Origin of the sequence: Vibrio sp. Hal054 (genome assembly GCF_037162405.1) — a bacterium.
Classification (GTDB): domain Bacteria; phylum Pseudomonadota; class Gammaproteobacteria; order Enterobacterales; family Vibrionaceae; genus Vibrio; species Vibrio diazotrophicus.
On the sequence record NZ_JARLUT010000002.1, the window covers coordinates 288,357 to 403,699 of the forward strand.

112 protein-coding genes, 4 tRNA genes and 6 pseudogenes (2 of these 122 cut by a window edge) are annotated in these 115,343 nt (G+C 42.0%); 76 read left to right on the forward strand and 46 right to left on the reverse strand.

From position 1 onward, the window contains the following. The 3 genes and pseudogenes from P4S58_RS17270 to tesA form a co-directional block, all read right to left on the reverse strand. Positions 1 to 107 carry the 5' end (the start) of an ABC-ATPase domain-containing protein gene (locus P4S58_RS17270; RefSeq protein WP_337165820.1) on the reverse strand. It extends 1,543 nt beyond the left edge of the window, so the window shows 107 of its 1,650 coding nt (coding positions 1–107); its start codon is at positions 105 to 107; the stop codon falls past the left edge of the window. Between the two features lie 202 nt (positions 108 to 309). After that, positions 310 to 1,515: an enoyl-ACP reductase FabV gene (gene fabV / locus P4S58_RS17275; RefSeq protein WP_337164908.1), complete on the reverse strand. Its 1,206-nt coding sequence runs from the start codon at positions 1,513 to 1,515 to the stop codon at positions 310 to 312. 112 nt (positions 1,516 to 1,627) lie between these two features. Continuing rightward, positions 1,628 to 2,226: pseudogene (tesA, locus tag P4S58_RS17280) on the reverse strand (multifunctional acyl-CoA thioesterase I/protease I/lysophospholipase L1). On the opposite strand from tesA, the gene P4S58_RS17285 reads away from it, so the two are divergent. The 3 genes from P4S58_RS17285 (at position 2,225) to P4S58_RS17295 (ending at position 7,078) form a co-directional block, all read left to right on the forward strand. Further along, the gene (locus P4S58_RS17285; RefSeq protein WP_042487330.1) at positions 2,225 to 2,902 is read left to right on the forward strand and encodes an ABC transporter ATP-binding protein; all 678 of its coding nucleotides are present in this window, start codon (positions 2,225 to 2,227) and stop codon (positions 2,900 to 2,902) included. The pseudogene tesA and the gene P4S58_RS17285 overlap by 2 nt on opposite strands. Beyond that, the gene (locus P4S58_RS17290; protein WP_102953503.1) at positions 2,899 to 5,334 is read left to right on the forward strand and encodes an ABC transporter permease; all 2,436 of its coding nucleotides are present in this window, start codon (positions 2,899 to 2,901) and stop codon (positions 5,332 to 5,334) included. The genes P4S58_RS17285 and P4S58_RS17290 overlap by 4 nt, the downstream gene beginning before the upstream one ends. A 280-nt stretch (positions 5,335 to 5,614) precedes the next feature. Then, positions 5,615 to 7,078, forward strand: coding sequence for an FAD-dependent oxidoreductase (locus P4S58_RS17295; protein WP_102953502.1), 1,464 nt, complete (start codon positions 5,615 to 5,617; stop codon positions 7,076 to 7,078). Positions 7,079 to 7,137: 59 nt separating this feature from the next. Here P4S58_RS17295 and P4S58_RS17300 read toward each other — a convergent pair whose 3' ends face one another. Next, a complete protein-coding gene (locus tag P4S58_RS17300; protein WP_102953700.1) occupies positions 7,138 to 7,878 on the reverse strand; it encodes a 5-oxoprolinase subunit PxpA in 741 nt (246 codons plus the stop codon). Between the two features lie 181 nt (positions 7,879 to 8,059). Here P4S58_RS17300 and P4S58_RS17305 point away from each other — a divergent pair, with 181 nt between their 5' ends. The 4 genes from P4S58_RS17305 to galE all read left to right on the forward strand — a co-directional run bounded on the left by P4S58_RS17305 (position 8,060) and on the right by galE (position 13,631). After that, positions 8,060 to 10,078, forward strand: coding sequence for a TonB-dependent receptor plug domain-containing protein (locus P4S58_RS17305; RefSeq protein ID WP_337164909.1), 2,019 nt, complete (start codon positions 8,060 to 8,062; stop codon positions 10,076 to 10,078). Beyond that, positions 10,068 to 10,565, forward strand: coding sequence for a YfiR family protein (locus P4S58_RS17310; protein ID WP_102953500.1), 498 nt, complete (start codon positions 10,068 to 10,070; stop codon positions 10,563 to 10,565). Before P4S58_RS17305 ends, P4S58_RS17310 begins: the two co-directional genes overlap by 11 nt. Continuing rightward, on the forward strand, positions 10,562 to 12,538 hold the full coding sequence (locus P4S58_RS17315; RefSeq protein WP_337164910.1) for a diguanylate cyclase: 1,977 nt from the start codon (positions 10,562 to 10,564) through the stop codon (positions 12,536 to 12,538). Before P4S58_RS17310 ends, P4S58_RS17315 begins: the two co-directional genes overlap by 4 nt. Before the next feature lie 76 nt (positions 12,539 to 12,614). Beyond that, a complete protein-coding gene (gene galE / locus P4S58_RS17320) occupies positions 12,615 to 13,631 on the forward strand; it encodes a UDP-glucose 4-epimerase GalE (protein ID WP_337164911.1) in 1,017 nt (338 codons plus the stop codon). Between the two features lie 100 nt (positions 13,632 to 13,731). On the opposite strand, the gene P4S58_RS17325 is transcribed toward galE, so the two are convergent. Beyond that, positions 13,732 to 15,156, reverse strand: coding sequence for a methyl-accepting chemotaxis protein (locus P4S58_RS17325; RefSeq protein ID WP_337164912.1), 1,425 nt, complete (start codon positions 15,154 to 15,156; stop codon positions 13,732 to 13,734). Between the two features lie 193 nt (positions 15,157 to 15,349). Next, on the reverse strand, positions 15,350 to 16,552 hold the full coding sequence (locus P4S58_RS17330) for an aromatic amino acid transport family protein (protein ID WP_337164913.1): 1,203 nt from the start codon (positions 16,550 to 16,552) through the stop codon (positions 15,350 to 15,352). Positions 16,553 to 16,832: 280 nt separating this feature from the next. On the opposite strand from P4S58_RS17330, the gene P4S58_RS17335 reads away from it, so the two are divergent. Continuing rightward, on the forward strand, positions 16,833 to 17,495 hold the full coding sequence (locus P4S58_RS17335) for an acyl carrier protein phosphodiesterase (RefSeq protein ID WP_337164914.1): 663 nt from the start codon (positions 16,833 to 16,835) through the stop codon (positions 17,493 to 17,495). Positions 17,496 to 17,602: 107 nt separating this feature from the next. Then, positions 17,603 to 18,871: a DEAD/DEAH box helicase gene (locus tag P4S58_RS17340; protein ID WP_042487298.1), complete on the forward strand. Its 1,269-nt coding sequence runs from the start codon at positions 17,603 to 17,605 to the stop codon at positions 18,869 to 18,871. Positions 18,872 to 18,934: 63 nt separating this feature from the next. On the opposite strand, the gene P4S58_RS17345 is transcribed toward P4S58_RS17340, so the two are convergent. The 3 genes from P4S58_RS17345 to P4S58_RS17355 all read right to left on the reverse strand — a co-directional run bounded on the left by P4S58_RS17345 (position 18,935) and on the right by P4S58_RS17355 (position 21,549). Then, positions 18,935 to 19,678 (reverse strand): TetR/AcrR family transcriptional regulator, encoded by a 744-nt coding sequence (locus P4S58_RS17345; RefSeq protein ID WP_237291985.1) that lies wholly within the window; start codon positions 19,676 to 19,678, stop codon positions 18,935 to 18,937. Between the two features lie 322 nt (positions 19,679 to 20,000). Further along, positions 20,001 to 21,005 carry a low-specificity L-threonine aldolase gene (gene ltaE / locus P4S58_RS17350; protein ID WP_102953492.1) on the reverse strand — a complete coding sequence of 335 codons (1,005 nt, stop codon included), beginning with the start codon at positions 21,003 to 21,005 and terminating at the stop codon, positions 20,001 to 20,003. A 28-nt stretch (positions 21,006 to 21,033) separates the two neighbouring features. Next, complete coding sequence (locus P4S58_RS17355) at positions 21,034 to 21,549, reverse strand: NUDIX hydrolase (RefSeq protein WP_112403685.1); 516 nt, start codon at positions 21,547 to 21,549, stop codon at positions 21,034 to 21,036. A 287-nt stretch (positions 21,550 to 21,836) separates the two neighbouring features. Here P4S58_RS17355 and P4S58_RS17360 point away from each other — a divergent pair. Continuing rightward, positions 21,837 to 23,494: pseudogene (locus tag P4S58_RS17360) on the forward strand (ATPase RavA domain-containing protein). 8 nt (positions 23,495 to 23,502) lie between these two features. After that, entirely contained in the window at positions 23,503 to 24,948 is a 1,446-nt protein-coding gene (gene viaA, locus P4S58_RS17365) for an ATPase RavA stimulator ViaA (protein ID WP_337164916.1), read from the forward strand. Between the two features lie 116 nt (positions 24,949 to 25,064). Here the strand turns inward: viaA and P4S58_RS17370 are convergent, their stop codons facing one another. Further along, positions 25,065 to 26,051, reverse strand: a complete 987-nt coding sequence (locus P4S58_RS17370) for an LLM class flavin-dependent oxidoreductase (protein WP_337164917.1) — start codon at positions 26,049 to 26,051, stop codon at positions 25,065 to 25,067. A 310-nt stretch (positions 26,052 to 26,361) separates the two neighbouring features. Between P4S58_RS17370 and P4S58_RS17375 the strand changes: the two genes are divergently transcribed. From P4S58_RS17375 to P4S58_RS17395, 5 genes are all read left to right on the forward strand, one after another. Next, positions 26,362 to 26,448 (forward strand) — tRNA-Leu (locus tag P4S58_RS17375). 16 nt (positions 26,449 to 26,464) lie between these two features. Further along, positions 26,465 to 26,538: transfer RNA gene (locus tag P4S58_RS17380), tRNA-Cys, on the forward strand. A gap of 491 nt (positions 26,539 to 27,029) precedes the next feature. Next, a tRNA-Leu gene (locus P4S58_RS17385) sits at positions 27,030 to 27,116 on the forward strand. 15 nt (positions 27,117 to 27,131) lie between these two features. Then, positions 27,132 to 27,205 (forward strand) — tRNA-Cys (locus tag P4S58_RS17390). 218 nt (positions 27,206 to 27,423) lie between these two features. Beyond that, complete coding sequence (locus P4S58_RS17395; protein WP_337164918.1) at positions 27,424 to 27,900, forward strand: LabA-like NYN domain-containing protein; 477 nt, start codon at positions 27,424 to 27,426, stop codon at positions 27,898 to 27,900. On the opposite strand, the gene P4S58_RS17400 is transcribed toward P4S58_RS17395, so the two are convergent. Next, a complete protein-coding gene (locus tag P4S58_RS17400) occupies positions 27,889 to 28,062 on the reverse strand; it encodes a DUF2986 domain-containing protein (protein ID WP_081878729.1) in 174 nt (57 codons plus the stop codon). The two genes, P4S58_RS17395 and P4S58_RS17400, sit on opposite strands and share 12 nt — an antisense overlap. 107 nt (positions 28,063 to 28,169) lie before the next feature. Between P4S58_RS17400 and P4S58_RS17405 the strand changes: the two genes are divergently transcribed. Further along, positions 28,170 to 28,562, forward strand: coding sequence for a nitrous oxide-stimulated promoter family protein (locus P4S58_RS17405; RefSeq protein ID WP_042487273.1), 393 nt, complete (start codon positions 28,170 to 28,172; stop codon positions 28,560 to 28,562). A 48-nt stretch (positions 28,563 to 28,610) separates the two neighbouring features. Here P4S58_RS17405 and P4S58_RS17410 read toward each other — a convergent pair whose 3' ends face one another. Together P4S58_RS17410 and trxC are read right to left on the reverse strand one after the other, a co-directional pair. Further along, positions 28,611 to 29,771, reverse strand: coding sequence for an MFS transporter (locus P4S58_RS17410; RefSeq protein ID WP_102963966.1), 1,161 nt, complete (start codon positions 29,769 to 29,771; stop codon positions 28,611 to 28,613). A 195-nt stretch (positions 29,772 to 29,966) separates the two neighbouring features. After that, complete coding sequence (trxC, locus tag P4S58_RS17415; protein WP_237291981.1) at positions 29,967 to 30,401, reverse strand: thioredoxin TrxC; 435 nt, start codon at positions 30,399 to 30,401, stop codon at positions 29,967 to 29,969. A 213-nt stretch (positions 30,402 to 30,614) separates the two neighbouring features. Here trxC and P4S58_RS17420 point away from each other — a divergent pair, with 213 nt between their 5' ends. The 12 genes and pseudogenes from P4S58_RS17420 to P4S58_RS17475 all read left to right on the forward strand — a co-directional run bounded on the left by P4S58_RS17420 (position 30,615) and on the right by P4S58_RS17475 (position 45,445). Beyond that, positions 30,615 to 31,703, forward strand: coding sequence for a ketoacyl-ACP synthase III (locus P4S58_RS17420; protein ID WP_337164919.1), 1,089 nt, complete (start codon positions 30,615 to 30,617; stop codon positions 31,701 to 31,703). A gap of 395 nt (positions 31,704 to 32,098) precedes the next feature. Then, positions 32,099 to 33,514 (forward strand): undecaprenyl-phosphate glucose phosphotransferase, encoded by a 1,416-nt coding sequence (locus P4S58_RS17425; RefSeq protein ID WP_337164921.1) that lies wholly within the window; start codon positions 32,099 to 32,101, stop codon positions 33,512 to 33,514. After that, complete coding sequence (locus P4S58_RS17430) at positions 33,498 to 34,796, forward strand: capsular biosynthesis protein (protein ID WP_337164923.1); 1,299 nt, start codon at positions 33,498 to 33,500, stop codon at positions 34,794 to 34,796. Before P4S58_RS17425 ends, P4S58_RS17430 begins: the two co-directional genes overlap by 17 nt. Positions 34,797 to 34,847: 51 nt before the next feature. Beyond that, positions 34,848 to 35,389 (forward strand): annotated as a pseudogene (locus tag P4S58_RS17435) (polysaccharide biosynthesis/export family protein); the annotation flags it as partial. Positions 35,390 to 35,395: 6 nt separating this feature from the next. After that, positions 35,396 to 37,567, forward strand: coding sequence for a GumC family protein (locus P4S58_RS17440; RefSeq protein ID WP_337165822.1), 2,172 nt, complete (start codon positions 35,396 to 35,398; stop codon positions 37,565 to 37,567). A 4-nt stretch (positions 37,568 to 37,571) separates the two neighbouring features. Next, a complete protein-coding gene (locus P4S58_RS17445; protein ID WP_337164925.1) occupies positions 37,572 to 38,798 on the forward strand; it encodes a lipopolysaccharide biosynthesis protein in 1,227 nt (408 codons plus the stop codon). Further along, complete coding sequence (locus P4S58_RS17450; RefSeq protein ID WP_337164926.1) at positions 38,795 to 40,186, forward strand: capsular biosynthesis protein; 1,392 nt, start codon at positions 38,795 to 38,797, stop codon at positions 40,184 to 40,186. Before P4S58_RS17445 ends, P4S58_RS17450 begins: the two co-directional genes overlap by 4 nt. After that, positions 40,179 to 41,177: a glycosyltransferase gene (locus P4S58_RS17455; RefSeq protein WP_337164927.1), complete on the forward strand. Its 999-nt coding sequence runs from the start codon at positions 40,179 to 40,181 to the stop codon at positions 41,175 to 41,177. The genes P4S58_RS17450 and P4S58_RS17455 overlap by 8 nt, the downstream gene beginning before the upstream one ends. After that, positions 41,174 to 42,385 (forward strand): glycosyltransferase family 4 protein, encoded by a 1,212-nt coding sequence (locus tag P4S58_RS17460; protein ID WP_337164929.1) that lies wholly within the window; start codon positions 41,174 to 41,176, stop codon positions 42,383 to 42,385. Before P4S58_RS17455 ends, P4S58_RS17460 begins: the two co-directional genes overlap by 4 nt. Position 42,386: 1 nt before the next feature. Beyond that, positions 42,387 to 43,496, forward strand: coding sequence for a glycosyltransferase family 4 protein (locus P4S58_RS17465; RefSeq protein WP_337164931.1), 1,110 nt, complete (start codon positions 42,387 to 42,389; stop codon positions 43,494 to 43,496). 17 nt (positions 43,497 to 43,513) lie between these two features. Continuing rightward, positions 43,514 to 43,918, forward strand: coding sequence for a hypothetical protein (locus P4S58_RS17470; RefSeq protein ID WP_102955279.1), 405 nt, complete (start codon positions 43,514 to 43,516; stop codon positions 43,916 to 43,918). 18 nt (positions 43,919 to 43,936) lie between these two features. After that, positions 43,937 to 45,445 carry a DUF4832 domain-containing protein gene (locus P4S58_RS17475; RefSeq protein WP_337164933.1) on the forward strand — a complete coding sequence of 503 codons (1,509 nt, stop codon included), beginning with the start codon at positions 43,937 to 43,939 and terminating at the stop codon, positions 45,443 to 45,445. Between the two features lie 109 nt (positions 45,446 to 45,554). Here P4S58_RS17475 and P4S58_RS17480 read toward each other — a convergent pair whose 3' ends face one another. The 4 genes from P4S58_RS17480 to P4S58_RS17495 form a co-directional block, all read right to left on the reverse strand. Then, positions 45,555 to 45,815 carry a YgjV family protein gene (locus tag P4S58_RS17480; RefSeq protein ID WP_042487232.1) on the reverse strand — a complete coding sequence of 87 codons (261 nt, stop codon included), beginning with the start codon at positions 45,813 to 45,815 and terminating at the stop codon, positions 45,555 to 45,557. A gap of 314 nt (positions 45,816 to 46,129) precedes the next feature. Further along, positions 46,130 to 46,546, reverse strand: coding sequence for a VOC family protein (locus P4S58_RS17485; protein ID WP_337164935.1), 417 nt, complete (start codon positions 46,544 to 46,546; stop codon positions 46,130 to 46,132). A gap of 8 nt (positions 46,547 to 46,554) precedes the next feature. Further along, entirely contained in the window at positions 46,555 to 47,343 is a 789-nt protein-coding gene (locus P4S58_RS17490; protein WP_102969058.1) for a pentapeptide repeat-containing protein, read from the reverse strand. Between the two features lie 347 nt (positions 47,344 to 47,690). Further along, positions 47,691 to 48,113: a hypothetical protein gene (locus tag P4S58_RS17495; protein ID WP_337164936.1), complete on the reverse strand. Its 423-nt coding sequence runs from the start codon at positions 48,111 to 48,113 to the stop codon at positions 47,691 to 47,693. Between the two features lie 341 nt (positions 48,114 to 48,454). On the opposite strand from P4S58_RS17495, the gene P4S58_RS17500 reads away from it, so the two are divergent. Further along, positions 48,455 to 48,985: a hypothetical protein gene (locus P4S58_RS17500; protein WP_042487225.1), complete on the forward strand. Its 531-nt coding sequence runs from the start codon at positions 48,455 to 48,457 to the stop codon at positions 48,983 to 48,985. Between the two features lie 283 nt (positions 48,986 to 49,268). Here P4S58_RS17500 and P4S58_RS17505 read toward each other — a convergent pair whose 3' ends face one another. Next, complete coding sequence (locus P4S58_RS17505; RefSeq protein ID WP_042487222.1) at positions 49,269 to 49,586, reverse strand: DUF496 family protein; 318 nt, start codon at positions 49,584 to 49,586, stop codon at positions 49,269 to 49,271. Between the two features lie 188 nt (positions 49,587 to 49,774). On the opposite strand from P4S58_RS17505, the gene P4S58_RS17510 reads away from it, so the two are divergent. From P4S58_RS17510 to luxQ, 6 genes are all read left to right on the forward strand, one after another. Further along, entirely contained in the window at positions 49,775 to 49,972 is a 198-nt protein-coding gene (locus P4S58_RS17510) for a hypothetical protein (protein ID WP_337164938.1), read from the forward strand. A gap of 46 nt (positions 49,973 to 50,018) precedes the next feature. After that, positions 50,019 to 50,669 (forward strand): YceH family protein, encoded by a 651-nt coding sequence (locus tag P4S58_RS17515; RefSeq protein ID WP_337164940.1) that lies wholly within the window; start codon positions 50,019 to 50,021, stop codon positions 50,667 to 50,669. After that, complete coding sequence (locus P4S58_RS17520; RefSeq protein WP_102969062.1) at positions 50,669 to 50,968, forward strand: GIY-YIG nuclease family protein; 300 nt, start codon at positions 50,669 to 50,671, stop codon at positions 50,966 to 50,968. Before P4S58_RS17515 ends, P4S58_RS17520 begins: the two co-directional genes overlap by 1 nt. 147 nt (positions 50,969 to 51,115) lie before the next feature. Next, positions 51,116 to 52,267, forward strand: a complete 1,152-nt coding sequence (locus tag P4S58_RS17525) for a conjugal transfer protein TraF (protein WP_337164942.1) — start codon at positions 51,116 to 51,118, stop codon at positions 52,265 to 52,267. 296 nt (positions 52,268 to 52,563) lie between these two features. After that, positions 52,564 to 53,652, forward strand: a complete 1,089-nt coding sequence (locus tag P4S58_RS17530) for an autoinducer 2-binding periplasmic protein LuxP (RefSeq protein ID WP_337164943.1) — start codon at positions 52,564 to 52,566, stop codon at positions 53,650 to 53,652. Positions 53,653 to 53,666: 14 nt separating this feature from the next. Beyond that, positions 53,667 to 56,216, forward strand: coding sequence for a quorum-sensing autoinducer 2 sensor kinase/phosphatase LuxQ (gene luxQ / locus P4S58_RS17535; RefSeq protein ID WP_337164944.1), 2,550 nt, complete (start codon positions 53,667 to 53,669; stop codon positions 56,214 to 56,216). Positions 56,217 to 56,249: 33 nt separating this feature from the next. Here luxQ and P4S58_RS17540 read toward each other — a convergent pair whose 3' ends face one another. Both P4S58_RS17540 and P4S58_RS17545 read right to left on the reverse strand, forming a co-directional pair. Then, complete coding sequence (locus P4S58_RS17540) at positions 56,250 to 56,918, reverse strand: PilZ domain-containing protein (protein ID WP_042487206.1); 669 nt, start codon at positions 56,916 to 56,918, stop codon at positions 56,250 to 56,252. A gap of 137 nt (positions 56,919 to 57,055) precedes the next feature. After that, positions 57,056 to 57,580, reverse strand: coding sequence for a hypothetical protein (locus P4S58_RS17545; protein WP_269350332.1), 525 nt, complete (start codon positions 57,578 to 57,580; stop codon positions 57,056 to 57,058). 221 nt (positions 57,581 to 57,801) lie between these two features. On the opposite strand from P4S58_RS17545, the gene P4S58_RS17550 reads away from it, so the two are divergent. Genes P4S58_RS17550 through modC form a run of 4 tightly spaced genes read left to right on the forward strand, consistent with a single transcriptional unit; the run spans position 57,802 to position 61,879 of the window. Continuing rightward, entirely contained in the window at positions 57,802 to 59,283 is a 1,482-nt protein-coding gene (locus P4S58_RS17550) for a cobyric acid synthase (RefSeq protein WP_337164950.1), read from the forward strand. Between the two features lies 1 nt (position 59,284). Continuing rightward, entirely contained in the window at positions 59,285 to 60,058 is a 774-nt protein-coding gene (modA, locus tag P4S58_RS17555) for a molybdate ABC transporter substrate-binding protein (protein WP_337164951.1), read from the forward strand. A 19-nt stretch (positions 60,059 to 60,077) separates the two neighbouring features. Then, positions 60,078 to 60,770: a molybdate ABC transporter permease subunit gene (gene modB / locus P4S58_RS17560; protein ID WP_102955268.1), complete on the forward strand. Its 693-nt coding sequence runs from the start codon at positions 60,078 to 60,080 to the stop codon at positions 60,768 to 60,770. Next, complete coding sequence (gene modC / locus P4S58_RS17565) at positions 60,767 to 61,879, forward strand: molybdenum ABC transporter ATP-binding protein ModC (RefSeq protein WP_337164954.1); 1,113 nt, start codon at positions 60,767 to 60,769, stop codon at positions 61,877 to 61,879. Before modB ends, modC begins: the two co-directional genes overlap by 4 nt. Positions 61,880 to 61,895: 16 nt before the next feature. Here the strand turns inward: modC and P4S58_RS17570 are convergent, their stop codons facing one another. The 3 genes from P4S58_RS17570 to yccS form a co-directional block, all read right to left on the reverse strand. Then, entirely contained in the window at positions 61,896 to 62,186 is a 291-nt protein-coding gene (locus P4S58_RS17570; RefSeq protein ID WP_337164955.1) for a hypothetical protein, read from the reverse strand. 74 nt (positions 62,187 to 62,260) lie between these two features. Beyond that, entirely contained in the window at positions 62,261 to 62,422 is a 162-nt protein-coding gene (locus P4S58_RS17575; RefSeq protein ID WP_167828610.1) for a hypothetical protein, read from the reverse strand. A gap of 205 nt (positions 62,423 to 62,627) precedes the next feature. Next, complete coding sequence (gene yccS, locus P4S58_RS17580) at positions 62,628 to 64,802, reverse strand: YccS family putative transporter (protein WP_337164957.1); 2,175 nt, start codon at positions 64,800 to 64,802, stop codon at positions 62,628 to 62,630. Positions 64,803 to 64,988: 186 nt separating this feature from the next. Between yccS and helD the strand changes: the two genes are divergently transcribed. Further along, complete coding sequence (gene helD, locus P4S58_RS17585; protein ID WP_337165824.1) at positions 64,989 to 67,052, forward strand: DNA helicase IV; 2,064 nt, start codon at positions 64,989 to 64,991, stop codon at positions 67,050 to 67,052. An 11-nt stretch (positions 67,053 to 67,063) separates the two neighbouring features. After that, positions 67,064 to 67,681 carry a bifunctional nicotinamidase/pyrazinamidase gene (gene pncA / locus P4S58_RS17590; RefSeq protein ID WP_102969067.1) on the forward strand — a complete coding sequence of 206 codons (618 nt, stop codon included), beginning with the start codon at positions 67,064 to 67,066 and terminating at the stop codon, positions 67,679 to 67,681. A 79-nt stretch (positions 67,682 to 67,760) separates the two neighbouring features. On the opposite strand, the gene P4S58_RS17595 is transcribed toward pncA, so the two are convergent. The 3 genes from P4S58_RS17595 to P4S58_RS17605 all read right to left on the reverse strand — a co-directional run bounded on the left by P4S58_RS17595 (position 67,761) and on the right by P4S58_RS17605 (position 70,559). After that, positions 67,761 to 68,216: a methylglyoxal synthase gene (locus P4S58_RS17595; protein WP_102955263.1), complete on the reverse strand. Its 456-nt coding sequence runs from the start codon at positions 68,214 to 68,216 to the stop codon at positions 67,761 to 67,763. 289 nt (positions 68,217 to 68,505) lie between these two features. Further along, positions 68,506 to 69,750 carry a glucose-1-phosphate adenylyltransferase gene (glgC, locus tag P4S58_RS17600; RefSeq protein ID WP_337164959.1) on the reverse strand — a complete coding sequence of 415 codons (1,245 nt, stop codon included), beginning with the start codon at positions 69,748 to 69,750 and terminating at the stop codon, positions 68,506 to 68,508. Positions 69,751 to 69,989: 239 nt separating this feature from the next. After that, positions 69,990 to 70,559 (reverse strand): hypothetical protein, encoded by a 570-nt coding sequence (locus tag P4S58_RS17605; protein WP_102955261.1) that lies wholly within the window; start codon positions 70,557 to 70,559, stop codon positions 69,990 to 69,992. Positions 70,560 to 70,697: 138 nt separating this feature from the next. On the opposite strand from P4S58_RS17605, the gene P4S58_RS17610 reads away from it, so the two are divergent. The 5 genes from P4S58_RS17610 (at position 70,698) to P4S58_RS17630 (ending at position 73,604) form a co-directional block, all read left to right on the forward strand. After that, positions 70,698 to 71,360 (forward strand): SH3 domain-containing protein, encoded by a 663-nt coding sequence (locus P4S58_RS17610; RefSeq protein WP_102963939.1) that lies wholly within the window; start codon positions 70,698 to 70,700, stop codon positions 71,358 to 71,360. 235 nt (positions 71,361 to 71,595) lie between these two features. Continuing rightward, positions 71,596 to 71,976, forward strand: coding sequence for an STAS/SEC14 domain-containing protein (locus tag P4S58_RS17615; RefSeq protein WP_102966842.1), 381 nt, complete (start codon positions 71,596 to 71,598; stop codon positions 71,974 to 71,976). A gap of 68 nt (positions 71,977 to 72,044) precedes the next feature. After that, positions 72,045 to 72,476 (forward strand): MazG nucleotide pyrophosphohydrolase domain-containing protein, encoded by a 432-nt coding sequence (locus tag P4S58_RS17620; RefSeq protein WP_102966841.1) that lies wholly within the window; start codon positions 72,045 to 72,047, stop codon positions 72,474 to 72,476. 72 nt (positions 72,477 to 72,548) lie between these two features. Beyond that, positions 72,549 to 73,016 (forward strand): OsmC family protein, encoded by a 468-nt coding sequence (locus P4S58_RS17625; RefSeq protein ID WP_102969069.1) that lies wholly within the window; start codon positions 72,549 to 72,551, stop codon positions 73,014 to 73,016. 9 nt (positions 73,017 to 73,025) lie between these two features. Beyond that, positions 73,026 to 73,604, forward strand: coding sequence for a DJ-1/PfpI family protein (locus tag P4S58_RS17630; protein WP_337164961.1), 579 nt, complete (start codon positions 73,026 to 73,028; stop codon positions 73,602 to 73,604). A gap of 49 nt (positions 73,605 to 73,653) precedes the next feature. Here P4S58_RS17630 and P4S58_RS17635 read toward each other — a convergent pair whose 3' ends face one another. From P4S58_RS17635 to P4S58_RS17645, 3 genes and pseudogenes are all read right to left on the reverse strand, one after another. Then, positions 73,654 to 74,448, reverse strand: a complete 795-nt coding sequence (locus P4S58_RS17635; RefSeq protein WP_042487164.1) for an EAL domain-containing protein — start codon at positions 74,446 to 74,448, stop codon at positions 73,654 to 73,656. A gap of 347 nt (positions 74,449 to 74,795) precedes the next feature. Continuing rightward, positions 74,796 to 75,583: pseudogene (locus tag P4S58_RS17640) on the reverse strand (lipase family protein). A gap of 107 nt (positions 75,584 to 75,690) precedes the next feature. Next, complete coding sequence (locus tag P4S58_RS17645) at positions 75,691 to 76,326, reverse strand: hypothetical protein (RefSeq protein ID WP_042487157.1); 636 nt, start codon at positions 76,324 to 76,326, stop codon at positions 75,691 to 75,693. Between the two features lie 201 nt (positions 76,327 to 76,527). On the opposite strand from P4S58_RS17645, the gene P4S58_RS17650 reads away from it, so the two are divergent. The 3 genes from P4S58_RS17650 (at position 76,528) to P4S58_RS17660 (ending at position 78,072) form a co-directional block, all read left to right on the forward strand. Further along, entirely contained in the window at positions 76,528 to 76,776 is a 249-nt protein-coding gene (locus tag P4S58_RS17650) for a DUF2164 domain-containing protein (protein WP_042487155.1), read from the forward strand. Positions 76,777 to 76,966: 190 nt separating this feature from the next. Then, a complete protein-coding gene (locus P4S58_RS17655) occupies positions 76,967 to 77,503 on the forward strand; it encodes a cytochrome b (protein WP_042487416.1) in 537 nt (178 codons plus the stop codon). Then, positions 77,503 to 78,072 carry a YceI family protein gene (locus P4S58_RS17660; protein WP_042487152.1) on the forward strand — a complete coding sequence of 190 codons (570 nt, stop codon included), beginning with the start codon at positions 77,503 to 77,505 and terminating at the stop codon, positions 78,070 to 78,072. The genes P4S58_RS17655 and P4S58_RS17660 overlap by 1 nt, the downstream gene beginning before the upstream one ends. Before the next feature lie 79 nt (positions 78,073 to 78,151). Here the strand turns inward: P4S58_RS17660 and focA are convergent, their stop codons facing one another. After that, complete coding sequence (gene focA, locus P4S58_RS17665; RefSeq protein ID WP_042487149.1) at positions 78,152 to 79,603, reverse strand: formate transporter FocA; 1,452 nt, start codon at positions 79,601 to 79,603, stop codon at positions 78,152 to 78,154. Between the two features lie 219 nt (positions 79,604 to 79,822). Between focA and P4S58_RS17670 the strand changes: the two genes are divergently transcribed. Then, positions 79,823 to 80,728 carry a LysR substrate-binding domain-containing protein gene (locus P4S58_RS17670; RefSeq protein ID WP_042487146.1) on the forward strand — a complete coding sequence of 302 codons (906 nt, stop codon included), beginning with the start codon at positions 79,823 to 79,825 and terminating at the stop codon, positions 80,726 to 80,728. A 234-nt stretch (positions 80,729 to 80,962) separates the two neighbouring features. Further along, entirely contained in the window at positions 80,963 to 81,457 is a 495-nt protein-coding gene (locus P4S58_RS17675; protein ID WP_042487143.1) for a DUF1097 domain-containing protein, read from the forward strand. Between the two features lie 129 nt (positions 81,458 to 81,586). Here P4S58_RS17675 and P4S58_RS17680 read toward each other — a convergent pair whose 3' ends face one another. Further along, entirely contained in the window at positions 81,587 to 83,218 is a 1,632-nt protein-coding gene (locus P4S58_RS17680; RefSeq protein ID WP_042487140.1) for an ATP-dependent endonuclease, read from the reverse strand. A 248-nt stretch (positions 83,219 to 83,466) separates the two neighbouring features. Here P4S58_RS17680 and P4S58_RS17685 point away from each other — a divergent pair, with 248 nt between their 5' ends. From P4S58_RS17685 to P4S58_RS17695, 3 genes and pseudogenes are all read left to right on the forward strand, one after another. Beyond that, complete coding sequence (locus tag P4S58_RS17685) at positions 83,467 to 85,212, forward strand: bifunctional metallophosphatase/5'-nucleotidase (protein WP_337164965.1); 1,746 nt, start codon at positions 83,467 to 83,469, stop codon at positions 85,210 to 85,212. 260 nt (positions 85,213 to 85,472) lie between these two features. After that, positions 85,473 to 85,736: pseudogene (locus P4S58_RS17690) on the forward strand (hypothetical protein); the annotation flags it as partial. A gap of 314 nt (positions 85,737 to 86,050) precedes the next feature. Further along, positions 86,051 to 86,242 carry a hypothetical protein gene (locus tag P4S58_RS17695; protein ID WP_042487131.1) on the forward strand — a complete coding sequence of 64 codons (192 nt, stop codon included), beginning with the start codon at positions 86,051 to 86,053 and terminating at the stop codon, positions 86,240 to 86,242. A gap of 127 nt (positions 86,243 to 86,369) precedes the next feature. On the opposite strand, the gene P4S58_RS17700 is transcribed toward P4S58_RS17695, so the two are convergent. Then, on the reverse strand, positions 86,370 to 86,936 hold the full coding sequence (locus tag P4S58_RS17700) for a PhnA domain-containing protein (protein ID WP_042487128.1): 567 nt from the start codon (positions 86,934 to 86,936) through the stop codon (positions 86,370 to 86,372). Between the two features lie 170 nt (positions 86,937 to 87,106). Between P4S58_RS17700 and P4S58_RS17705 the strand changes: the two genes are divergently transcribed. Next, on the forward strand, positions 87,107 to 88,189 hold the full coding sequence (locus tag P4S58_RS17705) for a metalloprotease (protein WP_102969073.1): 1,083 nt from the start codon (positions 87,107 to 87,109) through the stop codon (positions 88,187 to 88,189). A 56-nt stretch (positions 88,190 to 88,245) separates the two neighbouring features. On the opposite strand, the gene P4S58_RS17710 is transcribed toward P4S58_RS17705, so the two are convergent. After that, entirely contained in the window at positions 88,246 to 89,037 is a 792-nt protein-coding gene (locus tag P4S58_RS17710; protein WP_042487123.1) for a M48 family metallopeptidase, read from the reverse strand. Positions 89,038 to 89,131: 94 nt separating this feature from the next. Between P4S58_RS17710 and P4S58_RS17715 the strand changes: the two genes are divergently transcribed. The 5 genes from P4S58_RS17715 (at position 89,132) to P4S58_RS17735 (ending at position 93,269) form a co-directional block, all read left to right on the forward strand. Continuing rightward, a complete protein-coding gene (locus P4S58_RS17715; protein WP_042487121.1) occupies positions 89,132 to 89,584 on the forward strand; it encodes a hotdog fold thioesterase in 453 nt (150 codons plus the stop codon). Then, on the forward strand, positions 89,585 to 89,818 hold the full coding sequence (locus P4S58_RS17720; RefSeq protein WP_042487119.1) for a DUF3389 domain-containing protein: 234 nt from the start codon (positions 89,585 to 89,587) through the stop codon (positions 89,816 to 89,818). It begins immediately after the preceding gene. A gap of 81 nt (positions 89,819 to 89,899) precedes the next feature. After that, on the forward strand, positions 89,900 to 91,606 hold the full coding sequence (locus P4S58_RS17725) for an SgrR family transcriptional regulator (RefSeq protein WP_042487117.1): 1,707 nt from the start codon (positions 89,900 to 89,902) through the stop codon (positions 91,604 to 91,606). Between the two features lie 8 nt (positions 91,607 to 91,614). Continuing rightward, positions 91,615 to 91,866, forward strand: a complete 252-nt coding sequence (locus tag P4S58_RS17730) for a hypothetical protein (RefSeq protein WP_042487114.1) — start codon at positions 91,615 to 91,617, stop codon at positions 91,864 to 91,866. Between the two features lie 515 nt (positions 91,867 to 92,381). Then, positions 92,382 to 93,269: a LysR family transcriptional regulator gene (locus tag P4S58_RS17735; protein ID WP_042487111.1), complete on the forward strand. Its 888-nt coding sequence runs from the start codon at positions 92,382 to 92,384 to the stop codon at positions 93,267 to 93,269. A 47-nt stretch (positions 93,270 to 93,316) separates the two neighbouring features. Here the strand turns inward: P4S58_RS17735 and P4S58_RS17740 are convergent, their stop codons facing one another. Further along, positions 93,317 to 96,007: a bifunctional acetate--CoA ligase family protein/GNAT family N-acetyltransferase gene (locus P4S58_RS17740; RefSeq protein ID WP_269350352.1), complete on the reverse strand. Its 2,691-nt coding sequence runs from the start codon at positions 96,005 to 96,007 to the stop codon at positions 93,317 to 93,319. 216 nt (positions 96,008 to 96,223) lie between these two features. On the opposite strand from P4S58_RS17740, the gene P4S58_RS17745 reads away from it, so the two are divergent. Then, positions 96,224 to 96,799, forward strand: a complete 576-nt coding sequence (locus P4S58_RS17745; RefSeq protein WP_269350353.1) for an SPOR domain-containing protein — start codon at positions 96,224 to 96,226, stop codon at positions 96,797 to 96,799. A 150-nt stretch (positions 96,800 to 96,949) separates the two neighbouring features. Further along, complete coding sequence (locus P4S58_RS17750) at positions 96,950 to 97,954, forward strand: D-alanine--D-alanine ligase (RefSeq protein ID WP_337164971.1); 1,005 nt, start codon at positions 96,950 to 96,952, stop codon at positions 97,952 to 97,954. On the opposite strand, the gene P4S58_RS17755 is transcribed toward P4S58_RS17750, so the two are convergent. Next, on the reverse strand, positions 97,938 to 98,711 hold the full coding sequence (locus P4S58_RS17755; protein ID WP_337164972.1) for a tyrosine-type recombinase/integrase: 774 nt from the start codon (positions 98,709 to 98,711) through the stop codon (positions 97,938 to 97,940). The genes P4S58_RS17750 and P4S58_RS17755 overlap by 17 nt on opposite strands. A 286-nt stretch (positions 98,712 to 98,997) precedes the next feature. Between P4S58_RS17755 and P4S58_RS17760 the strand changes: the two are divergent. Both P4S58_RS17760 and yciH read left to right on the forward strand, forming a co-directional pair. Beyond that, a pseudogene (locus P4S58_RS17760) lies at positions 98,998 to 99,371 on the forward strand (DUF3319 domain-containing protein). Between the two features lies 1 nt (position 99,372). Then, a complete protein-coding gene (gene yciH, locus P4S58_RS17765; RefSeq protein ID WP_102966827.1) occupies positions 99,373 to 99,684 on the forward strand; it encodes a stress response translation initiation inhibitor YciH in 312 nt (103 codons plus the stop codon). A gap of 188 nt (positions 99,685 to 99,872) precedes the next feature. Here yciH and P4S58_RS17770 read toward each other — a convergent pair whose 3' ends face one another. Beyond that, positions 99,873 to 100,334 (reverse strand): DsbA family protein, encoded by a 462-nt coding sequence (locus tag P4S58_RS17770; RefSeq protein ID WP_337164975.1) that lies wholly within the window; start codon positions 100,332 to 100,334, stop codon positions 99,873 to 99,875. Continuing rightward, the gene (locus tag P4S58_RS17775; protein WP_337164976.1) at positions 100,331 to 100,522 is read right to left on the reverse strand and encodes a hypothetical protein; all 192 of its coding nucleotides are present in this window, start codon (positions 100,520 to 100,522) and stop codon (positions 100,331 to 100,333) included. Before P4S58_RS17775 ends, P4S58_RS17770 begins: the two co-directional genes overlap by 4 nt. Positions 100,523 to 100,608: 86 nt before the next feature. Between P4S58_RS17775 and P4S58_RS17780 the strand changes: the two genes are divergently transcribed. Beyond that, a complete protein-coding gene (locus P4S58_RS17780; protein WP_337164977.1) occupies positions 100,609 to 101,502 on the forward strand; it encodes a LysR family transcriptional regulator in 894 nt (297 codons plus the stop codon). A gap of 225 nt (positions 101,503 to 101,727) precedes the next feature. Here P4S58_RS17780 and P4S58_RS17785 read toward each other — a convergent pair whose 3' ends face one another. Continuing rightward, positions 101,728 to 102,084 carry a DUF3693 domain-containing protein gene (locus tag P4S58_RS17785; protein WP_337164978.1) on the reverse strand — a complete coding sequence of 119 codons (357 nt, stop codon included), beginning with the start codon at positions 102,082 to 102,084 and terminating at the stop codon, positions 101,728 to 101,730. 179 nt (positions 102,085 to 102,263) lie between these two features. Here P4S58_RS17785 and P4S58_RS17790 point away from each other — a divergent pair, with 179 nt between their 5' ends. From P4S58_RS17790 to P4S58_RS17835, 10 genes are all read left to right on the forward strand, one after another. After that, on the forward strand, positions 102,264 to 102,671 hold the full coding sequence (locus tag P4S58_RS17790; protein WP_337164980.1) for a hypothetical protein: 408 nt from the start codon (positions 102,264 to 102,266) through the stop codon (positions 102,669 to 102,671). 1 nt (position 102,672) lies between these two features. After that, the gene (locus tag P4S58_RS17795; protein WP_337164982.1) at positions 102,673 to 102,822 is read left to right on the forward strand and encodes a hypothetical protein; all 150 of its coding nucleotides are present in this window, start codon (positions 102,673 to 102,675) and stop codon (positions 102,820 to 102,822) included. A gap of 3 nt (positions 102,823 to 102,825) precedes the next feature. Further along, the gene (locus P4S58_RS17800; RefSeq protein WP_102966813.1) at positions 102,826 to 103,023 is read left to right on the forward strand and encodes a hypothetical protein; all 198 of its coding nucleotides are present in this window, start codon (positions 102,826 to 102,828) and stop codon (positions 103,021 to 103,023) included. After that, complete coding sequence (locus P4S58_RS17805; RefSeq protein ID WP_337164985.1) at positions 103,020 to 104,303, forward strand: replication initiation factor domain-containing protein; 1,284 nt, start codon at positions 103,020 to 103,022, stop codon at positions 104,301 to 104,303. The genes P4S58_RS17800 and P4S58_RS17805 overlap by 4 nt, the downstream gene beginning before the upstream one ends. A gap of 6 nt (positions 104,304 to 104,309) precedes the next feature. Beyond that, positions 104,310 to 104,684: a DUF1293 family protein gene (locus P4S58_RS17810; protein WP_269351167.1), complete on the forward strand. Its 375-nt coding sequence runs from the start codon at positions 104,310 to 104,312 to the stop codon at positions 104,682 to 104,684. Positions 104,685 to 104,689: 5 nt separating this feature from the next. Then, complete coding sequence (locus tag P4S58_RS17815) at positions 104,690 to 104,914, forward strand: hypothetical protein (RefSeq protein WP_337164986.1); 225 nt, start codon at positions 104,690 to 104,692, stop codon at positions 104,912 to 104,914. 26 nt (positions 104,915 to 104,940) lie between these two features. Continuing rightward, positions 104,941 to 105,153, forward strand: a complete 213-nt coding sequence (locus tag P4S58_RS17820) for a hypothetical protein (protein WP_102986106.1) — start codon at positions 104,941 to 104,943, stop codon at positions 105,151 to 105,153. A gap of 133 nt (positions 105,154 to 105,286) precedes the next feature. Next, positions 105,287 to 106,750 (forward strand): hypothetical protein, encoded by a 1,464-nt coding sequence (locus tag P4S58_RS17825; protein ID WP_337164989.1) that lies wholly within the window; start codon positions 105,287 to 105,289, stop codon positions 106,748 to 106,750. Positions 106,751 to 106,763: 13 nt separating this feature from the next. Beyond that, a complete protein-coding gene (locus P4S58_RS17830) occupies positions 106,764 to 107,105 on the forward strand; it encodes a DUF2523 domain-containing protein (protein WP_102966808.1) in 342 nt (113 codons plus the stop codon). A 4-nt stretch (positions 107,106 to 107,109) separates the two neighbouring features. Continuing rightward, the gene (locus P4S58_RS17835) at positions 107,110 to 108,486 is read left to right on the forward strand and encodes a zonular occludens toxin domain-containing protein (protein WP_337164990.1); all 1,377 of its coding nucleotides are present in this window, start codon (positions 107,110 to 107,112) and stop codon (positions 108,484 to 108,486) included. Positions 108,487 to 109,019: 533 nt separating this feature from the next. On the opposite strand, the gene P4S58_RS17840 is transcribed toward P4S58_RS17835, so the two are convergent. From P4S58_RS17840 to vxrB, 8 genes are all read right to left on the reverse strand, one after another. Continuing rightward, a complete protein-coding gene (locus P4S58_RS17840) occupies positions 109,020 to 109,856 on the reverse strand; it encodes a hypothetical protein (protein ID WP_337164991.1) in 837 nt (278 codons plus the stop codon). 20 nt (positions 109,857 to 109,876) lie between these two features. After that, the gene (locus P4S58_RS17845; protein WP_337164993.1) at positions 109,877 to 110,950 is read right to left on the reverse strand and encodes a hypothetical protein; all 1,074 of its coding nucleotides are present in this window, start codon (positions 110,948 to 110,950) and stop codon (positions 109,877 to 109,879) included. Between the two features lie 226 nt (positions 110,951 to 111,176). After that, positions 111,177 to 111,545 carry a DUF3653 domain-containing protein gene (locus tag P4S58_RS17850; RefSeq protein ID WP_337164994.1) on the reverse strand — a complete coding sequence of 123 codons (369 nt, stop codon included), beginning with the start codon at positions 111,543 to 111,545 and terminating at the stop codon, positions 111,177 to 111,179. A 215-nt stretch (positions 111,546 to 111,760) separates the two neighbouring features. Further along, entirely contained in the window at positions 111,761 to 112,027 is a 267-nt protein-coding gene (locus tag P4S58_RS17855) for a single-stranded DNA-binding protein (protein WP_337164995.1), read from the reverse strand. 782 nt (positions 112,028 to 112,809) lie between these two features. Then, entirely contained in the window at positions 112,810 to 112,965 is a 156-nt protein-coding gene (locus P4S58_RS17860) for a YoaH family protein (RefSeq protein WP_081878727.1), read from the reverse strand. A gap of 42 nt (positions 112,966 to 113,007) precedes the next feature. After that, entirely contained in the window at positions 113,008 to 114,192 is a 1,185-nt protein-coding gene (locus tag P4S58_RS17865) for a conjugal transfer protein TraF (protein ID WP_337164997.1), read from the reverse strand. Between the two features lie 58 nt (positions 114,193 to 114,250). Beyond that, on the reverse strand, positions 114,251 to 115,129 hold the full coding sequence (locus P4S58_RS17870; RefSeq protein WP_042487025.1) for a DUF2861 family protein: 879 nt from the start codon (positions 115,127 to 115,129) through the stop codon (positions 114,251 to 114,253). A 3-nt stretch (positions 115,130 to 115,132) separates the two neighbouring features. After that, on the reverse strand, positions 115,133 to 115,343 hold the final stretch of the coding sequence (vxrB, locus tag P4S58_RS17875) for a response regulator transcription factor VxrB (protein ID WP_042487021.1). 449 nt of this gene lie beyond the right edge of the window; the window shows 211 of its 660 coding nt (coding positions 450–660); its start codon lies beyond the right edge, outside the window — the gene reads right to left on this strand; the stop codon is at positions 115,133 to 115,135.

Consider the following 115,343-nt stretch of genomic DNA (forward strand, 5'->3'; position numbering starts at 1 on the left):
TCGATGTACAGATTGTAGTCGCCGAAATCATATTCGCCTTTGATTTGCTGGTATGCGCGATAATTCTGTTTTTCGAGTTTTTTCAGTTTTGCTGTTAATACATCCATCACGACTGCTCTTGGAATAATGAAAAGGGGGCGATTATAGGTAGCCCTATCAAGGGAGTAAAGCCATGTGTTGCTTAATCCTTGTGGGATAAACAAAAACTGTACTCTATTTAGGAGTACAGTTTTAGTGGCAGAGGGGTATTTGTCAACAAAGAGGCGGGTTCAGACAAGATGATCTGATTCCCATCAGCGGTTGAATTGATTAATAGTCTTGCGCTAAGAATGGCTTTAAGTCGACATCCTTTGAGTAGTCGACATTTTCAAAACCAAACCCATTGAGATTAAGAAACTCTTGCTTGAATCCTTGGTAATCGCCCAGTTGTTTAAAGTTATCAGCATTCATTTCGCCGAGAATCGCCAATACTTTTTCCTGAGTGTCTTGGTTAAGTTCCAGATCATCCATGCGGATCAAACGTTCGTTGTCAACTGGCGTGGTGACACTCTCTCCCAGATACAGTTTTTCACTGAATAAACGTTGCATCTGTTCAATACAGCCTTCATGGGTGCCTTTTTCTTTCATCACTCGATAGAGCGCTAAAATGTATGGGCTTAAGCCTGGAATAAACACACTCGCTTTTGTGACTAACGCCTTACAAACCGAAGCGTAAGCGCCACCATTGTAATTCGCTAACTTCAAATTAAGAGAGTGGCTGGTTTGGTGCAAATCAACCTTTGCATAACCCAAGGTACCATCAAGATAGATAGGGTGAGTGATTTCCGGACCAATGTATGAGAAAGCAACGGTTTTACAGCCGTCAGCGATAGAGTCCGAGTTGATCAAAGTATCAATCCAGTTCTCCCAGTCTTCACCGCCCATGACCTTAATGGTGCTGGCAATCTCTTCATCTGTCGCAGGTTCTAGTGTGCTATTTACCCAACTGTCGTTTTCCAGAATGATGGTGGAGCCTGATACTGCATCACCAATCGGTTTGATGGCGGAACGCCAGAACTCGTCACTGTCGCCTTTTCGGCGCATACCACTGGCGATACTGTAGATAACTAGGTCGACTTCACCTTCGAAGTACGTTTCGATTGCTTCGATCACTTGTTCTCTAATTTCTTTTGAGAACACATCACCATCAATATTGACGGCTACATTGCCATTTTGTTCTGCGTGCTTTTTAAAGAAATGGTTGTTGTAGAATCCAGCACTACCCACACCTTTTTCAGATGGCCCGCGCTCCATAGAAACGCCAATAGTGTCAGCATTCGCACCACCGAATGTTAACGCGATACGAGCGGCAAGCCCAAATCCGGATGATGAACCCAAAATTAAGACACGCTTAGGACCATGTTTAATTGGATTTGCTGATTTAACATATTGAATTTGCTTTAGAATGGCTTGTTCGCAACCGAAAGGATGTGCGGTACGAGCAACCACACCCTGAATTACGGGTTCTATGAGCATTATTGGTACCTTCTGGTTCTGTGGGGCAGTAACAATAGCGTAAAGTTAGGTAAAGTTTATTGAGCTGAGGCAACAGACCTACAGTTAGTTGGTCATAATGTAGGAAAACACCTTAAAGCAGAGGCTCTAGTTGTTCCGCCATGAAATCGGCTATCCATGGTTGGGCGTCCGGTTTTGGGTGCAATCCGTCTTGCATCATCCATTCAGGTTTGATGATGACTTGCTCTAGAAAAAATGGAACCAGTGGCACGGATTTTTCGCTGGCGATGTTGGGATAAAGTTGCGAGAACGCATCACTGTAACGTTTACCGTAATTGGGCGGGATACGGATCTGCATCAAGATCACTTGGCTGTTTTGCGCATGAATGGTGTCAATCATGGTTTTCAGATTGTTTTCAACAAGCTGAGGGGGAAGCCACGTAGCCCATCGTTGGCACCGAGTTCAATCAGAACGGAGTCAGGTTTGTGCTGTTGGAGTAATGAAGGTAAACGCGATAATCCGTTTCCGGTTGTATCGCCTGATATACTTCCGTTAATTACTGTTACAGATTTCCCTTTGTTTTTTAAAGCATCACCAAGCAAATTAGGCCAAGCTTGTTCTATAGACATGTTATAGCCGGCGCTCAAACTATCACCCAACACTAAGAGTGTGTTACTACTAGCGTTGGTCGAGAAAAATACAACAAGAAGCAAGGAAAGTAGTCTAGTCATGCAATCATCCGTTATTTCAGCTCAGTCTTTATCTAAAGTAGTCTCCACCAATCAGGAGCAATTAACAATCCTCAAAGAGGTGAATCTTGATATTCGCCAAGGCGAAAGTGTGGCCATCGTTGGTACTTCTGGTGCAGGTAAATCGACATTGATGACACTGCTTGCAGGATTGGACACGCCGACCAGCGGAGAAGTTCATCTGTTGGGGAAATCACTGACAGAGCTTGATGATGAAGCAAGAGCCGCGATTCGCAGTCAGTCGGTAGGGTTCGTATTCCAAAGTTTTTTGCTCATACCAAGCTTATCTGCATTAGAAAATGTCACTCTGCCGTGTTTGTTAAAGGGCGAAGCCGAAGATAAACAACGGGCAGAAGCGTTATTAAAATCTGTGGGGTTAGAGCATCGTATTCATCACTCGCCAAGTCAGCTTTCAGGTGGCGAGCAGCAGCGGGTTGCTCTGGCGCGGGCGTTTATGATCAGCCCACAAGTGTTATTTGCTGATGAACCGACAGGCAACCTAGATCAGGAAACCGCCGCGAAGGTTATCGATTTACTTTTTGAGTTGAACTCACAACATGGAACAACATTGGTTCTTGTCACTCATGACCCTGTTCTTGCTGCAAGATGCCAAAGACGCTTTCACATGACGGCAGGTATGTTGGAGGAGCGAGTATGATTGTTGCCCCATCTTTAAACAAACGTCTGTTTCGATGGAGCTTTAGCGAGATTCGCCACGGCCAATTGTGGCCGATTTCGGTAGCTCTAACTCTCATCATTGCTTGTGTGTTTGCGTTAACAGCATTGGCTGACCGTATGGAGCAGGTGGTTGTTAAGCAGGGAAAAGATGCATTGACGGCAGACAGTGTGTTTGTTTCGGCAAATCCTTTGCCTTCAACGTTGTTGCAATTGACCAATGAAAAAAACTTAACCACTTCCACCATGACTCGTTTTTCCTCCATGGCGTTCAGTGACAATGGTATGAAGTTAGTCACGGTTAAAGCCGTAGACAGCCAATATCCATTGCGTGGAGAAATGGAATTGTCGGATGGAAACACCATTAAGCATCAAATCCAGCCAAATCAGTTATGGCTGGACGAACGAATTTTTAACGAACTGAACGTAAATTTGGGTGACAGTGTCACGATAGGCGATGCTGACTTTGTCGTATCAGGCAGAGTCGTTCAAGAACCCGGTTTAAGCTTCAACCCATTTCAGCAAATGCCGTCCGTTTTTATTCACTTATCAGATGTTGAGCGCACCGGTGCTATCCAAATCGGCAGCAGAGTTCAATATCAGTTTTTCATCAATGCTGAAGAGCCTGTCATTGAACAACTGAAAAAAGCAGTCACTTTGTCCCCGAGTGAGCGATGGCGAGATCAAGACAGCGGCAGCAGAACCAATGAAGTGTTTGAAAGAACTCAGCAATATCTGTCTTTGACTGTGGCTATCGTGATCATCATGGCAGCTACCACTTTGGTTTTGACCTGTCAGCATTATGTTTCCACTCGTCAGCGTACGATTGCGATGCTTAAAAGCTTGGGTGCCAGTAAGCAATGGGTAGGGCGTTGGTTGGCCATTCAAGTGGCGTTACTACTTGGATTTGCCGCAGTGAGTGGCATTGTCATAGGTATGGGGCTGGAATATCTGTTGCGAGTTCCTTTGGTCGATCTGCTGCCTACGCCGCTTCCAAGTTATGGTTATAAGCCAGCGCTGGTGGCGCTGACTTCAAGTGTGTTAATTGCTGTACCTGCTTTGGGAATCCCGCTAGGGCATCTACTTAATGTAAATGCAGCTAGTGTTATGCAGAACACACAAAAGCAGAACCGAATGCGATGGAATACCACTCTTGCGCTTGTGCCTTTACTGCCCATGCTTGCTTTCTATTGGCAAAACAAGTTGGTTTGGATCGTACTTGCAGGAATAACGGTGCTGTTTTTGATTCTTGCTTTAATCAGCGTTGTGGTGACACGTTCTTTGGCAAAGTTACCGCTTAATACTGCAATGAAGCTGGCTCTTAGCCGGATCAATCGTTCTTCTGTGGCTACGGGCATTCAGTTTGGCGCCTTATCACTTTCGTTGATGCTATTGGCTGTAATGTGGTTGGTTCGAACAGATCTGTTGTCTGACTGGCAAAAAACACTACCAGCCAATGCGGCGAATGCGTTTGCTTTCAATATTGCCACTTATGAAAAAGATGCGTATTTGGAAACTATAGACAAAGCTGGAATTGAACGTTCGGATGCCTATCCGATCATTCGAGGACGATTAACTGAAATTAACGGTGTTGAAGCGAAAACTTATGCACAAGGGGAAGGGAGCAGCGACGCGTTAAGGCGTGAACTTAACTTCACTTGGGGTGATAGCCTGCCAACCTATAACGACCTGATTGCTGGAGAGTGGACGCAAAGCAAAGGGGTGTCAGTTGAGCAAGATGTCGCTGAAGACCTTGGCCTGAAAATTGGGGATAAACTGACATTCTCCATTAACAGCCAACCTATCGAAGCGACGGTAAATACTATTCGTCATGTTGAATGGCGTGCTATGAAGCCTAACTTTTACTTCATTTTTACACCGGATTTATTACAGGAAATTCCTAGCTCTTGGCTGGTTAGCTTTCGAATAGAACAGCAGCATGATGGGCTACTTACAGAACTGTCACGTAATCACCCTACAGTGAGCTTGATGGATATCCGAGCAATGGGAGCGAAAATCCAAGATCTGCTGACACAAATTGTTTGGTCGATAACAGTACTTGCTTTGATGGGCGTAGTCGCTGGTATACTCCTGATTTTTACGTTATTACGCTTAAGTCTGAGTCAGCGTCAGCAAGAGATAAGGCTGTATAGAACTTTAGGCGCGAGCCGTCGCCGAGTTACTCAGACTATTTGGTCAGAGTTTGGGCTTATGGCTTTGGTTGCCGGTATCGTTGCTGCTTTAAGCGCAGATGTGGTCGTAGCGAGTGTTATGAAGTTCGGTTTTGACTTGTCACCTTCGTTACATCTGAACATGTGGCTGGTGCTGCCAATCGTCACTTTTTGCACATTAGCTGCGGTTGTGAATAGTTTAATTAAGCGTTTGTTAGTTCCTATAAATAAAGCATTTAATTAGTGATTCCTTGAGTAAGTGCGAGAGTTATCCACAAAAACGGTGGATAAATGCTGGGATAACTAAGAGCTCTGATGCAGTGTATTTCTGCCTTAGCCCCGTAGAACCTTTGGCTGCAGACAGAGCTTTATGCACAAGGTTAAAAAAGCACCGATTACAGAATATTGAGTCAAGATATTTATTTCATTTTTTTGTATTGCAACTTTTATTCTGTCGAGCTATAGCCACGTAAAAAATGTGATTTTAATAACACTTTATAAGCTTTAGAATGGGTTTAGTTTGAATGACTATCGGTAGCGACATGTCACAGAATACAACAAACTTTCAGTCACCTCGCGTCGCCATTATTGGCGGCGGCGTTGCCGGTGCAACAGCTGCGGTTCATTTAGGTGAACTGGGCGTCAATGTACTGTTACTGGAAAAAGGTCCGAGTTTAGTGAACGGACCGCCAATTTGTCACCTCCACGCCGGGGGTAACTTATACAGAGAAATTTCAGAGCAACAATGTATTGAATTGTTGCGTCAGTCGGTTGAAACGATCCGTCTGTATCCGCATACCTTGAATAAGCGCCCAACGGTGATTGCTATTCCGGACACCGATTTAGGAGAGCCACAAGATATCATTCCTCGTTTGGATACCATTCAGGCATGTTATCAACAGTTGGTCGATGAGGACCCTCGTAACCAGATTATGGGCGATCCTAAGCAGTATTATTCGATTTACCAACGTGAGCAGTTAGAGATCTTAGCCAACCAAGTTCAACCGAAGGAACCGCTGACCAGCGAAGAGTGGTTGATTCCGTTTGCCAAGTACGCTGACCTGAACTCGATTAAATATCCTGTAGTGGTTGTTCAAGAGTATGGCTGGAGTGTATTTCGACTTGCTGCGAGTGCGGAGCTGGCGTTAAGCGCGATGGCTAACTGTCAGGTAAAGACTCACGCTACTTTGGTTAGTGCAGAATACAACGGATATTGTTGGCAGCTTACGTATGTGGATATTGATGGTCAACATCACCAAGTGGAAGCCGATTATCTGATCAATGCCTGTGGTTATGAGACAGGTAAAGTCGATGACATGGCACATTATCAGCGTAAGCGCATGGTGGAATTTAAAGCGGCCTATGTCACTCACTGGCCGCAGTGCCAACATGAGTGGCCTGAAGTTGTATTTCACGGTGAGCGTGGTACGCCACGAGGCATGGCGCAACTAACACCTTATGCCGATGGTGTGTTTCAGTTGCATGGCATGACGGAAGATATCACCTTGTTTAAAGATGGTTTGGTAACCTCTGAAGACAATTCTTCTCAGCCAATACTGCCTAAATATCTGCAGCGCAAAATACTCGAAGGCTGGCAGAGTGATGCTCTTAATGAAAGAACACATAAAGCCATTCGACATATCAGTCAGTTTATGCCCGAATTTGAAAGTGCGCAGGTCGGTGGTAAACCGTTGTACGGTGCTCAGCAAATTCCGGGATATGATGCGACTCTGCGGGCTGCAGATGTGACGTTTGAAGACAACAACTATGCTCGAATGGAAGTTGTGAAAGGGTCGTCTGCGTTAGAGGCGGTGAGAAAGATAGTTTCCAATTGGCAGCTTGTGAAAGCACTATCGGATAAGTCAATTGAAGAACAGCACCCGATCAGCATGTCGTTGACGCCCAACTATATTGAATCGAGAGCGAAGCGACTAGCGCAAGAGCGAGGATACCCGCAAGCTTTAGCCAAGTTTGTTGGTATGAAATAACCCGATATGTATTAGCCCCAGAGTTTATCGACTATGGGGCTGATTTTTAGAAATCTAGCCTAGGCATCCAGTTGAGCTCTAATTTTAGCGATAAGCTCAATAGCGGCTTCATTATCACCATGAACACAAATTGTGTCGGCTTCAATTGGGATAATCGCCCCGTCAGATGTACTGACTTTGCCATATTCTGCGATCTGTTTAATTTGACTCAAGATAGCGTCTTCGCTGGTTAATACCGCATTTGGCGAAGAGCGAGGTGTTAATAGCCCGTTCGATAAATAGGTTCTATCGGCAAAAGCTTCAAACAGCAGTGGCACATCGTAACTGTCTGCAATATCTAAATAACGTTGATTGTTTCCTGAAGCCAATATCATTAAAGGGATATTGAAACATGAAACAGCATCAGTGACTGCCCGAAACACATCTTCATTTTTCATCATGTCATTGTATAAGGCGCCATGAGGTTTAACGTATGTGACTTCAGTATTCTTGCTTTCACATAGCGCTTTTAGTGCGCCAATTTGATAGATCAGAATCTCGCAAATTTCTTCTTCTGAAAACGACATTGAACGTCGCCCAAATCCTTGCAAATCTGGATAGCCAGGGTGCGCACCAATCTGAACATCATGTTGAATCGCGTAATCAATGGTTCGGCTCATGACATGCGGGTCGGAAGCGTGAAAGCCGCACGCAATATTGGCCATATCGACCCATGGCATTACCAATTCGTCGTTGCCCATGCGCCAATGACCGAAACTTTCGCCCATGTCGCAGTTAAGAGTGATAGTCCGTTTTTTCACGTGAATCATCGTTCCTTAGTATTTAAGCTACTATAAAATACAGAATTAATTATAAATAAACAGCGATAAAGCTCATCGTTTATTGCATGCATTACATGATTGAAGGCTTGCTTAGCTGATAACTGGTTTAGCCAATACATTAGTCCCTACTGAACGCCCATACACATGGAAGAGATCGTAAATGAAAAAAGCGACGTGTATTTATACAACGTTAGTTTTTATTTCAGCAGCAGGATACGCTGACGACAATGTCCTTGAGCATCTTATGAGCCTTTCGATTGAAGAGCTCTCAATGTTGAATGTTCAAATGGAAACAGCCACTAAATCGTCGCGGCGATTAGCGGATATCCCGTCTTCAGTTTATGTGTTGAGTAATGAACGCATCATTCGAAGTGGTGCGCGTACTATCCCCGATGCGCTAGCACTGGTTCCGGGGCTGCATGTTTCCAAGTTCTCAGATACCGAGTGGATAGTCTCCGCACGAGGCTTTCACGATGGGCTTTTTAATAAGCAGCTTGTCATGATTGATGGACGCAGTGTCTACAGTCCTCTCTATGGCGGAGTTTATTGGGCAGACATCGATTATGTTCTGGAAGATATAGACAGAATAGAAGTGCTTCGGGGACCAAGTGCAGCGTTGTGGGGCGGTAATGCGGTGAATGGCGTTGTTAATATCATCACAAAGTCGGCAAAAGAAACTCAGGGAACCTATGTAGCGGCTGGATGGGCAGAAGGTGGTGATTACGATGCAAGTGTCAGACATGGGCTGCAATGGAGCGAGGATGTTAGCGCAAGAGCGTTTTACAAAAGACGTCAGCTACGCAATGATCGGAAAAATTCTTACCCTGACTGGACTTTAGAGACGGCAGGTATTGTCACTCAATCAGATGACGATAGCGATGCTTGGGCTTTTCGTCTCGGAGGTGAGCGTCTGACCTATAGCCAGGATTGGTATCAGCTACATTATTCAAACGGCTATTTAGATTCCGTTGATCTCGTTGAGCAACACGTTGATAGTTATTCTTTTTATACACAACTTAGTTACGATAAACAGCATTCGGACAAACTGGTCGGAAACTATCAAGTTTGGTTTGAACGTAACTCGAATGAAATGGCAGATGGAGCTGGACTGTCCAATACCTTTGATTTGGATTTTAACTACAACTATCAGATAAATGACGAACATTTACTCACTTATGGTGGTGGTTATCGTCTCGTCGAAGTCGAGTTCTTTCACCCATTTGAAGGTATAGATTTCAATAATTTGCCTAATTATCAACGTTACGCCTTTCATCAGAGAGATGTGGATAGTATCGCAAACTTATACTTACAATCTGAGAGAACATGGAATAGTAAATGGAAGACAGTCGCTGGCGTGAAACTGGAGTACTTTGAGCTTTCAAATCAGTTTGAAATCTCGCCTCAGTTGCGATCGCTGTTGACGATAGATGCCAATCAAACGGCTTGGGTGGGGTATGGGCGAGCTTCTGTGGCTCCTTCATATTTGACATCTAATACTTACCTCATCACAAATTACTATGATGCCAATCAAGATAGGTACCTTACGGAAGTGATGCTTGGTGAAAGCAATATGAAACCCGAAAGCGTCAGTACATATGAAGTTGGTTATCGTTATGATTCAGCGACAGGCTTTGAATTTGATGCAATATTCTTTCTAAGCCAACATAAATATGTGCGAGGACGAGATAGTGTGGTTATATCCGGTGTACCAGATCAGGTGGTTGGTTTAGCCGTTACCGATGACTATTCGCTTGATACTCATGGTGTGGAGTTAAGTGCTGGGTATATCGCTTTAGAAAATTTGCGTTTCTATCTAAGTTACAGTTATTTGCATGCTAAAGGCGAATGGAATGGTGGGCGTTACTCTAACGGCAGCTTTGAAAGCTGGTATGACATAGATGCTCAGCACAATACAAGCTTACAGACGCTTTGGGATATTTCTACCCAGTGGAAGCTAGATTTTATCGTTCGTGGTCACTCGATTAAATACGATGACTATTACCCGCAAATCCCAAATTATATTGCTTTTGATGCTCGGTTAGCGTGGCAGGCAAATTCGAAGGCACCTAGATTAGAACTTATTTTGCAAAATATTGGGGAGAAAGATGGATATAGAACCGATTGGATTAGCACAATTAATGAAGAAACTGGAGTGCTAAAGGCTTCTTATGAGTTTTAATTTACATCGCGCTTGGGTATTGATGTTAATGCTTTTTTCAAGCGTGTCTTATGCAGCCTATGATCCAACGGATATTAAAGCGGTTTATATTTTCCGTATTTCAAATTTCATCCACTGGAACAGCGAAAGTGAGATGACCAATATAGAATTCTGCATTGTCGGCAACGATAAAATCGCGTCAACTTTGGAAAAAATTACCCAAGATAAAACCGTTCGCCAGTTGCCTCTTTCTGTTACCCCTTTTTATAGGGAGCAATGTGACATTCTCTTTGTGGATGCTAAGAGTGAATTAAATCTTGCTGATGTTTTGCCACACACGGTTGTCATTAGTGACAATCAATCCATAGGTTCCCAAGGTGGAACCATAGAATTAGCGACATTAGAAGGTAAAGTAAAACCGAAGATCTACATGGCCAATATAGGTGCCTATTCAATTTCTTCCAGTTTGTTACGCATAGCTATCATTGAAGATGGGGAGAAAATATGAACTCGCTATCTTTAAGATTTAAACTCATCCTTCCGATTTTCTTTCTGATGTCGTCCATTTTCTGTATTGCACAGTGGTTTAGTTTTCAGAAAGATATTGAGCAGAAAGAGGAAAGTCTAATCGAACGCGTTCATGTGTTATCGAAAGGCGTATCCTATAACTTGCAAGCGGCCATTTTGTTTGATGATCAACTCATCGCTCAGGAAATTCTGTCCGCTTTTGCGGTCGACGATGATGTTGTGCGGGTTAAACTGTTTGATCAAGAAAACCAGTTGTTTGCCTTGTATGAGAAAGTGGGCAGTGATGCACCGATTCCCAACGAGATTCTACGTAAAAAAGCATTGCAGAATGAGTATGCTATCTCAGACCAATATATCTACCTTACCGTTCCGATAGAAATTGAAGGGCTGACAGTTGCTTCATTAAGTGTAACGGTTTCGGCAAAGTCATTACGTGAAATATATGAGACAGCGCTTAATGATGCATTGTTCTTTTTTACTGTGTTGACGCTTTCTGGTATTGCGCTCTATCAGCTAGTACAAAATCTGATCGTAAAACCGGTGTATTCGCTAAATCATGCAATGAAATCATACATTGATAACCGAGAGCGAAATGTAGATATCAATTGCAAGTCCACAGATGAAATCGGTGATTTGGTGAGTGCATTTAACACTATGCTTGACACGATTGAAGCACACGAAGAACAAGACAGAAACACGCTTGCAAAGTTGGAGCAAGAGAAGTCGTTTGCCAATGAAGTTGTCGATACTGTCCAACATGGTTTAATTGTGGTGAATAGTAATGGCGAAATTATCATGTCAAATGGCGAAGCTAGTCGGGTTTTCCATCATTCATCACTGGGGCTGTTAGGGCAAAATATTATTGATATTTTACAAGTAGATAACGATTCCATCATCGATTCAGCGTTAAATGAACATAAGCAGCTAGATGAAGAACTCATAGTCAGGCAAAACGGCAATAATACTCAACAGTTACTGCGAGTCAGTAGTCGCCCGCTATCCAGACCTGACCAAACTTTGTTCGCGATTGAAGATGTGACTGAAATTGAAGTTGCACTTAGACGTCAAAAGTTAGCGGCAGGCGTGTTTGAAAATAGCCAAGACGGGATAATTCTACTTAATCATCAAGGTGTGATCACTGTGATTAACCCTAAGGTGACCCAATTACTTGGTTATAGCAACGAAGATGTAATGAACAAACCGATTGATGAAGTCTTGGCTTGGAATCAATTCAGCTCTTTGCTGCCAAGTATCGAACAGTCGTTGGAAGAGTTTGGGCAGTGGCAAGGAGAGGTGTGGGAGAGGCATACGGATGGACACCTAGTTCCTCTGTTTGCCAAAGTTAATCGTATTGCTAAATCTGACCTGTCTAAAGGACAGGATATGGTTATCATCATTTCAGATCTTTCCAATGTAAAAGAGATGGAACGATTAGAATATCTTGCGCATCATGACTCACTAACAGGTTTGGCTAATCGCTCTAAGTTGTATCGAGTACTCAACGACATCATTGCCGAGAATCAAGTGTCATTTCGTCCTTTCTCTTTGCTTTACCTTGATTTAGATGGTTTTAAGCAGATTAATGATACTTATGGTCACTCAGCTGGAGATGAAGTTCTCAAGCAGGTGTCTGAGCGATTACTTTCTCAGGTTCGCAGTCAGGATCTTGTTGCCCGTTTGTCTGGTGATGAATTTGTTATTGTGATCAATCCGAGTGAACGAGAAAGTGTCGAGCTGATGTCACAAAGGTTGATTAAGCTGATTGAGCAAGATATTCAATACAAACAACACAGTGTTAATGTCGGGGCGAGCATAGGCGTATACTTCATTGACAGCAATGAAGATAGCTTAGACGCGATGATCAAAATGGCGGATAACGCTATGTATAAGGCAAAAAACTTAGGTAAAGGTCAATTTGTGCTTATTGATAAATCAACACAAGAATTGATGTAAACGGCACAGATGACAACAAATTTGATAAATGGTTAGGTAAGGTAAGCAGCGTTAGGCTGCTCTGATGGAGAGAATAATGAACGTATTAGTGACTGGTGGCATGGGGTATATCGGTAGTCATACATGCATCCAGATGATTCACGCAGGTATGACGCCAGTGATCTTGGACAACCTATACAACAGTAAATCAACAGTGCTTGATCGTATCGAGAAAGTGGCTGGGGTAAAACCTAAGTTTGTTGAAGGTGATATCCGTAACAAAGCCTTGATGGTGGAATTACTGACTGAGCACAACATTGACGCCGTCATTCATTTTGCAGGTTTAAAAGCCGTGGGAGAATCGGTTCAGAAACCACTGGAATACTATGATAACAACGTTAATGGGACTCTCGTCTTGGTTTCAGCGATGCGAGAAGCTGGTGTGAAATCGTTAGTTTTTAGTTCTTCCGCTACAGTTTATGGTGATCCAGCATCTGTACCTATTACCGAAGATTTCCCAACCAGTGCGACGAATCCATATGGTCGCAGTAAACTGATGGTGGAAGAGTGTCTGACTGATTTTCAAAAAGCAAACCCTGATTGGAGCATTACTCTACTGCGTTATTTTAATCCTGTGGGTTCGCATCCGTCGGGCGAACTGGGCGAAGATCCACAAGGTATCCCTAATAACCTAATGCCATTTGTCTCTCAGGTTGCAGTAGGACGTAGAGAGTTTCTTTCTGTGTTTGGTAGCGACTACCCAACTAAAGATGGTACGGGTGTCCGTGATTACATTCACGTGATGGATTTGGCCGATGGTCATATTGCAGCACTGCAGAAAGTGGGTGATAAAGCGGGTTTACATATCTACAACTTAGGAACAGGCGTAGGCTATAGCGTGTTAGATATGGTGAAGGCGTTTGAGCTGGCTTCTAACAAACAAGTGCCTTACAAGCTGGTGGATAGACGACCAGGTGACATTGCAGAGTGCTGGGCTGATCCTGCGAAAGCAGAGCAAGAGTTAGGTTGGAAGGCTTCACGTACACTTGAAGAGATGACTCAAGATACGTGGCGCTGGCAGTCGAATAATCCGCAAGGTTATCCTTCAGCCTAATGCTATAAACAAATAAAAGCGGCCTTCTGGCCGCTTTTTGCTTTGTATAGAGAAACCTCCAGCTAGGCTGGGGACATTTCTAAAACAACATCTGTTCGTATTAATTGGTGCGGTAGCGGCTTAAGGTCTCTACTAAGTTACGAGTGGCTTGAGCAATGTTACGAATACCTATAGAAGACTGCTCTGCTACACCACGAATGGTATTTGATTGATTGCGGATATCACTCAGTTCAGAAGCGATGTCATTTGCAACTGAGCTTTGCTCATCTGCTGAAGTTGAAATCTGAATACTCAGGTCGTTAATCAGGTTTGCCGATTCAGCGATGAGATTTACATCGTTGCCAATCTCTGTGACTAACTGGCTGCTGGTTTGTGCTTGGCTGACGGTTTGATCAGTAATTTTTGCAATGTTCTGTGTCTCGCTTTGCAGCTTACCTATCATGGTCTGAATCTCAACCGTTGCAGCTTGTGTGCGGCTTGCCAATGTACGAACCTCATCAGCAACGACAGCAAAACCTCTACCTTGCTCACCAGCGCGTGCAGCTTCGATAGCCGCATTAAGGGCAAGAAGGTTGGTTTGTTCAGAAATCGCATTGATAGTGGTAATCACATCATTAATCTTGATGGCATTTTCATTCAGCGTTGTCACTGACGAAGAGGTTTGAGCAATGTAACCCGTTAACTGTTCAATTTCGCTGATCGCTTGCTGAACTCTCTTGTGACTATTGCTGACCTGTTCAGAATCATTCTCAGTTTGCTGAGTCGCTTTTAGAGCAATGTTTGAAACTTCGTGCGCTGATGCCGTCATCTCTTCCATTGCCGTCGCTACAGAATCTAAAGAAGAGTATTGTCTCTGGATTTGTGTTTCGCTTTCTCGCATCTCTTCAGCAAAAGAAGCTGATGTTTCGCTTAATGTTGTCGAGTTGCCTTTTACTGCGACTACCAGATCAGTCAAGGTATCCATCGCGTTATCTAATGCACAGCCGATAGTACCAAACTCATCACGGCCAGCGTGGAATCCTAGACGTGAAGTTAAGTCACCTTGAGCAATTTTTTGCGTCGTCGTGTAAAGAACCCAAAGAGCGCCACCGATAAATGTTGCTACCCAGTAGATAAAAATAGCGAACGGGATTACCCACAAAAATGAAAGTAAGAAAGTAGTGAAGGCTTCCGAGCGGGCATTTTGCTCACGTTTAGCAAAATCATCGGTAAGCGCATATATTTTGCCATCGGATGCTTTCGCAGTCGCTGTTACCACACCGTTGTTATATCGAGTCTCGCTTAACGATGAGCGAACTTCTAAACCCGAAACTTTGCTGATATTTGATTGGGAGACAATACCTTGCAGTTTGTATTCAACAGCGAGTTTTGATTGCTGTTCAATATTGTCCAAAGTATCGAAATAGCGAGCGCCCGAGATGCTTGCGATCGCTAATAGAAACAGTGTGAAGACAACCCACATTTTATCGTTGATAGACATCTTGATAAACACGCGGTCTATCGTTCGGAACTCAACTTCTTTCATTGTTACTCCGAGAGGCAAATTTAAGAGATTCTTGTGTAGCTAGTATCCTACTATTTATGTGCTATACGTCGTATTTAAATTTGCAATAAATGTAAGATAAATTTTATAAATGAGATTTAGATCAACTAGTGTTCCGGAAATAAAAAAGGGTCAAATACATATGTATTTGACCCTAAAAGATTTTATTAATTATTTAACCGAGTGATGGGAGAACACCAGCTGTAATCAGTAGTTGTGAACCGATGATCACTATTCCGACCACACCAGTTGCTAATAGAGCGACGTTGCCGCCACCAACTTGGTAATGGTTTGCTGTTGCTGTTTGGCGAACTCGCACAACCATGACTAGTGGCAGGAAGATAGCTAAAACCGCAAGAGCAATCGCTGCGTATCCTAGAGCCATGATAAAACCTTGAGGGTAGTACAAAGCAAAGATCAGCGGAGGCGTGAAAGTTACAAGCGATGCCGCAATTCTGTTCATGCCGCCGTTTTTCTTACGAATCGTGTCACCCATAAATTCAAACAGACCTAAACTTACACCCAAAAACGAAGTAAGCAGTGCGAGATCGGCAAAGATACCAATGATATTGCCTAGATTTGATTGATGAACTGTTTGAGAAAGCGTTGAGATTAAAGCACTCAAACCAGCATTGCCAATAAGGTCTGGTTGACTAACCACACCAAGTGTTACTACTTGCCAGAAGATGTAAATGATCAAAGGAATAGCAGAACCAACAATGATCGCTTTACGTAAAGAAGGCGTGTGACCATCCAAGTAATTCACGATTGCAGGTATGCTGCCGTGAAAACCAAATGATGTAAAAATTACAGGGATAGCAGCAACAATCAATCCTTGGCCGACAGGCATACTGAGTAAGTATGATTGTGTCACGTTAGGTGCAAGAAACGTCAGCACCACAACCATTGCAATGATTTTACCTGCAAACAAAAGGCGGTTAACTTTATCAACCGTCGCTGTACCGATAGTCACAACAGCAGCAACGATTAAAGTGAAAATCAGAGTGCCGATTTGTCCATTGATCTCAGCGCCCGTAAAACTTGCGATGCGGTGAGTAAACTGAGCGCCGCCACCTGCGATATACGCAGCACATAAAGCGTAAAACAAGAATAGCATGGCAAAAGTCGCCACCCATTTCCCTTTATCGCCTAAAATTTGTTTCGCTAGGGTATGTAATGTCGCATCCTTATCGGCGTACTGATGGATCTCCACCATGAGTAATGCTGTAAATGACATCAATGCCCAAAGACCAAGCATGATAATCAGAGAGGTTGAAAACCCAATTCCTGCGGATGCAAGTGGCAGAGCAAGCATACCTGCACCAATGGTGGTGCCCGCAATTATCAAAGTACTGCCCAAAAGCTTTGATTTCATCATTTTGTAAACTTATATTTACTGTTGTTGTGTTGCTTAAGATCATGTTCGAATTGTGACCAGTTAAACTGGTTTTATTCGCTGGTTTTGCGACATTTTGTAGAACTTATCTGTAAACGTCAATCAATTTGTACAGATTAAATTCCATTGGTGTAAATAAATATTTACGGATTGTTTAGTGAGTAATGTTATGGCTTATATGTTTGGTTTTTTAATTCAACTGCTAAATATGAATACACTTATAATCAAGCGAACAATCAAAGAAAGAGTTTAAGTTTTTACTATGAATTATCTTGCTCATTTACATATAGCAGAAGCGTCGGACAGCAATTTACTAGGCAATCTGTTGGGGGATTTCGTCAAGGGCAATCCGAGTGAGCAGTATTCAGAAGAAATCGTGCAAGGAATCAGACTCCATAGATGGGTAGATGCCTATACAGATAGCCATGAGGTCATGATTCTAGCTAAAGCCTTGTTCCCAGCAACAACTCGTCGTTTCTCACCTATTGCATTAGATATGTTTTGGGACCACTGTTTAGCCAAGCATTGGCAGCGTTTTCATTCACAGTCTTTACGGCAGTTTGTATTAGATGCGGAAAGGAAAGTTAAGATTGACCACTCTTCGTCTTTACCCGAGCGTTATATGATGGTGAGTGACAAAATGTGGCAAGGGCGCTGGAGGAAAGTTAAGATTGACCACTCTTCGTCTTTACCCGAGCGTTATATGATGGTGAGTGACAAAATGTGGCAAGGGCGCTGGTTAGAGTCATACGCTGAATTTGAAAATATCCATTTCGCATTGCAACGCATGTCTTTGCGAAGAGAGAGAATGAAACCTTTAGCTGAATGTTATGTCAGCCTTGAAGATTCCTATCAGGAGCTAGAGTCGCTTTTCTTTTCACTCTATCCACAAGTATTAGAGAAAGCCAAAAGCATTCGCTTTTGATACAATCCGCCGCCCATCCTAGCAGCCAATGTTTTTATGTGTTTACCAATACAATCTTGGCGAGCTTTAGGTAATGAAATTTATATAGCTGAATTAATTGGTATCCGATGTCTGAACAAACTCCTACCTTTCAAGAATTAGGTATTCAACCTGCTTTAGTGGCAACGCTAGCCAGTATTGGTATAGAAATTCCAACGGCTATCCAAACGCAGGCAATTCCTCAAGTATTAGAGGGGCGTGATGTTTTGGCTGGAGCTCAAACGGGAACGGGTAAAACGGCTGCGTTTGGTTTGCCTCTCATACAGCGTTTTATTAATAATCCTTCTGATCCTGAAAGAAAAGGTAAAGACATTCGCTCGTTGGTGTTGGTACCAACACGAGAGTTGGCGCAACAAGTCTTTGATAATTTGACGGCGTATGCAAAAGGTCAAAACATCAAAATTGTGACCGCTTATGGTGGCACAAGCATGAAAGTACAGGTGAATAATCTCCGTGGCGGTGCAGACATTCTTATCGCCACGCCGGGGCGATTGTTGGATCATGCCCATGTTAAAACGTTGTATTTGGGTACGGTAGAAGTTTTGGTTCTGGATGAAGCCGATCGCATGCTGGACATGGGTTTTATGCCAGATATTCAAAGAGTGCTTCGTAAGCTGAATCGTGCTCGCCAAACGCTGTTTTTTTCCGCAACATTTGATAAAAAGATCAAAGAACTCGCATACCGAATGATGATGGAACCTGTTGAAGTACAGGTATCACCAAGTAACTCAACGGCGGCAACGGTTAAGCAGATGGTTTACCCAGTGAACAAGAAGCGCAAGAGAGAGTTGCTTGCTTATCTAATTGGTTCAAGAAACTGGCAGCAAGTCCTAGTGTTCACAAAAACAAGACAGGGTAGTGATGCGCTTGCTGCAGAGTTAAAACTTGACGGTATAAAAGCAGCATCTATCAATGGTGATAAGAGCCAAGGAGCAAGACAGAAAGCGCTTGATGACTTTAAAGCCGGAAAAATACGCGCACTGATTGCTACTGATGTAGCTGCCCGAGGCTTAGATATTGAACAGCTAGAGCAAGTAGTGAACTACGATATGCCTTTTAAAGCTGAAGATTACGTACACCGAATTGGTCGTACTGGTCGAGCAGGTAAAGAGGGCTTAGCTGTATCGTTGATGAGTCAAGACGAAGAGCCATTACTACACGCGATTGAACGTTTATTAGATGAAAGGTTACCGCAAGAGTGGTTGCAGGGATTCGAGCCGAGTATTGAACCAGTCTTTGATGATAACCAACCTGCAAAGCGCAACAGCCGCTCAGCGGAGAAACGTAAAATGAAAGCGAAGTTGAAAATCCATGCTAGCCGAGGAAAGAAAAAGTAGGCGGTTAGGACGCTAAACCAACTCCGAGTAAAACGATAAGGGCTGCGTTACGCAGCCCTTATGCTATTGATTCGCGCTAATGCGCTTCTCGCACTCTTCTTCCCAGTCATAACGGACTTCGTACACCAGCTCTTTTACGCTGTTTGGACGCATGACATCTTGCTCAGGAATGCTGAACTTGTGAATCATGATGTCATTGAACAGTGACCAGTGTTTCAATAGGCAAATATCTAAATCACGAGTTTCATCCGCCCATGTTTCTTTCATAAATGGAGTTAAGCTTGCTGCACCATGGCTAAACATGATCATTTGCCACTTTATTTCCCATACCTTAATCGGCGCGTTTGGGTACTCTTTGTTGTACAAGTCGGCTAAGCCTTCAATAATCTCTTCTAGCTCACCTGCAGTATCAATAAAGTAATCAAACAAGGCTCCTTCTTGACGGACTGCGTCAGCAATAAACTGAATCGGTTGTTTAATGATGAGGCTGTGCGCCAGCAGATACATGGTAAACCGATAGAGTTTTACGTTTACCGCGGTATCGTCAGGTATTTCAGATAATACTTTGCGTAAATAAAACTCCATATAACTGTGCATGCCATCACTGATGTAACGCCATATTTTTTCTTTGCTGCCAAAGTGGTGACGTATCAGGCTGTGTGATATACCAGCTTTCTCACTGATATTACGTAACGAAACACGAGCGTAGCCTAGCTCGCAAAATAAATTGGTGGCTTCCCGGAGAATATGCAGTCGAGTTTTATGGGCATCATCTGCGCTACGACGCCCTTGTTTTTTATCAGTCATATTGTGGTCTGTAGACCTTTTAAGGTTAAACGTTGTTCGATTAAACGAATTTAACCGAACCTTCGGGTAGCAGTACTGAGTTGTTTGTTCTGCGTTATCGCTTAGATGCTAAGAGTGTTTCACGCCATCGTCGTGGCCATGTATGAATAACTCATAAGTTGCGGTAATAAACATTGCAAAAGGTCAACAGACTCAATTCATTCATTGCTGTGTATGAGCGACCTTTTACCAGAATTTACGGAAATTTTCACGGAAAAGAGAGTTATCAATAATCCAATTGTGCGCTGATACGCAGCATAAGAGGATTATTGATAAGAAAAACCTAAAGTAGAGAACTCAGTTTGTTGAGTAACAGATCAATGTCTTCGCGGGTAACATCTTGGTGTGTAACAAATCGAATAGGATTGCCCGGAGATACAATAATATTGTCTCGTTTTAGTTGATCAGCAATCGCATTGATATCAATATTTTCATCAACTTTTGCAAACACAATATTCGTCTGAACCCACTCTGGGTTTAATGAGAATCCCGGCAGTTGAGCAAGACCATAGGCCAAGTGTTTTGCATTGTCGTGATCGACTTTAAGCTGAGCCACTTGTTCTGTGAGAGCAAGTTTACCTGCCGCCGCCAAAATACCTGCTTGACGCATACCGCCGCCGAGCATTTTTCGAATACGCCTTGCTTTGGCAATGTATTCTTTGCTTCCTAATAGCAAAGAGCCAATAGGAGCACACAAACCTTTAGAAAGGCAAATGGTCATAGAATCAAAATACTGAGCAATGTTCTTTACGTCAGTATCCAATGCAACGGCTGCGTTATAAACGCGAGCACCGTCCAAATGCAGTTTGAGATTATGCTGATCGACGAACTCTCTCGCTTGCTTTAAATACTCCATTGGCAGAACTTTACCGTTAATAGTGTTTTCCAAGCTCAAGAGGCGAGTCCGTGCGAAATGAAAATCGTCGGGCTTGATTGCTGCTTTTAACTTTGCAAAATCAATTGTGCCATCAGGATTGTTTTCGATTGGCTGAGGTTGGATTGAGCCTAATACCGCCGCGCCACCGGCTTCAAATTTATAGTTATGCGCTTGTTGACCGCATAGATACTCATCGCCACGATCGCAATGAGACATTAAACCCAGCAAGTTCGCTTGTGTTCCTGACGTGGTGAACAGCGCAGCTTCAAAGCCGTGTCTTTCTGCTGCCCATGTTTCAAGTTCATTAACAGTAGGGTCATCACCATAAACATCATCGCCGACTTCGGCACGAGCCATTGCTTCGCGCATGGCTTGAGTAGGTTTAGTAACAGTATCAGAACGAAAATCCATCTTATTTCCTTATAACCAACTTAACTTATTATAAATATCCACATAGCTTCGCTTTGCTCAGGCAAGCGATAGTCTTTGAGTCTGTAATCTCGCCACTTATGATCTTTTGCTCAATTTCTGCCACTGAAAAAGTGATGACATCAATAACTTCATCATCGTCGCAGCTATACCTAGATGTTTTCACAAGGTTTTTCGCGATAAACAGATGCTGAATTTCGTCACAGAAACCCGCTAAAGGAGTGAACAGACCTAAACTAATAAAGGAATCACTGCTGTAGCCTGTTTCTTCTTCGAGTTCTCGTTGAGCGCAAACAAGTGGCGATTCTTGGTTTTCAATCGTTCCCGCCGGAAGTTCTAGTAGCCACTTTTTTAGCGAAGGTCGGAACTGATTGATCATGACAATTTGGTTGTCTTCAGTGACCGGAAGAATGACTGCGGCACCAGGATGCACAATAGTTGTGTGTTTGACGTTATTACCGTTGGGAAGTACGACATTCTCTTCAACAAGAGAAATGCGTTTCCACGTGTGTATGGTATTGCTCATACAAAAATAGTTCTTATCGGTGGAGGAGAGCCACTTTGGCGTAGTACGTCTACCATATCGTATTTGGTTGCAGAATCTCAATCGGAAATAAATTCAACGTTGAAAATTCATACGGTTGTTATGAGCGCTATGTCGCATAAGTGCAAACTATGATTACATCATTTTGCACATTAGGTAGATCTGATATAACAGTCCGTCCAAATTCGGATTATAGTTGTAACTAAATGATAACAAATGTGTAAAATTTTATATAAGAACGAATTTAGGTATTGCTTAGGAGTGCAAGCATGATCAGTCCAACTCAAGCCTCTCATGGACAAAAAGCGTTATTGTCAGAACGTATTAATAAGCTCTCCAAAGCTCTCTCTGATGGTGTTTACGAAAGAGAAAGTACCATTAAACTTTGCTTGCTAGCCGCACTAGCTGGTGAAAGTGTTTTCCTTTTAGGCCCTCCCGGCATTGCAAAAAGTCTTATCGCGAAACGACTCATTCAAGCATTTGATAACAGCAGTTATTTTGAGTATTTGATGACCCGTTTCTCCACGCCTGAAGAAGTGTTTGGTCCACTCAGCATCCAAGAACTGAAAGATAACGGACGATATGTTCGTTTAACAAATGGTTATCTTCCTACCGCGCAGGTCGTTTTTCTGGACGAAATTTGGAAAGCGGGCCCTGCGATTCTGAATACGCTTCTTACGGTCGTTAACGAAAAAACATTTAAAAACGGCAGTGATATTGAGCGTGTACCGATGCGCTTATTGATCTCTGCATCCAACGAACTGCCTGATGAAGACAGCGGTCTTGAAGCCTTGTATGACCGGATGCTGGTGCGAGTGTTCGTCAACCGAATTCAGAACAAACAGAATTTCAAATCCATGCTAACAGTTGGAACGCCGCAAGAAGCACGTATTCCAGAAGGTTTGGCGATCACTGACCAAGAATATCATCAATGGCAACAACAGTTAGACAGCCTGACACTGAGCGACGACGTTTTTGAGAAACTCTATCAGCTTAAGAGTATGTTGGAATCAGCTGTGGAAGACAGCAATTTGTCGACTCATGACATGTATGTGTCTGACCGACGTTGGAAGAAAGCAGTGAAGTTGTTAAAGGCGAGCGCTTTCTTTAATGGTCGTGATGCGATTAATCCTTTGGATATTCTATTGCTGCAAGACTGTTTATGGAACAGTCCTGAGTCACGTGAAGTGGTTCATAGTGTCGTAAAAGAGTTCGCACTACGTTACGCCTTCGATCAAATGGAAGTTGAACATCAAATTTCACTTTGCCGCGAAGAGTTAGCCTCGATTCAGGATGAGCTGGAATCAGAGTTTGGCATGATGTTGTCGCTTGAGACGGCTACAGGCTTGATAAAGAAAAAGTCATCAATCAGTACGATATCAAAGGCGCTAAGAGCTATAAAGTCGGTGCGGCTTATGATCTCGTTAAGCTGGTTTTATTGCAAAGTAATATGTCGGTATCTGAGTCTGAGAAAGGGGACAGCCGTTGGGTTTATGTTCCAAAGAGTGAATTAGAAAGAGTCATTAAAGATGGTGAAGGTGATGTCTACGGTTACGTCAACCAAAACACCAATATGTGCCGACTCAAATTCGATGTTGATGCGACAAACAATTTGGTGATTAAAGACATCGCTAACCGCTCTGTCATGGTGTCATTAGTGACAAAAGAGGGATTGGACCAAGGGTTGTATCAAGACTGGTTGGCAAAAACTGAGCAAGCGATGGCGCAGCTAAAACACGCAGAACATCATTTACGCAAAGTACGTTCTGTATTCCATGGAGCGTTGCCTCACAACTTTATCGACCCAACTTTACCAACAGCGATGGAAGCAACATTACATATGCTTCAGCAGCTGTTGGAAGCGACACAAACTGAATGCGAGAAAAGCGCGCAGCGTTATCGAAATCTCGCTCAGTTTTTTGAATAGGAGGCATCATGCTTGGCGCTGATGGATTAAACCTCGCTCTTATGATTGCAGACAGCGGAATTATTGATACCGCAGTTAACGATCTCCTTGCTCGCTCACAAGTCATGTTGATGGCGGAAGATCGTGGTGTTCGCTCAACGGTAAAAAATCACTTATTGAAATGGCGTGGTAGCGTTAAAAAACGTATCACACGAGTATGTGAGACTGAGCGCTTTCAGCAAGAGCTTAGCTACTATCAAGAAGTGATTCACTGGGACGAAGAGACCTTTTTCGACCGCATTGATGATGTGATCAAAAAGCTTGAATGGCACTCCGCTTTCTATTTACAAGCACGACGTTTGATGGAAAAGAACAAGGGTATTTATAACCCTATGTTCCCTCATTTCTTTTGTGACCAATGGTACAAGTCATTAAGCGATGCAATTAAGCAAGCTCAGGTGATGGAACTGGAAACGAACAAAGAAAAACTCCTGACGGATCTTTATCAGCGTATGGAAACCATGCGCAATATGGATAAGGTCACCGAAGCGGGTGATGAAAGCAGTGTCGGCAGACTATGGGATATGGCTTCTGCTAAATTAAGCCGCAGTGACCTAACGGTTATGAAGCGCCATGCCGAGTTTTTGAAAAAACATCAAGCGTTGCAAGAGATAGCGGAAAGCTTAGGGCGAATGGCAAGTGACGTTGATGACCCAGATTTAAATCGCTCGCCTACCGAAGAGCCACAAATGGTGGAAGAGAAGTCCGATGAAGCGACAGACGACATTGTCGGTATTCATGAGAGTGATGATCTTAATAAGATGCTGCCAAATGAAACCCTCTTTCTCGCTTACCCAGAGCTTGAAGTGGTTTTCTATAAACACTTAGTTGATAAGCGTTTGATGAACTATCGGATGCAAGGTAAGTCACGCACACTTCGAAAAGTTCGTGCGCATAAGCCAGATAACAAGAAAGCGGATATCGAAAAAGGACCTTTCATCGTCTGTGTTGACGCATCTGGTTCGATGCATGGTTTTCCTGAGCAGTGTGCAAAAGCGATGGCTTACGCATTGATGCAAATTGCTTTAGCCGAAGATCGTGATTGTTATGTCATGCTGTTTTCTACTGAACACATCACTTATGAGTTGACCAAGCAGGATGGCTTGCGAGAAGTGAGTGACTTTTTGAGCTACTCATTCCACGGTGGTACAGACTTAGAGCCTGTTCTGAAAAAGTCAGTGGAATTAATGGCTGACGGCACATATAAGAATGCCGATTTGGTGGTGATTTCTGACTTCATCGCGCCTAAACAGAACGAAGAAATTTTGGCTCGGATTAATGGATTGAAGGCCGCAAAAAATCGCTTTCATGCGATCAGTTTGTCGCGCTATGGCAACCCAGAGTTAATGAGTATGTTTGACCATTGCTGGCGTTATCATCCTAATATCTTTGGGCGCATAGCAAAGCAGTGGTAACTGTATTCAGCAAGAATGTCAGTTAAGCGTCACAACTAGTGCTGGTTAAAATCCGCAAAAGAAAAGGGAGGTTATAACCTCCCTTTGTGGTATCTAAGGCGATTTATTCAGTGCTTTTAATCGATGTTCGCCAGTAACTCGTAAGAACGTAGCTTAGCTTCATGTTCAAAAATCATAGCATTGACCATAATCTCATCGGCTTGGGTTCTGGCGACTAAATCCATTATTCGGCTTTTCACTGTATCGACACCTCCATGAATGGATTCGCGCAGCTGAGTCTGAATGTGATGCTTTTCATGGGGTAGCCAAAGCGGTTCCATACTTTTCACCGGAGGTGCAAGTTTGGTTCGCCCGCCTCTGATCATGGAAAGAAACTTCTGCTTTTCAGTGGTACCCAAATACTGGGCCTCAGCATCTGTTTCAGCCACTATGATATTTACCCCGATCATGACATAAGGTTTATCAAGTTGGTCTGAAGGTCGGAAGTTATCACGATAAATCTCGATGGCTCTCAACATAGCGTCAGGGGCGAAATGCGCGGCGAACGCAAATGGCAGTCCTTTTATTCCCGCTAGACGGGCACTGTAGGTGCTAGAGCCCAGCAACCAGATTGGTACTTTAGAGTTGTTGCCCGGATAAGCTTTTACTGGCTGGTTAGTCGAAATGGGTCCCATGAAAAACTGTAACTCTTCCAGTAGTTCATCGAAATCAGGGTCCATTCGATCCGGTTCTCTTCGTAAAGCATGCATGGTTGAATGGTCAGTTCCCGGAGCGCGACCTAAACCTAAATCAATACGATTCGGGTAGAGTGCTTCCAAAGTGCCAAATTGTTCTGCAATGACCAAAGGGGCATGGTTAGGCAGCATAATTCCGCCTGAACCTAGACGAATCGATTGAGTATGTGCACCGACATGACTGAGCAAAACAGAAGTCGCTGCGCTCGCAATATCCGGCATGTTATGGTGTTCCGCCATCCAGAATCTCTCGTAGCCTAACTTCTCGGCATGTTGCGCAAGTGAAACCGTATGTTGAAAGGTTGTGTGGAAATCTGCACCTTCAGAGACAGGTGCTAAATCTAAAATCGAGAGTTTTGGTAGAGACATAACAAACTTATCTGCAAGTAAATCAGGTTATCACTATGCCTCTTTCCAAAAATAAATAAAACCATGAGTTTTTGAAGGAATAGTACGTAACCTCTTGGATCTTGGACGACCAATAAACGTTAATTATCAAGCTGAGATTCGCTGAGCATTTGTTCTTTTTGTGTGTCTTTTATGCGTGGTGGCATGTTTATTAGCCATTCAGTTGAAAAATATAGAATTTGTTATTGACCGACAAAATGAATCCGTTAAAGTACGCCTCGTTCACACAGCAATGTGGAGAACAGATGGTGTCACCATCGCAGTATGCGTTGCCCTGGTGGTGAAATTGGTAGACACAAGGGATTTAAAATCCCTCGACTTTCGAGTCGTGCCGGTTCAAGTCCGGCCCGGGGCACCATCAAATTTCCAAATATGGCGCGTTAGCAGAGTGGTTATGCACCGGATTGCAAATCCGTGTACATCGGTTCGATTCCGGTACGCGCCTCCATTTCTCTCTTTTCTATTTCTAAACTCTTTAAATCAAAAAAGTTCAATACTCACTGGCTTTTACATCTTCTCACAACTATTTCTTGGTATTCATTCAGTACTTAGCGACATTTGAAATGCAATACATATAACTTCACATCGAGAAGTACATCGATCTGTGAAATATGCGATGACGTTAGTGGGTCTGAAGTGGCTAGAAGATGCCATGTGTTAGATTTTAAGGTCGGTACTATAGAAAACGCAGAACATGCCATACTAAATGTTATTAGCTGTATCTTGGCAAAGGTCAAAGATAAACACACAGCCCAGAAGTCTTTGTGGTGTGGGATAAATGTACAAATTGTTGCTCATATATACGTTAGAGTTGTTTTATTCAGCAGTCGGTAAATAAGTTGATAGTTTTTTATTGACCTTGGGGCTGATTTCGCTAAAGTACGCCTCGTTCACACAGCAATGTCGTGAACAGATGGTGTCACCATCGCAGTATGCGTTGCCCTGGTGGTGAAATTGGTAGACACAAGGGATTTAAAATCCCTCGACTTTCGAGTCGTGCCGGTTCAAGTCCGGCCCGGGGCACCATCAAATTCCAAATAAGGCGCGTTAGCAGAGTGGTTATGCACCGGATTGCAAATCCGTGTACATCGGTTCGATTCCGGTACGCGCCTCCACTTTCTCTTAGTACTCTCTCAAATAACTCAAAAGACTCTTTCTCTTGTCGTAGTCACTTAGATAAACGTCTTCGCGATGATGCCACACATTCTCAATAAGCAATAATCGTGTAACTTTCAGCTTTAGGCTGTGATATGGTTTCGTTTGTTTCGAGGCTGTTATTTGGCTCAATGTTTCGCGTTTAGAAAGTACACTCTATAAGGGTACCAACATCAATATGGAAAAAATCGCCATTCTCGTAGATGTGCAGAATGTCTACTACACCTGTAAAGAACGTTATCAACTTAACTTCAATTACAACCAGTTTTGGCAAAAAGTGACTCATGGGCGCGCCGTAGTGAAAGCCAATGCGTACGCTATTGCCAGCAAAGATGCGGGTCAACGTCAGTTTCACCATATATTGCGTGGTATCGGTTTCGAAGTGATGTTAAAGCCGTTTATTCAACGTAGGGATGGCAGTGCTAAAGGCGATTGGGATGTGGGTATTACGCTTGATGCAATTGAGCTAGCAGAAGAAGTTGATGTGGTTGTGTTGGTTTCTGGTGATGGCGATTTTGACTTGCTCGCCAAACGCATCCAACAAAGATTTGGCAAGCAAGTAGAAGTTTATGGTGTACCCGGTTTAACAGCGAACAGCCTAGTAGAAGCCGCTGACAGATACATTGCTATTGATGACGAGTTACTACTCTGGTGATTGAGTCTCACTTTGTTCAATAGCTTGTGAAGCTTCTTCTGCTTCCATTTTAGCGCGCTCTGCTTTAGAGACGTAGCGAGGCTTATTACTTTTATTAAGCTTCGCATTTTGTTGCTTAATCTTCTTTTTTAAAATTTGGTTGATCTTCTTTTTACGGTTCATGATTTTCACATCTGAGGAACATGAGGGAGGGGAGCTTAATGGTTTTGAACACTAAGCTCAATAGCCAGTAAGAAATTAACCAGGCTGTTATTCAATAGGGTGTAATAATGACAAAACCCAGTTCTATTTTAATCGGCTCATTACAAACAGAATATAAGACCGTAGCTGCGATGATGGGCATCTACTGTCAAAAACACCATAATAGTAAAAATGGATTGTGTGAAGCATGCCAAGCACTGCTCGATTACGCAGAAATACGTTTAGACAGATGCCCTTACGGTCAAAATAAGCCGACTTGTAATCGATGCCCAATCCATTGTTATAAGCCAGAACCGAAAGAAAGCATGAGATTGGTGATGCGATACTCTGGTCCAAGAATGTTACTGCCACATCCTATTCTTGCGATTCGTCATTTACTACATGAGCGAAAAGAACCACCCGTCAAAATAGAAAAAGACGCTTCAAATCGTCATCAACGACTTAAAGCGTCCAATAAGTAGTAACAATCAATAATTCAGATAGCTGCAGGTGGAATGAGTGTGAACGGTTTATTCACCTGCAACCCATTGGCGTTTAGTTTTCATACTTGCAAGTAGCATGTAAAGACAGGTCGCCATTTGAATTACGAATAGATACCCCAACAAACCTTGACCATTTTGTAAGAACCAGTCTGCAATGACAGGACCAACCACAGACCCTACGCTATAGCTGAACAGCATCACTTGAGTTGCAGAAACAATGTAACTGGCATCGAGTTTATCGCATCCCAAATTGATAGCGATTGGGTAAAGTGCAAATGTCGCCATACCCAATACAAACAAGCTGATCGCAAGCACTGTTAAGCCAGATTCGAGGAATGGCAGCATAACGGCACCAGAGCCGATTAAACAGAACAATGCCATCAATAAAGTACGACCTAAATATTTCGAAAGCCAAGGAACGCTAGGTTGAATCGCCATTCCACCCAGAATAACTAGAGCAAGCAGCGCACCCATATTGGAATGGTCTAAACCTCTCTTTTCCAGTTCTACAGGCATCAAACCATAAATAGCACCTAGAGTTAGCCCTGATACGATGCATCCCATAATAGCGGCATGGTTCAACTTGGTCATTTGACGCCAAGACAGGCTTGCCGCTTGTTGTGAAGCTGGTTGTGTTGATTTACCAAAAATCAACACAACAGATGCAATGAGTAACAGTGCTGAGATGGCTAAAAATGGAAGCGTACCGTTAATACCTATGTAGCTAATGCCTAGCTGACCAATTGCGGAACCACCATATAAAGCAGCCATATAAATGCCAAGTCGCTTAGCTCTACCTGATTCATCCCCATGCAGTAACCAAGATTCAACGACGACGAATATACCTGCGACTGTAATGCCAGCGATAAAACGTGAAACCAACCATACAGTTGAATTCGCGACTAAAGGTAAGGTGACAATAGAGACCAGCAGAATCATCAAGAATGCAATGAAAGCATTTCTGTGACCAAGACGGTTTACAGCAGGATCTACGATCATCGCACCGATTAACAGCCCTGCGTAAAACACACTCGCTAGCCAACTCGCTAAACTGGTTTCTAACTGATAATGAGGCAACATAAGGGGAATCAGACTCATTAAATAGCCCGATGCCACTGCATAGAAAGTTAACGCAATTACTGGAACAGAAATGCGTTGAGAAGAAGTTGATACCAACAAGTTGTCCAACGACGTCGCCTCAAAGTTTATAGGGGGAAGATAGAATTTGCGGCGAATATGGGACTTATGAGAGGAAAGGTAAAACTAAAATTTGTGATCTTTACGATTAATAAATTTTATTAAATATCTAATCTATAAAATACTAAGTTAAGTCGGCATATTATCCTAAAAATAGCCAACTTAACTAGAAAAATTTCACAAGAATTATTTTGCTAAAGCTTGGTTCAGCCATTGATTAAACTGGGATTTAGGAAGCGCACCATTTATGACATCAACTCTTTGTCCGTTCTTGAACACCATAATGGTTGGAATGCTGCGAATTTGGAACTTAGCAGCAAGAATTTGCTGACTTTCAGTGTCGATTTTTACAAAACGTACTGAACCATTTCTTTCATTTGCTACATCTGAAAAAACAGGCGCGAAACCCACACATGGGTTACACCAAGGAGCCCAAAAATCGACAACGACAGGCTGAGAACTTTGCAAAATAGCCTCAAAATTAGCATCTGTACCTTCTATTGGTGAGCCGTCCAGCAAAGGTGTTTGGCATTTGCCGCAATTCGGGCTCTCTGATACTCGCTCATTGGGAACACGGTTTAATCCATGGCAAGAAGGGCAGCGTGTATTGAAGGTAGACATAGTTTCCTCTCAAATCGTGATTTGTATTTATGGTCTTTACAGCTCTTTATGGCAAATAGCGCTATATGGTAAATGAGCGTATAATCCGCCCTTATGCCTAATGTTGGGGCAATTGATATAAATACAATAGACAATATCGGCACGGAATTAATCATAGGCTACAGGTTAATTCAACGCTGGTATTGGCATAACAATTATAGATTTGGAACGAGTATGACCAAGTTTTACGCTGAAATTACAGGTTGGGGTAAATGTTTGCCTCCAGCAACCCTTACAAACGAAGATCTGAGTACTTTTTTAGACACCAACGATGAGTGGATTCGCACTCGTACTGGTATCGAAAATCGTCGCATTAGCCACGTTAACACGTCTGACTTGGCAACCGTTGCCGCTAAGCAAGCTTTGGCGTGTGCTGGATTAGAAGCTGGCGATCTTGATTTGATTATTGTTGCCACCTGTTCTCCAGATACCTTGATTCCGAATATTGCGTCGAAAGTTCAACTGAATTTGGGTAACAAAGGCGCGGCTGCGTTTGATATGAATGCTGCTTGTACTGGTTTCCTTTATGGTTTAGAAACTGCGACTCGTTTGATTCAGGCGGGTAACTACAAGCATGCATTAGTGATTGGTGCTGAACGCCTTTCTTTCTATCTAGATTGGACTAAGCGAGACACCGCAGTTTTGTTTGGTGATGGTGCTGGTGCAGCAATATTAAGTCGTACGGAAGAGACGCTTGGTTTGCAAGATGCGCAAATCGGTTGCGATGCTGAAGGTCGTGATATTTTGGCAGTGCCTAAGTTTGGTACGGCAATGGATCGTTTCGCGGCTGATAATGGTCATTGGGATTTTAACTTCATTGGTAAAGACATCTTTAAACGCGCGGTGCGTGGTATGGGTGCCGCGTCTCAACAAGTACTGCAAAGAAGTGGTTTAACTAATGATGATGTCGATGTGGTGATCCCTCATCAGGCAAATATTCGAATCATCCAAACCTTATGTGATGTGTCTGGTATCAGCCAAGACAAAGCCTTCGTCAATATTCACAAGTATGGCAATACTTCTGCAGCGACGGTTCCAATTGCTCTTTGTGAAGCGCTAGAACAGGGTAAGGTTAATCCAAACGACAATATTCTTGTGGCAGCTTTCGGCGCAGGACTGACGTGGGGAGCCGGCCATATCCGATGGGGTCAGCGTGTTACTCCTGTCAACAGAAGTGATGCTGTGTTACCGGAATGCGATAAGTCAGCACTAGAGCTACTGCATGATGCGATTGAACACTGCAAACGAAAATCTGCCGAGTAAACAGACTCTTAAACAGTCACTTCAATGAAATCAAAAAGGAACTCAAGGAGTTCCTTTTTTACATTTTCAGTCTGAAATCCTACAACTGTATTCTTAGGTCAATATTCAGAACGTGTGAAACAGAAAGTAATTAAAATAATTCTCAAATATAAGAATAGTCCTACAGCACATATGTGGAATGCACATCACGAAATAAGGTAGTATTTTTGCAAACATTCTATGCAACTAAGAAATATACTTTTACTGCTTTTTATTCATAGGTTTAGTGGAATTGTTCTAGACTGAAACTAAATGGAATTCACAGCTAAAAGTTAAATAGACTCTTAGTGAAACAGAATAATTAGATAATCAAGCAATCAGTAATTCATTTTTCAGACGTTTGAGGCAGACTAGGTATGACACCGAGAAAAGTATTAAAGCTTGCGGATGACGGCTACGCAACGCTGTTAAAGATGGTTGATTTCCTTCTTATTAATCTCATGCTAACGAGTATTATTAAATCGCTTGGTGATCATGAAACGGCAATAGATATTCTGGCCGCATTTATTTTCTCGATTATTTTTCTTTTAGTCGGAGAGTACTGCAAACTCTACAGCTATCGAACTCTACGTCGCATTAGGGCTTCGTTTTTTCGATTGCTTGCAACGTTAACCATCTCAGTTTTAGCCATGGAAGTGGTGAAGTACTTCTTCAAGAATGTGGATGGCGTGACCATCACAAACCTAAACCCAACGGTCTTTGCTTTTTGGTATGTATTAGCATTTGTTGTGCTGGCAGCGGCTAGGGTTTTGCCAATTGCCACTGTACGAACCTTTCGTCAGAAAATGAACCAGAAACAGCGTATAGCCATCATCGGTATGACACCGGCTGGTATCGCTATTTCCCGTTCACTGCTCAGTGACTACCATCTGAACGATATTGAGCTCGCGTATTATGACGACCGAGGTGAGCAACGATTCGGTTACCTGACCAAAATTCCCTACAAAGGAAAAGTTGATTTACTGCTGGAAAAAGCTCGCAATGGCGAAATTGATGAAGTGTATGTCGCTTTACCTATGGTGGCGAAAGACCGCATTCGTCACTATTTAGAACAACTGTCTGACAGTACGGTGGATACCTATCTCGTTCCAGACCTGTACACCTACAACATCAGTATTTCGAAAGTGAAGTCTGTCAATGGTGTGCAAACCTTTAGTGTTTTTGGTTCACCTTTTGATGGGGTGGGTGCTGCTATCAAGCGAATCGAAGATATTATCATCGGTTCAATGATTACACTGATGATCTCTCCCGTTCTAATAGCCGTGGCGATAGGTGTAAAAATGAGTTCGCCAGGCCCTGTGCTCTTCAAACAAGATCGTTATGGTTTGGGAGGCAAGAAAATCAAAGTGTGGAAGTTCCGTTCCATGAAAGTGATGGAAAACAGCGATGTTGTTACACAGGCGACCAAAAACGACCCTAGGGTAACCAAGTTCGGCGCCTTTATTCGCAGAACGTCACTAGACGAGTTGCCTCAGTTCATTAATGTGCTTCAAGGTTCCATGTCGATTGTTGGCCCTCGACCTCATGCTGTTGCTCACAACGAAGAATACAGAAAAATAGTTGATAACTATATGATTCGACACAAAATTAAACCTGGCATTACCGGTTGGGCGCAGATAAACGGCTATCGTGGTGAAACAGAAACCGTCGACAAGATGGAAAAACGCATTCAATACGACATCCAATACATGCAAAACTGGACGTTGTGGCTTGATATTAAAATTATCTTTTTGACCATTTTTAAAGGCTTTGTCAGTGAAACGGCATACTAGCTTTTTACTGTGTGTGGGCAGCTTGTTGGTTAACGTATCTGCCCACGCTGATTTGAAACCAAAATCGCATATTGGAATCGCAGGTATCGACTTCCAGAGTCAAGTCGGCACTGCTTATGGTATTGATGACAACGTCACGTTTCAGATTGATGATGAAGATAAAATAGAGTCGAACTATTTGACCGTTTCGCCTGAGTTAAAAGCCATCGGAGAAAGAGGAGAAGACCTGTACCTCCTAATGTATAAGGGCGACTACAACCGCTACCAAGATTCTCATGAAGATGACTCTGACAGTCACTTCATGATGTTCGATGGTTACTGGCGCTACGGGCTAAGACACGGACTCAAGTGGAATGTCCAACAGGGTTATGGAAAAGAGAAAAGAGGGCTTGGTTTAACAGAAGGATTTGATGAGTCTCAGATGGAACACTATGGCTTTGGTGACTCTGGTCTGGATTATTCACAATTTAATACCAGCCTTCGCTATAGCTACGGTGCGCCAAAGGGGCGTGGGAAACTGGATGTCATGCTACAGACTAAGTCTTTTGGTTATGATGACAAAGACCATATTCAAATCGCGGATAATGATTTCTATCAATACGTTTTGGAACAAGAGTGGCAAGAAACCACAGGTTTGATCGAGCTGTTTGACCAATACAGCGACGACAGTCGATTTCGCTACAGTTTGATTACTAACCGTCGTCACTATCAGGCGAACAAACGCAAAGACAGTAACGAATATTATCTGTTGTTTGGCATTAAAAGCGTCAGAAGCGGTAAAACAACCATTGATGCGGATATTGCCGCTTTGTACAAAGCGTTTCCCGAAAATGACCGCTCAGAAAGTTTTCTGGGAGCTAACTGGAATGTCGCTCTGGAGTGGAAACCGCTAAAGCACGATATTTGGTCTCTGCACACCTCTCAACGTGTCAAAGACCCGAGGCAAGAAGGTGGTTATATCCTTGATGGGATTTACGGCATTTCTTGGCAGCATTTTTGGTGGGTAGATCGCTTTTCTACCACCATTAGCTATGAATATGAGACGGAAGACTATCGTATTGAAGACAACAATCGATACGACAAAACCAAAACCGCCAAGTTTGCGATTGGTTATGATTTCAGACCGTCGATTCGCTTCGAAATGAACTACCAGTGGAAAAAGTTCAGCTCAAATGAAGACATAGATGTACTCAACATCGGTGAATTTGATCAGTACTCGATTATCAGACGATTAGGTTACGACCAATCGTATGTCGAGTTGCAGTTAAAGGTGCAAATATAGATGCGTAAATGGTTGGTATTTCTTCTTACTTTGATTATGGCTTTGCCTCTAATGGCTGAGGAAGCCGCACAGCAAGGTTCAGTGGCAATAAATGAACAGCAGGCATCTGCACAACAAGCGAATCCTCAAGTAGATGATAACTTGGATGATTACTTATTGGGCACCGGCGACAGAATTGAAATCATCGTTTACGGTGAACCTGATATGTCTATGAAGTTTAAAGTGAGTAAGTCGGGCGTGGTTAACTTTCCTTATATTGGTGACGTTGTTATCTCTGGTCGTACGCCAAGTGCCATTGAAACTGAGATAGAAGAACGTTTGCGAGGTGATTACCTATTGAACCCTATGGTCACCATTAACATGGAATCGTTCCGTTTGTTTTATATTTTTGGCGAGGTGACTTCCCTAACGGTTATGAGTTTCAACCGAGATTAACGGTAGAGCAGGCGATTGCGATTGCTGGCGGTTTTACTGACCGTGCTGACCGAGATGACATTAGTATTCGTTCGGGTACGACAAATGAAGTAATTGAAGACGTTGAGCTCACTCATCCTGTGCAGCCTGGCGATACCGTAATCGTAGAGCAGAGTTTTTCTAATATGGCAGTAGGCATGATTGAAAATGGTCAAAAGATGGAAAGCAGCATCGATTTTGTACCATTTATAAAAGCATTAAAGAAACACTGGTGGAAGATATTGCTCTTTACTGTCGTGGTAACGGGAGCTTGCTTTCCGCTGATTTCTGGTATGAATTCCAAATATGTGTCTACTGCAACGGTATTGATCAAAGCGCAAGAAGACAACGCCACGCCAATTGATAATGTGGACGGATACGATTCAACTCGCTCTCCTTACTACGTTACGCAATTTAATCTGATGCAATCTCGTGTTGTTCTAGAAAAAGCCATCAAAGATCTCAAGCTCAATGAAGATCCTCGATACAACGGTGGTGTAACGGTAGATGACAGCATTAGAGAATTGCCAATGACCGAAGCTGATTTAATGAATGCTACGGTTAAAAACATTCGTAAACACCTCTCTTTTTCAGAAGTACGTTTAACGCAGCTGGTGCATGTTTCTTTTGAATCGGAAGATGCTGAAGAAGCCGCACGAATCGCCGACGGTATTGCTCAAGCGTTTATTGAGTATACCGTTGATAAAAAAGTAGAGAAAACCCTAGCCGCTCAACAGTGGAATGAGCAGCAGATGGAAGAACTGCGCAAGCAAGTGGCAAGTAAGAAAAAGGAAATGGAGCAGTTTCTTAACAAAGAAGGCTTGATTACTTTTAAAGGCATTGATGGGTTTGAAACTCAACAACTCAGCATTATGACGGAGCGTTTAGCTAATGCTACTGAACGCCGAATGCTTGCTCAATCTCATTATGAGCTGGTGGTACAGAATTTAGATGCACCGCTGGAAGATCTCGCATCTATTCCTGAAATCTCCAGTCATCCACAGTTACAGGATTTGCGTATCGCAATGATTCAGGCGAAGCGAACGTTGTTTGATTTACAAAATCGCTACGGCCCGAAACACAACAAGATCCTTGAAGCTGAAGCGCAGATCAGAGCGATAGAGCTTCAATTTCGCCGTCTGTTAGTCGAGTTGAAATTAGGCTTGTACAAAGAGTATCAAGCTCAGTTGGCGAAAGAGAATCGCTATAAAGCGCTGTTGAATGAACAGAAGAACGGCTTCAAAGCATTAGTGGCGAAACGTGATACTTATGAAAGTATGCAGACTGATTTGCAAAAAACGGAAGACTTATACAAAGACATGTTCTTACGCAGCAAAGAGCAAGAGCTTTCTTCTACTTATCGTGAACCAGATGCTGTCTTATATGACCCGGCCGCAGTTGCCAAAACGCCAGCAAAACCGAACAAATTGTTACTACTGGCAATGGTGTTCATTATGTCATTCACGCTATCCACTTTGTTCGTGATTATTCGCGCTGCAATGGATCAGAAGATCTATAACCTGACACAAGTCTTGAAGAAATTAGGTTTGAATCCATTAGCTGATTTACCGGATATGGGGCAAACAGAGGACAGAAACGAACTCGTTAACCTAATTCGCAGTAATCCTTATGCGATGGAATCATTTCACGGCATAAAAACCGCGATTCAACTAGCATCACCGTCAGCTTATTGTTTAGGTGTTGTCTCCAGTACTGAAAAGGAAGGGGCGACGCTAGTTTCACAGTTGCTGGCCGACAGTTTAAGCCGTAACCATAAGACGCTTTTGTTGGATCTCGATTTTCGCAGTGAAACAGGCTTGTCAATGTTGCCTGAGTTTCTTCCACAAGCGGACGAGGCGATGAATGGTGCAACAGAAGCTAAAGGTGCAGCTCAATGGGCTGACGGGGCTAGTGACAATCACAAGCCATTGTTTATCTCTCTCAATGATAAGCTCGATTTCTTGCCGCGAGGGGTTCTTGAACAGTCACCGTTGGTGTATTTCTCTAGTGAGCAATTTTTGCACATGATGCAAGAGTTGCCTGAGCTTTATGAACGAATCGTAGTGAACTTGCCAAGCCTTACGGAAAACAAAGATACCCAGTTGGTCGCTAAAACATTAGATGGAGTCGTTGTGGTGATGCAAGCCGCTTCTCGCTCGGTTCCAGTTATTCGCCAAGATATCGAGAAGTTAAATCAGCCTGATATCAATACCATTGGCGCAGTGTTAAACCGAGTTCAAGCGGATAACTTACAGAGTGAAGAAAGTAAGCAGTTTATTGCTCAAGGCAGTTTTTCAGCGCTGTTAGCTGAGGATTAATCGCATGGGGCTGATCAAAAGTATCTCAACGATTGCCAGCTCTTCGATGCTCACCCAAGTGATAGGGGCATCTTCCATCTGGTTTGTGTCAAATCGCTATGGTATGAACGAAGTCGGTATTTACGCCATGGTGTACAGCATTGTACTGATTGGTGCACAGATATGTACTTTTGCTTCGCAGCTTTTGATTCCAAAACAGCAGGATGAACATCTCGCGCAAAACATCGTATTTTGTCTTATTCAAACAGTGGTATTAGCCATTCCGTTTACGACTGTTATTGTTTGGTTATTCAACAAACCATTTGCTCTCTACTATCTGCTGACTCTTGCTCATGCTTGGATTTTGATCTCAGAAAACCTGCTATTACGCGATGAGAAAATGAAGTTGTTGGCGTTTCAGCGTCTGCTTGCTTCAGGCTTAGTTTTAGTGTGTGTGCTGATGACGCCAACAGCAGAGTTGCTTTACTGGAGCTGGGCGATTGCGCTGATTGTTATCGTTTTTCTGTGGTTACTTTACTCGATGCCATTTCGACGCATGGCATGGAATCAATGGGGCTGGTCATCCAACCGAGAATTCTTTAAGCGTAATAAACAACACATTATTAGTATCGGTAGTGCCGAAGTGTTGGCTATGGCCAACAGCAATTTGCCGACAGTTCTCATCAACTATTGGTTTTCTGCGGTAACGGCAGGCTATTTTGCGATTGTTAGCCGATTCTGTTTATCGCCAGTCGTGATTGTCGGGAATGCGGTACGCAATTCTATCTTCTCTAAATGGTCGTTAGATTTTCGCAATCAGCGTTTCAATTACCCGGAATTCATAAAGGTACGCAAACTTCTTTTCGTCCTTGGTCTCATTGCTACTGCTGGCGTCTTTATCTTCTATCCGATTGTGATGGAATTTGCAGCGGCCAAAAACTGGATCACTCATGAATGGGTAGAATCGATTCCGACTTCACAATATATGCTGCCGTATTTGTTCCCCGCATTGGCTATTTGCCCGTTGACGGTTATTGAACTGGTATTTGGGTCTCCCAAGTATTTCCTGCGTATTCAACTTGAGCAGTTGGCCGTCGTTGTTATGGCGTTTGTCATCCTGCCTTATTTCTACAGCGACTACGCGTATTCAGTGATGACTTATGCGGTGCTTTCGGCTGTACGTTATGGATTCATTTATTTGAAAGTGAATCAACGGGCTCGTTCTATGCGAGAAGGAATGGAGGCCAAGTGAACCTTAGTTTAAACAGCGGGCTTTACCTCCAAGTTGTCACATTGACCACACTGATATTTTGTGGAGTTGTCCAGTATTTCACAGGGATTGGCGCGGTTCTTTGGCTACCGTTTTTGATGACCTGTTTAATGGTACTGCTGTTACCAATGCAAACTCGTTACAGCGCCTTTTATCTGGACAACAAAGAACGAGTCTTATTGGTGTTGTTCGTGAGTTTATTTGCGTTGGCAACCGTATCAACGGTATTACAAAGCGGCATTAAAGTAACGATTGTCGGCATGAAAAACGAGTTAGCAATATCGCTGATTATGTTTTGTTTGTTGCTGGGTTTTGTTCGTGAGTCGCAGATTTACCGTATTACTAAAGCGCTCTATTGGGTTTTCTATATCCAGTTCCCCGTTATCTTGTACCAGATCCTGATTGTTGTTCCCAAACGCGTCGCCTTTCGTGGTGAGTATGAAAAGTGGGATGCGGTTGTGGGCACGTTTGGTGGTGACCCGATGAAAGGCGGGAACACTGCCGCCATGGGCTTGTTCTGTTTACTGATCATGCTGCTTAAGCTTTCTGAATATAAACATGGTCTGACAACGAAATTAAACACCGGTCTGCACATCATTGCTGCTTTTATCCTGTGTATTTTGGGCGAGGTGAAATTCGTTATTCTGATTTCACCGTTCTTGCTGGCGTTCGTCTGGTTTTCGCCAAGCTATCTGGCTGGAATGAAACGGCTCGATCTTAAAACTGCTTTGATGATCATCGGCGGTTTATTCGGCCTTATTTCTCTTGCGATCATGATATTGGCTGCGTCTTATTCATCCGCCTTTGCGGGTAGTTCAGATAAAGGCGCTTTGGACATCTTTATCGACTCTTTGTCATATGTGTTCGACCCAAATTACATCATGGCAGAAACCGGAGAACTGGGGAGGATGACCACCATCTTCTTTTGGGGAGAACACAGTGACTTGTGGGGACTACCAAGCCAGTTGTTTGGTTATGGTCTTAATGCCACCAACCGAGGCAGTACCGTTGCGCCAGGATTTTTAAATATCATCTTTAACGTATTTCTGGATTCAACATCATTGAGCATGTTGCTTTGGGAAATGGGTCTGATTGGAACCTTACTGTTCTTTGGCGTCATCGGCTATACGTTACGGATTGTGATGCCAAAACCACTTATTTCCAGAGACAGAGTTACGCAGGAAGACGTGCGTTTACTTTCCTTCCAGCCCGCGTTTATTGCCTTTGGTATTGCTGGGCTTTTGAGTCTTCCTTACAGTCAAACTCTGATGATAGTGCCGATGCCGCAGTTTCTGTTCTATTTTTCATTAGGTGCTGCGTTAGTTATCCGCAAGTCAGTATTAACAATAAGTGAGCCTTCCTATGGGTGAAGATATTAAAATCAGTGTCATTATCAAAACGTATAATGAACAGGCTGGGATTGCGAAAACTATTACCAGTATTCGCGAAAATTTATCCAATTACTCTCATGAGATAATTGTCGCCGATAGCCTGTCGTCAGATGATACTCAAGCGATAGCTTTGGAACATGGAGCCAAGGTTGCCACATTGGTTAATGGTGATGAACGCTGTTGTGGTGTAGGGCATCAGCTAGGCTATCTTCATGCACAAGGCGAGTTTCTTCTTCTCATGGATGGAGATATGGAACTGGCGCCCGGCTTTATAGAGCAGGGGATTGCTTATTTAGATACTCACCGCGATTACGCTGGCGTAGCCGGTATGGTGGAAATGGATGATGCACAAAGCTACGAGTTCAAGTCCCGTAAGCAGCGTATTCACAAGATCTATCCTGTCGGAGATGCCTCTCATCTTGGTGGAGGCGGCTTATATCGACGTTCTGCCATTGAAAAAATCGGTTATTTAACCAATCGCAATCTACATGCATATGAAGAAGCAGAATTGGGTATGCGATTAAAGCATGCGGGTTACAAGCTGCACCGACTGGCTGTTCCATACTTCTCTCACACTTCTTATGACATGTCTTCCATCGAACTAATGAAATATCGCTGGAGAAGTGGCTATTTGTTTGCTTCTGGCGAACTATTAAAAAGTGCTTGGGGAAAGCCGCATTTTAAAGACGCGCTGCTCGTAGTTAAGAACGAGGCGATCTTTACTCTTTATTTGTTCTTACTGGCGATATCCATTCTGACTTTCCATGCAAAGATTATCTCGATTGCGCTACTGCCGTTGGTGGCTTTCTTTACACTGAAGGCAATTAAGAACCGCTCATTAAGAGATGCACTTCAAAGTGTGGTGAATCTGAGTGTGTTTTCCGCAGGGCTTGTTAGAGGATTAAGTTGCCGTTTAAAAGATCCGAATCAAGCGCCAGATAACCGACTGATTAAAGGAGAAGAACAATGAAAATTCTTCTAGTAAACAAGTTCTTCTTTATGAAAGGCGGAGCGGAAACCGTGTTTTTTCAGGAACGCGAGATGTTAGCGCGTTCAGGAGCAACAATTATTGATTTCTCTATGCAGCATGAGAAAAACGTTGATTCGGCTTTTAGTGACTATTTTGTTTCTAATGTTGATTACCATGACGGCAAGAAGAGCTTGTTAGGCAGCGTGAAAACGGCGATCAATTTTATTCATAACAGTGAAGCTTGTGAGAAGTTAACAGCCTTAATTACCAAAGAGCGCCCAGAAATTGTTCACTTTCACAATATCTATCATCAGCTAACGCCATCGATCATTAAAGTCGCCAAGTCGCTTGGCTGCAAAACAGTGCTGACAGCTCACGACACAAAAATCGCATGCCCTAGTTACACCATGTACCGAGATGGACATACCTGCGAAGCTTGCTTACAGGGATCGGTATGGAACGCGTTTAAGTATCGTTGTCAGGAAGGTTCGCTGTTTAAGAGTGCGTTATTATCGCTTGAGGCAACGTATCATTCATTGGCTAAGAACTACCAAGCTGTGGATGTGATCGTTTCACCCAGTGAGTTTCTCGCCAACATCATTCGTCAAAAATTACCTCATAACCGTATTGAAGTTGTTGTGAATGGGATTGATGAGCATGTTGATCGAAATGGTGTAAAAGACGGGCGATACTTCCTTTATTTGGGACGATTAAGTGTTGAAAAAGGCGTAGTGACTTTGGCTGAAGCTTATCAACGCTCTAAGCAGGAGATGCCATTAAAAGTGGTTGGCGACGGGCCTTTGTACAATGAGTTGGCCGCTAATTACGACAATATCGATTTTCTTGGTTTCCAGAGCGGCGATACTCTACACACATTGATCAAAGAGTGCAGTGCAGTCATTGTTCCTTCTGAATGTTATGAAAACTGTTCTATGTCGGTTATCGAAGCCATGGCCTATGGCAAACCGATCATCGGCGCCAATATCGGTGGCATTCCAGAACAAGTAAGAGAAGGTGTAGAAGGGCGTTTGTTTGAATCTGGGAATCCAGATTCTTTAGCACAAGTGATGGATGATTTTGCCCAGCATCCAGAACTGGTTGTCGAGTACGGAAATCGCGCTCGTCATCGCTTAGAGAACAAGTACTCTCTGGCTCGTCATGAAAATACGCTTATGCATTTGTACCAAGAATTACTGAGTGAGAAATAATATGACTATGAAGATCACTGTACTAGGTACGCGAGGAATTCCAGATGTGCTTGGTGGCGTTGAAACTCATTGCCAGCACTTGTATCCGGAAATAGTGCGACAAACAGGTGCGGAGGTGTGTGTGATTGCACGTTCTCCTTACGTTCCTTATCAGCATTCTGAATACCAAGGTGTGAAAACCAAAGCTATTTGGGCGCCAAAGAAGAAATCACTCGAAGCAATTGTCCACTCAACTCTAGCCGCATTTTCGACCTTAACCGATGGTTCGGATGTGGTACACGTACATGCCATTGGGCCGGGTTTGGTGGTGCCGTTGCTGCGTCTGCTGGGTAAGAAAGTCGTGTTTACTCACCATGGCCCTGACTACGATCGTCAGAAATGGGGAGGTTTTGCTAAGAAAATTCTGCAATTAGGTGAAAGATTCGCTGCAAAGTGGGCAAGCGAAGTGATTGTGATATCCGATGTGATCAATACTATTATCAAAGACAAGTACCATCGCTTTGATGCCAATTTAATCTATAACGGCGTGCTTAAAGCTCAGCCGTTGGATAAAGCCATTATTGATAAGTATTTAGCCAATCATGAGTTGTCGGCTAAAGGTTATGTTGTGGCGGTTGGTCGATTTGTTGAAGAAAAGGGCTTTCATGATCTGATTGATGCTTACGCAAAATCGGGACTAACCCTGCCATTAGTATTGGTGGGAGATACCGACCACGAAACAGTTTATAGCTCGGAACTAAAAGCCAAAGCGCGCAATACAAAAGGTGTGAAGTTAACAGGTTTTGTCAAAGGGGATGAACTGAAGGTGCTGTTCTCTCAAGCAAAAGTGTTTGTTATGCCTTCTTATCATGAAGGTCTACCCATTGCGCTTTTAGAAGCCATGTCATTCTCACTTCCTGCGATTGTCAGCGATATACCTGCAAATACCGAAGTTGGGTTAAATGAGCAAAGTTATTTTCCAGTCGGTGATGTGAATTCACTGGCAAGTAAACTAGCGAACCTTCCAGAACATACTGAAGTGGATTATGCCACTTATTTGGACAAGTATGACTGGGAGAAGATAGCCGCTCAAACTGTTGAAGTTTATAAAAAAGCGCAGAGTTCAAAGTAACTAACGGGTATTAACAAGTGTCGTCTAACAACCGCGCAGACAAAGTTATTAAGCAGTTCTATCACACTTTAGATAGTGGTATTGCTGAAACGTTAAATGACGAGCAAAAGCAAGCCATAGAACATGCAGTCAAATCGATGGGGTTGGTCGCAAGACATTCCATTGATATTAGAGAAACCGTTCCTTGGTTCGGTAAACGTTTCTATATTGTATTTCTGTGTGGCAGAGATCATCGAAAAGATGTGCGTGAGCGTTCAAAGTTGGTTCACTTTGTTCTTACGTTATTAATCCTAATAGGAGTGGTATCAATCAGCCTTTTGGCAATGCTGGCTCTGTACTTAATAAAGTCAGCACTTGGTATTGATATTTTTAAGGGATTTTCATTCGGAATTTGGGATTGGTTTAAAGGATTATTATTGTAAATTAACCCCGAGGTTTTTATGAAAATACGGCCTTACAAAGCTGTTGTATTGGCAATGCTGACAATGTTGCCTCTTAGTTCTGGACTAGCAAAAAAGCCGGATAACCATCCGTCAAATAATAAGCACGATCAAGGATCTGAAACTGAAACAAGTACTGGCGGTGGCGAAAGCGAGCTGGTGGATCTGAACAACCAAACTTTTATTACCGTCTATCCTACAGCGCTTACTGGCTCTGTTACTAACCCGGGGATGGGCGTTGAAACCTTTCACGATAATTGGGGTTCGACATTAAGCTCTAGCGAATATCCGGATGCTGGCATTGATTACTACCGATTCTACTGGAATGAATTAGAGCCAGAAGAAGGTAAGTATGCCTTTGATAAGCTGGATAAAATTCTCAGTGAAAACCGCCATGAAACTCCACCTAAAATGGTAGCGATTCGCTTTATGACAGCGGATGAACCGCAAACTGGCAGTAAAGTACCACAATGGTTAATCAACAAAGGCATTAGCGGCTATTGGACAGAAGATCATAAGACCTTCGTACCCAACCTAGATGACAGTTTGTACCTTTACTACGGTGAAAAGCTGCTGAAAGCGTTTGGTAAGCGTTACGATGGCAACTCTAACTTAAGCCATATTGATATTGGTATGGTCGGTTCTTGGGGCGAATGGCACAACAGTAACTTTTCCGGTTTAGAGCCGTTACATCAGAAATACAGCGATGCCGACTTGAACAAGTGGGTTGACCTGCATTTTGAAGCGTTTCCTAAAACACCGAAAGTGATGTTAATCAGTGGCGGTAACAGTTTAGCTTACGCCACTAAAAAAGGTGCAGGATGGCGAGCAGATTGTTGGGGAGACTGGCACCATTTCTCAACCACTTGGAGCCACATGAGAGATGATTACCCATATCGTATTCAGCAAGCTCAATATGACGACCAGAACTTTGATACCAGTTGGCAACGAGGGCCTATCAGTCTTGAAACCTGTGGAACAATGCAAGACTGGGAGTCGACGCAAGGCTATAGCTATGAAGAAGTGAAAGCCAGTTTGGATTGGGCAATTGAGCACCATGCATCAACGTTGAATTTGAAATCAAAGCCGATCCCGACTCAATATCGAGGATTACTCGATGACGCTCTGCTTAAGATTGGCTACCGAATTCGTTTAGAGAAACTCAATCACCAAGTTGAACTCAAAGCTGGTGGTGTGTTGAACGTGAACGCATTGTTTGTCAACGAAGGTGTCGCTCCACCTTACCAACATCGTTATTTGGCTTACAGGTTAATTGATGTAAATGGTAATACCGCTTTCTTTGGTACTTCTAGCTACGATGTCCGTTCATGGTTACCGGGTGAACACGAAACACACAGTAGCCTCACCTTACCAAGTACACTTGAAGCAGGGCATTATTATCTTGAGCTCGCTCTGGTGGATAGTCATGGTGATGCGCGCTTAAATTTCGCTAACGTTGGAAAGCAAGATTCTGGTTGGTATCGTTTTTCAGATTTAACGATTTTGTAAGAGTGACAACGTAGCGTTACTGCGTGCGCTACTACTTTAACGATATGAAAAAACCCAAGTGATTCACACTTGGGTTTTCCCTTTTTAATCAGTTTTAAGCAATCATGACTTAAGCTGGGTTTTGAACACCTTCTGCTTCAGCGGCTTTCTTCTCTTGGTACATCTTCACTAGGAAGTATACGTTTACAACAGCGATGAAAGTGTTTGTTGCTACAACTGGCAGCGCATCGATCATAAGACCGTAAGCTGAGAATAGCGTACAACCGATAAAGTTCAGAATACGAAGCTTTACGATGTCTTTCATAGTTAGAGAAATAGCAACCATGATTGATGCTGCGTAACCCATGATTTCAATTGTTTGCATATCCATAATATAGACCCTCTTTATTTGCCGGACTTGGTATCACCGGTACCAATCTTCTCGTCTTGAGATAAATGAGGGAGCTCCATGCCTCGAATGGTCTAAGTTGATTAACTGGCGCTAATATACCAATAGTCAAAGTGTGATGAAAGCCTCAATATTTAGGAAATAGAAGGTTAGCGATTACGCAAACGTTTTACGTAGCAATCCAATGAAATTAATTCTGTGAGCGAGCGAATAATTCCTCATTTCAACTAAACAACAAAGTAGAATAATGTCTGCCGACTTATCGAATCAAAACCCTTCTAACGTGCAAATAGTGCTTATCGCTCGGCAATAGGATGGTCAGAATTGAGCTGCAATAGGTCCCACAAATTACCATAAAGATCTTCAAACACAGCAACAGTACCATAGTCTTGTTGTTGAGGTTCTCTGATGAACTTAATACCAATTGATTTCATATATTCGTAATCTCTCCAGAAATCATCAGTATTTAAAAAGAGAAACACTCGGCCTCCAGCTTGATTGCCGATAAAGTCATGTTGTTCAGGCTTTGAAGCTTTCGCCAACAACAAGCTAACGCCATGTGAATTTGGTGGAGCAACCACCACCCAACGCTTATCCTGCTCGGGCTGGTAGGTATCATCAATAAGCTCAAACTTAAGCTTGTTCACATAAAAATCAATCGCTTCGTCATAATCTCTGACGACTAATGCAATATGTACAATGTTTTGTTTCATAGGAATACTTATTTGCTCTTTAGGGAAGGAGCGAATCCATTTGGAAATATAGTAGACTCATCATAAATAGCATTTTTAAAAGACGACGCTTCTAGATCCGCTCCGAGAAAAGATACGCCTTTAAGGTTTGCATCATCAAAAATAACTCCGTATGCAAGTATGTTATCCATAGTTGAATTTTGTAGATTAGCTCCTGTAAAATTTGCGCCAGCAAGCATGGCATTGTCAAACTTAGAGCTTTCCAAATTCGTTTTGGAAAAGTTTGCAAACTGACCTTGTATATTACTGAAATTTGAGTTTTTGGCTGTTGAAGCGAAAATTTTAATATTGTCTAAATATGAACTTGAAAAGTTAGTTTTATCAAAATTTACATTAGTAAATATGGCATCATTTAAAGGAACTTTAGATAAATCTATTCTATATAATTCACTGCCACATATCTCTTTTGTACAAGATTCAAAAGCGAACAGGGTCCAATCTCTTAGAGGGGTATAATTTGGTTTGTATACAGAGAACCAAGAGAATGGATTTACAATCTTTGGCTCTTTTATGGATTCTATTTGATATGTAGTTCTAAACTGAGCCATTGCAGTTTTGAATCCCATAGGATGCCCAGAGTTAGCTAAGCTATAGAAGTTTGATAATGTCGTAGAAGCCAAAGAAGAATCTCTGTTGTATTTCGCTTCGACTAGGTAATATGCCGTGAGATACAAGCCTATCAATGAGCCAATAACTAAATAGCCTGTCTCTTTTTTAACTGATTTGTAAAAATGCTTAGTCCAATTTAAGAGTATCAAAGTCAGCCTCTAATGCTATCCATAAAAGTTTTATTAGTATGCACAAATATACAATATATTGAATAATATTTATGTTATCGAAAACGGTTTAAATGGTGGAAAAAATTTGGACTCTATCGCTATTGAACTTGATATTGTCTCTCATAACTATACGTAGCTAATGATAAAAAAGGTCGTTTATCAAGTGGCTAAAAGGTTGGTGATATGCCGATATTTCCTGTACCAACTGCAAGGAGTTAAACAATACGCGGTTGAGCATTAAACTTTTTGAGGTCAGATACAATTTATCTATATAACGCTAAATTGTATCTGATTAATTAGGAAAATATCTTGAAAATTTGCTTTGTTTATTTTACGGAAAAGTGCAGTTCTTCTTCTTTCTTGTCATCTAGGTATATAACTACTCTATGCTCTCCTTTACCTAGTTCAACTCCAGATTTTCTTCCCCAAAAGCGATGAGGTGGTTCCTTCATTAAAATATCGCGACCATGTGTGTAACGCAGCTCATCTCCGGTGTACCAATCCCAACGAGCTTCAACCTTTTCGCCTTTTAGCTCAGGATCCCAATTAGCAATTGATAAAACATAAACTCTATCTTCGATACCAAATTCATTCCCTATGCCCGAGACTAGTGACTCAGCTTTTTTACTTAGATCGACATGTTTGGCTAAGTAATGTTGATATTTGACATCCTCTGGCGCAACGGTTGCAACACAACCGGCCAATAAAACCAAACTTAATATCGAACTGCATTTTGCTACTAATCTCATAGTCAATCCTTTACTTATGTATGAATAAGTATTTAATGCTAATGATTGAACAATGAGAAATCAATTGCCTACATCACATCTGAAACATAACTGTGTCTTTTAATTGGATGCGTAATGGATGGAAATACTGAATATTTCATAAGACATATAAATTCAATTTTCGGTAATTCGAATTCTGATAGACCTAGAACGTCATCAATAAAGTTACATTAAATTAGCAATACACTATCGTGCAAATGAATGTATATTATTGATTTAGCTCAATTATATAATACTATTCACTTTACAGATTTCGTGAATAGTTTCTAATTGCATAATCAATATAACAAAGGAAAATCCCTATGAAACGCAAGTGGTTAATGTCTATTCCTGTACTTATGGCAACCTTACTTTTAAGTGGTTGTGGCAGCACTTCAAAAGGTAAAGAAGTAACAGCCCAGTTCCACATCGATAAAATTAACGTTCAGGTTACTCAGTTTCATGAACCTGCCATTGAGTATCACAGTAAAGAAGAGCTATCTAAAATGGTGGAGAGTCTAGTACTTACCAAACTAGCTGATAAAGGTATGCTTTCAGATGCTCCGGGAATGGATACGATTACGATAAACATCGACTACACCAGACGATTTGTAGGTGACGCAACACCAATTCCATCTGACTCACTTGGATATCCTGAATTTAACTTTAACGTGCAACGTGCAGGTGATGAGCCAACTAAACCACTCATCAATCGCAATAACCTAGTTTACAAAGGTAGTTTCGCACAGAATCTTCAGGTGATAGCGGGAGCTTTAAGAGACAAATCTGTTGAAAATGATTTCGTTGAGGCGATTGCTAATACTGTTGTTAATGACATCGAAGAACTCAACTAAATCCAATAGAGCGGCATATGCAGGTTTCATTCAGCGCTGAAATACAGTTTTGAAAAACAAAGAGCAGGTTATTAAGCCTGCTCTTTCTCTTTATATTGTATCTGAACCCGAAATCTGCAACATCCAGATTCAAGTTTGCTCGTTTCTTACTTTTCACTCTATCCACTGTTACTGGCTTATCAATGGCAGGTATTGGCTTTTTAGGTTTTTTGGCGAAGAGAAGCTATTGTTATTGGTAATAAAAAACCCGTCAAATGACGGGTTTCATTAATTGGGTTCAACCTTATTTTTTAGGTTGGTGCGCTTGCTTATCTTGTTCTGTTAGCTCACGGATACGACGGCTGATGTCGCGGCGCTCTTTTGAAATTTCTGCGCTTTTGATGATGTGGTCATCAACACGATCTTCGTAGTCTGCTTTCATGTTCTTAACGATAGTCATGATCTCTTCTTGAGTCATTTCTGGTTTGATGTAATCAACCAAGTTTTCAAGCAAGTCTACGCGTTTGCGGTTATCACGAACTTTCTTTTCATTATCAAGAAGTTCACGTTTCAGTTTGTTTTTGCGACGAGCTAAGCTCACGATTTCAAATACGCTGTTCATAGGTCCCTTTTCCTATCTCAATGCAACTAACAGTGATTAAAGCACATCGTTGCAACTCATAACAGACTTAAGATCAAACCTTACAACAACTTGTCCATTTATTCGCCAGTTAGCGCTTGGCTTGATTGTACTTCACTCAATAAGCGCTATATCATGTGCGCAGTTAAACTTTAAGTACCGAAATGATCATGCTGTCCTCTGAAATTGTTGTCTCTAAAGCCGATATCGCACCAGTTGAAGATCAACACAACGTTAAACTCCGTCAAGCCTACCTTCTCGAGCGTAAAGTCATGGAACATATTGATATTGAGTTGAACCGAGCAAAAATCGTTATCATGGACGAGAACGGCAATATATTGAAGTTTGCAATGACTCTCGAACACTAAACTGTTCTTTAGTTGCGGTCATTTCTCCATAGAAGGAAATAAAAAAATGAATATAGAATTGAGTCCTTTAGAAGCGCGAGTCATTGGCTGTTTGATTGAAAAGGAAGTCACAACTCCAGATTATTACCCGCTAACCTTAAATAGTTTGACTGCCGCTGTTAACCAAAAAAGTAATCGTGAGCCAGTTTTGTCGCTGAGTGATGCAGAAGTTCAAGATGTAGTGTCTGAACTTATCTCTCGCCGTTTAGTGAGTGATGAGAGTGGTTTTAACAGCCGCGCAAGCAAGTTTCAGCATAGATTTTGTAATACCGAGTTCGGTGACTTAAAGCTGAATGAGCAAGAACTAGGCATTGTCTGTTGTCTGTTGCTACGAGGCCCTCAAACGCCAGGCGAGCTAAGAACAAGAACCAATCGTTTATGCTCATTTAACGATGTTAAAGAAACAGAAGCAGTACTAGAACGTTTAGCTGCGCGAGAATCAGGCGCATTAGTGGTGAAACTGCCTCGTGAGCCAGGTAAACGAGAGTCGCGTTATCAGCATCTGTTTTCCGGAGAAGTAGACTTGGAAGCTCTAGCGGTTGAGTCATCTTCGGCAAGTACTTTCTCAAGCAACAAAATGGAAATGCTTGAGGCTGAAGTCGCAGAGCTACGAGAAGAAGTTGCTGAACTAAGAGCCATGCTAGAAAAGCTTCTTTAATGACAACGTTAAGTAACAAAGAAAAATCGTGGTGGGTGTACTTTGTACGCACACCACAAAATTCCCTCTACTGCGGTATTACCACAGATGTCGAACGTCGTTTTGGTCAACACTGTTCAGGCACAGGCGCAAAAGCCTTAAGAGGGAAGATGCCTTTAGAGTTGGTTTGGTCACATCAGGTTGGTGACAAGAAAGGTGATGCTCTTCGACTTGAATATCGAATCAAACGTCTGTCTAAGATTCAAAAAGAAAAACTCATTCAACAACCTTCATTACTAAGCGTATACGTTCCTAACTAAGTGCTTTCCCTGCGAAGCGTTGAGCTTTTCCTACCTTATTTTTATCAACAATATCTGTTTTCTGAGATAACGATCGCACGGTTTTCTGTAAATATTGATTTTGTGTATTAATCTTGAAAAGGGACAATACAAAAGGTTGATGTGGAAATGAATAATTCTAAGAAAGTACTTTCTATAGCAGTGTGTGGATTGGTTGCAACCTCAGTAAATGCGGCGAATACAGTCGCCGATGCACGTGGTAACGGTATGGGCAATACTGGTGTGACAACTGCCGACTATCTTCTCGCTCCTTTTTACAACCCAGCATTAGGGGCAATATATCGAGACAGTGATACCTTCGGTATTTTACTGCCCGCAATCGGAGCAACGGCTCGTGACCCAGACGAGTCATTAACAACAATTGATGATCTGCAAGACAGCATTAAAGCCTTTGAAGCCGCAGCTACGCCGACTCAAGAAAACATTAATCAGATAAACAGTTATCTTGATCAACTCTCTGACGACAAACCTTTGGGTGTTTCTGCTGGCGCAGGTATGGCTGTTGCTGTACCTCTAGAGGCTGTTTCAGTGAACTTTATCGCTCGAGGGTACGCTGAAGTTTTGGTAAGAACAGATATTGAGGCTTCTACGGGGAACACAGAGGCTGATGCCAGAAACCGTTACGAAAATTCAAGTGTGGATTTATTGGCTTTCGGCTATACAGAGTATGGCCTGTCATTTGCGAAAACCGTAGCGATCAAAGGACAAGACTTTGCGTTTGGTGTTACACCTAAGTTCCAACAACTGCGTACATATAAACAAGTTGTCACGGTAGAAAACTTTGATTTGGATGATTATGACAAAAGCGAAGTGAAAGACAATGCGTTCAACTTGGATTTGGGGGCGGTATGGATGCTCGATAATTATCGGGCAGGTATTGCAGTTAAAGATCTCTTTTCACAAGAGCTTAAAACCTATGATGGAGTTAACACCTATCAATTAGATACTCAGGTCACGGTTTCCGGTGGATACGTAACTGAGCTGTTTACTGCCTCTGTGGATATCGATTTAACCAAGCAGGAAAGATTCTCAGGGTATAAAGATAATACTCAATATGTTCGGTTTGGTGTTGAAGGTAATGCATGGGGATGGGCTCAGCTGAGAGCGGGCTACGAGATTGATATTGAAGATACGTTGGATGATGCTGTTACCCTTGGTATCGGGATTAGCCCTGGAGATCTCGTCAGTTTTGACTTGGCTGGTAATTATGCGGGAGACGGGCAGTTTGGGGTTTCAACCAACCTAGCTTTCACTTTCTAACCCTTAAAGCTGAACAATACTTCATCGAACGCAGGCACCTAGAAGAAATTTTAGGTGCCTGTACTATCAATTCGGCAATATATGCATAATAATCCTTATATACTCGTTAAGCTTAGAACCACTATGTTATTGAAAATATTCATTTGAATAGCTGATGTTCCAAGTTGCATCCTTTCAACTTCTTAGTAATCTGTGTAGGTATTTCATGTCTAAATGATGCACTGATACTAAGGTCAAACTTAAGGGCTTACTGAGTGAATAATCAATCAACAGCGTACAAAAAGAATACGGATAGAATGAAAAGAGCCTTATTGTTTTCACTTTTTTTTAGTGCCACACCTGCATTGTCGGCTCAATTTCTAGATGGTTATTGGCACTACAAAGAGTTTTTAAGTATCAACCCAACGGAGAAAGAGCGGACGCTTTTGCTTTCGGAAACCGTGCGTAACAAACCTGTCCCAATCTCTGTCACTCAAGACAAACCTGTCACTATCTCTGTTGTTTATCCCGGCCAACAAATTTCTGATTATTGGGTTCGCAATATCAAGGCATTCGAGAAACGAATGGAAGAGTTGGGTATCAAATATCAGTTAAACCAAGTATTTACTAGACCAAACGTGGATATGAGACAACAAAGTTTGTCTCTGATGGAAGCGATAAAAAACAACACTGGCTATTTAATTTTTACTCTAGACACAACACGTCATAGGAAATTTATCGAGCACGTGTTGAATTCATCAGACACCAAACTCATTCTGCAAAATATCACGACACCAGTGCAAGGTTGGGAAGAGAGACAACCCATGATGTATGTGGGTTTCGATCATGAGCTCGGTGCAAATCAAATTGCTGATTATTACAAGCAAGCTATTCCAGATGGCAGTAAGTATTCGGTGCTCTATTTTTCTGAAGGTTATATCAGTGATGCTCGTGGTAGTAGCTTCATTCAAATGATGGAAGAGAGTAATAGCTACAAACTTTCTTCGTCTTTTTATACCAAAACTACCGAACAGAGTGGTTATGAGTCGACGTTAAAGATCATTGAAAAAGATCCTGATATTAAATTCATCTATGCCTGTTCAACCGACGTTGCATTAGGTGCAGCAAAAGCGCTAAAGGAATTGAATCGTCAGGACGTTGAAATCAATGGATGGGGAGGCGGTTCTGCTGAGCTAGACGCTATCGTGAAAGGTGATTTGGATGTTACTGTGATGCGAATGAACGATGATACTGGTATTGCAATGGCGGAAGCCATTAAATGGGACATCGAAAATAAACCCGTACCGCTTGTCTATTCAGGCAATCTAGCCGTTGTGACTAAAAATGACTCTAAAGAAACGATAGAGAAGCTCAAACAACGCGCTTTCCGATATTCAGATAATTAGTAGGCAGATAAGCAGTGGTAAAAAGTATCAACCCGATTAAGCAGAAGAAAAATATTGCATCTTTTATAAGTCATGCAATTGTTGTTGCGCTTGGTACTTTGATCATCATGGTATTGTTCCAGAGCTATCAAATCAGTAGTCGTTTAATTGCTCAAGAAGTCATGAGAACGTCAAAGCAGACTTCGAGCTTAATCCAAAGTTTGTTCGATTTTCGTCTTGCTACACTGCAGATACATCAAGACAGTAGTGCAAAGAATGCAACACTGGTTCAGGCTATTCACAGCGGTAAAGAAGAGCTGGATCAATACTTTCTTACTGTTGACCAGCTTGAGCTTTCTAATACACCAGACATTCGTTTTATTACCAGCCAGAAAGAAATGCTTTGGGACGATGGCAACTCTCAGTTCTATGGTATTGAAACCAAAGAGCTTGGGAAAATAGTCCGTAGAGTGTCAATAAGCAGTAACTGGCATCTGATTAAGAGCCCTTCGCTACTTGGACCTACTTACCTTTTGGTAAGAAGGTCCTCAATCGTCGATCCTGCAACGGGTGAAGTACTTGGCTTTCTCTATGTATCTATTGTTCTCAATGATAACTACGCATTGATTGAAACGATTAAAGATAACAGCAATGCCCAAAATCTGGTGCTTGCTGTGGATGAAAATATTTTGTCTTCGACCCTGAATGGCAACGATCTTTACAATGAACAAGATATTATCCGAAGTGTGACGGGTGAAGCTCTGGATGAAAAAAATATCGTTAGCAAAACCATGCTGGAGCTTGAGGGAGTGCCTACCTATCTGGCGGTATTTTCAGTACAAAGTAACCAGAATGCATTGAAATTAAGAGACAGCTATTATTTTTGGATTGTGTTTGCGTTAATCGCTTTGTTGGGTGTAACCATTGTTACTCGCTGGTGGTTACATAAACGTATTAAACACGAAATTGATCAGCTGATGTCTTACACCCACAAAGTGGCGGTGCAGGGCAAAGAGTATTTCTTTCCGGGATCTGCGATTTATGAGTTTGACCATTTTGGACGCACGCTTGAAAACACCTTCCAGCGTTTAGCTGAGCAAGAAAAGCAGTTCGAAGATCTTTTCAATTTCTCACTCTCACCAATCATTCTATGGTCTACGGAAGGGTACATTATTCGTATGAACCCAGCCGCGCAGAAGGAGTTTATTGGTGCGAAAGGTGAAAGCAAGAGGTCGTTCAGGGCTTTAGAAAAACAACTTTTACCAGACATCCAATCTGCAGCAACCGGCGAATTGTCGAAAGAGGTGATGACGGAAATCGATAAAAAAGTGTTCCGCTGGAGTATCTCACCGATAGTTATCGAAAACAAAATTGAGTCGATTATCACTCAGGGGCAAGACGTAACAAGTTTTGCGGAAGCTGAGAAACAAAGTCGGTTAGCGCGCAAAGAAGCAGAAGAATCCGCAAGAGTTCGTGCAGACTTTTTAGCCAAGATGAGCCATGAATTGCGCACACCATTAAACGGAATTTTAGGTGTATCACAGTTATTAAAACGCTCCGTAACAAGCCCTGAGCAAATCGATCAGCTCAATGTACTGTGCAGCAGCGGAGAACATTTACTTGCGGTACTTAACGATATTCTTGATTTCTCTAAGATTGAGCAAGGGCAGTTCCGTATTTCATCTTCTGACTTTCCGTTAATTAATGTGGTTTCTGCCATTGAACAAATTTACAAACCAATGTGTCAAGACAAGAACTTGGCGTTTGAAATTGAAACTGACATTAACGAAGGCGTAATCGTTAACAGCAATCAGGTACGTTTAAATCAGATCTTGTACAACATTATTAATAACGCCCTCAAGTTTACGAATGAAGGTTCAATTTATGTTCGTATTTCTATGCAATATGGCGACACCGACCAGTTATACGTCACCGTGAGGGATACTGGTATTGGTATTAAAGAATCTGACTTAAAGATTATTTTTGAACCGTTTATGCAAGCTGAACCGACAACAACTCGGGAGTATGGCGGTAGTGGATTAGGTCTGGCTATTGTTCACAGCCTTGTTGAAATGCTTGGTGGCTCAATTCAAGTGAAATCTGAATTTGGTAAAGGAACCGAGTTTGCGGTTATATTGCCGATGGAAGTTGTTTCTCGGAAAAGCATTTCGGATGAGAAACAAGAAGAAACTAAACGCTTTGCTTTATTTGATAAATCATTGAAAGTATTACTGGTTGAGGACAATCATACCAACGCGTTTATTGCTCGAGCATTCTGTGAAAAGTATGGAATGGATGTAGATTGGGTCAAAGATGGCTTGCAAGCGATAGAGAAAGCGAAAACACAGCAATACGACATCATTTTTATGGATAATCAATTGCCTTTCCTTGATGGTGTTGATGCAACGAAAGTCCTCAAGAAAGAGATGCAACTGAACACACCTGTTTTCGCCTGTACTGCCGATGGAATGGAGTCTACTCAACAAGCATTTTTAGCTGCGGGTGCTGAATATGTCATTGTTAAACCAATCCGAGAAGAGAGCTTGTATCAAGCGTTGGTTCATTACAAACAAACCTATTGTTAGTGATATAGAGCAGGCCTTTAACTAGACTTTGCTCTATATCGAACCAGCACTGAAGGCATGTTCCAGCACTTCTTTTCTCATTTCGTCTGACATATTGATAGTTTCATCGAACTTAATACCTATCAAATGCCCTTTGGGCTCTCTACTGATTTTTACAATGTGACAGCCAAGGTTCTCAGGCAGTGAAGTTATCAATTCGCAGCGGATATCAACTTTACTGCCAGTTTGTAATTCGTTTTCTCCAGCTACAAAAATTCCACAGCCAGAAACGGACAAATCCGCCATGACGCCAGATACTTCACTGTTTATTGTGCTGATGCTAGCAGGTAGTGAAATTGAATAACGTTCATGCTCCCGAATAGTTTTCGTCGCAAAATGTTTGGGAGGGCGTAAAAACAGAAGGTTAAAAGGTCTTCTAATCGACTGATAAGTTGAAGTTTTAAACGCAACAATATGTCCGTAGTCTTTGTTGCAAATGCCCCTCACCACGGTTTGTACATTAGAAAGCTTACGCATGACGAGTAATTCCAATGCTTTGATTGGAAGATCGAGGATCAAATACTGTTGGGTCTTATGTCCGACTAGGGTGGTTGTGAAATCGTAATTGTCGTTTGGGCCGAATTGGAAACTGACCGACAACTTCATGCCATTCTGGAGGTATTTTTCGAGTTCAGAGATGTTATTGGAACTTGATGTCGACATATCTATTTTAACCTTGCCGTGTCGTTTTTATTATTGAGTACGGTATAAGGTTGAGTATATTACAAAACTCTTCGAATTTTAGTCGAATCTAAATTAAATATGACGACATCATTTTGGGAATGAGATCTAACGTTCAATTAGTAATTGAAGCGTACACCCATAGCGATTTGAGGTCCCCAGATACCCGCGTTTCTCGCTTCAGCACTCAAAGACAACTGGTCTGTTGAATGGAAACGGACACCACCAATAAACACACCGCTTTCATCAGCGCGACCAATCTTGGCATGAACTTCAAGTTGGTTAGTCAACCATACGCGGCCACCAATATTCAACTCGTAAATAAATTCGGAATCATCACCTTCTTCTTTGGTGTAATTGACATGATGCAGCAACATTTGTCCGTATATGTCCATGAATTGGTTAATAGGGCCATTGAAACCAATACCACCAGCCATATCCCAATCTTCATCAAAGCGAGTATCCGCACGTAAGATAAAGTGAGAGTTATCTGTAAAATGGGTACTAAATTCACCGCCAAACGACTCAGGGCTAATAGCAGTTCTTACTTCAAGAAAATTGTAGCTAAAGTTGTTCGCCATTGCGGTGTTTGGTACTGCGAAAGCAAAACCAATTAAGCTTAATAGACCTGCCTTTTTTAACATAAGTGTATTCGTCCTGAGTGAATTAAAATGTAAAGATACATTATTTATTAGCAAATTACAGGCCATTGTATCTTAACTAATATAAGGTGATTAAAAAATTTGATGGATGTAATGTTTGTTTGCTTTTTATCTGCTCTATTTTTACATCATTCGTGTTGATATTCAGGACATTAGTTCAAATTTGGGTATAGTATGTTTAAAAAATCAGTACAAGAAATACGATGAAAATGAAGACTCAAGCTCTAATGGTACAAGGTACCACTTCTGATGCGGGTAAAAGTGTATTAGTGGCAGGTATATGCCGAGTGTTGGCAAGACGAGGCTGCAAAGTCGCGCCATTTAAACCACAGAATATGGCCTTGAATAGTGCGGTTACTGCTGATGGCGGCGAAATTGGCCGAGCACAGGCTGTTCAGGCTCTCGCTTGTGGCATTGAAGCTTCAGTACACATGAATCCTGTTTTACTCAAACCTAATTCGGATACGGGTGCGCAAGTTATTTTGCAAGGTAGGGCACTCTCTAATATGGAAGCGCAGAGTTATCACGACTATAAAAAGGTTGCGATGGAGACGGTTCTAGATTCATTTGGCAAACTTCAACAGCAGTATGAGTATATTGTGATAGAGGGTGCAGGCAGCCCAGCGGAAGTGAATTTAAGAGAGAACGATATTGCCAATATGGGTTTTGCCGAGGCGGCAGATGTACCTGTGATTATCATTGCCGATATTGATAGAGGCGGTGTTTTTGCCCATCTTTACGGGACGTTAGCTCTATTATCTGAGTCTGAGCAAGCTAGAGTTAAAGGTTTTGTTATTAACCGTTTCAGAGGTGATATTGCTCTTTTACAGTCAGGGCTAGATTGGCTGGAAGAAAAGACAGGCAAGCCTGTACTTGGTGTACTCCCGTATTTGCACGGTTTTGATTTAGAAGCAGAAGACGCAATTACTGCTAATCAAGTTAAAGCTGAACAAACCAAGCTTAAAGTCGTCGTTCCGGTTTTTACACGTATTAGCAACCATACCGATTTTGATGCCTTGCGACTAAACCCTGATATTGACCTGCGTTATGTCGGTAAAGGAGAGAAACTTCAACATGCTGATCTGATAGTTTTGCCCGGCAGCAAATCAACTCGTGCGGATATGGAATATTTGCGCTCACAAGGTTGGGATAAAGATATTCAGCGTCATATTCGTCTTGGTGGCAAGGTCATGGGAATATGTGGTGGCTATCAGATGCTTGGTCACTGGATACACGATCCAGATGGTGTGGAAGGCAAAGCGGGTAGCTCAAAAGGGCTTGGTTTGTTGGATATGGGCACTACGTTAACGTCGCAAAAACAACTAACGAATGTCAAAGGTACGCTCCATCTCAACAACGAAAGTGCCCGTGTTTCCGGCTATGAAATTCACGTTGGGGTATCTGAACTCGCGGTGGATTCGCATTCAAAGCCTATTATTACTCTTGATAATGGTAATAGTGATGGACTAGTCAGCCCTTGTGGTCAGATCCTTGGTACTTATCTGCACGGTGTCTTTGATGAGTTTGAAACAGCGAGTCTAATTTGCCGTTGGGCGGGAGCAGAAGAATTGCAAGAATATGATCATGTGGCGACTAAAGAGTTGGCAATCAATAGAATTGCAGAGGCAATAGAAGAGAATATGAATTGGAGTTCCTTATGGGACGGTGCATTCAAGGTTAAATAAAATGAAGCAGATCATATTATGCCTAGGATTACTCCTTTCTAGTCATTCAGTTTTGGCCAAAGATACCGTTACAATCTATGCCGCATCATCAATGACCAATGCGGTAGGTGATTTAGTTGAAGCTTACAATCAACAACATGACAGTCATATCGTAACCGTGTTCGGAGGTTCATCCTCATTAGCTCGTCAGATTGAAAGCGGTGCTCCTGCGGATGTTTTCCTTTCTGCGAATGAGAAGTGGGTAAGCTATCTTGTCGAAAAGAAACTGGCCGATATAGATAAGGTCTCATTGATTGCCGGTAACCAATTGGTGTTAATAAAACCTGCGAGTTCACCGACACAGTCATTCAAATTGGATCAAAAGCAAGAGTGGAATAAAGTGCTTGATGATTCTCGAATAGCGGTAGGGAATACAGATTCCGTACCAGTCGGTATTTACGCCAAAGAGGCGCTCACTAACTTAGGTGTTTGGAGTGAGGTCAAATCTAAATTGGCTCAGACAAATAACGTTCGCAGTGCGTTAGCATTGGTTGAGCGTGGAGAATCAGCATTAGGCATCGTCTACAAAACAGATGCTTTACTTTCTGATAAAGTAGAAGTGGTGCAGTCATTTGAACCTTCGCTGCATGGAGCAATACACTATCCATTGGTACAACTTAACGACAAGTTAAGCAGCAAACAACTGGTGGACTTTATTCAGTCTGACGAAGCCAGAAGCATACTAAATAAATACGGATTCCGTACAGACATGGGAAACGAGAAATTTGCTCAGTGACTATTTGCTTAGTGACTATATGCTCAGTGATTATGAGTTAACCGCACTGCTATTAAGTTTGAAAGTGGCCGCATACGCTGTTGTGTGGCTGCTACCTGTTGGAGTAATACTTGGCTGGGTACTTGCTCGTAAAGAGTTTGTTGGTAAAAGCGTGTTGGATAGCCTAATTCATTTGCCTTTAGTGCTTCCGCCTGTGGTGATCGGTTATTTGCTGTTGATCTCGATGGGCAGGAGAGGCGTAATTGGCAGTTGGCTCTATGACTGGTTTGGCGTTTCTTTCAGCTTTAGTTGGCGTGGCGCAGTTTTGGCTTGTGTGGTTGTGTCACTTCCTTTGATGGTGCGAGCGATTCGTTTAAGCGTAGAAAGTATTGATATTAAACTTGAACAAGCGGCAAAGACGCTTGGCGCTTCACCGATAAAAGTATTCTTTACTATTACTCTACCTTTAACACTGCCTGGTGTAATAACCGGAGTCATGCTTGCCTTTGCGAGAAGTTTAGGAGAGTTTGGCGCCACAATCAGTTTTGTTTCAAATATCCCCGCTGAGACTCAAACCATTCCGTTAGCTATGTTTACCTTCCTTGAAACACCGGGAGAAGAAATGGCGGCTGCACGCTTGTGTATTATTTCAATCGTTATTGCACTGTTATCACTTCTGACTTCTGAATGGGTAAGTCGACGAGTAAGACGCCGTTTAGGAGTGAGCCAATGAACCAAGGCGTTAAGGTGACTTTCCAGAAGCATCTGGAAAACGTGGAAATGAACGTGGATTTCATTGCGCCAAGCCACGGTATTACCGCAATTTTCGGACGTTCTGGTGCCGGAAAGACCTCGATAGTGAAGGCTGTAAGTGGTTTATTAAGCCCCGACACAGGTAAGATCGTGGTGAACGGTCGAACCGTATTTGATAGTACTCAGGGCACAAATATTGCGGTTGAAAAACGTAACCTCGGCTATGTGTTCCAAGAACCAAGGCTTTTCCCTCATTATACGGTTCAGGGAAATTTAAATTATGGCGTAAGAGAAAAAGACGATGAATATTTCAACTCCATCGTTGAGTTATTGTCTCTAGAACCTTTATTGTCTCGTTATCCAAAAGGGCTCTCAGGTGGCGAGAAGCAACGTGTTGCGATAGGCAGAGCATTGCTGTCGAAACCTGATTTATTGCTAATGGATGAGCCGTTAGCTTCTTTAGATTTGCCTCGTAAACGTGAAGTCATGCCTTTCTTAGAGATGCTATCTAAAAAGGTGAAAATTCCGATTCTCTACGTGTCGCACAGCTTAAGCGAAATTCTAAGATTAGCGGATCATCTTATCGTGATAGATGAGGGCAAGGTTGTCTCAGATGGAAGAATAGAAGATGTTTGGTCATCAAAAGTGATGCGTCCTTGGCAATCTTTTAGTGAGCAAAGCACTTTATTTTCCGCCACGGTTAGCAAACACAATCTGGAATATGGTTTGACTCAATTGCAATTTGTCGAAGGTTTAACTTTTTGGGTTCAACAAGTTGATGCCGAAGTTGGATCAACCGTTCGTCTGCAAATTAGAGCAAATGACGTTTCGATCGCTCTGGATAAAAATGAAAAATCTTCAATTCGAAACATCTTGCCAGCTCGTATCGCGAGTATTGAATATCAGCACTATGGTGATAATAAAAAGAGTGTCGCTGTAAAGCTGGATTTGAAACAAGGTTGTTATCTATGGGCAACTATCACCAAATGGGCCTTGGACGATCTAAAGTTAGAGGAAGGCATGCAGGTTTTCGCACAGATCAAAGGCGTTAGTGTTTCACAAAGAGATATTGCGATAGCGAATCTTTAAAAGAGAAGTGTGGGGGTTAGATATGGATATCAAGCAGACTGCCAATCATATCTTGCTCGCGTTGAATCACATTGGTTCCAACGCGATTATATTGAGCCGCTTGGTTTAGCTTTAGCATTGGTTCAATATCGTTTTTTGAAGGGTGGTGGGCTTTTTTGTGTTCAATAGCATTGAATTTGAGCGCGTAATTGTCCGAAAAGTCATTCTTGAATGAATTGGACTCTTGAATCTCTCTTGCTGCTTCGTCAGCCATTTTATATGACTGCTGAACAATAGGGTAACCAGACTGTAGAGATGAAATTGACATACGCTAATCCCTCTTAGTGATAAAAGCTTATGCCTTGTTCATTTATTATGCAAGTTAACGGTGCACAAACGCAGTTACGAAAACAACTTAGAGATTAATTCTAACTCTTCAGAAGTCACCAGCTCAGATCTTTCCCCTTCTAGAGAATGAGAAATCTCACCTTGCAGCGCACGCAGTTGCTGAGGTGTTAACTGCTGTAACTGTGATTTGAAATTGTCAAACTGAACGCTGTTCATCCTAATGTCCCGTAATAACCTGTTTTCACGTCTCGCCATGGTCTTGTAGTTCATGAGCACCTAAACCTTACTGTGTAAGATAAGACTGACATTCATGTTAGTATTCGTGCTGATGCTTATGTCCGAAAAGTGTCAGGTTATACGCCTGTTAATGTAAAAAAACGCATATTGGTGCCAGTTATTCTCAATGGCACCAATATTGATTCTACAAGGACGGTTGCTTGCTAGGAGGGACACGTACAGCGAACTTGGCCGCCAGTGAATGCAACTCGGGTAGCATTCGGTAGATCAAATGGAGTTGTTGAAGCACCAAGCGAGCAGAACTGCTATCTTCTTCACGCCATTCACTTAGACGTTCTTTTAACCCTGAATCATCAATATTGATCGCGTCAGATTCAGTGCAGTGATTATACAGTTGCTGATAGAGCGCATCTAAGTGCTGGTGAATCACGCGATGAGACTCCAAGACCAATTGGTGCACCGTCTCATCATCAATTCGAGTTCGGTGAGCGCCTAATGCTGAGGTGTAGCTCAGTAAAGCATGATTAAGAGTGAGGAAACGAAAACTCTCATCTGTTGCGGCTCTATATTTACCCGGTTCTGCAAGCATATTACTTACTGCTACGGCTAAAGCAGCGTCTTGGTTATGCGCCTGACGCCTTGCAATTCGGTAACTCAGGTTATCTTTCTTACCAATTCGATATTGACCGATGATCTGATCTAAATACTGCTTGTTTGCATCTACAGCATCGGCCATCACCTTGTGTAAACGCTTTGACTGCCAGTCTGGAAGAATAAAGTAAACGGCAAACACTGCTAGCGCACAACCTGTTAGCGTATCTGCAAGGCGAGGGAATACCACGGCATAACCTTCGCCAAGCTGGTTGAAGCAAAACAGTACGAGTACGGTAATAAATCCGGTCGCATAGCCATAATTGTTAATACGGAAGGCGAAAAACATCACGCCGGAGAAGACGATAAATACTAGCTGGCTTTCAAGCGAGGGAAATAAGGTTAACAGCGGCACGCCTATCAACAGGCCTGCAATAGTGCCAATGATCCTCGCTTTCAGTTTTTGACGTGTTGAGGCAAAGTTTGGTTGGCAGACAAATAAAGTCGTTAGCAGAATCCAGTAACCACGCTCAATCCCTAACCCTTGAATGATCCCATACCCAGCGGTTAACGCGAGAGACATTCGAACGGCATGTCGGAACAGTAGTGAATCAGTCGTCAGATTAGATTTAATCCTTAACCAAGCCGTTTTGAACGTATGTGCTTCAGTATCTTGTAAGATGCCATCTTCAAGTTTTGTCGTGTCAGGATTGCTCACGTTACATAACTGTTTTTCTACCGTCGCGAGGTTATTGAACAGATATCCAAGCTGAGCAAGTGACACTTTCCACTCTTTATTCTCTTGTTGTTGAAGATGATTAAGGGATAGTTGAAGTTCATCAAGCGCGATGATCGAATCACTATCATGGGTATAAGGCAAACCTAACTGAATAGAGTGCGCGACTTGATGGCAAGCTTGAGCTTGTTTCTGTAACAAGTGCTTAAGCCGAAACAGCACGTCTGAACGCTCGAACTGTCCTGAAAGCTCCTGATAACGATAATGGGTTGAACTTACCCTCTCATGAATATCCTGTGCCAGAAAATAGATATTAAGAAAACGGTCGCTAGCACTGTCTACGTGGCCTCTCTTTGAGCGAGTAAGAAATACCGCTTTACACTGATTGAGTGCAGAAACTGTGGCTGAGTTTAAGTTGGCTTCAGTAATACGATGCGGTTGAGGCGATAAACCGGATACAGGGTGGAACAGTTCCGCTTTAGCATCGAGGTACTGACCGAGCTGAACAAACACGTTGGCAAGGCTTTGTTGCACTGGTTGAAGCGGCCAGAGAACATGCCAGATCATTGAAAGGAAGTAATACCAAGTACAACCAGTCAGTAATAGTAAAGGCTGGAACCAAATATTCGTACTGTGATGAGCGCCTAACATGGTGTAGATAGCAATAAGCAAGGAGCCGAAGGCGATACTTGCATAACGGCTACCAATAGCGCCGAGCATGATGAAGCCAAAAGTTGAGGTAAACAGGCCGATGGCGAAAAGAATCGGCGTTTTAAACAAGATCTCAATTGAGAAGGCAGCAAGAGCAAAACAGAAAAATGTCAGAGTGATGGCTTTTAGTCGACCTGTAAAGCTGTCGTCTCGCTCGGCAAGTGCCGCAGCGATAACACCCAATATCAGAGGAGTCACCCAAGTATTTAGACTGTAATACCAAGTTGGAACGACAACACCGAGTAGTGCAATGCAAATCAGCACACTGTAGTTGATGGTTTTATTAGCCCAGAGAACACGAAGTCGTTTTAGCAAATACACGATGGCCCATCACTGTTAAAAATAAAAATTGAGTGTATCAGACTGTGTTGATAACTTTTTGATCAAATTACATAAATAATCTCATGCGAGCACAAAGTAAACATCAAACATTATTGACATTATTTTGGCTTCACGCTAAGTGGTTAGGGTATGATGGTTGGCAACGAATTCAAAGAGCAAATATCAATGCAGCTGAGAGCAAATAAGACTGCACAGTTTTTTATTTCTAGTGAATATAATCAAGTTGAGCTTGGTAATGAATGTGTCATTCTCTCATCGTTAATGACTGAAGAGCATATTCCTTTTAACGTGTGGAATGGAAAAGTAAAAATTCAACGTGGTGCCATTTGGGGAGCACTTCAATTCTTCGCACATGAAGAAAATGGTAAACAGCGAACTTGGTTAGTTCAGGGGTTACCTTGGCCTGATTGCCGCCAATTTGCCCACAAAGCTGTTGCTATCTATCAAAATTGGCACAATCAACAATGTGCTCAGTTGAGCCAGTATCTACCACAATGGCAGCAAGAGCTAACGCGCCTTGTTCGATTACCTTCATTCTTACCGCATTCGCTAGTGGATAGCTGGGTTAATCGCGTTTACGACGATTTGACTACCATGGGTATGTCATTAGAAGAAGCGCATAAGCGTTTGCCCGAACACATTGCTAGTTTGTCACCTTGGATACTCAATACTTCTGACCAACTCTTAGAAAGAAACAGTCGTTGGATTGAAAATGAAAGATTGAACTGGGAAGTTTTGTTCAATCAGGTTGAGTCTTCACCACTAAACATTTCTCAGCAGCATGCCGTGTTACTCAATGATGATCACAACCTCGTCTTAGCGGGTGCAGGTTCAGGTAAAACAAGCGTGCTCACCGCTAGAGTCGCTTATCTTTTACAGAGCCATTTAGCCCAAGCCGAAGATATCTTGTTGGTCGCTTTTGGCCGTGACGCTGCCGGTGAAATGGAGCAGAGATTAAAGAACAAAATAGGCTTAGCGGCAGAGAAGATCCAAGTAAACACATTCCATCAACTTGGCTTGAGTATTCTAAACAAGGTTGATGGTGGTAATGCCGTTATCTCACCAATTGCTTTAGATGAAAAGCTTAAGAAGGCATGGTGTATCGACTGGCTTAAACGCCACTGGATGACACCGACAAACTTTAAGCGTTGGCAAAAACATTTATCACAATGGCCAATTGCATATCTGGCGGGAGATGATGAACTCGGCAGCCATGTCGAGAACCCAAAATTGATTGCTTGGCTTGAGAAACAGTTAGACCAATTGGCCTTACTTGGCATATCGAAAAAGTCGGTCCAAGAGCGTTTGGTTGAGCATCCTGATTATCCTCGTCTTAATAGTGAACTCGCTCTATGTTGGCCTTGCTATCAAGCTTGGCAAGAAATGCTCAAAGAAAGCAACCACATCGACTTCAACATCATGATCAGTCGTGCTACGAATTATGTGACGAAAAGGAAGTTCGCTGCTCCTTGGAAGTTCATCATGATTGATGAATATCAGGATATATCACCGCAGCGTTTGGATCTGATTCAAGCTTTGTGTGAACAGAATACAAACCAGTGCAATTTGTTCGCGGTTGGTGACGATTGGCAATCGATATACCAATTCGCGGGATCCGATGTCGATCTCACCACCGATTTCGAATCACGTATGCCATATTCGACAGTGCATCATCTAGATACAACCTACCGTTTCAACGATAAGTTGGGTGAAGTGGCGAATCGTTTTGTTCAGCAAAACCCACAGCAACGTGAAAAGACACTCAACAGCGTGAAGACACAAAGTAGCAAAGCGGTAGTGCTATCGCCGAGTAGCAGCGTTGAGAAAATTTTAGATGGTTTAAATCGCAAAGCATCAGGCGTAAAAACGGTACTTTTACTTGGCCGTAATCATTACCACAAACCTGAACTGTTGCGAGATTGGCAAAACAGTTTCTTATCACTTAAGTTAGAATTTATGACCTGTCATGCCAGCAAAGGTAAAGAAGCAGATTATGTGATTATTCTTTCTGTGGATGAAGGGCAGTTCCCTGCGAGAGTTAAAGCGTTACACCTTGATGGCGCATTGACAGCCTCTAATGACAATTTTGCATTTGCAGAAGAAAGACGATTATTTTATGTAGCAATGACTCGTGCACGTGAGAAAGTATGGATTACTTATACCGGAAATGGTTCAGTGTTTGTGCAGGAGTTGTTGAATGGCGATTATCCAGTGACTAAGAAAAGTTAAAAGGATTCCATATGACCCAAGCATTATTATTAGTGGATGTTCAAAATGATTTTTCACCATCGGGTGCTTTACCTGTTGCGGATGGTGACCAAATTGTCCCCGTAATTAATCGGCTAATTCCTCATTTCAAACACATTGTTGCAACTAAAGACTGGCATCCAGCCGGGCATTCAAGCTTCGCTTCTTCTAATGATCAGAAGGTTGGGGAAGTGATCGTTTTAGATGGTATACCGCAAATCATGTGGCCAGATCACTGTGTTCAGGACAGCGAAGGGTCGGAGTTCATTTCTGGTCTCAATGTTGAGGCGATTACAAAGGTCATTTACAAAGGAACCAACCCTAAGATTGACAGCTACAGCGGCTTTTTCGACAACCAAAGACTTCAAGCGACGGGATTGGCAGACTATTTAAATTCACGAGGAATTAAAGAGTTAGTAATTGTTGGTCTCGCAACAGATTACTGTGTCAAGTTCACGGCCTTAGATGCGGTTTCTCTTGGATTCAAAACTTCGGTTGTTCAAGATGCTTGCCGAGGCGTAGAAATGGCGCAAGGCGATGTAGAAAGTGCTTGGAAGCAAATGAAGCAGGCTGGTTGCAAACTCATCCAGTCGGATGACATTGCGGGTTAGTTACCTTGCCTTGTTTGTTATCTAGAACGTTGTTTTTATCAAGAAAAAATCCCCTGAGAAGGGGATTTTGCATATTTGGTTATAGACGCTCTGCTAAGTAAGCTTGGTAATCAGGGATCTCGATACTCACTTCTTTATCCATGAATTCTGAGCTAAACAGGAATTTGGCTGTTGCTCGGTTTGTTGCAACAGGAATATTCCAAACTCCAGCAATACGCAGTAATGCTTTAACATCAGGGTCATGTGGAACTGCATTAAGCGGATCCCAGAAGAAAATTAATACATCAATTTTACCTTCAGAAATCAATGCGCCTAGTTGTTGGTCGCCACCCATTGGGCCACTGATAAGGCTTTTGATAGGTAGGCCAGTTTCTTTGTTCAACATGTTACCAGTGGTACCAGTAGCGTATAGAAAGTGACCCTGTAGTTTTTCTTTGTTCTCTTTTACCCAGCGTAGAAGTTCAGGTTTACAGTTGTCATGTGCGACAAGAGCTACGTGTTTTGACGCAGCCATTGTGCGGGTTGTTATTTTCATCTATTTGTTCCCAACAATTGGATTTGTTACTTAAATAACGAAATACCTGTGGTTATTCAATCTCTTTTATTGAAAATGTTGTTATTTCGCCTATTCGTTCCTTAAAACCATGATACAGGTTTCAATTGGTTAAATTGTGACAATCTCTGGTTGCATGTGTTTCATCATCAAATATTTTGAGACACCAGAACTTAGAACGGGGAAGAGATGGGAATGGTATGCAAAACTAGCCGGATACAGTGTCGAACAGCCAGCCAGTTTTGTAGGAAGTCCAATATGTTATTTGTTGCTAAAACTTATAACTTTCAGGAACGACGACGATACCTTTTTCAGAAATTGTGAAATGTTTAGCATCTTCCTTAGAGTCTAATCCTATCTGTGTATTGGGGGGTATGTTCACGTGCTTATCAATAATGCAATTTACAAGCTGGCATCCTTCACCAACTTCAACATCATCAAATAAGATACTATCGACAACAGTAGCACTGTCATTGATCACTACACTTCCAGAAATGATCGAGTGATGAACTGAACCGCCAGAGTTGATAACTCCGTTAGAAATGATGGAGTTGATGAAAATCCCCTCATTGCCAGTTGCTGAAGAGACAGTTCTGGCAGGTGGAAGCTGCGGTTCATAAGTTCTAATCGCCCAGTTCTTTTGATAAAGGTTCATCGGCGGAACTGGCTCCAATAGATCCATATTGGCTTCATAAAAGGAATCTATGGTACCGACGTCGCGCCAATAGCAATCACGATCAACACGTCCTTTCTCATTACAGAATTCATACGCATAGACGCTTCGGCCTTCAATGAGTTTTGGAATGATGTCTTTACCAAAATCGTGCGTAGAAGCTTCTACTTCAGAGTCTTCATGCAGTGCTTGTTTAAGTACATCCATAGAGAAAATGTATATCCCCATAGAAACAAGGCTAGAATTGGGGCTATTTGGCATTGACGGTGGGTCATTGGGTTTTTCAACAAACGAAGTGATTCGGTTCTCTTCATCAATCCCCATAACACCAAAGGCTGACGCTTGTTCTCTTGGAACTTCCATGCAAGCAATCGTCAGTTTCGCGCCCTTAGCCTTATGTTCCTCCAGCATGGCGGCATAGTCCATACGATAGATATGATCGCCAGAAAGCACGACGACGTGTTTAGCGTCGCTACGAGAGAGTAGCCACATGTTGTGGAATAGAGCATCTGCTGTACCTTCATACCATTTTCCACCCTTTCGCATTTGTGGGGGGACAACAGTGATAAATTCACCCAATTCAGGATTGAAAATAGACCAGCCATCTCGTAGATGCTTTTGTAAGGAATGGGACTTGTACTGCGTCAATACGAGGATTCGACGTAATCCGGAATGTAGGCAGTTGGTTAAGGTAAAATCAATAATTCGATACTTACCGCCAAAAGGTACTGCGGGTTTGGCACGATCGTCAGTGAGGGGGGATAATCGTGAACCCATACCGCCGGCTAGTATTACCGCTAAGGTGTCTTGCATCTTATTTCTCCCTAAATATGTGCAATTCATTTTCACTTTTTAGAGAGTAGTACAAGTTTCGAGCCAAAGTTGAATACCCAGTCTTTTCTTGGGTCATTTATATGAGAAAACACTAATGCACCAAAATAATGCAAATAGCTCGACTATTTGGCTTTTAAATGGTGCAAATAATTGTCTATAAAAAGTTCTCTATTGTGGCTGTTAACTAATAGAGTTAAACCCTTAATCTTTTGTCGAGTTTACAATGTAAATCTCATGTATGGCATGGCTTATGGTGGTAAAGGTGCAGTGATATTTTGCAAGGTTAAGATTTCGCGATCGTAGTAGCTCCTCATTGTAAAGAGTTGCTGTTTAAAGTTAGTAAACTCTTGTATCAGTTGCCTGTTAGATTGCACATAGTGTTGCGCTGCCACTTCATTTGTTATCAGCCTATCAACTTCGCAGTCTTGTCCTATTTTATTCCATGCAGATATTTGCGTAGTCACTTCCTCAGAGATCTCATCTAAGTATGAGACTAATGAGCTGATCTTTTGCCGTGATTCCAACGCAGCTTCTATTTGTCTATCGATCTTGCTTCGAAAGTGATTTGAGTTCTTAGCCCATAGATAGGTGAGTTCTTGGTTCGAAAACTCAAGATGGAGAAAAATGGACTGTTGGAAACTTGGTAACCACTTGTTGTATTTCTGCGCTAACGAATTGTACTTGCGATCTAACGCTTGTTGAGAAACAAGCGCTTTGTTCCAATCTTGCTCATTACACTGGCTCGCATGGGTAAGCCAAGATAAAGTTATCAAGATAATGGTCGTTATAGAGATCAAGTGCGTTTTAGATAGTTTCATTGTCGAATGCTAATGTACTCACAAGAGTGGTAATCCTAGCGGTGGTCAAATAATCACCACGGCTAGTATTATTGTAGTTAAAGAAAAGAAAGTATTGAGAATCCTCTGGGCTCAAACCATAAGGTATGGCGTATACAAATGAAAAAATTGCTGATGGTTGTATTTTTGCTTCTTGGAGTTGCTGGCGCCGGTGCAGGTTACTACCTGTTTTACTACAAACCTCAACAAGAATTGGCCAACCAAGCTGCTGCTGTCGACGATCAAGCAGATAAAACAGAGGAAGTAAAACCTCAAAACATTGCGGATTTAAAGCCAGAGAATATGGAATTCTATGTTGATGCAGAAAAGCTTGGGATACGAGAAGCAGCAAATTTAGATGCCTTTGTTCAGCGCTATCTTTATAAAGGCGAAAAAGTTCGTCTACTAGAAAAGAAAAATGGCTGGGGGCGCGTCTCTGCATACTTTGTTTATGAACAGGGTGGGCCTGAAATTGCTGAGTGGATTCCTTTGGATGGACTCGTTGAGCAAGCTCCTGTGATTACAGCAGAAGAACGGAAGAAAACAATTCAGGGCTACATTGCCGCTTCAGATGATCTCGTGCAATTCGAAGAGATGTTTTTAAAAACGACGGACAAACTACTTAACGATGGAAGCTGCTCACCGGTTGACTTTGAAGAACTTGGTGGCTGGGTGAAGTCAACCAAATATGCTGATCGCGATGTGTATTTTATATACTGTGGTGGGCTTAAACTAGCAGACAAGATTTATTTGGATGTTCGTACAGGCGAAGTGTTTTATTGAGAACTTAAGTAGGCGTTATCAACCTTTCCCATCTTGATCTTGGCAATCAGCGTACCATTTGTTGCGTTTTGTCTGAGCGTTAATCTCGATTGATGTAAAACAACGGTTTGTTCAAAAAGTGATTTACGCTCAACTCATTCCTTCGATTGTTAACTAATCTCTTAAATGATGATGTGTTGAATATCGCTTGGTGATATTTAACGCTTATTCCTAGATTGAATGTTTAGGAGGACTTATGAGTATTGAAAGACATGGTTTATCGATAGGTTTAGATAGAATTGAGAATGAGTTTTTTGTTTCAATCAAAGCCGTTGGTCGTCTTACCCATGACGACTATCAAGTTATCTCACCGATGATCGATGCAGCTTTGATTAAAGTAAATCAACCCAAAGTAAAAGTACTTTTCGATGCCACTGAACTTAAAGGATGGGAGCTAAGAGCCGCTTGGGATGATTTCAAACTTGGGTTAAAGCATGGCTCAGATTTTGACAAGATCGCCTTGTATGGTAATCGAGAATGGCAAGAAGTCTCGGCAAAAATCGGTAATTGGTTTGTCTCTGGTGAAATTAAATATTTCGAAAGTTATAGCGATGCGGTAACGTGGCTGAAAAACTAATGATGAAGAATTAGTTTAGTCAGAAACATGTTGAGGAAGGATCCTCAGTTACTATCAATAGGGAAATAATGGATAAATTAACGCCGATGACGTCTATGTACTTTGAGCAGTTGCTCAGTATTGCAAGGCGTAAAAGTGTCATTGATACCACGAGCGATTGGTTCAACGGATCTCAGACATATCTCAACGAGATGCGTACAGAGCTTGATGAAGTATTAGAAGAAATCCCCCTTAATCGTCGCTGTTATCTAGAGCAAGAACTGGGGGATTTGCTTTGGGACTACCTGAATCTTCTCCTCGCATTAGAATCTGAGAGTGAAATCCAGTTAGAAAGTGTTCTTGAAAGAGCGTGTATCAAGTTTGAACAGAGAGTCAGCGGGCTAGAAAATGGCTTCTTATGGAGCGATATTAAAGCCAGGCAAAAGATTTCTTTGGCTGAACAACAGCAAAAATGGGAATTGCAAAGCTGCGTCCTACCTTCCAGTAATTTAAGTAAATAATTGAAAATAAAATTATATTTGGGGGTGTTTTTGACCTCTAGTTTCACTATTTATCGATAAAAGGGAGTATCTATGTCTAAGCATACAGCTAAAATTTCGTGGTTTCGCAAGGATGGCGAAGTGTTTAGCGATAATAAATATAGTCGAGCTCATGTATGGGAGTTTGATGGTGGCATCACCGTTCCCGCGTCTCCTTCACCAAGTGTTGTTCCTTTGCCGTACTCGGTGGAAGAGAATGTTGACCCAGAAGAGGCCTTTATAGCTGCATTATCAAGCTGCCATATGCTTGTTTTCCTTTCTATCGCTGCTAAAAAGCGTTACGTCATCGACGAGTATATTGATGATGCTGAAGGTGTGCTTGAGCTTAATGAAAACAACAAAGAATCTATGACAAAAGTGATTCTACGTCCAAAGGTCACTTTTGTTGGTGACAATATCCCAAGCCACGAAGTGCTAGAAAAAATGCACCATCAGGCGCACGACAACTGCTTCATTGCTAACTCGGTGAAAACTGAAGTCGTCACTCAGATTGTTTATTAAGGAATGAGAATGAACATAGGGATATACATTTATGACGATGCCGAAGTCTTGGATTTTTCCGGACCGTTTGAGGTGTTTAGCACAGCTAAGAGATTAGCGAACAACGATTGGAATGTGTTTTTGTTTGCTGAAAAGTCGAATTTGGTGAAAGCTCGCGGAGGCTTTGAGGTGAAGCCTCATTTTTCATTTGAGACGGTCCCCAACATAGATCTTCTGATCGTCGTTGGTGGCGTTCACACTGAAGAACTCAAAAAACCTACAGTCATCGACTGGATTAAGCAACATGCAGCAAAGTCAAAGATTGCTGCCTCAGTGTGTACCGGCGCATTTTTGTTAGCAAAAGCGGGTGTGACAGATAATCATTCCGTTACAACACATTGGGAGGACATTGCAGATTTAAGGCGTGACTTTCCTAAGTTGGATGTGCAGGAGAATGTACGCTGGGTTAAGCAAGGTAACTTGGTTGCTTCAGCTGGCATTTCGGCAGGTATCGATATGAGTTTGTTTTTGGTGTCTGAAATTGCGTCTATGGATTTGGCTGTGAATACTGCAAAACAAATGGAATATGATTGGCAGAAAACTGTTTAGGTTAAACTGCTTGGGTTAGAGAGCTGTGGCTAATACTGATTAATACAGCTTAGCCACATGCTAGCTGCACTCTTGGCATCACACGCTCAGGGGTGCCAAGAAAATAGCCTTGATACATATTAAGATTCAGTGCTTTCATCGCTTCAAACTGCTGTTCTGTTTCAATTCCTTCCACTACTGTTTTAGCGTTAGCATTCTGCGCTACTTCAATTGCATCAAGCAGTGGTGACGTATCGCCGTTCATATATTTCATCAGAAGGGTACGATCAAATTTGATGATATCTGGAGAGATGAGGTCAACTCGGTCAGAGTTTGAAGCTTGTGAACCATAGTCATCGACAGCAATGTGAAAACCGTAATTTGAAAGGGTTTGAGTCGCTTCTTTTAGCAATTCATTATCGTCTGAGTGTTGCTCAACAATTTCCATGACTATCTGTGGACGTCTAAGGTTGAGATCATTTATACGATTTGATAATCGGCAGGACAAATTTTCGTTTTGGACAAGAAGTTGGCCAACAGAAGGTAACAGATTTAGAAATAGCCTGATGTTTTTGAAAGGGGAGTTGGCGAAATTTCTTATATGAATCGCTCTGCTTAATAATTCGACATTAATTTGATCAACTTGATTATATTGATCCGAATAAAAAAATAAATCAGGACGAATTTGTCTATGTCCATTTGTATATATTCTGACCAAGGCTTCCACACCAACAATTCTCTTTTCTCTAGAAAATATGGGTTGAAATACACTCCGTAGCGTCATGTTTTTATAATGAGCCACATATTGTCCCGTGTTATCGAAACGAATGTACTTATCGTATTGGTGTTTATTAATAAGAATCATAGAATCAGCTATATCCCAAAAATAATATTTAATTTACGCATCCATGCGTCAAATTGTTTTGATTCACGTCATAGTATTGACGATATTAATATTCTGTCAATCATTAATATCGAGATCAAAAATAGCAAAAGATCGCGACGTGGATCGTTTTAATGATCGTAAAAATAGAAAACCTAACTCGTACAAGTTGAATCTCATTAAAGTGCCATATTATATAGTGTGTGATGCTAAAAATTGTGTAGTTACGTTGTATTTAAGTGTTATATTTTGATGCTTTCATGATGATCTTAAATTTTATTTTTAGCCATACATGATCCTATTTAGATGCTTTACTTGTTTGATGTTTATTAACGATCGTCAAAAAAATCTTTATTTCGTATATAACGACTCATTAAATGATATGAAAATGGTCTTATAGCCCATGAAACAATACTTTTACCTAACCTGAGTAACGTTGGTGTATTTTCATAAACTCTTTCGTTGTGTAACCACAATAATTTACCCACGTGCCAATAGTAAAATGGCAAGGGGGTAAAAATGTGACGATATCTAAGTCGCAACACACACGATATGTTTTATGTGACAGCGAATATTGTCTTTTAAATTGATAACCACCAATAGCTGGCTGACCAAACGTTACCACTCGTTTTATTGATTTCGGATATTTCTTCTCAACTAAGTCTGCCAGAACAGTCCCTATTGCTCCGCCTGATGAATGGCCAGTAAAGGTAACTTTTTTCCCTAGTTCAATCAGAGGAACAATATAGCTTAACAATCGTTCGTAAACGGAGACTCCAAGCTTATCGGTGTTGTAGCCCGGTCGGCTCTCTTGCAATATCAAGTATGAATAACCAGCATGAATGGGATAATGAGTGCAAAGTGTCTTTGGTGTAATTTGCCACATCCCCAGATTTAATAGCCAATCCCAAAGTGAATGAGATCCTTTGATCACAACAATAACTTCCTCGCTTTTCTTGCTCCAAAGTACCCGCATCATGACTTTACCAAATCGGTTATAGACAATGCGCTGACCGTTTGGATCGAATCCGTAATTGGTCTGTTTGAATATTCTTGGATAAGCGAGATTACATAGCACTGCATATCTTTCGTACTGATAGCGCTTTAGGCTTTTCACGATAAACTTAACGGTTAGGTTTTGATTTACTATGAGTCAGAAATATGTAGAAAAAGTGACAGCAGGATAAATTTTGAGAAGATAGGGTTAGGGGATATGGGGAAGAGTTATCCCCACTGTAATACCGCATAAAGTTGGATGTATTTTCTCACTAACTGCTGATTTTTCGAGTGTTTTAATGGATGTCCAAACTTAATGTAGCAAGGACTGATTTGATATCGAGCTTCTAAAGCTTGAGTTAAAAGTGAATCGCTCTCGTAAAGCGTTATGCCTTGTGCACTGTACTCATCAATTTCGTCGGGTAATTGCCCTGTCCACCAGTGAAGTAATTCACGGCTTTTTTGACTTTTGCTTATCCAGTGATCCGTTAAAAGAATAAGAAGATCGTTTGGTTGGATAGCATAGGCATATTCTTGCTTCCACTGAAAAATATCTCTCATTAACTTGTCTCGGCACGTTTTGCCGGCACTGACTAAATGATGAGTGAGTATCCAAACTGTTCCCATTTCACAAGATACACGGAAATGGTGAGGCATATCGGTATGATGAGTTGATTCTATCGAATCATAATCGCAGGTGTGACCAAATTCCGTTAAGGTGCGCGACAAGCGACGAGCGAAAGCCAGCCCTAAATGGTGTTCACTCATTCCTTTGTTATGAATAGTAGGATAGTGCTTTTCACACAATCTCAAGCAGTCTGTTTGAAATTCATTGACGCTTTGTGTGACCAGGTCCAATAACAATTACTTATTCTCCATAATTTAAGCTCAGCTAGATTATCACAGTTACATCTTGTCTCTAGTGATAAATGATGGTTTTACTTCACCAAAATTCGATTTTAATGTTTCTCTAATTGCCTAATTTTGAACTGCCGCAGTGTTTCAGTGAAAATCATCAGTCTTGTTGGGTATAATAAGCACCTAATTTCATTTCGGGAGATGACGATGAGTGATATTGAGTTTACTCAACAACAGAAAGAGGGCCTTACCGAAGCTCTACAAAAATACTGTGCTGATGAGTTAGGCATAGAGCTTGAACAGTTTGATGCATGGTTTCTGTTAGAGTTTGTTACAAATAAGATCGGCCCAGTTTATTACAATAAAGGTCTGTCTGACGCTCAATCTGTCATCGAAAGAAAAATGCTTGATATCGCAGATGAGCTCTATCAAATTGAAAAAGAAAGCGAATTTTAATCTTTCATCTCGTTTTCGTGTTTTAAAGTCATTCGATTTTTCTGAACAAGTTCTTCAATCTGTATGGCTAGCGGCAAGGTAAATATTGGTAAATACTCTGTTAACACTATGTATCCAGTGATACCGTTTTAATTGGATGTTGGTATCAACAATAGTGATGGTATCAATAATGGTAATGAGAGAAATAGGTATGAGTTCCGAAGTTACACACTACAACGCGGTGACGCGAATTATCCACTGGGTTTCTGCGGTGGTGATTATTGGAATGTTTGCCGTCGGTCTTTGGATGACGGATCTTTCTTACTACAGTACTTGGTACAAAACGGCACCTCACTGGCACAAATCTGTCGGATTGCTACTTGCGGTAGTAACACTATTTCGCATTGTTTGGAAATGTGTGACGGTGTCACCCAAAATGGATGGTTCACCACTAGAGAGATTAATGGCTAAAACTGCCCATTTCTTTATCTATTTTGATTTGATGGTGCTGTTTGTTTCTGGATACTTAATTTCAACCGAAGATGGTCGTGGGATCGATGTGTTTAATTGGTTTACCGTTCCGGGAGCGGGAGCTCTATTTGAGGGGCAGGCTGACTTAGCCGGTTTTGTACACCTCTATGCGGCCTGGGCTTTAATCGTCGTTGCTGTGTTACATGCACTTGCAGCATTTAAACACCATTTTATTAGTAAAGATAATACGCTACGCAAAATGATAGGAGTATCGTAATGAAGAAAACGTTATTGGCAGTTGGATTAGCTGCAAGCATGATTGCATCTTTTGGTGCAAGCGCAGCGGATTATGTGATTGATTCAAAGGGAGCTCATGCTTCCATCAGTTTCAAAGTTAGCCATTTAGGTTATAGCTTTATTAAAGGACGCTTTAATAAGTTCGATGGAGAATTCTCTTATGACCCAAATAACATCAACGCATCTTCTGTTGAGGTGAATGTAGATACCACAAGTCTGGATTCAAACCACGCAGAACGTGACAAACATATCCGTAGTGCAGATTTCATTGATGCGGCTAAATTCAGTACTGCAACATTTAAGAGCACTAAAGTTGTCGACAAAGGTGACGGCAAACTAGATGTTATGGGTGATTTGACGTTACACGGTCACACTAAGAGCATTACGATTGATGCTGAGTTCATCGGCGCTGGTCAAGACCCATGGGGTGGTGAAAGAGCTGGCTTCGAAGGTTCGACACGTTTAGAACTCAAAGACTTCGATATTGCAGTGATGGGTCCAGCGAGCTATGTAGATATGGAACTTCATATTGAAGGTGTTAAAAAGTAATTTGTAAGATTTAAGAAAGCCCCTGCATGCAGGGGCTTTGTTTTTTTGCCAACTGATGTTTTTGTTTTGTTATTGTCTGTTATGCACGTTCTAGCTGCTGTTCTTCTACAACGGTTAGACGTTCTCCATAAATTGGACGAAGGGCTTGTAGTACGTGATGACGCTCAATCATTCCAACAAACTGTCCGTTGTCTAATACAGGAAGTTGGTGTGGCTTTTGAACTTTCATGCTCTTAGCTCGTTCTTCAACTGATAAAGTACTTAGACGTGTTGCAATTCCCATGCTTGTCGTTGGGTAAAGCTGTTCTCTGTCGATGCAAAGAAACTCGGCAACATCAACCAACTTGTCATTGACATCAATGGCGATAACATCACGTGACATTAAATCAACCACCTTTTGATCCTTAGCTGGAATGTAATTCTGACACCAAAGCTCTACCATCACATCATGAGCAGAAAAAATACCCACTAGACGATTATCCATATTCACCACTGCTGCAACGTTTACTTGATGATCTAGCAGTTTATCGATAGCAGCTTGAACTGGCATATCTGCACTGATAGTCAACGGATTTGGATCCATAATGTCTTTCATAGTAATGGTACTTTTCATAGTTGTTTCCTTACCTGACGAAATTGGTGTTGTTTGTGTTATTGATGAAATTTGGGCTGAGATAAGTTTTGGTCGGCTATAAATAGACCAGTTTGCAAGTCCCACTAAAACTGCGCCGCCAACAATGTTCCCGAGAGTGACAGGGATTAAGTTGGAAGTTATAAAATGCAGAATGTTGAGATCGGAATATGCTGAAGAACTGACACCTATTTGTTGCCAAAATGAATCTGGAGCAAAGTTATGTATCACTATGCCTAGAGGGACCATAAACATGTTTGCGACACAGTGTTCAAAGCCACTTGATACAAACATTGCTACCGGCATAATTGTCATCGCGGCCTTGGTCATGGCATTTGCAGAGCTAAAGGTTAACCATATAGCTAGGCAGACCAATAAGTTACACAAAACACCAAGAGAAAAAGCTTGTAGTGTGGTGTGGTGAAGTTTGTGTTGAGCAATATTTAGGGCATTTAGACCCCATTGACCATGATCTAATTGATAAAGGCCCGCTGAAGAGACCAGTAGAAGCAAAAACATCGCACCTATAAAGTTCCCTATGTAAACCTTTCCCCATACAGCAAGCATTTTGCTCAAACTAATCTGTTTGTTTGCCCAAGATATGCTGGATAACACAGAGCTGGTAAACAGTTCACCACCGCAGATAACAATAAGTATTAAGCCCATACTGAATGCTAAGCCGCCGACAAAACGGTTCAGGCCCCATTCCGCGTTTGCATTACCGGTAGTTACAGTAATGTAAAACAAGAATGCTAGGCCTATAAAAGCACCCGCCATGATGGCAAGACTTATGGTCATTCCGCTTGATTTTTGAGCTTTGCTTAATGCGAATTTCTCAGCTTCCGCCATCATCTCTTTCGGCGAAAAATAATGTTGATTGTAAGACTCAGTTGACGCCATGTCTGGTCTCCCAATAGATAACCATAGTGATACTCCTTATTAGAAAACAACACCTTATGTGCTGATTCGTTACTAGGTTAACGGTCGGAGTTTCACTAAGTAAAATTGATAATATTAAAAGCCCTTATCAATTATGTTGATATGCTGTGTTTAGTCGGTAGAATGCAACCGAATGCTCATAGAAGAGCAAGAGGATTTGGTAAAAGGAGAAAGAGTGCGATGAGATATTCACTGAAGCAGTTGGCTGTATTTGATGCTGTTGCCGACACTGGCAGTGTCAGTGTTGCTGCAGAGAAATTGGCTTTAACTCAATCGGCAACAAGTATGTCACTAGCACAATTGGAAAAAATGCTTGGTCGCCCGCTCTTTGAACGCCAAGGTAAACAAATGGCGTTAACGCATTGGGGCATGTGGCTTCGTCCAAAGGCTAAGCGTTTATTACAAGACGCTCAGCAGATTGAAATGGGCTTTTACGATCAGCAATTAGTCAGTGGTGAGATTTCTATCGGAGCCAGTCAAACGCCCGCAGAACACTTGGTGCCAGACCTCATAAGTATTATTGATAACGACTTCCCTGAGATTCGAATCGATCTGAGCGTAAAAAGTACCCAAGCGGTTATTGAAGGTGTACTGGACTATAAATTTGATTTAGGCATCATCGAAGGTCGCAGCGATGACAACCGTATCCATCAGGAAGAGTGGTGTAGAGATCATTTAACTGTCATTGCTTCTTCACATCATCCTTTTGCAAAACGTGCCACGGTCAGTCTCGCTCAGTTAGAACAAGCCAAATGGGTTCTACGAGAAAGAGGTTCGGGCACTAGAAAAACTTTTGATAGTTCTATTCACCATTTAGTGGAAGATCTGGATGTGTGGCGAGAATACGAACACGTACCTGTTCTTCGTAGCCTAGTTGCTAATGGTCCTTATCTTACCTGCCTGCCGTATTTGGACGTAGAACGTTACATTGAAATGGGAAAACTGGTTGCGTTAAATGTGCCCGAGCTAAATATGGAGAGAACACTTTCATTTATTTGGCGAGCCGATATGGCCGAAAACCCTTTAGCAGAATGCATTATGCGTGAAGGCTTTAGGATGATGAAAGGGCGATCGCTTTTCCTATAAAATATCTGCTCATACGTTCTACTTTTATCTTTGTAAGTTGATGCAGTCAGCCACTAGATGGTTCATTACGGTTTGTGTTGATTTATCGTTTGCGTCACTAAAAATGTGTAACAAGATTGTGGTGTACATTTTATATGTGATATGCATCACTTTATAGTAACATCACTACCTTTAGTATCTATGCTCAATTCACTGATGCGGTTAACAAGCAAAAGCCGCTTCCTAGAGGGTATGATGAGCACACTTTTAGCAATCGCAATCACGACTGGTATCCTTTCTGGCATATGGGGATGGGTAGCCGTTTCATTTGGTTTACTCTCTTGGGCAGGATTTCTGGGCTGCACTAGCTACTTCGCTGCACCCAAAGATGGTGTTCGCGGCTTACTGGAAAGTTATGCGACGAACCTGACGGGTGTTTTCTGGGCGATGGTCATTATCAGTGGTGCTCAGTATATGTCTATCGACATTCTTGGCTACGTATTGACCGGCATCGTATCATTCTTGATGTGTATTCAAGCGAAAAAGCAATGGCTTAGTTATATCCCAGGAACATTTATTGGCTGTTGTGCCACGTTTGCTGCAAGTGGCGAATGGCAAATTGTGATTCCATCATTATTGCTAGGTGGTGCGTTTGGTTTTTCAATGAAAGCGAGTGGGTTATGGCTGCATAAACGTGCATCAACAGAAAAATCACCTCACCATTCAGTGATAAATGAACAAGCTCAGTGAGTAATAGCTAGTATCAATATTTCTTATATTTCTCTTCAATTGTTATTTGAACAACTTATTAATAGCAAAAAGGCATACCCCAAAGTATGCCTTTTTTGCTAATGCTCACTTGAGCAGATTAATAGAGTGTTATGTATTACCATTGGCCATAGTGATTACGCGTTTTAGCGTCCAGCGAAGAAGCACGGGGATGCATTCCACGCCACCAGCTTCGCAATGAGAAACAATGGCTAATGCCAGATCCGGTTTAGCATGTTTTTTGAGCACTCTTGTGACCACTTTTTTTGCAGGGATAGGTTGGTCATGCGGGATCTTCACCATGTCTTTAAAGAAAAATTCAAAGCCGTGTGAGTAAAGGAAGTGTTCGATGTCTTTGTCTGGTAATTCAGTTAAACGATGTCTTTGTTGATCATGCTCAAGCATATTGATAACCGTTGCTGAGTACTTTTTCCCAGCTGAGTCGCCATCAGTGACCACATGCCAATCGATACCAAATGATTTGGCCACCTTAATCAAAGACTTGAGTCCAGATTGCGCGAATTCGATGATCTGCACACCTTCAGCAGCTAGGTTATAACCGCATTGTCTTGCCAGTTCGCTGAACAACCAAACTTCTGTTTCACCTTCGACTAATAACCAGCAACGAGCAAAAAGAGCGCCTGTACGATGGAAGCGGATGTGGAAACCAATTCGTCTAAGTTCGTCTTGCCCGAATCCTTTTATTGGCATTGAAGTGGCAATGGTTTTGTCAGATTTACGCACTAATCGGCGAATTGAATGAATGGGAACAGAACCTAATAACTCACCACTATTGGTGGTTAATATTTTTTGCATTGGTAACAGTTCGAGCAAGCTCCATGCTCTAGCCAGATGAGTAGGGTGCAAACGGCCTTCTGGATCTTCGACGATCAATATAGGTCTAGCGCAGCGGCGAATATCTTGTGGTCCTTTTGCCTGCAAGTAAGCATTGAGAAGCCCTAAGAATAAAAGCCGTGTTTGTCTGTCTTTCGTCTCACCGACAATTTGCTTCAAACTTTTTCCGTTGGTCGGTGTTGAATAAACCAAACTGTCTCGCTCTAGGCGAGGATTTTTTCGGCTCTGACTTTTAAACGAAAAATAGTGGTCAACCAATGCATTCATCGCATTTAGGCTGCTTCGCATTTCACCCTTGTTAACGTGACCGGGAATGGCCATTAGGCGACGGCAGGTATTATCAATGCGTTTTTCAACCCGTTCATTTTCACTGTTGGTTTTACCAAATGGTCGAATGAAACGGCGTGAGTCGCGCAGACGAATGACAGGATGCAAGCTCATCAACTCGCGAGCCAGTTTCTCACTATGATGGACAGCAATTGGGTTGCCTTTTAAATCGAGAAAAGTATAGGTAGTGGCTATATCGTATTTAACTCGAGAAGCACTAACGCGATAAATAATGCGATGCATACCTTCTTCGTCTTCACACCATATAGGCTTTAACTTTCTGTATCGACCCGCCCGGTATTCGTTTTTGTCTGTAGTGACAAAGCTCAGCACGATTTGTAAATTTTGAGTCTGTGGATGGGATACGGCGTAATCTACATGAAAGTCTTGTAGTTCAAACTGATAAAGCTCAGAAGATGCGGGTAACATAACTGAAAGAGCATCGAGCAAAGATGATTTGCCCCACGTGTTTTCACCAATCAAGGTTGTTAATTCATCAAATGAAAGAGATAAGCGACGAATACCTCGAAAGCCAGAAATTTCGATACGTTCTAATAGCATCGGCCAACTCCTCATGCCTCGGATACCAAGGAGGCTAGTTATGATTTTTATTTAAGCATAATGTAAAACTGCAATATAAGCAGACGGTTACCTCACATAAACCTTATAAGTGGTTTAAGTGTTGATAAATCAAGCGATGCGTTTATGTCAAACTTCCCAAGTTTCTTTGCATTATCGTTTCATTACTATCACGAATCTGTCATGATCTGTGCGCTAGGATTAGAGTGAAAGAAAAGAGAACACACAATATGAAAAATAGAAAAGACACGAAAAAAGTAACGTCAATCACTCTGACACACATCAACGATACCCATTCTTATTTTGAACCTACGTCATTACAGTTAACTTTAGATATCAATGGTAAGACACTCACGCCTTTCGTTAGTGCTGGTGGATTTGCTCGTATTGCAACACGAGTGCAGCAATTGCGCGAAGATGCACTCCGTATGGAAAAAGGGTTTATCTTTTTGCATGCAGGAGACTGCTTTCAAGGCACATTGTATTTCTCCTTATTTAAAGGAAAGGCAAACGCAGACATGCTAAACGCAATTGGCTTAGACGCGATGGCATTGGGTAACCATGAACTTGATATGGGGAATGAACCGGTCGCTATCTTTGCCAAGCGTACCAACTTTCCTCTTCTGTGCGGAAACTGGGATCTTTCTAATGAGCGTTCAAATAAACAACATCGCTTATCAGATAACGAATCGGTTAAATCGTTTAATCAAACATTGGGTTGTGCCAATTGGATTACCAAAAATGTAGATGGTAGCGACATTGCTATCTTTGGTCTTTCATTAGACAAAATGGTTGATATCGCAAACCCTGATAGTGATACGCCGTTTATGAATGCACTAGAAACAGCGAAGACCACAGTTGAACAAATACACAAGGCTGGTATCAACAAAATTATCCTGTTGAGCCACCTGGGATATGACGCAGACAAAGAACTTGCACGACAAGTGAATGGCATCAGTGTCATCGTTGGTGGCCATAGCCATGTGCTGCAGGGCGATTTCAGCGCTTTGGGCTTAGAAGCTCAAGAAGAGTACGGCCAACGAATCAACAATACATATGTTGTCCAGTCTGGTTTGTATGCGTTAGCGCTGGGACATTGCCAAATTGATTTTGATGAGCAAGGTAATGTCATTAGTTTCGAAGGCAGAAATGAATTGTTGTTAGGGCGTCGTCTGTTTATCGATGCAAGTATGAGTGAAGCGGGCAGTGATGGTACGCACCTAGAAGCTTGCGAATATGTAAACAATCATCCAAATGTGGTGGTCTGTAAAAAAGATCCTGATGTGCAGAGTATTTTGATCAACAAATATATTCCTAGAGTCAGAGAGCTTCAGACGCAAATGATCGCCGAAGCGCATAACTCATTAAGACATGTGCGTGTGCCCGATGAAAATGGCCCAAGTGAACTAGCGCCCTTAGTCGCCCAATCATTTGTACATGCTATGCGTGAGCGTGGACATAAGGTGCAGTTTGCCATTCACAATGCTGGCGGTGTACGAACCTCCATCCAACCGGGAAGACTCTCGGTTGCCGATATAGCTGGAAAGTTATTGCCGTTTGCCGTGCCGATTGGCGTTTATTCTGTGAAAGGGAAAACAATTGCACTCACACTTGAAGGTGCTATTAATAACGCAATAAACAACGGTGTTGATGGTACTGGTTCGGGAAGCTATCCCTATACTCACAACTTAAGCTACCGCTATCACGCAGATAAACCTGTTGGTCAGCGCATCAAAGACTTAAAAATCTGTATTGATAACCAATGGCAACCTGTTGAAACTGAGACAGTTTATTGTGGTACATCATCTGCCTATACGATGAAAGGTAAAGAAGGCTATGATGCAATAACTGCAATGAAAGGTGAGGGTTACGTAAGTAACGTTTCCATGGCAGATGCCTTTATTGGCTTACTGTCAGCTCAGCCAGAGCTGTTAAATAACAGACCAATAGAGCAATTACATAGCCACAACGAATAACATGGCATAATGTTTGCTGGTTAAGTTTCAGTCTTTATTTCTCAAAATACGAGAAGGAAAGGGGGAAACATGTGGTTTCAAGACTGGTTTGATACAGCAGTTGTCGTAGGGTGGATAGGTGCGTGGTCCGCGTTAGTGTACTTATTACCCATTGCTGGTTTTTAACATTTGCCAAGCTGTTTAAGGCATAAGAAGGAAGGAGCTATCAAAGGCTCCTTTTTTGATCCTCATACTAGACGCTAAAAGCAGTGAGGAGTTAAATTTTCGCATTACCTGGATTGCGATTATTGTTCTTTGTTTTACAGGGAATGATGCATAATTTTATCTATCTTAAGCCAGCACTGACCCTCATTATGCTGTTTATTGGTTTGAAAATGTTGTTGGTGGGCTCCTCATGGGAAATTCCGACCTAAATTTCTTTGCTTGTTCTTCTATTCACAATGACTGTGGCAGTTCTGTGTTTAGTCATAAAACAGAAGCCGTCAGAGAGAAATGAATTAATTCACGTAAAATCAGAGGAATAGGGCTTTATCTTACAGTGTGTCAGTCGCAGAGAAGTAATGGGATAGTGTTGGCAAAATAGTTAAATTTTCATTTGTTAACAAGCTGTATAAATTTATTAGTCCATGATTGCTTGTGGAATAATTAGTCAGTTCGAATTCGGTTTGCTGGTTTTTTAGTCATGTAATTTGATTTTATATTTTGTAGTATGTAAACAGCTTGTTTCATTAGAATATCTAATTCGAATGCCCAAATTTTGTCATTTTTTAACGGGCAAATTATTACCTATCATTGCTGCAAATACAGAAAGTTACCGGATTTATTAAGAGAGGCTATCATGGCACAAGCAATGTATATGGGTAGTGTAGCAACGACCACCTCTATGGATAAAAAAACCTATGCGGTTAACTTCAAAGGATTGATAGCTCATTTGATTGATATTTTGTTTGTAGATAACAAACCAGCGACTCATTACTACAGTGCTGATTTGTCTAGCCATATCCAACGTGATATTGGTCTGCAGCGTTAATCAAATGCGTACGAATTAAAAAGCCGAAAACTCTAAGAGTCTTCGGCTTTTTTGATCTCTGCAATGCAGTGCGTGGCTTGTGAAATGGCTGCGTCAATATCAGCGATTTCACAAGCAACATCAGGCATTATTTTTTACGGCAATACTCAGCAATAATGTACATTGACTGACCGTTAGCTTTACCAGAAATAAGTTTAGGATCATCAGCTAAGCTAATACCACGTACCACTGTACCTTGCTTAATCACTTGAGAGGAACCTTTAATAGGTAGGTCTTTAATGATTGTGACGTCGTCACCTTTCTTAAGTTCTACACCGTTAACATCGCGTGGTTTCTCTGCGTCATCGTCCATGCCGATTGCAGCCCAGTTTGCGATTTCTTCTTCCATGTACATCATGTCTAGAAGATCTTGTGCCCAGCCTTCAGTCGCCGTCAGACGTTTAAGCTGACGCCATGCAAGCACTTGTACAGGTGGTACTTGGCTCCACATACTGTCATTCAGACAACGCCAGTGATTCGCATCTGCCGTCCCTGGTTCTTCGATTTGACTCTTACAAGTCTCGCAAAGCATCGCAGAGTGATCTACGGTAACTTGTGTATGTGGCGCAACCACAAACGGAGTTAAAGAAGTTTCAGCAGAGCATAGCTCACATTTAGATTCGCAGCGTTCAAGCAAAGTTGCTTCAGTAGACATATTACCCACCTTTGTAAATTTCGTGAGGGCGTATTATCCACTTTATGCACAGGATTTAAAGGGTTATTGATACAATCTACAAATATCATATACATATAACCTATAGTTTTACGTTTATCTTACAAATGGCATAATCGCGCTCCAAGTTAAACTAAGAGTAGAACAGATTTGTGGAACTATTAAACACGGAATTACTCGGTCACCCTCTTCGTCTCGAAGGCTCCATGGCTGGATGGCAGCAATTGTTTTGGAACAATACCTTGGTCTCACAACGGGAAGCCCAAGTTGATGATTCGACTACAATCAATCATCACTTTAAGCTGCAAAGAGGCGAGCAGGTCATTGAATGTCGGCTCGAGGTGGATTTAACATGGCAACCTTTTAGTCTCAACTATCGCGTATTGGTTGATGAGCAGCTTGTTGAAGAGAGCGTCAGAACGGAAAAGGACATCGAGCGACAGGTTCCGTTTACGCCGCCACCTGCTGAAAAACGCTTTAGTCTGATTGGTATCGTATCGCTTGGTATGAAAGCCCTGAAAAGTGCCAAGTTGATTAAAGTGGTGCTCGCTTCAGCAAGCCTCGCTGCATATTCTTGGTTGTTCTCTTATCAGTTTGCGTTGGCTTTAATCCTATGCTTAGTGTTTCATGAATACGGTCATGTAAAGGCAATGAAGTATTTTGGTATGCGTACCAAAGGTATTTACTTAGTTCCGTTTTTGGGTGGGCTTGCACTGAGTGACGAAAAGATAAACACGCGTTGGCAAGATGTGGTTATCTCGATTATGGGGCCTTGCTTTGGTTTCATACTGTCGCTGATTTTGTTAGTCGTCTATTGGATAACAGGAAGTCAGTTATGGGCTGCTCTGGCTGTGTTTAACGCGTTCTTAAACCTGTTTAATCTGTTGCCTATATTGCCTTTAGATGGCGGGCACGTATTAAAGAGCATTAGCTTTTCGATGAACAGCCGAGTGGGGATGCTGATCTGTATTGTGGCTATTATTGGCGGTATTGCGCTTAGCTATGCATTGGGACTAACCTTGCTGGGATTCCTGCTTATCATGGGGTCACTGGATTTGGCATTCGAATGGAAACACAGGCATCACAGCCATCTATTACCTTTAGATAGATATGGGCAGATTGTTTCCTCTGTCTGGTATATAGGATTATTGATAGGCTTAATCAGTATTATTGTGGGCTTTGCGACTACCGGTGACACCTTGCTCAGCTTACCGCTATTAATACTTGGAACATAAAGCTTGAGGAAGAGAATCTAGAACTCATATCAGAAAGGGAGCATTTGCTCCCTTTTCTATATTTGGCAATTTGGACTCTTAGCGCTGCTTGCAGGTAATGTTTGTATTTTATTCGCCAACTCTTGAATTCGAGTGCTGTGCGATGGGTGAGTAGACAGTAGTTCTGGTGGTGCACTTCCACCCGAAGCTTTTGCCATGTTTTTCCACAAATCAATACTCTGTTTTGGGTCAAAACCAGCTTTAGACATCAGTTCTAAACCAACAATGTCAGCTTCGGATTCTTGCGTTCTTCCATAAGGAAGCAGAACACCATATTGAACACCGACACCAAGCGCAGCCATGGTTAATTCACGGTATTGAGAATACTCAGAAGCACCAAGTGCAATATCTGTTATCTGTAGTCCCGCATTGGCGAGCTGTGATTGTGACAAACGCTCATTACTATGATCCGCTAGGACGTGGGCAACTTCATGGCCTATAACGGTAGCCAACTGATCCTGATTAACCGCAACCTTCAATAACCCTGTGTAGACACCTATTTTACCCCCAGGTAGCGCAAAAGCATTGACTTGGTCACTGTCAAAAACCACCACTTCCCATTGAGAAAAGTTTGGTTGTTTCGGTACATAAGCGGTAATGGTATTTGCTACGCACTGCACATAAGCATTGGTTTTAGCATCTTTACTAATAGGTGTATCGATTTTCATCTGTTCAAATGACTTTGCTCCTAAACTGCTCATATCTTGATCAGAAAAAAGGATCAATTGATTTCGCCCAGTAGGAGACGAGCTACAGGCGGCTAAACCGAGTGAAGTAAAGAGCAAGGAAGCTTTTATTATCTTATTCATCGTTCGTTCCCAGTCATAAATAATAGGGTTATAGTATCAATCCAAATCTTTACCACTACAATACTAAATCTTTAAATCGATTCAGGGCGTTACGATGGAAATATGGAAGAAACCAATAAGCTTAGAGATCCTCAATGCAAGCAACAAAAATACACTAATGGAACATCTCAATATTGTGTATACCGCTTTTACTGAGAATACGGTTACTGCAACCATGCCCGTTTGTCATTTTACTCATCAACCTTTAGGCATGTTGCACGGTGGCGCCTCAGTCGTCTTAGCAGAGACTTTGGGTTCAGTAGCGGCAAACTTCGCTGTGGATAATGAGAGTTATTGTGTCGGTTTAGACATTAACGCAAACCACATTCGTTCGATGCGTTCAGGGCATGTTATCGGTACTGCTCATCCAGTACATATTGGTGTTTCAACCCAAGTCTGGCAAATCAATATTACAGATGATCGCGAACGTTTAGTTTGTACAAGCCGTCTGACTATTGCGGTAAAGAAAATGCGCAATGAACGCCAGCAATTGCGTACAGAGGAATAAATGGTTATTGAATTCAAATTCGGTAAAATTATCGCCACTCAGCACGAAATTGTGATTCGTCTCGACGGTGAACATCGTGTCACTCTACAAGCGAGCACGGATGCGGTTCAACTGCTAGGCAATGGGGCAAATGTCATTGTGGTTAATTGCAGTGAAGCTAAATGGTCAATGAAACTGGATAATCAAACACAGTTGGAGCAACTTGCTGAATGTTTAGGTTGTTCTATTCACTAAAATTATTATCAACTCACTTGCATCAATAATTGAAAATAGGGAAACTCACTGAAAGTTTGAGTTATGTGAGATTTCCTCTTTATGAGTAGCCCCCGCTTAAGAGTTCAGTTCGAAACATTGTTTGAGCACTTCAATGGTCAAGATGCCAATGCTCAGCTTGAAGATGTCGTTGATATTCTGTTTTGTACACGCCGAAATGCGCGAATAGTACTTAATAAAATGGAAGAAGAAGGTTGGATAGAATGGCATCCAGCGGCAGGACGAGGAAAACTATCCAAACTCATATTTAAGCGAAGTAGGGCTGACGTCAGTGAAAATCTTGCTCGGCGATATCTTGATGAAGGTAAAATTGCTCAGGCTTTTTCTGTACTTGACCATGATGCCAGCAAGTTAACTCAAGTGATTCAAAGCTACCTTGGCGTTCAGCACCAAGAAGGGCTTCAAGTTGTTCGACTTCCTTACTATCGTCCGCTTTCGGTGCTTAATCCATTAAAACCAATGCGTCGCTCGGAGCAGCATATTGCTCGTCAAATTTATAGTGGCTTAACCCGCTTTGACGAAGCAGAACAGCTAAAACCCGATTTGGCCCACGCCTGGCAACCTATTACACCTCAGCATTGGCGGTTTTACTTGCGCCCGGGAGTCCGTTTCCACAATGGGAATCTTTTGACGACAGAAATGGTTGTTGAAAGCTTATGGAATCTTCGCTTCGTTAATCTATTTTCACACATCGATAAAGTTGAATCGCCGGCGGACTGCATTGTCGATATCTGGTTACAGAAACCTGATACTCGCTTACCGTTGCTGTTAGCAGAATGTTGTGCAAAGGTGCTTATACCTGAATCGGAGCGTGGAGAAAACTTTGATTTGCTGCCTATTGGTACTGGACCGTATAAGGTTGTGTTGAACGACGAAAAACGACTTGTCCTGCAAGCTTTTGACAACTATTTCGGATTTCGCCCCTTGCTTGACCGCGTTGAGGTATGGGTCATTGATGAAACACATTCGTCGATGGTCTTTCCCAGCCTTTCTAATCCCGTTAAAAATAAAAGGGGCTCATCGACTGAAGATGTAGATTTAGACCCTGGCTGCACTTATTTGCTGCTCAACCGTCGCGATGGTATTGCCGCAGATGAAACATGGGCTGAATACTTGTGTCACAAATTAAGCGCAATGAACTTGTTTAAGTTGATGCCTGAACAAAACATTGTGGAGCTAGGTGTATTGCCTGCTCACGGTCTGAAACCCGGCTGGTATCATCAAGTCCCTGTAAGTCACAGTGTCACACCTACTGAACCTAAGCGACTTACCGTTGCTTATCATGCTCAGCACCCAACGTTTCCTATGATTGCTAAAGCCATCGAACAACTTCTTAAGGAAGATGGTATCGGCGTTGATTTTATTAAATATGAACTCACGGTTGAAAATGCCAGAGAAGTGGATATTTGGATTAAGCCGATGGGGATTGCTAGTCATAGAGATGATGCCTTAGCCGGATGGCTTCTTAATGATTCTGATATTGAACATTTGAGCCGACCAGACGATTTCCGTAGGTGGTCGGGTTTAATTGACCAATGGCGTGCTGAATCGCAAGCAAACTTTCCGGGCAAAGAGATTGGTAAGTCTCTTGTAGAATCACGACAGGTTATTCCGATGTTTCACTGTTGGTTGGGTGTCAGCAAGGACCAATGTGGTTCATTGCAGAATGCTAAATGTAACGCTTTAGGCTGGTTTGATTTTAGTCAGGTATGGGTTAAGCCTGAATTTGAGTCTGGCTTTGCTGAGTAGAGTTCGAAATGGCAAAACCTAACAAAAAACAACCAGAAAAAAGTGTCGATATCTATTGCAGCAAATGCCGCACCCAACTATTTAAGTACAAGAAAGGTGGCAAAGGGGCACTAGTAAAATGCTTCAAAGAGCGGATCGTACAAAACTACGTAACAGAAGCGTGTAAATGTCCAAATTGTGCCAGTGAATTTGCTCGGGAATGTATGATAAGGGGCGCTCCAGCCTACAAAATTATCGGTGGGAAAGTCACAACAAAGTAGTCCTTTCGCATGATTTTTATTTCGCTAAAAAGGTTAAGAAAGCGAATGAAAATTTAAATTTTTTAACAGAAATGTACGGAAATTGATCAAGGTCGATAAAATCGTTAATTTTTGTTCTTATGAGTAGATTAAGTTCATATAAGTGTTAGAATTGCGCCGTTAAATTTATTAGGCCAAATCATTTTCAATTTCTTGGAGTTGTCATGGAATTAGCGCTAATCATCACTTTTATCGTCGCGGCTTTAGTCATGGTGAAAAAAGAGATGGCAGAAAACAAATAATTTATCGCATTTACATCACTTTTCTATACCTTTTTGAATGCAATAAATCACTATCATGAAGCCAGCTTTAGCTGGCTTCATTCGTTCTAGCCTCAGTAAAACAACTTCTTAAGTATAATTTCTAAGAAAATGTCGCTAATATCGATCCGTCATTCATTTATGTAATCTATAAGAGATTTGCAAACTCATCTGCGGATTGACTTAGAGTTTTACTTTTAGAATAAGGATATCGTTTTGCACAGCCCTATTACTCTTGAAGCCCTGCATATTCTCGATGCAATTGATAGAAGAGGTAGTTTCGCATCTGCTGCTAATGAACTGAATAGAGCGCCTAGCTCTTTGAGTTATCAGATTCAAAAGTTAGAGCAAGACCTAGATATCATGATCTTTGACCGTTCTGGACATAAAGCCAACTTCACTGAAGCAGGCAAGCTGCTTTTAGAGCGAGGTAGGGCAATTCTTTCTGCGACCGAAAAACTGGTTAATGATGCGACTTTGTTGGCCAACGGATGGGAGCTCGATATTACCGTTGCTTTCGATGGCATTATTCCTGTCGCTTGCTTTTTCCCTATGGTTGAAGAATTAGGCAATGTGAGTAAGACGCGCATCAGGCTACAAGAAGAAATTCTAGCTGGTTGCTGGGAATCTCTAGCAACAGATCGCTCGGATATACTTGTTTGTCCAAAAGTGGATACGCTACCTCAAGATGTTAAATCTGAAACTCTGGGCACTATGTCTATGGTATGGGTTGCTGCAACTCACCACTATGTTCATAAACGGAGTGGTGAATTTAATGAAGAAGCAAGGCAAAAGTATCGCGTCATTGCTATTGCCGACACGGCAAGAGATCAGCCTGCGATGAGTGTGAATATTCTTCAGAAGCAGCCTCGTTTAACGGTTACGAATTTTAATGCTAAATGTCAGGCGCTGGTGGAAGGTCTAGGCATTGGGTCTTTGCCAAAACATGTCGCTGAGCCTTTGATTAAAGAAGGTAAGCTAAAAATCATCAGCGGTACTCAGGCATGGGATATGGAACTGATCATGGCGTGGCGAAGAAATAAGATTGGCGAAGCGAAATCTTGGTGTATTAAATACCTCAAGAAAAATTGGAAGCTCGTTTAAGATCGACACTAGGCAATAGGATCTTAATGATCCTATTGCCCGTTTTATTATGATTCAGGGTTGAGAGGCAACAGCATATCAGCCGTACCATCTTCAAAGTGCACATCAACCTCAAAGCCTAATCTTTGAGCCAGTGTTAACATTCCTCGATTGGTTGGCATTGTCATACCAGACATTTGCTTCGTGCCTTTAGCCTTACAGTAATCGATGATTCTACTCATCAATATTTTCCCAAGGCCTTTTCCTTTTACATCGGTACGAATGAGTATTGCAAACTCCGCATCGGTGTTTTCTGGGTTGATCAACGCTCTAGATACGCCAATGATTTCTTCTTTGGTTCCGTCTTTGATTACGGCGACAAAAGCCATCTCTCTGTCGTAATCAATCTGGGTTAAATTCGCTAAAGCTTCATGGTTAAACTCGCCAACATCTGAGAAGAAACGTTTATACAAATCTTCTTTGCTGACTTTTTTGATGAATTCCGCGTGATGCGGTTCATCTTCCGGAAGAATTGGCCTTACAGTGATGAGCTCTCCATCTTTAGCCCTGCATTCTTCAACTAATTCTGTGGGGTAAGGACGTATAGCGAGTCGGCTTTGTGCATCACCTTTAAATTTCTTCAAGGTTAAGTCGGCATCAAGTATGGTGAATTGGTTACCGTTTACCAGTACAGGATGAATATCCAATTCAAAGACTTGAGGGCATTCAACCACCATCTGTGAGATACGCACAAGAAACTCAGAAAGCCCGTTAATATCGATTGGAACAGGAAGCTTTTGCAGACGAATCTTCCCACTACGGATAGCACGCACGATAAGGTAACGCGCAAGCGTCATGTTTAGTGGAGGAAGCGCTGCCGCAGCATCCGTAGCTTCATTCCATTCTGAACCACCCTGACCAAGCAAAATGACAGGGCCAAAAGTACTATCGTGCTTAACTTTGATTCTTAACTCTTCACCGCCAGCAAGTTTCGCCATGCCTTGAACAAGTAGGCCATGGATATTGGCTGAGGGGTAGTGAAGCTGCGCTCGGTCAAATATAGCCTCAGCTGCACTGGATACTTCATGTGATGTTCTTAGGTTCAGCATCACGCCTTGAACATCTGATTTATGTGCGATATCCGGAGATCGCAATTTTACGGCTACGGGATAGCCGATCGTTTCTGCAATATGGACAGCTTCACTCGCATCACTTGCGATCCATGTGGGTAGTAGATTGAAGTTGAAACATTTCAGAAAGTTACCGATTTGATGGGTATCTAGATGTAGCTTATCGTTATTGTCTAAATGTTCATCAATCCACAATTTGGCCGCATTGACCTCGGACACGTGCACAGCCTCAGAGGTTGTTGGTGTCTCCATCAGCTGTTTTTGGTTTCTTCGGTATTCAACCAAATGCATGAAGGCCACTACAGCACTTTCAGGAGTTCTGTATGTTGGAATACCTGCTTGGTTAAATAATTGCCTTGCTGGTCTCGCAGTGAGTTCACCGGACCAGTTCGTCAGAATGTTAAACCGTCTTGCTCTTGGATGAGATTTAACTATGTCTATGATCGCTTGAGCGGTTTGTTCTGATTGTGCAATGGCTGAAGGGCTGTGCATGATCAAAATGGCATCTGCGTTATCACTATCCAACACCGCTTTTAACGCGTTGATATAGCGGTTATGATCCGCGTCGCCTACGATATCGATGGGGTTTCCGTGTGACCAGCTTTGCGGCAGGCACTGGTTCAATGCTTCGTAAACAGAATCTTCTAATTCTGCTAAACGTCCACCGTGATCTAACAATGTATCGGTTGCCATGATTGCAGGACCACCACCGTTGGTGATAATAGCAAGTCTTTCACCGCGTAATGGTACTGAGTGGGTTAAGGTCTCTACTGCGGCAAATAGTTCATGAGTATTGTTTACTCTCAGCATACCTGTACGGCGAATTGCTGAGTCATAGATGATATCCAGCGTATCATCTCCGCCAGTATGCATTTGTGCCGCTTTCTTACCGGCTTTTGTTCTGCCGCCTTTTAAAACAAGTATTCTTCTATTGCGTGATGCGGCCCTTGCGGCAGACATAAACCGTCTGGCGTCTCTTATCGTATCGACGTACAACAAAATTGCGTCTGTATGTTTATCGGTACTCAGGCAATCGAGTAAGTCTGCGAAATCTATATCTGTTGCATTCCCTAAAGATACAAATGCAGAGAAACCAATTTGTTTGTCGTTGGCCCAGTCAAGAATCGTTGTACAGACAGCGGCAGATTGAGAAATAAAAGCAATATTGCCCTTAGTTGCTGTAACGGGTGAAAAAGAACCGTTGAAATTTGCCCAAGGTAAAATTAAGCCCAGGCTATTAGGGCCTAATATACGCATACCCGACTGTTTTGCTATTTCATTACATTGAGCTTGTATCTCAAAACCTTGTGCGTCCAAAGTGTACATATCAGACGATAATACAATGACATTTGCGACTCCGAGGTCAGCTAATTGCCTTATTATGGACACATTACGGCTGGCATGAGTGCATAGAATGGCGATGTCTGGCACCAAAGGAAGTGAAGCAATAGTTTTGTAGGCCAGAACACCACACACCGAAGGATAGTAGGGAGTAACGGGCATAATGGCTCCGTCAAATCCGCCCTGAAGGAGGTTCTTCATAACGATGTTGCCAGAGCGAAAAGGGCGAATAGATGCACCAATTACAGCGACTGATTGAGGTTTAAGCAACTGACTTAAATTGTTCATGATAATCTCGCCATAAATTGACTGTGCTTATATCCTAACCAATTAATGATATATCTGTTTGCGTATTTAGTATCACTGTGATCATAACAGCACAGTTCAAAGGCTACTTTGTGTTCTAAATCACACGTTACCGTTATATATTAGTGGCCTAAGCTTGATTCTAGGCGCCTCAATCGGCATGATTTAATTAATTACAATCAGAGCGTTAATAATTCCATGAAAAAAATTTCAATAGTAGGCTTGTCAGCAATTTTAGCTGCATGTTCATCAGGTTCATATACCACTGATGTCACTTCAGAAAGTCACCGCGAAGATTACAATGTCGCTACAGTTCAACAGCCTGTTGTCTCTGATTCAGGCATGGCGACAGGTATTACAGAATCAAACGTAGCGCCTCAGGCCATTCAAACAGCTCCACAACCGGTGGAAAAGAAAGTGGTTAAGATGAGTCCTAAAAACGCTACGGTTTCTATCACTCCACCTACGGCAAAACAAGTTGCGATGAATCCTCGCTACGGATACACAATTCAAGTTGTCGCTGTTGGCAGCCAAAATAAAGTCGACCAATTTGCTAGCAAATTGCCAAAAGACGGCCAGCCGATCTGGGAAAACTACAAAGTGGTTAATGGTACAAAATGGTACACGATTCTGTTTGGCGACTACGCTACGCGTCAAGAAGCTGTAAAGGCTATCTCTGAACTACCTGCAGATTTTCAGTCATTAAAGCCGTTTGCAAAAAGTATTGACTCTATCAAGAACTCAGAATTTCCAACGCTTAACAAGTTGAATTAAGCGTTGCTGATTAAATGTGAAGGGGCATTTTTGCCCCTTTTGACTGTTATCTAAGCAGTTAATTCAAACAGTTGCTAATAACGGTGTAAGTTCCGATTGAATTTACTATGATAGACGAGCAATTTACTCAAAGATGTCACGGATATATCAATGACAAAAACAACAATCCTTCTTTTATGCGGCGGCGGATCTTCAGAGCATGCTGTATCTCTTGTTTCTGCTAATTATTTGCAGCAGCAATTAGCATTAACTCCAGAGTTCGAAGTCATTCGTGTCGAAATGAATCAAGATGGTTGGTTCGCAGAAAACAACGAACTCGTCTATTTAGATACCAATACCGCGACAATAAATAGTGACAGCTTTGTGAAGAAAGTGGATTTTGTCGTTCCATGTATTCATGGGTATCCGGGCGAGACGGGTGATATTCAGTCAATGCTAGAATTGGCAGGAATCCCTTATCTGGGTTGTGCTCCTGAAGCCAGCAGCAATAGCTTCAATAAAATCACTTCTAAGCTATGGTATGACGCATTAGGCATTCCAAATACACCTTATTTATTCTTAACTGAGAACACTCAAGAGTCCTATGAGCTCGCAAAAAAAGCGTTCAATAAATGGGGAAAAGTGTTTATCAAAGCTGCACGTCAAGGCTCATCTGTAGGCTGTTACAAGGTCACAAATATTGATGATGTCGCAGCGGCCGTAGATGCAGCATTCGGTTATTCAGAGCAGGTTCTAGTCGAAAAAGCAGTGAAACCTCGTGAGCTTGAAGTGGCGGCGTACGAGATTAATGGTGAATTGCACATTTCTCAACCAGGTGAAATCATTGCGCCAGAGGATGCTTTCTATACCTATGAAGAAAAATACAGTGCGGACAGCCACTCAACTACAGAAGTAGAAGCGAAAAATCTTACAGATGAACAGCGCCAAGTTATCCATCAAAGTGCTGTAAAAGTGTTTAAACATATGAAGTTAAGACACCTTTCACGCATCGATTTTTTCCTTACTTCAGAAGGGGATGTGTATTTAAATGAAGTCAATACATTCCCAGGAATGACGCCAATTTCAATGTTTCCTAAAATGCTAGAGCACAACGGCCATAAGTTTTCCGACTTTTTGGCTCAGTGTGTAAAGAGTTCTCTTATTCCCAAGGCTTAAATGAGAAAAATTTAAGCTTCTCTTGTTCAGCTGTGCCTTTATTACCGACATATTGGTATGGCATAGCTGGACTAAGCCATCTTCCAAACTCCTGAATTTCTTTGATTTTATAGCCTTGTTCAGACAATTCCTGAACAGCACCAACTCTCGCTGATTGGCCAGAGAATTTAAGTTCTGGTTTACCGAGTAAAGTACCAGCATTTCTTAGAATTCGAAATATCGAAGAATCATTGAGAATATTGTTTGCAACGTTACCGTGTTTATCTATCGACCGAAAAACATAATTGCTATCACGAGTGACTATTTTTAGCCATTTGTTCAAACAATTTGTTGCGTTTCGGGAGAGTTGGTAATGAGATTGTCCAAATGATAAAACCAAATATTCATTATTAGTTTCGATCTGGCTGAACGTTAGGCTTTTCAGTTCGGAGCGCTTCAAGGCACATTCAAACATCACATGGTAAATCGCTAAATCTCTGATCTCTTTTACCGACTTAGAAGTTGAATAGCTTGAATATAACGCTTCTAAGTGAACACTGGTAAAACTCGTTGCTTGTTCTTCGTCTCCCTTTTTATTAAGCCGAAGAGCCATAAGTGATTGTCTTACCTGTGGATTATTTGTAGGGTCTTTTAGCGCCAACAAGCGATGAATTAGACCAATAGTGACACTGTAGCGTCTTATCGAGCTATATTTACGCACTTTAGCTTCAGATTCGAGAAATAAGCGAGTAGCTGTTACTGAAGCGGGAAGTGCCATAACAGACTTACTTTGGCAGAAACTCACAAACAAATTCCAATCATTCTTTAGCGCTAACAGAGAGTTATGTGCATAAGAATGTTGTGTTAGGTCGTTCATTTGTTCTAGACTTACCGTCTTATTAAACTCGGTAAGCTTATGTTTTAGAATGTTTTGATCTGTGACGCAAGTTAGCTTTTTTTCATCTTAAGGCACTATAACTTAAGCATTTGTTAAATAATATACTTGATAACCAGGCATATACAATTATTATTTAGTTAATACATCAATATGAGCAGATTAAAGTATGGCTAATGCGAGTTATAGAGGTTTCACTCTTCAAACAGCTAAACAGTCCGCAGATATATGGCAGGTTCGAATCAAGAACCATGTACTGTCTGGTAATTTAGCCGCTGTAAAAAAAGCATCGACTGGTGGTGTGATACTGCATCATTAATTGACCCTAGTGAATTTGAGTCTGTAGGTAAAGCAAGAGAAGTTCAGGGCTCAAAAGAAGAGAACTTTAATGGGTTCACCTTAAAGAATGATACTGGGCAAGCTAACGGTTGGTACTGTTTTTTTAATGGGCGTCTAATTAAAGGCTCTAAATTGGCGTTACAAAAACATATTGAAGCACACTTATTGGCAAAACAAAGAGCAGCAGCTCAGCAGAGAAAGTAGTATGACTCTAGTATATTCGACCGAGACTGGTCGTATTAAGCAGGAACCTGAAAAAGTTGAACGACCTAAAGGAGATGGCATTGTTCGAATTCACCGTGAAACAAAAGGCCGGAAAGGAAAAGGCGTAAGCATTGTAAAAGGGCTAGATCTAGATGATGCGCCACTAAAATTGTTGGCAGCAGAGCTTAAAAAAATATGTGGATGTGGCGGTTCGGTCAAAGATGGTGAGATTGAAATTCAGGGTGATATGCGCGATAAAATTAAAGCACACCTTGAAAAAAAAGGTATGAGAGTAAAACTTGCTGGTAGTTAATTCATGCCCATTTAAATCTAGTAAAGAAAACTTCAGGGTTAGAATTCTTTACTAGATTTCAGTTAATAGGTAAGTCGTTTTAGCCTAATAATCTGGAGTCATCAAAAGTTATTGAGTTACTAAATTAGCAATATTCAATAACTTTACATTTCTAAGAGAAGTAGCGGAATAGACCATATTCTTACTGCTTAAATTGTCGTCAATAAGTTTTTCCATTCGTTTAGGCGTCCGTAATACTGCTCATGTGGCAATTTGACAAGAGAACCTTCGCGTTCTGCAATCAGTGTTGGATATCCAGACACCGACAATGTTTGCATTAATGAGTGACAATGACTGATGTTATCTTCAAGTAATGTATGGCTAGAATTCGCGACCATTAATTCAAGCCATACGGTAATATCAATATCGAACTGACTCATTATATTTTGTAGTTCTTCTAGCTTATAGACTTCCACTCCTTGAACATAATGAGCGTGTTGAATCGCTTTTAGTGCTCTAAAGCTGCTTACACCAAGAGATTCTGCAATCAGAATAGCCTTGATAGGTAAGTATGAGTCAACAATAAAATGTTCACTGTTCCTAATGCGCGAAATGTAGCTTTCACCAAACTCAACACCAGTCAAAGCCGCAATTCTAGGGTCTGCAATCATGATGTGTTGTTTAAATTGTTCAGAAATACTTCTTTTTCAATCATTCCACCTGGATGAAAAATTATTTTCATCGATGGATTTTCTTCTATTGCTTGAATTAAAGCTGTAGCTCCGTAACACCAACCGCACATAGGGTCATAGAAATAGTGAATATTAGTCATATTATCGCTTCCAAATGATGTTTTCATTAATATGCTTACTAATATATTAAATTGATAAGTTCAGAAAAATATCTAATTATAGACATCAGTGTTTCATAAAACGTACTAATCACATGGATAGATTAAAAGCCGCAAGAGTGTTTATCGATGTCGCCCAGTCCGGAAGTTTCACTGTAACTGCCGACAGGCTGAGTATGTCTCGGCCTATGGTTACCCGTTATATAGAGTCGATGGAAGAGTGGCTAAACGTTCGGTTGCTACATCGCACAACGAGAAAGGTGACTTTAACGTCAGCAGGCAAAAACTGTTTAATGCAGGTGGAAAGCTGGCTTCTTGCCGGCGAAGAACTTGCAGATATTACTCACTCTGGTTCATCAGATTCTCTAAAAGGCAGAATAAAAGTTTCAACCAGTATGTCTTTTGGATTTTCCCAGTTAGTACCAGCCACAAAGCTCTTTATGGACAATTATCCAGATATAGTTGTAGATATTAATGTCGAAGATACAGTCACTGATCTGGTTGAGCAGCAGATAGACTTAGCGATAAGAATCTCTTCAAATCCTGATCCTTCCTTGATTGGTAAACCAATTGGTGATTGCCAATCGGTTTTAGTCGCTTCACCAGAATATATCGCTGAGCATACGACAATTATTAACCCTAGAGATTTGTTGAATCACAAATGTCTTGGTTATAAACATTTCGAACAACATGTATGGCATTTAAGCTATGGTGAACAGCATGAGTCTATTGAAATTGAACCTTGCTTATCTGCAAATGAGGCTACAGTACTATTGCATGCTGCAAAGTGTGGGATGGGGGTGACACTTCAACCTACGTATCTAGTTTCTTCAGAGATAGAATCGGGTTCACTGGTTCATGTTTTACCTGATTGGCAACCAAGCAAGCTCAAGATTTACGCTTTGTATTCATCGAGAAAATATTTATCTCAAGCTGTCAGGGCTTATATCGATTTTATCTCTGAGTACTTTTCAAAGCATCGATGGTAGCGCAAACAATGAATGCCTAAAAGCCGGCATGAATTAAACCGATGCGTATCAATGAAATTTCATCAGTTGTAGAAAGGTTTGCAGCCTAATAACGACATTTTTAATCACAGATGATAAATGTCGTTATTGGTATTTTATGGTAAATGCAAATTATGTAAAACGCAGAGGGAACAGAGTAGTTATCCGTGTAATACAGGTATGCTAATCGAACCTAGAAAAGCATATTTAACATAACATACATAATACGTAGTCTCTAATGGGTTCCAATGGGGCGACAATCGCACCGCAAATCATTGATATTGCTGTAAAACCTAGCCCGTTATACTTTTTTGCAATGTTTTGCCAATACAATTTTATTTGTGGGTTTTCGTTTCTGTCAGCATGGCAACCAAGCAAAGCGACCTCTGGATCAATTCCTGCACCTTCTGCTAAAAATACCGCTTCATTATCAGATACATAGCGCTTGCCATTGCGTATTTCGGTGATTCTCTGCCTTGGTAGGTTCAAATCATGGGCAATTTGCTTGTCTTGTACGTAGTTTTTCGCCTTTTTGTAGGCGTCTAACAGTTCATTTGCATACATGGCAAGTCCTCCTTTTTCTTCATTTTAGCTTATTAGTCACGAAAATTTGTTACTTGCGAGAACGATTAATCGTGCTCTATAGTCACGCTAAATCGTTCCTATGACCACTTCGGGCGTTAGCCCTTGAAGCTTTCGCTTGTTGTGGTCGCCTCTATTTCAACTGTTCAAGGTGGTTGGTCATGCAAACATACTCAAAACAAACATCTCCTCAAATGCTCTCACAAGTACGTGAAGCGCTTGCCAAATTGGATTCCTCGATGCCGCTTAAAGCGGATGATAAGGATTTTTTTATATTTGCTGAATGTTTTGAAGATGCTGATACGGGTGAGTTCTCTTTACCACTTGAGATTAAGCTTCTTATTGTTTCTTATGATTTGGATATTCAACCCATTTTTGAGATTGAAGAGCCTCAACCCTATACCGTTGGCTTGTTCTTAGAACACACCGCTAAATTGCCAGATATGCCCGTTAAATTGTGTGTATATGGTACTCGTCAACATGTTGATTTTAATGTTGTTCGTTGTGCGCCTTGCCGTCCTCATGATTTGGATGAGCAGTTTTACATGTTTATGTCTGAGGATTACTAACATGGAAAACGCAATGCTCCTAACTGTTGACGACATAGATATGATTGCCGAAGCAATCGCGTTCTATTGTGTGGCTTGGTATTTTGGCGCTCGCATTGTGTGGGATGTGCTGTCTTTCGCTTTGTCTCGTTTCTTTGGTCGTGAGGAGTAACTCATGGCTGCTGAAAAAATCTTTTATGACCTCATGCCTGACAATTCTGTCTCCGTTTATATGTTCGGTGAATGGGATTTTTTCAGCTCGTACAACGGCCTTGTGGCTTACCTCAATTCTAACGGTATCTATTACAAGTTAATCAACATCACGAACACCACGCTCGATGAACGTTTAGAAATCATGGGGATTCAACCATGAAACGCGCGTGTATGGACTGTGGAACTAACTACGAATCAGTGTTGACGTGTTGTTGTCCTCATTGTGGCTCTGGTGTGATTAACCAGCTTTGCATGGACGATGTCGATGTGTTCAAGCGCAAATCGTACGCACACAAAACGCCAAAAGATTACCTGTTCCGTACCAAGAATAACCCTGTGGTGTCTGAGTTCGTGAGTCATACCGTTGAAGAATACACTTTCATCGAGGACTACGAACAGTCGCCAGTGACCATTGATTATCTCTGTTTTACGGTCAAGTTAGCCGATTTTCGTCATTGCAAAAAAGAGTCGCCTTATTCAGGTATCCATTTTCCGGTTGAACCTGTTTTCTCGACTCATAAGGCGCAATCGTTCAGTGATATCGAGGCTTACAACCATTATTTCCGTGAAGTGTATTCCGACTACTTACTGGAATGCGTTCGACGCTTCATTCAATACGTGCTCGGGTTCAATTATGGTGCGCCAAGGGGTTACGGTTTCCAGTTCTATCAAGATTCGTTTGTCTTAACCTCGGCCAATGGTGATGACTACTGCGGTCAAGTCGGAATTGGCGGAAATCGCGACACCGTGCATTTTCAAATCCCCGCGCATGGCTGCAAACACTTATTTGCACAGCGTTCTTGTCGTTTCTTGCATCACTGGCTCGGTAACATTCTGTGCTGTAAACAGCTTACCCGTATCGATTTGGCTTTTGACTGTTACGACGATTTACACACTTGTGAAGCGGCTGAACGTGCAGCCACTTTGGGAGCTTTCAAACGCTCTCGTGGTTTTGCGCCAATCATCAAAATTGTCGATGAATATCAAATCGTCGATGGCCGTAAGGTCTTTACCCGTGAAGAACGCAACATCGGCTCTCGTCAGTCTTTGGTGTACTGGCGTATCTACAACAAAAAGCTTGAGCAGAACATCCAAGCGGACAATTTCTCTTGGTATCGCTCGGAAGTCGAATTGAAAAAATGGGATATCGATATTTTGCTCAATCCCGTTGGCGGTTTCGTTGGCTTGAATGCCTATGCCGCTTCTTTGATATCGGAAGATATCACTCCTGTGAAAACACAATCAAAACGCATTAAGCGCGCTTCGTGTGACGTCTTAGCCTCGGCATTTTGGGCGAAGAGACAATACGGACGTTTAATAAACAGCTTGTTGGATTTGTATCAAGGCGATAGTCAAAAGGTCGTTTCAACGTTGGTCAAGGACGACGTTTATCTGCCCTATCCTTCAATGCATCAAAAACTAATCAACGCTTTGGAGTAACTAACTATGGCTAAGAACTCAGTCTTTGTATTAGGTGTGTCGATTTTCTGGAATGAATTTCGCGGTGAATTTGCTCAACTCAATATCTCGCGTCCGCTTCGTCCTCTCGATATTGCTAACGACAAAATCAAGATGAAACGTCGCACCATCGGTGAATCTGGTGAGGTGTCAAAATACGATACACCACTCACCATTGATTTGAATTACGCACTCGAACTTGAACGAACTGGCGCACTCGTACCTCGTCGTGAGTATGAGGTCGAAATCAGTCTGAACATGGACGACCCATTGTCCGGTTCGATTGTTACCAAGCTGATACCCGTTGATGCCGAAATCAAAAAACACTTTGAAACGTCAATGAATCCGAAAGTCGGAGCTTAACTTCTATGAGTCAGTGCGTAGCGCTTCTTAACGGTTACCTTGTCACGTCTAACTCTAGTTGTGACTACGTACTGCTCTCTGCTACTGAGCTTGAAGAACTTCAAACGGGTTTGGATGGCAACTTGAATATTGACTCACAGTTGTACACCTCCGTGACAGGTTACTTGTTGTTGTCACTCGTGGGCGGTCACATCTTGGGTCGTATAGTGAAGGGTCTCGGTCGAGGCTAATTGTTGAAATAAACGGAGTAATTTCTATGAAAACTTTTATCCAAAAACATGCGTTAAAAATCGGTGCTTCTGTCTCTGCGGTTGTTGCTTCTGGTGTGGCGAATGCTGGTCCAGTTGATGAAGCGCTCGATGCTGCGGTGGCGTCTGGTCAAAGTAACTACAGTATTGTGGTGATTGGTCTCATCGGCTTGGCTGCTATCGGTTTCGGCCTTCGTGCCATTGTCGGCGCTATGCGTTAAGACGATGTTCGAGGTTGTCTCTAACGTCACCACTATATTTCTCGCCTTGGCGAATGGTGGAGCGTTTATATACGGCTTTTACACTGGTATTAACGCCTCCTGATGGGGGCGTTTTTTGTTTAAAGGAATGACGATGCGTAGTGCGATTAATACCTGTTTGATGATCCTCTTTTTATTGGTTGTCCTTTTCTCGTCGTTCTCTCGTGCTGCGGATTGTCCCATTGGGGATACACCTGTTTTAAAGTTTCCTCTGGGTACCAGTCAGATTTATTCCACCTGTACGAACGGGTGTCGAGCAGAGGATAATTTTAGCAGCACCTCAACATGGACGTGCAGTGAAACGGTTGGTTACTGTACGGCTGCGTTTTTTACCACTGGGGAATCGTGTTCGGGGTCTGATGATACTGACGGCTCTTGTGATGTTAACGGTGACTGTTCACCTAATGATAATGGTAGCGGTGGTGATGGTGGCGACAGTTCGAATAATCCTGTCACGCAACCGTCTCATGTTGAAACGGTCTGTGAAAATGCGGGAAGTATTGGTAATGACCTTAAAATCAAATGTGATGGTTTAAAGGACGTGGCTAAATACGCCAAATACTTACATGAGCAATCAAATAAAAAGCTTAACGCTGATATCGATGGCAAACTTTTTTATACAGAAGACCGAATCAATAAATACACCAATGACAGAGTGTTAACACAGTCTACCACTATCGCTAGTTGGTTGAACGACACTGAATCAAGCATCATTGATGCGCTTGAGTCTGGTTTTTCCAATTTGGGCTCACTGCTTGAAAAGCAAGATGCTTTATCTGAATCTAATACCTCCTTGATTCGCTCTGAAGTCGCCATGTCGGCGGGCTCCATCAATAGCCAGATTGGTATATCAGCCGGAAATCTTTCTAATCAAATCGGCAACATGCACGGCAGTATTATGCAGACGCTTTATAGCGATACCACGCCAACCGCCAAACTGGTCAAAGACAATGCGGCCTCTATTGCTGGATTGTCTACTCAACTTTCTGCTGTTCAAAATGCCATTAACAATATCGAGGGCGGCTCTGGTGACAATACGGAGGTGATGTCTGCAATTTCGTCTCTGTCCGGTGATGTCTCTGGACTGTCTGACGACATCGGCACCCTATCAGGAACGGTTGACGGTTTATCCACTGCATTGGGTGACGGCTTTGAGGGCATCAATACCGAGCTGCAAGGTATTGGTGATGGGATTGATTCAATCGTTGGCACACTGAACGGTGATGGACTTTCGACTCGTGGCTCTGAGGGAAAAATTGATTTCAACGGTACGGGTCTCTATGGCGAAAATACTCTAACTGACATGCAAGCCGAAATCGAGACACTGAAAACCGAATACTCCGAGCAAATGAAAGCGATGCAAGGTCTGTTTTCGTTTGATTCTTCTGAACTCAATGGCGGCCAGTATGTTGAGCACCGTTGGAAGTTTCACATTCGAGGGCGTGAGTATTCCTTCGGCTCTAGTGTATTCCCTGCTCTTTTAGACAATTCAAGCCTAATCGCTGCCGTTCTGGTGTTCCTAGCGGTGCTGTTTGGCGTTCGTTTCTTAGTGAAATAACACGGAGGTTTGTATGCAATTTCTGTTAGACATTTTAAATGCGCTTGGGGATGTCGGTCAGACCGTTGTCGAGTTCTTCGATTTCATTCCGACCTACTTCCAACAACTCATGGCCTACATTAACGTTTGGTACATCAAAGCCAAACTGACTTGGCTTATCTGGACGATGCAAGTCTATTACACCACCGCGCAGTTGTTACTCAAGGAAATCGGGTTTAACTCGGTGGTTGCCAGTGCGTTTAATGCTTTACCGGACGAGTTGAGGTACTACGCTTATGCGTTCGGTGTGCCTCACGCGATTGGCGTTTACTTCAACTTTCTATCGACTGGCTTTGTGATGAAGATGCTGAGGTGATGACATGGCGATTACGATAAGAACGGGGGCGAATGGCTCTTACAAATCATCCTATGTATGTCATTTTGTGATACTCCCTGCCCTTAAAGCTGGCCGTGTGGTTGTGACCAACATTGAAGGGATGCAACCACTTGAGGAAATCGAGAAACGTCTCGATATCACCTTTCCTTCTACGGCTCGGTTGATTCGGATATTCAGTCGAGACAAGAACGGTATTGACCTATGGCAACACTTTTTCTCGTGGTGTCCACTGGGCGCACTGATTGTGATTGATGAATGCCAGGATATCTTTTCTAAGAACATCGGCTTTCGTATGGAAAAAGTGTCCGGTCGCCCTCTTTCGGATTTTCTGCCGAACCTGCCCAAAGACTACGAAGCGTTCTTTCACTCTCGATACCTGCCCGTTGATATGACTCAACTCGATGCGTCGGAAGTGGACGACCGAGGGCAAGCGGAATACGACGCACAAGGACGGATTATCTATCCGTTTTCGTTCAATGAAGGATTCATGCGTCACCGCAAATACAACTGGGATATTGAGTTACTGTCGCCTGATTGGGGTCAGATTGATACGGCAATCCGCGCCTGTGCTGAACAATGCTTTTTCCACAAAGGCAATGACGGCATGTTTTGGGCGCGTCGTAAGCCGTACATATACAAACACCCTAAAAATACGGCAACGCCTGTCATCCCCAAAGGAAAAGATCCAAACGTTTTGAGTGTAAAAATACCGCTTGAGGCGTTCTTGCTTTACAAGTCCACTGCGACAGGTACCGCAAAAGAGTCTGGTGCGGTGAATGTGTTGTATAAGAACCCGAAGTTCTTAGCGACGTTTGTTATTGGTATAGGGTGCATGGGGTACTTTGTTTATGGTTTATCCGGTCTGGTTTTTGGTGCTTCTGAGAAAGATGCGCAACCGTCCTCGTCGGTCAATGAGTCTCAAGTTTCTGACTCGTCCACTGGGGTGGCTAAAGGCGGCGCTCAAAGTGGTGGCGATGTATCTAATGGTGGGAATAGCGGTACGTCTAACGCTCGTGCCGGTGATTCAATTTCTCTTGCATCAAACAGGCTTGAACTGATGCGCAAAATGCTTGGATTGTATGAGATTCAGAACCTCTATTACACTGGCCATGTGACGCAACGTAGCGGTAAAGAATTTCGATTTATGGTGACGTTGGAGGCCAACACGCCCGATGGAACGTACAGGTTTAATGATGCGTTTCTAAGGGCAAACAATATCAGCTATGTCCATTTCGATGATTGCTTATTGCGGCTGACTAAGGAGGCCGTCCAGTTGAATGTTTTTTGTAAGCCCAAAGAGAAAGACATACCACAAAACACCACCGAACAAGCAGACATCAAACTCGGGTCTGTTTTCTAATCTTGGTATGTCATTTTAAATGACATACCTGACAACTATCCCCCTTTAGGGGGATGCAGTGAGCAAGCCTGCGAACGGTGACACCAAGCCACTCGGCAAAGTTCAGCATTTCCACGACACTTAACTGGCGCGGTTAGTATTCTGCGTTGGTTAGATCAGAAAAAAACACCTTCTTCCTGCCAAGCTTGAATAAGAGCTTCAACAAGCGCAAGAGCCTAAAGCATTTTCTCGATGTCTTACCAGCGTTAAACCTCTTGAGTGTCGAAAGAGGTTTTCATCTTTCTTTAATGGGTTTTGTTTTGGGGTTTTGGCGACGGGACGCACAACGACGAGGACTGAGGAGGCGGAGGAACGGAGCAAACCCCCGAGTATGTACTACGGGGGTACTTTCCACATAACTACAAGGTGACAGCAAATGCCAAGCGTTGGCAGTCCGACTTAAGCGCCTTGTTATGTGCGTTGGTTAAACCGACCACTTACGCATTTTATTTTTTCTTCTTTGACAATCCCTCTTGAGCCGTTTGTTAGTTTTATTATAGATAAAGCCTACGATATCTGTGTCTTAGATCGTCTTGAGCTACGTTATGTATTTTACTTGCAAGATTAAAATCAAGCTCTGGGGAAATAGATAATAGATTCTTGGATTCATCGTTGTCAGGCAAGTTGACATTGATTATCTTTCGATACTTCTTCTTAATTTTTTTCGGTACAGATTTTTTAGAAACATCGGAAAAACCTAATAAAAAGCAGCTTAGCTCAACTACTAAGTCATCCGTAATCATTAATGCATGCTCAGTCAGATCAGATAGCATAGCTAGCTGACCACAGCCAATGACTTGGTCAAGTTTCTCAAATTCAACGTTTCTGCCACGAAATTGCATAACATGAGGCATAATCTGTTGCATCAGTTCATTTCGCATTTTCCAAATATTGAGCAAGTTATTATAATTTTTAAAGAGTGTTTCTATATATTCAATTCGCTGCCACTTAGAAATGTTTTCCGTATTTTCTGAAGGAACAAGAAAAGCTAAAGAAGCGACATGAAAGCTAATCGGCGCCGCATTCAATACTAATGGAGGGATCGCTAGTATTCGTTCAAATGGATGTGTCGTTAACCGCTGGAAGTAATTACTTTTTATTGCAATTAAACAATTTCGCGCCTCGCTTGCGTTCAAAAGCGTCCCATTAAGTGCATCGACATTTTGAATTTGAACGCGATTGTATTCTTGAGTCGAGACCGCATAAAATGCGGCCCACGCACCCAGCGCCGCAGTAGAAAGTGCACTTACGGTTGGAAATACATAATCTTTGATTGGGTTTGACTGTAAACTGGCTATAGCTCGTGCTATAGCATTTAATCCATCTTCCAACGATTAACTCCTTTCTAAAACTAACGCCCGATTAAGGGGTAGCCAACGCTACTACTAACTTTCCGCATAACACCGTAATCACAAAAACCAACGCATAATAAAAATGCCACGCGTTGGCTGTCCCTCTTGAAGCGTTTGTTAAGCGCTGTTTTTTTTGCTGTTCTATATCTATAGGTTTCTTGGTTGCGTAGAATTCGAGCGATACAATCCTGGAATCCCATCATAAGGTGGTAAGCGTTGTGATTATGGTACTGAATAGTCTTTGTATGATTTGTATATTTAACAAGGAAACCTACAAATGTAGGATATTCAGCACCAATTTGGTTGAATGACTCATCATGCATTAGTGAATGTTTGAAGCCATTGAACAGATCATTTGAGATTTTTAGGAAATTTGTTGTGTCCTGTTCATATTCTTCATTACCCATAATGATGCCCACAACGGGTGTTCTATTTGCATTTGGTGAAAGCACTGAACCGATGGATTCATGACCAAGGGTTTTAGTTTTTTCAAATGATGAAAAATTCACCATAAGATCTGTGAGTTGAACTAATGAATCCAATACTCTACGCATGATAAAGACAATTGATTCCATCTCAGTCTTAAACTCATGCATCGTTGAAGGGTTAAATGTTGCTGTCCCCTTAGCTGGCGAAAAAACAGTATTATTCCCGCCACCTTGCAATATTAAGCGATGCATTTCTACGCATTGGTGGAATTTTTTATTAATAATAATTAGAGATTGATGAATTCTCATGCCAACTAAACCAGTGTTACATAGTTGAGGCATGCTTGGGTATTTCATGAAATCATACATGTTAGGCTCGATATATTGGAACGTGTCCATTTTTCGTCCTGCATCATAATTAATTTCTTCTACAGTAGGTCTCCAAAAATGATCTTTGACTATTTTCCACTCATCATTTTCAAAGATGGGAATTTCATCAGCATTGCACTGTTCCAATGGTGGTTTCTTAACAGTTGAACCTGCTGGTATTTCATACCCTTTCTTGGCATTTTCTTCATTTATATCATTCCTCTCCTCTGTACCGAGGTAGAACTTATAATACTTTTCATAATGATAAAGTCGCATTCTAACTCCTATGTGAAGCGCTTAACAGTATCTTTTAACTAGAATCATTCTGTACTAGCTTAGAAGAAAATACAGAGCGTAATTTTGTATACCATTGTTTTATTTAATCAAAATATGACCTCAGACACAAAATGTAGACCGTGTCGGTATAACATGCCAAACGAACAGTAGCTCTTGTACTATAAAAATCCGTTCGTTTTATTTGTTTGAGCCGACACGAAAATCTTTAAATCACTCTTGATAGCATACGTGCATACTTAATTAATTTGGACGTTGTTTTGATTTCTATCTCGGATTCGATTTCCAACACGCTAATAGCGGTAAGAAGTCGTTGTGAAGTGATTTGTTGACCATTAGGAAGGATCAAATAGTTGCCACGCATTTGGAACCCTTCCCAATCGGGTTTGTGGTGCAGTTCTCTGCCCTTAATCATTCGCATGAGTCTTTTGCACTCGGGTGGTATGTCTGTTTTGCCACCGTCCCACAATTTGACCTGTCTCACAGTTTTAAAACACAGTTTTGCCGTCTCTTCGACGGTTAAACCGCATATCACTTCCCTGAAAAATAGATTTTTGTGCATCTTGTTGTACTTCATATGATTTCACCTTATTAAAAGGTGAAATGTAAATGAATGTTACACTAGAGAATTACCCTTAAATGCCTGAAATCTAATTAATTTGATTTACCATAAGGCGAAATAATGCGCACTTAGATGTGATGAAGATAAGGCGCTGATTTCATGCTGTTCGTAGATTAATGCCACTCCTTAGAGATACTAACTAAGGAGCTCTCATATGTTTATTAATGCATTTACTCATCAAGTGATTCAATCAACATGCCAAAGCGTTTTAGCTCTAAGCCACCAAAGTTATTTACCACATAACTTGAACTGTGCAGCGTGTATGTTCCAGCTGCGTACGGATCTTGGTTTTTCTCAAGCGTCAGCTTCATTTCTATTGGGAACTTACCGCCTAAATGTGCGTACGCGATTTGTTCGTAGATCGTGCGACCTGGTTTGTCGTCTTTACTTGAGATGCTACGAGTTTCTACACGAACGTTCTGGGAAGATCTCTTCAAAAGAGTTGTCTATATGAGTTACGAATCCATCTTCCACACATCTTGTATATCTATAGTAGTATCCACAAAATAGCTTTTGCATATCGGTGTCTTTGATTTTAGCGAAGAACTTAGTGGTTAGGCCTGCTGCTTGAACATTCTTTTTCTATATCAATTAGCTTCATCGAGAAGCCAAATTCAACGACTTTATTAAGCAAAAGACGGCTTATGTTATGCAGGCGAAGTAATGTTAGTTCTGAATCGACGCATTTTAACGTTCTGTACAAGCAGTAAGTGACAATGTCACTAGCTAAATGTATCAACCTTTCCCCAGTGAATTACTCCAAACACTTGATTTAACCTCAAGCGAGATAGCCTTTTATCTGCTCACTAAGTGCACCAACTCATAATCCTTCATAGATTAAATCCATATCGAATTTGCAACTGTATATAAGGCTCTGGAGATAAGTAAGCAATCACACCGTAACCAAACAGAATAATACACTAGCCCATTACCTCGCTCGTAAGTGACCTGTAATTTTATTACAAAACGAGAAAAGGCACTAAACTTACCAGGGAAAAGCTCTGCTGCATCTTATTGAAAGTGAAAGATTTATAGTTTTATCTAACGGTTTTGTTGTGTTTTGGTATGGGGGTTTTGTGATTTACACAATTACAGCGGTGGTTTTAATGGCTAGCAGAGAGTGCAGCAATACCTAAGGGGTAATTGCTACAAGTGTTTAGATGAGTGTGAGAAGTGAAATTGGAGGTAATAAAAAAGGCACTTACGTGCCCTATCAGTCTCAGTTTTGTTGCTCTTGTTGCTTAGCTTTTCGAATCTCATCAGCAACTATTTTTATTGCCTGTGCAGTGCTCATGCCTTCAGACATTAAACTTTGTATCTTTTCGACTGCTTCTTGCTGTTCTGCATGTGTTAAAGGTGGGAAATCATCAAACATAAAAAAGGCTCCTAATATAGGAGCCCTACTATAGTCAGTTGATTAGTAACTCGCAAGGAAGTTAATGTATGCGCCCATAGCATTTTCATTAGTGTAGCTTGCTGCCAAATCTAACTGGAACAAGTTCAATGGTGAAATACCAACACCCGCAGTTATCGTTCCTTCGCTATCATCATAAGCGAGATTCTTGTAATAACCTGCTCTAAGCTTCAGTTGTCGAAGGATATCTATTTCACCACCAACTCGAATCATCTGCGTGTTGTCATTAAAATCAACGTAGCGTTCTTTTTCATTGAGATCGTAATCCACACTTAGCGTAAAGTAATCAGCAACGATACCTGCACCCACTGTATATTGAGGTCGCATTTCGTATTGGTAGCTAAGTGAAGGATTACCTGACACTGCAGATGGTATTGTCAGTGTTTGTACATCACGACTAACCATGTCACTTGCAGCTAAGCCCACTCGAAATGGCCCATAGAACCAAAGTGCACCAGCATCAAGGTTAAACATAGTTTCACCATTGCCGTTGTCTGCAACATCAGCCAAATCGTAGTTTGACATGCTTGCTTCATAAACATATGTGTAGATACGTTGTAACTTTGGAGTTACGCCAAACGCTATATGTTGTCCGAGAAAGGTTTGGTATTTGGCTAATGATATCCCTACTTCTGTAACTGCTACTGATACTGCATTTACAGTACTGCGTTGTGCTCGGTCAACTGTGCACTGTTGAGTAGTAAGTGACGGATCACAAGAACTCGCGCTCGCTATTTTCGGATTTGAGAAGGTTTCTGAATAAGCTTTGCCGTAAACGTTGGCAGCGATGAATTGGTTTGGAATAGCGAATGCTACAACACCACCCAACTCAGCATTGAGAATGCTGCCGTTGATATGATCTAAAGTTGTTCCTAGCTGATCGACATTGCTGTAATCACCATTATTTGCTTTATCGAGAATATCTGAAATGGTGTCCAAATCATCAATCATTCCATCTTGGTCATCATAAGAAAAACCAATACTTGGAAGGATCATACCTACATCGTCATTGCGGCGATATATTGCAACTAAAGCGGGATTATAAAACGGGCCGGTAAGAAAGCTTCCAGATACGACACCAACTCCACCCATTGCGTCACCGCGAGCTTCAATTGCATAGTTAGCCGCAAACGCCGTAGGAGCGCTTAGCATAATAGAAAGTGTGAGAAATTTAAATTTATTATTCATGACGATATAAGCGTTAGTTCCTTTTCGTTTATAACGGCATATTGTGAACTAACTTTAGTTATTCCTCTACGGAAATATCATATGTCTTACTGATAACCTGAGATTGCTCAATAGAAATCGGTCCTTGCCAACGAAGATGCGTCATCGATACCGCTAAAATGTATCTATCAGGCGAAAGATCTGTTGCTTCCAGATTTGTTGGATAATCGGACTCGTATTCTTTTGACCATACTTCTTTATATTTTCCATCAATGTAGTCATAGACATTAATGTCTAGCTTGGGTAAAGGGCAAAAACGATTAAGTAATGCATTCTTATCTACTGTCCATTGATCTTTGGAAGCCCAACGAACCGTCTGTTTTGCTCTACTTTCGGTAAAAATAACCCAAGTACTCCATGACTCGTTGTCTGACGTGGAAATATCTAAACGATATAAACCCATATCTGGTTTATTGTTTAAGTTATAACGTTTGATAAATGACGTAGAACCTTGAGTGACGTTGTCACGGTTAATTTTGGTAAACGTTGTATCACCAGATAAAGGTTTATCCACCCATTGTGTGAGTTCAATGGAATTGAGTTCTTTTTGACTCTTTGCATCAACCAGTACCTGATAGGCATCTCTGCCTGGGCTTCTTATATCGAGCCGACGAATATTGATTGATGAGATCCAACTAGGTAAAGGGTTTGCATCTAATCCTTTGCCGCAATCCACGGTTAAGGCTTGGAGCAGCAAATCATTAAGGTGATTTTTGATATTTTTGTTATGTTCGAGCTGCCACACTTCTACAAGTGAAACGAACATATTTTCGAGATCATTATTTAGAAGACGCTGATGAGCTTGCGTCAGTGGTGAATTGCTTTCAAACCACTCTACACTATTTGCAGTTAATGGCACGCAACATAGCGTGCCAACGATGAATGCTATTTTTCGCATTGATTACGCTTTCATCTTATATCCTACGCCTCGTAATGTTTCGATCTCAAGACCTGGCAATTTCTGGCGTAGTTGAAGAACGTGCGTATCAACCGTTCGTGTTGTTGGGAAATGGTTGTAACCCCAAACATGATCCAACAGTTCATCACGCGTAAATACTCGACCCAAGTTGCTCGCTAAGAAAAGCAGCAAATCAAACTCAGTACGTGTAAGT

Bases quoted from the DNA above. Each gene is read 5' to 3' on its own strand.
- fabV (WP_337164908.1), bottom strand. From the start codon at position 1,515: ATGCTCATAGAACCCGTAATTCAGGGTGTGGTTGCTCGTACCGCACAT.
- P4S58_RS17285 (WP_042487330.1), top strand. From the start codon at position 2,225: ATGCAATCATCCGTTATTTCAGCTCAGTCTTTATCTAAAGTAGTCTCC.
- P4S58_RS17290 (WP_102953503.1), top strand. From the start codon at position 2,899: ATGATTGTTGCCCCATCTTTAAACAAACGTCTGTTTCGATGGAGCTTT.
- P4S58_RS17295 (WP_102953502.1), top strand. From the start codon at position 5,615: ATGACTATCGGTAGCGACATGTCACAGAATACAACAAACTTTCAGTCA.
- P4S58_RS17305 (WP_337164909.1), top strand. From the start codon at position 8,060: ATGAAAAAAGCGACGTGTATTTATACAACGTTAGTTTTTATTTCAGCA.
- P4S58_RS17310 (WP_102953500.1), top strand. From the start codon at position 10,068: ATGAGTTTTAATTTACATCGCGCTTGGGTATTGATGTTAATGCTTTTT.
- P4S58_RS17315 (WP_337164910.1), top strand. From the start codon at position 10,562: ATGAACTCGCTATCTTTAAGATTTAAACTCATCCTTCCGATTTTCTTT.
- galE (WP_337164911.1), top strand. From the start codon at position 12,615: ATGAACGTATTAGTGACTGGTGGCATGGGGTATATCGGTAGTCATACA.
- P4S58_RS17325 (WP_337164912.1), bottom strand. From the start codon at position 15,156: ATGAAAGAAGTTGAGTTCCGAACGATAGACCGCGTGTTTATCAAGATG.
- P4S58_RS17330 (WP_337164913.1), bottom strand. From the start codon at position 16,552: ATGATGAAATCAAAGCTTTTGGGCAGTACTTTGATAATTGCGGGCACC.
- P4S58_RS17335 (WP_337164914.1), top strand. From the start codon at position 16,833: ATGAATTATCTTGCTCATTTACATATAGCAGAAGCGTCGGACAGCAAT.
- P4S58_RS17340 (WP_042487298.1), top strand. From the start codon at position 17,603: ATGTCTGAACAAACTCCTACCTTTCAAGAATTAGGTATTCAACCTGCT.
- P4S58_RS17345 (WP_237291985.1), bottom strand. From the start codon at position 19,678: ATGACTGATAAAAAACAAGGGCGTCGTAGCGCAGATGATGCCCATAAA.
- ltaE (WP_102953492.1), bottom strand. From the start codon at position 21,005: ATGGATTTTCGTTCTGATACTGTTACTAAACCTACTCAAGCCATGCGC.
- P4S58_RS17355 (WP_112403685.1), bottom strand. From the start codon at position 21,549: ATGAGCAATACCATACACACGTGGAAACGCATTTCTCTTGTTGAAGAG.
- viaA (WP_337164916.1), top strand. From the start codon at position 23,503: ATGCTTGGCGCTGATGGATTAAACCTCGCTCTTATGATTGCAGACAGC.
- P4S58_RS17370 (WP_337164917.1), bottom strand. From the start codon at position 26,051: ATGTCTCTACCAAAACTCTCGATTTTAGATTTAGCACCTGTCTCTGAA.
- P4S58_RS17395 (WP_337164918.1), top strand. From the start codon at position 27,424: ATGGAAAAAATCGCCATTCTCGTAGATGTGCAGAATGTCTACTACACC.
- P4S58_RS17400 (WP_081878729.1), bottom strand. From the start codon at position 28,062: ATGAACCGTAAAAAGAAGATCAACCAAATTTTAAAAAAGAAGATTAAG.
- P4S58_RS17405 (WP_042487273.1), top strand. From the start codon at position 28,170: ATGACAAAACCCAGTTCTATTTTAATCGGCTCATTACAAACAGAATAT.
- trxC (WP_237291981.1), bottom strand. From the start codon at position 30,401: ATGTCTACCTTCAATACACGCTGCCCTTCTTGCCATGGATTAAACCGT.
- P4S58_RS17420 (WP_337164919.1), top strand. From the start codon at position 30,615: ATGACCAAGTTTTACGCTGAAATTACAGGTTGGGGTAAATGTTTGCCT.
- P4S58_RS17425 (WP_337164921.1), top strand. From the start codon at position 32,099: ATGACACCGAGAAAAGTATTAAAGCTTGCGGATGACGGCTACGCAACG.
- P4S58_RS17440 (WP_337165822.1), top strand. From the start codon at position 35,396: ATGGCAGTAGGCATGATTGAAAATGGTCAAAAGATGGAAAGCAGCATC.
- P4S58_RS17445 (WP_337164925.1), top strand. From the start codon at position 37,572: ATGGGGCTGATCAAAAGTATCTCAACGATTGCCAGCTCTTCGATGCTC.
- P4S58_RS17455 (WP_337164927.1), top strand. From the start codon at position 40,179: ATGGGTGAAGATATTAAAATCAGTGTCATTATCAAAACGTATAATGAA.
- P4S58_RS17460 (WP_337164929.1), top strand. From the start codon at position 41,174: ATGAAAATTCTTCTAGTAAACAAGTTCTTCTTTATGAAAGGCGGAGCG.
- P4S58_RS17465 (WP_337164931.1), top strand. From the start codon at position 42,387: ATGACTATGAAGATCACTGTACTAGGTACGCGAGGAATTCCAGATGTG.
- P4S58_RS17475 (WP_337164933.1), top strand. From the start codon at position 43,937: ATGAAAATACGGCCTTACAAAGCTGTTGTATTGGCAATGCTGACAATG.
- P4S58_RS17480 (WP_042487232.1), bottom strand. From the start codon at position 45,815: ATGGATATGCAAACAATTGAAATCATGGGTTACGCAGCATCAATCATG.
- P4S58_RS17485 (WP_337164935.1), bottom strand. From the start codon at position 46,546: ATGAAACAAAACATTGTACATATTGCATTAGTCGTCAGAGATTATGAC.
- P4S58_RS17495 (WP_337164936.1), bottom strand. From the start codon at position 48,113: ATGAGATTAGTAGCAAAATGCAGTTCGATATTAAGTTTGGTTTTATTG.
- P4S58_RS17500 (WP_042487225.1), top strand. From the start codon at position 48,455: ATGAAACGCAAGTGGTTAATGTCTATTCCTGTACTTATGGCAACCTTA.
- P4S58_RS17505 (WP_042487222.1), bottom strand. From the start codon at position 49,586: ATGAACAGCGTATTTGAAATCGTGAGCTTAGCTCGTCGCAAAAACAAA.
- P4S58_RS17510 (WP_337164938.1), top strand. From the start codon at position 49,775: ATGCTGTCCTCTGAAATTGTTGTCTCTAAAGCCGATATCGCACCAGTT.
- P4S58_RS17515 (WP_337164940.1), top strand. From the start codon at position 50,019: ATGAATATAGAATTGAGTCCTTTAGAAGCGCGAGTCATTGGCTGTTTG.
- P4S58_RS17520 (WP_102969062.1), top strand. From the start codon at position 50,669: ATGACAACGTTAAGTAACAAAGAAAAATCGTGGTGGGTGTACTTTGTA.
- P4S58_RS17525 (WP_337164942.1), top strand. From the start codon at position 51,116: ATGAATAATTCTAAGAAAGTACTTTCTATAGCAGTGTGTGGATTGGTT.
- P4S58_RS17530 (WP_337164943.1), top strand. From the start codon at position 52,564: ATGAAAAGAGCCTTATTGTTTTCACTTTTTTTTAGTGCCACACCTGCA.
- P4S58_RS17540 (WP_042487206.1), bottom strand. From the start codon at position 56,918: ATGTCGACATCAAGTTCCAATAACATCTCTGAACTCGAAAAATACCTC.
- P4S58_RS17545 (WP_269350332.1), bottom strand. From the start codon at position 57,580: ATGTTAAAAAAGGCAGGTCTATTAAGCTTAATTGGTTTTGCTTTCGCA.
- P4S58_RS17550 (WP_337164950.1), top strand. From the start codon at position 57,802: ATGAAAATGAAGACTCAAGCTCTAATGGTACAAGGTACCACTTCTGAT.
- modA (WP_337164951.1), top strand. From the start codon at position 59,285: ATGAAGCAGATCATATTATGCCTAGGATTACTCCTTTCTAGTCATTCA.
- modB (WP_102955268.1), top strand. From the start codon at position 60,078: ATGCTCAGTGATTATGAGTTAACCGCACTGCTATTAAGTTTGAAAGTG.
- modC (WP_337164954.1), top strand. From the start codon at position 60,767: ATGAACCAAGGCGTTAAGGTGACTTTCCAGAAGCATCTGGAAAACGTG.
- P4S58_RS17570 (WP_337164955.1), bottom strand. From the start codon at position 62,186: ATGTCAATTTCATCTCTACAGTCTGGTTACCCTATTGTTCAGCAGTCA.
- P4S58_RS17575 (WP_167828610.1), bottom strand. From the start codon at position 62,422: ATGAACAGCGTTCAGTTTGACAATTTCAAATCACAGTTACAGCAGTTA.
- helD (WP_337165824.1), top strand. From the start codon at position 64,989: ATGCAGCTGAGAGCAAATAAGACTGCACAGTTTTTTATTTCTAGTGAA.
- pncA (WP_102969067.1), top strand. From the start codon at position 67,064: ATGACCCAAGCATTATTATTAGTGGATGTTCAAAATGATTTTTCACCA.
- P4S58_RS17595 (WP_102955263.1), bottom strand. From the start codon at position 68,216: ATGAAAATAACAACCCGCACAATGGCTGCGTCAAAACACGTAGCTCTT.
- glgC (WP_337164959.1), bottom strand. From the start codon at position 69,750: ATGAATTGCACATATTTAGGGAGAAATAAGATGCAAGACACCTTAGCG.
- P4S58_RS17605 (WP_102955261.1), bottom strand. From the start codon at position 70,559: ATGAAACTATCTAAAACGCACTTGATCTCTATAACGACCATTATCTTG.
- P4S58_RS17610 (WP_102963939.1), top strand. From the start codon at position 70,698: ATGAAAAAATTGCTGATGGTTGTATTTTTGCTTCTTGGAGTTGCTGGC.
- P4S58_RS17615 (WP_102966842.1), top strand. From the start codon at position 71,596: ATGAGTATTGAAAGACATGGTTTATCGATAGGTTTAGATAGAATTGAG.
- P4S58_RS17620 (WP_102966841.1), top strand. From the start codon at position 72,045: ATGGATAAATTAACGCCGATGACGTCTATGTACTTTGAGCAGTTGCTC.
- P4S58_RS17625 (WP_102969069.1), top strand. From the start codon at position 72,549: ATGTCTAAGCATACAGCTAAAATTTCGTGGTTTCGCAAGGATGGCGAA.
- P4S58_RS17630 (WP_337164961.1), top strand. From the start codon at position 73,026: ATGAACATAGGGATATACATTTATGACGATGCCGAAGTCTTGGATTTT.
- P4S58_RS17635 (WP_042487164.1), bottom strand. From the start codon at position 74,448: ATGATTCTTATTAATAAACACCAATACGATAAGTACATTCGTTTCGAT.
- P4S58_RS17650 (WP_042487155.1), top strand. From the start codon at position 76,528: ATGAGTGATATTGAGTTTACTCAACAACAGAAAGAGGGCCTTACCGAA.
- P4S58_RS17655 (WP_042487416.1), top strand. From the start codon at position 76,967: ATGAGTTCCGAAGTTACACACTACAACGCGGTGACGCGAATTATCCAC.
- P4S58_RS17660 (WP_042487152.1), top strand. From the start codon at position 77,503: ATGAAGAAAACGTTATTGGCAGTTGGATTAGCTGCAAGCATGATTGCA.
- focA (WP_042487149.1), bottom strand. From the start codon at position 79,603: ATGGCGTCAACTGAGTCTTACAATCAACATTATTTTTCGCCGAAAGAG.
- P4S58_RS17670 (WP_042487146.1), top strand. From the start codon at position 79,823: ATGAGATATTCACTGAAGCAGTTGGCTGTATTTGATGCTGTTGCCGAC.
- P4S58_RS17675 (WP_042487143.1), top strand. From the start codon at position 80,963: ATGAGCACACTTTTAGCAATCGCAATCACGACTGGTATCCTTTCTGGC.
- P4S58_RS17680 (WP_042487140.1), bottom strand. From the start codon at position 83,218: ATGCTATTAGAACGTATCGAAATTTCTGGCTTTCGAGGTATTCGTCGC.
- P4S58_RS17685 (WP_337164965.1), top strand. From the start codon at position 83,467: ATGAAAAATAGAAAAGACACGAAAAAAGTAACGTCAATCACTCTGACA.
- P4S58_RS17695 (WP_042487131.1), top strand. From the start codon at position 86,051: ATGGCACAAGCAATGTATATGGGTAGTGTAGCAACGACCACCTCTATG.
- P4S58_RS17700 (WP_042487128.1), bottom strand. From the start codon at position 86,936: ATGTCTACTGAAGCAACTTTGCTTGAACGCTGCGAATCTAAATGTGAG.
- P4S58_RS17710 (WP_042487123.1), bottom strand. From the start codon at position 89,037: ATGAATAAGATAATAAAAGCTTCCTTGCTCTTTACTTCACTCGGTTTA.
- P4S58_RS17715 (WP_042487121.1), top strand. From the start codon at position 89,132: ATGGAAATATGGAAGAAACCAATAAGCTTAGAGATCCTCAATGCAAGC.
- P4S58_RS17720 (WP_042487119.1), top strand. From the start codon at position 89,585: ATGGTTATTGAATTCAAATTCGGTAAAATTATCGCCACTCAGCACGAA.
- P4S58_RS17725 (WP_042487117.1), top strand. From the start codon at position 89,900: ATGAGTAGCCCCCGCTTAAGAGTTCAGTTCGAAACATTGTTTGAGCAC.
- P4S58_RS17730 (WP_042487114.1), top strand. From the start codon at position 91,615: ATGGCAAAACCTAACAAAAAACAACCAGAAAAAAGTGTCGATATCTAT.
- P4S58_RS17740 (WP_269350352.1), bottom strand. From the start codon at position 96,007: ATGAACAATTTAAGTCAGTTGCTTAAACCTCAATCAGTCGCTGTAATT.
- P4S58_RS17745 (WP_269350353.1), top strand. From the start codon at position 96,224: ATGAAAAAAATTTCAATAGTAGGCTTGTCAGCAATTTTAGCTGCATGT.
- P4S58_RS17750 (WP_337164971.1), top strand. From the start codon at position 96,950: ATGACAAAAACAACAATCCTTCTTTTATGCGGCGGCGGATCTTCAGAG.
- P4S58_RS17755 (WP_337164972.1), bottom strand. From the start codon at position 98,711: ATGGCACTTCCCGCTTCAGTAACAGCTACTCGCTTATTTCTCGAATCT.
- yciH (WP_102966827.1), top strand. From the start codon at position 99,373: ATGACTCTAGTATATTCGACCGAGACTGGTCGTATTAAGCAGGAACCT.
- P4S58_RS17770 (WP_337164975.1), bottom strand. From the start codon at position 100,334: ATGATTGCAGACCCTAGAATTGCGGCTTTGACTGGTGTTGAGTTTGGT.
- P4S58_RS17775 (WP_337164976.1), bottom strand. From the start codon at position 100,522: ATGAAAACATCATTTGGAAGCGATAATATGACTAATATTCACTATTTC.
- P4S58_RS17780 (WP_337164977.1), top strand. From the start codon at position 100,609: ATGGATAGATTAAAAGCCGCAAGAGTGTTTATCGATGTCGCCCAGTCC.
- P4S58_RS17785 (WP_337164978.1), bottom strand. From the start codon at position 102,084: ATGTATGCAAATGAACTGTTAGACGCCTACAAAAAGGCGAAAAACTAC.
- P4S58_RS17790 (WP_337164980.1), top strand. From the start codon at position 102,264: ATGCAAACATACTCAAAACAAACATCTCCTCAAATGCTCTCACAAGTA.
- P4S58_RS17795 (WP_337164982.1), top strand. From the start codon at position 102,673: ATGGAAAACGCAATGCTCCTAACTGTTGACGACATAGATATGATTGCC.
- P4S58_RS17800 (WP_102966813.1), top strand. From the start codon at position 102,826: ATGGCTGCTGAAAAAATCTTTTATGACCTCATGCCTGACAATTCTGTC.
- P4S58_RS17805 (WP_337164985.1), top strand. From the start codon at position 103,020: ATGAAACGCGCGTGTATGGACTGTGGAACTAACTACGAATCAGTGTTG.
- P4S58_RS17810 (WP_269351167.1), top strand. From the start codon at position 104,310: ATGGCTAAGAACTCAGTCTTTGTATTAGGTGTGTCGATTTTCTGGAAT.
- P4S58_RS17815 (WP_337164986.1), top strand. From the start codon at position 104,690: ATGAGTCAGTGCGTAGCGCTTCTTAACGGTTACCTTGTCACGTCTAAC.
- P4S58_RS17820 (WP_102986106.1), top strand. From the start codon at position 104,941: ATGAAAACTTTTATCCAAAAACATGCGTTAAAAATCGGTGCTTCTGTC.
- P4S58_RS17825 (WP_337164989.1), top strand. From the start codon at position 105,287: ATGCGTAGTGCGATTAATACCTGTTTGATGATCCTCTTTTTATTGGTT.
- P4S58_RS17830 (WP_102966808.1), top strand. From the start codon at position 106,764: ATGCAATTTCTGTTAGACATTTTAAATGCGCTTGGGGATGTCGGTCAG.
- P4S58_RS17835 (WP_337164990.1), top strand. From the start codon at position 107,110: ATGGCGATTACGATAAGAACGGGGGCGAATGGCTCTTACAAATCATCC.
- P4S58_RS17845 (WP_337164993.1), bottom strand. From the start codon at position 110,950: ATGCGACTTTATCATTATGAAAAGTATTATAAGTTCTACCTCGGTACA.
- P4S58_RS17850 (WP_337164994.1), bottom strand. From the start codon at position 111,545: ATGAAGTACAACAAGATGCACAAAAATCTATTTTTCAGGGAAGTGATA.
- P4S58_RS17860 (WP_081878727.1), bottom strand. From the start codon at position 112,965: ATGTTTGATGATTTCCCACCTTTAACACATGCAGAACAGCAAGAAGCA.
- P4S58_RS17865 (WP_337164997.1), bottom strand. From the start codon at position 114,192: ATGAATAATAAATTTAAATTTCTCACACTTTCTATTATGCTAAGCGCT.
- P4S58_RS17870 (WP_042487025.1), bottom strand. From the start codon at position 115,129: ATGCGAAAAATAGCATTCATCGTTGGCACGCTATGTTGCGTGCCATTA.